The sequence below is a fragment of the Pseudomonas sp. BT-42-2 genome, from assembly GCF_025847435.2.
Taxonomy (GTDB): domain Bacteria; phylum Pseudomonadota; class Gammaproteobacteria; order Pseudomonadales; family Pseudomonadaceae; genus Aquipseudomonas; species Aquipseudomonas urmiensis.
On record NZ_JAOYTM010000013.1, the window covers coordinates 1 to 115,343 of the forward strand.

Below are 115,343 nucleotides of genomic sequence, written 5' to 3' on the forward strand. Positions count from 1 at the left end.
GTAGTGAAACGATGCATCGCCGATGGTAGTGTGGGGTTTCCCCATGTGAGAGTAGGTCATCGTCAAGATTCATTTCGCAAAACCCCTATCTGCGCGAGCAGGTAGGGGTTTTGTCTTTCCAGACTTGCTATATCGCCGCGCCTAATACGGGCTTGCCACGCCCCCTGTAGGAGCGGGCTTGCCCGCGAAGACATGGCAACTGACACAACAAAGAGGGCTCAGCCCCGCGCTAGTTCTTCCAAGTGCTCCCTGGCCTCTTCACTTTTAAGCACCAGAACATCCCCCTCCAGCGAATCAAGCACAACCTCCGCCGTATTGCCGATCAAGGCCCCGGAGATGCCCGTCCGTGCAACCGTACCAATCACCGTCACCACCGCATCACAGTGCTTTTCGGTATAGGGAATCAACACATCCGCTGGCCCCTCAGCGATGTGCAAGCGCTCATCACTGATATCGAACTCAGCCTGGAAAGCCTTGCAAGCCTCACGATAGCGCTGCTCAATGGTATCCGAGTTCTGATAAACCGGGTCTGCCGCTGAGAGCATGGGGGAGGGGTGGGCGCTGATCACATGCAGTTCACCCTTCGCCAGCGCAGCGATGGCATAGCCATGGTCAATGATGTTGGTATGCAGCAGGCGGTGCGCCTCGTCATGATTGCCTACATCCACTGCCGCGAGGATCACCCCGCCAGTCCAAGGCCGCTCACTCTTGACCATCAGTACCGCAGACGGGCACTGGCGCAGCAGTTTCCAGTCGCTGGGCGTCAGCAATGCCTTTTTCAGCGGGTTGTCTGGCCGATGCTCCTTGATCACCAGATCACACCCTTCGGCTTGCTGCACAGCGATGATCGACTCGTGCAAAGTGTCGTGCCAGGCCTGTTCATGAGTCACGTTGTCGTAGCCGTCATCATGTAGTTGGCTCGCCAGTAGACTTAGCAGCGCACTGTGATCGTGCTTCTTGTCGCACATCAGCAGGTGCAAGCGGGCGCCGGTAACGCCTGCGATCAGTTTCGCCCGGGTCAGGGCGCGGCTATGGGCGTGATCGGGATCAAGTACGACCAGGATGCTACGGACCTGTTGCATGGACATGGGCTCCCCTCGGATTGTTTGGCCTGTGCCTGACTATAGTCGGCGTCCCTATCAATGCCGCTTGACGTGTATCAAGCATAGTCGCTGGCGATCGCCGCCACCCCCGGTATAATCGCCGGCCCTGCCGTTGTTGCGTGATTGTGAGCCTATGTCCCTGATTCCCGAAGTCGACGCCTTTCTCGGTTGCCGCACCCCTGACGCCTGGATCGAAGCGGCGCTCGCCGACCAGGAGACCTTGCTGATCGATCACAAAAACTGTGAGTTCAAGGCAGCGAGCACCGCCTTGAGCCTGATTGCCAAGTACAACACCCACCTTGATCTGATCAACATGATGTCGCGATTGGCTCGTGAAGAATTGGTCCACCATGAACAGGTGCTGCGCCTGATGAAGCGCCGTGGCGTGCCATTGCGTCCGGTTTCGGCAGGGCGCTATGCCTCGGGTCTACGCCGCCTGGTGCGCGCCCATGAGCCGGTCAAGCTGGTGGACACCTTGGTGGTAGGCGCGTTTATCGAAGCGCGCAGCTGCGAGCGATTCGCCGCCCTGGTGCCGCACCTCGATGAAGAGCTTGGGACCTTCTATCACGGTCTACTCAATAGCGAAGCACGGCATTTTCTGGGCTATCTCAAGCTCGCCCGCCAGTACGGCGACGAGGCCGACATCGCTCGCGTCGTGGCGTTAGTGCGTGAAGCTGAGGCTGAGTTGATCACCTCCCCAGATCAGGAGTTGCGCTTTCACAGCGGCATTCCGCTGGCCCAGGCGGCCTGAGCCTGATCTGGCGCCAGCGGATCGAACGAGGCTAGTGACGGCGGCCCAGTAGCAGGCCAATCACCAGGCCGAAGCCGGCCGAGACTGCCACCGTCTGCCAGGGATGGCCGCCGATATAATCCTGCGTGGCATCCACCACCGGTTGCGCTTTGTCGCGCACCGAGCCCGCCGCCTGGCGTGCTTGGCGCAGTTTCAGACTGATCTGCGCGCGCAGGGTGTCGGCTTCTTCGCCCACCAGGGTCGCACTTTGTTCGAGCAGCCTTTCGGATTCTTCGATCAACGACTGCAATTCGCTGAACACCTGGTCCTTGATCTGATCGCTATCGGTTTGCGTGGCAGTTTTCCTGGCCATGAACACGTCCTCGTCGATGGGTGGGTTAAAGCAATGGATGCCGCAGAGGCTGGAAAGTTGCGCCAACGTTCCGGGCGGGCGCTGCATCAGTGTAAGATAGCGCCCAATTCCAAGCGGTAGGGTAGACCTTCATGAGTTTCAATCTGGCCAACAGAAGCTTTGAGGAACGGGCGCAGATCGAAGGCGAGAAAGCGCGGCTGTTCGAGTATTGGCAAAGCAACCTGGGCAAGGCCAAGGCCGAGGCCGGGCGGTTGATCGCCGAAAAATCCCGGCGCAAAGGCAAGTGGGCCGAATGGGTGCGTGCCGAACTGGATGCCATGACTCCGGCCGATTTCGCCAATATGGTGCGCAGCGAAGTCAACAAGATGATGGCCGCCGCCAACAGCAACCGCTGATCTACCAGTTCGCGCTGCTGGCCTGGGGCAGGTCGAGCTTGCCCTTGTCAGTGAAACGCACCGTCCCCAGCGGACCGCCGGCCAACTTGCCGCGCAGCACATAGGGCAGGCCCTGCAGCGACTGCACCTGGCTCAAGCCATAGGCCTGGCGCAGGAAAGCGAACGCGGTGACGCTGACCGGCACCACGATCACAGTCTCGTCATACCGGCCGATATGCCCGCGCTGATCGCTCACGCCCGCGGCCAAGGGCTGATCGTTGACCTCCAGATTGAGCGCGATGCCGTTGAAATCCACCGGCGTCTCGTTCGGGTTCTGCACGCGAATCTTCACGGCCATGCGCAGCTCCAACTCCTGGCCGGGCAGCGGTTCTATGCCGATCACGCTGATGTTCAACGGGTCGCGCGCCTGAAACAGCGCGCACGCATTAACTGTGCAGGCCAACAGAGCGACCAACAAAAGCCGCAGGTGACGGGATAAGCGCAGCGTCATGGGGAAGGGCCTTGTGTATGACAGGTGAATGGCCAGTGTGGCAAATGCACGTCGACGTTGAAAGTGTTGGGCTTAATGAAAGATACTCTCATTAACGTCCGATAATTTTTCTTACTGGCTTTCTCCCTTCATGCTGACGTCTCCCGTGTCTGGGCTGCTGGCAAGTTTCCAGGAGCACTACGACGACCTGTTGCAGTTCCTGACCCGCCGCATGAGCGACCGCCAGCGCGCCGCTGACGTGGCTCAGGAGACGTACTTGAAGCTGGTGAAGATCGAGCAACAAGCGATTCCGGTGCTGCACGCCCGCAGCTTCATCTTCCGTGTTGCTGGCAACCTGGCTATCGATGCGCTGCGCCGTGAACAGCGCATCGCCGCCAATCACCAAACCAGTGAAGCCACAGGCGAGCTGCCGTGCCCGGCGCCGCCACCTGAAGCGGCGCTGCTGGCCAGTGAACGCCTACAGATGCTGGACCAGGCCATGCTTGAGCTGTCGAGCAATGCGCGGCAGGCGTTGTTGCTCAATCGCGTCGAGGGCCTGACGCAGGCGCAAATCGCACAACGGCTGGGCGTTTCCGAGAGCATGGTGGCAAAATACATCGGCCAAGCCCTGCGCCATTGCCGCGACTGGCTCAAACACAACCATGACTGACTTATCTGCCATGCCCGAGCCACATCCGCTCAGCGATCTTTCCGATGATGCTCTCGACTGGCAGGTATTGCTGCATTCGGGCAATGCCTGCGCGGCTGACCAGGCGCGTTACCAGCGCTGGTGTCAGTTGAGCCCGGCGCATGCCGAGGCCGCGAGGGAAGCTGAGGGGTTGTGGGCAGACATCGGGCAGACCAGCGCTGGGCAAACCTTCGTTGCCCAACCGGCGCCGCGCAAACGGCGTTGGCCACTGGCAATCGCTGCATCGGCGGTGCTCGCTGTGGCAAGCGTCATCGGTTGGCAGCAAGTGCCGGTGTGGACCTCCGATTACCACACCGCTATCGGACAGCGGCAGGTCATCACCCTGGCGGACGGCTCACGGGTCACGCTTAACAGTGGCAGCGCCTTGTCGCTTGCCTTTAGCGACAGCGAGCGCAAAGTCGTGCTCAAAGCGGGCGAGGCGTTGTTCGAAACGGCCAGCGACCTGCGTCCGTTCGTGGTCGAGGCCGGCGGCGATCCCGTGCAGGGCCGCGAGGCGGTGTTCAGCGTCCGGCGTTCGGCCAGCGGCCCTAGCGTGGTGCTGGCCGAGGGTGAAGCACGGATTGGCACGCAAGCGGTGCCGGTCGCCAATGATGCTCGGGCGCTGACCGCCTGGCAGCGTGGCAAGCTGATCTTCAACGGCAAGCCCCTGGGCCAGGTACTCAGCGAGCTTGAGCGTTACCAGCATGGGCGCATCCTGATTTCCGATCACACCTTGGCTGCGCTAGAAGTCAGCGGGGTGTTCGATCTCGCCGAGCCAGAAGCGCTATTGCGCACCCTGGAGCAGCGCTACAACCTGAAAGTCACCTACCTGCCGTGGCTCGCCGTGGTCCACTGAACCGATAAAGCGAAATATTTTACATTTCGCACTGCAAGTTGATGAAAGCCAGAACGTCGTAGTGGGACTGATCAGCAACCCATTCTCATTGACGCCTTGTCTGGAAGCTCTTTCGTGAAGGCCACGCTCAAACCCTTGCACCGCTGCGGCGGTCGTTTCAACCATGCCCTGTTGTCTTGCAGCGCCCTGGCCATGCTGGCCGGACCGCTGCACATCGCTGCGGTGCACGCCGCCGGTGATGCCCAAGTGGCAGCGCGTCATGTCCAGTTGGATCTGCCCGCCCAGGCTCTGGACCAGGCGCTGACCAGCTTCGCCGACCAGGCCGGTCTGCACTTGCTGTACACCACCAGCGAAGTCGCCGAGCTGCAAAGCCCTGCGTTGCGAGGCAACTACAGCATCGAGCAGGCGCTGCAACAGCTGCTCGCAGGTAGTGGCATGAGCTGGCAATTCAGCGATGCGCGCACGGTAACGTTGCGTAAGGTCAATGCTGCGCCGCAGAGCATCAGCCTCAAACCCACCGAAGTCACCGTCGCCTCGCGTACCAGCACTGCCATCAGTGAGATCCCCGGAACGGTCTGGGTGGTCGACCAACAGCAACTGCGCGAGCAGCTCGACAGCGGTGTAAGCCTCAAGGAAGCCATCGGCAAACTGGTCCCAGGCCTGGACTTGGCGCCGGAAGGGCGGACCAACTATGGCCAGAACATGCGCGGTCGCGATGTATTGGTGATGATCGATGGTGTCAGCCAGAACAGCTCTCGCGGGCTCTCGCGCCAATTCGACAGCATCTCGCCCTTCAACGTCGAACGGGTCGAAGTGCTGTCCGGCGCTAACGCCGTTTATGGCGGCGGCGCAACGGGCGGCATCATCAACATCGTGACCAAGAAAGGCGAGCCAGGAGCGGCCCGCTTCGAAACCCAGATTGGCGCCAGCAGTGGCTTCAACAACAGTGACGACCTGGCCACCCGCATCGCCCAGTCGGTCAGTGGCGGTAACGAGCGGATCAACGCTCGCCTGGGTATTTCCGCCGAGCAGAACGAAGCCTTTTACGACGGCGCCGGCGATCAGATATTCATCGACAATACCCAGACCGACCTGCAGTACAACCGGGCGATCGACGTCATGGGCAGCGTCGGCCTGAAGCTCACCGATGAGCAAAGCCTGGACTTGCTGGCCCAGTACTACGATTCCGGCAACCATGGCAGCACAGGTATCTATTTTCCCAACCTCAACTACAACGCGCCGTCGGACCTTGAAGATGCGCAGCTGCGTGGCGGCTACTCCTCTGACCTACAACCTCAGACCCGGCGCCTGCTGCTCAACGCCAACTACCACCACAGCGATGTCCTCGGTCAGGATTTCTACCTGCAGGCCTCCTACCGCAAGGAGGACGACAACTTCTACCCGTTCCCCTACTACAACCGTGGTGGGGTGCCAGGTTCGCGCGGCGTGTACTTTGCGGCCTCGCAGCAAAATTTTGAGGTCAGCAGCCTCAAGGCACTGTTCGCCAAGCAGTGGGACACGCTCAAGCTCACCTATGGCGTCGACCTGGATCGCGAGCGCTTCAACGCCCAGCAAACCACCTTCGACCCACTGACTTCCTCGGAAAGTGGCGGCCTTGAGCTAGACAAACTCAGCGAGGCACCGCGCTATCCCAGCTATCGAGTCGATGGCGTCTCGACCTACGCGCAGCTCGACTGGCGCCTGACCGACAACCTGACCCTGTCTGGCGGTGCCAGGCGTCAGCAGATGGACGTTGAGGTCAGCGACTTCAAGACGGTGCCGGGCGGCAACAACGACTATCAGGTCAACCTGTTCAACCTAGGCGCCATCTACGACTTCAAGAATGGCCACCAGGTCTGGAGCAACTACGGCGAAGGCTTCGAACTGCCTGACCCGGCCAAGTACTACGGCAAGCAAGGCCTGAGCGTTGACGATAACCCCCTGGCCGGGATCAAGAGCCGTCAGGTCGAACTGGGTTGGCGCTACGCCGACCTGGACTGGGACGCCCAGGCTGCGCTGTATTACATCTGGACCGACAAGACCATCACCACTGACCCTGCGACCTTGACCATTGACGTGGTGGACTTCAAGAAGCGCGACTTTGGTTTCGAAGGCGCGCTGACCCGTCATTTCCAGAATGGCTGGGAAACCGGCGGCACCGTGCATGTGGTCAAGTCGCAAGAGGAAGATCAGGACGGCGACTGGATCAAGCGTGATGCCCGCTACGCCTCGCTGTCCAAGGCCACGGCGTTTGTCGGCTGGAAGGGCGATGGGCGCAGCGCGCGGCTGCAAGCGAATCATGCCTTTACCTTGAAAGACGATCAGGACCAGCAGATCGATGGCTATACCACCTTCGACCTGTTGGGCAGCCAGGACACCGGTTATGGCACCTTCAGCGCCGGTATTCAGAACCTGTTCGACAAGCAGTACAGCACGGTCTGGGGGCAGCGGGCGACGCTGTTCTATTCGCCGACCTATGGGCCAGCCTACCTGTATGACTACCAGGGCCGTGGCCGGACCTATACCCTGACCTGGAGTTTGGCCTACTGATTGGGCTCGTCAGGGCCATCGTCATCGCCGGACAAGCGCGTCTACCGCATCGAAGTTGCCGAGTAGGCGCGGGCTTGTCCCGCGAAGACGACGACTGACACCTCAGTCTCAAGCGAACGCCGCCAACAGATCCTGCACAAACGCCTCCTGCGTGTCCCCCGGCACCTGCCCGCGATGACGCGCCAGGGTGAACGGCACGACGAAATCCAACCGCGAATCCAATGCCCGCAGCATCCCTCGCAGCAGCCAAGGCTCGGCATAGTGACAAGGCAGATACCCCACGTGCCGCCCCGACAGGATAAAGGTCAGCACGCTCTCGATCTGTTCGGCCTGGGCTGAACTGCGTTGGCTCTGAAACGCATCCGCCCCCTGCAAGAACCGATAGCCATGACGCACCTGGTCCGCCTCCAGCAGCTGTTCGCGGCTCACCGTCTCGGCCGTGAACAAGGGATGGCCCTGGCCGCAATACAACTGCTGGGTTTCTGCAAACAGCGGCTGGTAGTCGAACGCCGCCTGCTTGCCGGAAAAATAGCTGATGGCCAAATCCAGTCGCTGCTCCAGCAGCAAGCGTTCCATCTCGGCGGGCGGGGCGCTGATCAACTCCAGCTGCACCGCCTCCTGCCGTCGCCTGAAGCGGGCGATGGCATTGCCTAGGCGCAGGCTCACGGCGCTGTCCTGGTTTTCGGCAATGCCAATGCGCAGGGTGCCCAGCAGTTGCCCGGCAACACCATTGGCCTGCTGGCGGAACTGTTCGATCTGCACCAGCAATTCGCGGGTTGCCTTGAGCAGCAACTGGCCTTTGTCAGTCAGCGCAAAGCCGCGTTTGCCGCGGCTGCACAGGCGATAACCCAGGCGCGTTTCCAGGCGCGCCATCTGCTGGCTGATACTCGGCTGGCTCAAGCCCAGCACGCCTTGGGCGGCACTGAAGCCGCCGGCCTCGACTACAGTGACGAACAGCCGCAGCAGATGCAGGTCCGGGTCGTGCAGTTGTCCGAGCATCACATTGCTCCTGATGAATGTCAGCTTTGCAAACGTGCCATTCTTGCAATGTAACCCGGCTGGCATGCTGGCGGCATCCACCCATTGCCGAGGTGTCCGTCATGCGTCGATCGCTGTGCTTGCTGTCCCTGGTGATGGCCCTGCCACTGCAGGCCGAAGAGAAGGTCGTCAACCTCTACAGCTGGGCCGACTACGTCGCCCCGCAAACCCTGGAGCGCTTCGAAAAAGAGACGGGCTACAAAGTGCGTTACGACACCTTCGATACCACCGAGGTGCTGGAAACCAAGCTGCTAACTGGGCGCAGCGGCTACGACGTGGTGGTGCCGTCATCCACGGTCCTGGCGCGGGCGCTGCAGGCCAACGCGCTGCAGCCACTCGACCCGCAAACGCTGCCTGGTTATGCCAACCTCGACAAGGACCTGCTAGCCAAATTGGCCGTGGCCGACCCTGGCAATCGCTATGCCGTGCCCTACACCTGGGGCACGCTCGGCCTGGGGGTGAATGTCGAGGCCGTGCGTCAGCGTCTGGGCGACGTGCCGCTGGACAGCCTCGACCTGCTGTTCAAGCCCGAGTACGCCAGCAAGCTCAAGGATTGTGGCATCGCCATGCCCGACTCACCACAGGAGGTGATTGGCCTGACCCTCAACTATCTGGGCAAGGATCCTTATAGCCAGAGCAAGGCCGACCTGGATGCTGCCCAGGCGCTGCTGCGCCAACTCAAACCGTCGATCAGCTACGTCGCCAATGGTCGCCAGATCAATGACCTGGCCAATGGCAGCGTGTGCCTGGCGCTGACCTACAACGGCGATGCCGCCATGGCCGCCGACCAGGCGCGGCGCGCAGGCAAGCGCTTTGAGCTGGTCTATCGCATTCCCCGTGAGGGTACGGTGGTCTGGCAAGACAACCTGGTCATTCCCAAGGATGCCCCGCACCCAGAAGCTGCCCGGGCCTTCATTGCCTTCATGTTGCAGCCCGAATCGGTGGCGGCGCTGACCAACACGCTGTTCTTCGCCAACGCCAACCAAGCGGCAACGGCGTTGGTCGATGAGGCTGTGCGCAGCGACCCGGACATCTATCCGCCCGCCGCCGTGCGTGAGCGGCTGTACGCCGACCGGGGCATGCAGCTGTCCGACCTGCGCCAGCGCAACCGGCTGTGGAACGCCCTGCGCAGCGGCCAGTGACCTCTTCTCATGACCAGGAGCACAACCGTGGACCAAGCCCAGCACAATGACCAGGCGATGACCCGCGACAGCTTGTACGGCACTGCTGCAGAAAGCACCTACGCCGGCATTACCAGTTTCTCCCGGCGTCGTTACAGCCGTGATTTGCGCGGCGTCGATGTGGTGGTCAGCGGCGTGCCGTTCGACACTGCCACCAGCAATCGTCCGGGTGCGCGCTTCGGCCCGCGCGCCATTCGCGCGGCCTCCGTGCAGCAAGCCTGGGCGCGGCACTGGCCGTGGACGTTTGATCCGTTCGACCACTTGGCTGTGATCGACTATGGCGATTGCGCGTTCGACAGCGGCACGCCGCAGAACGTGCCGGGCAGCATCGAGGCGCATGCCGAGCACATTCTCGAGGCCGGCTGCGCCATGCTCACCTTGGGCGGCGACCACTTCATCAGCTACCCACTGCTCAAGGCTCACGCCCGCCGCCACGGCCCCCTGGCACTGATCCACTTCGATGCGCACAGCGACACCTGGCCAGACGAGGAGGGCAAGCGCATCGACCACGGCACCATGTTCTGGCATGCGGCGCGCGAAGGCCTGGTCGACCCCGCGCACTCGGTGCAGATCGGCTTGCGTACCACCAATGACGACAGCCAGGGTTTTGCCATTGTCGATGCGCGCCAGGTGCACCGTCAGGGCACTGAGGCGGTGATCGCGGCGATTCGTCAGCGGGTTGGACAGCGGCCGGTTTATCTGACCTTTGACATTGATTGCCTGGACCCTGCCTATGCGCCAGGCACTGGCACGCCGGTATGTGGCGGCCTCACCACTGTGCAAGCGCTGGAAATACTCGGCGGGCTACGCGGCATCAACCTGGTGGGAATGGACCTGGTCGAGGTGGCGCCGGCCTATGATCATGCCGATATCACCGCGCTGGCAGGGGCCACCTTGGCCATGGAGATGCTGTGCCTGTACGCAGCGCGGCATAAGCTCGACAAGCAGGTGTGAGGACTCAAGCCCGCTACCCACCTGCAGGTGCTGGCACAGCCTGCGATGGGCCGCGCAGGGGCCTCCTATGATGGAGCAGGGAAAGCAGCACCGAAACATCAGGAATCATCTCCACACCAATTCCTACTTTTGTTACGAACCAGTCGCGCCTTAGGCTATCCAACGCTTGAGCGCGGCTTTTTCGTGCAGGAGGTAAAGTATGAATCCGACACTGCCAGTGCTGGCCCTGGGGCTGCTTGTCAGTCTTCCGCTGTCTGCGGCACCGCCTGCGCAGCCCCTGCTCGCGGCCAACGACAACAACCCCTATAACAGCCCGATCCAGCGCGCCAACCCCAACAGCCGCCAGGGCAGCATCCAGGCCACGCCACCGGTACGCGGGCCTTCTACCCAGCCGATCCCGCGCCCACCGACCCTGGACAACCGCGGCATTGGCAACGGCGAAAACCTGCGCCGCCAACAGCAGACGCCTAACCTAGAACCGACCCGGCCAGCGCGCGATAGCCAACGCGCGCCTTGAGCCCTCAACTGCAAGGAATCGCGCATGCCCCCACGTAGCTGGTTGACCACCCTGGCCGCCGCCGCCCTGTTGCCGATGTTTGCCCACGCCGCCTCTGAACAGCGCTTGCCCAGCGAGGATGGCCAGTTGATCGTCAACACCGTCGCCGACGGTCTGCGTAACCCTTGGGCGCTGGCGTTCTTGCCCGGTAGCAAGGACATGCTGGTCACCGAACGCCCTGGCAACCTGCGTGTTGTCAGCGCCGAGGGCAAGGTCGGCCCACCGCTCTCCGGTGTCCCCAAGGTGTGGGCGCAAGGGCAAGGCGGCTTGCTGGATGTGGTGCTGTCGCCTGAGTTCGAGCAGGACCGCACGGTGTATCTGTCTTTTGCAGAAGAAGGCAGTGATGGCAAGGCCGGGACCGCGGTGGGGCGTGGCCAGTTATCGGAGGACAAAGCGCGCCTGGAAAACTTCACAGTGATCTTCCGCCAGATGCCCAAGCTGTCCGACGGCAATCACTTTGGCTCACGGCTGGTGTTCGACCGCAACGGCTATCTGTTCATCGCCTTGGGCGAGAACAATCAACGCCCCACCTCGCAGGATCTGGACAAGCTGCAAGGCAAGATCGTGCGCATCCTTCCTGATGGCGAAGTGCCCAAGGATAATCCGTTCGTCGGCAAGGATGATGTGCGCCCCGAGATCTGGTCGTTCGGCCATCGCAACCAGCAGGGCGCGGCGCTCAACCCCTGGACCGGCAAGCTCTGGACCCACGAGCACGGCCCGCGAGGTGGCGATGAGATTAATATCCCGCAGGCAGGTAAGAACTATGGTTGGCCGATAGCGACCCACGGCATCAACTATTCCTTGTTGCCGATCCCTGAGGCCAAGGGCAAGCACGTCGACGGCATGGTCGATCCGCACCACGTGTGGGAGAAATCCCCCGGCATCAGCGGCATGGCCTTCTATGATCGACCGACCTTCAAGGCTTGGGACCATAACTTGTTCATCGGTGCCCTGGCGACTCAAGAGTTGATCCGGCTGCAGCTCGATGGCGACAAGATCGTCCATGAAGAGCGCCTGCTGGGCGATCTGCAAGCGCGCATCCGTGATGTGCGGGTGGGGCCGGACGGTTACCTGTATGTGCTTACCGATGCCAAGGATGGAGCGCTGTTGAAGGTAGGCCTGAGCCAAACCCCCTAAACAGTCAAAGGTTATCCCGGCTGCTTCGCGGTGGGCGCGCGCGTTGCCGCGAAGAGGCGGGCAGCGCTGATAGAGAATCTGCATGCTCGTCGCCGCCGCGTGCCGTAACATAAGCCTTTTGGGCACATACCTGGGCATGTCGACCAATCCGCAAGCGCTGTACCGCCAGGCTCTGGAGCATCAAGGCTTCGTTGCCGACCCTGCCCAGGCTCGCGCCGTCGCCGCGCTACAAGCCTGCTTTGCAGCCCTGCAAAGTGCCCAGCCGACTCAGGGTGTTTACCTCTGGGGGCCGGTTGGCCGCGGCAAGACCTGGTTGATGGACCAGTTTCATCAGTGCCTGGCGCTACCCTCGAGGCGCCAGCACTTTCACCACTTCATGGCCTGGGTCCACCAGCGCCTGTTCCAGCTCAACGGCACTGCCGATCCCTTGCTGGCGCTGGCTGCGCAGCTGGCTGGACAGATCCGCGTACTGTGTTTCGATGAGTTGTTCGTCAACGACATCGGTGACGCGATCATTCTGGGGCGGCTCTTCAAAGCGCTGTTCGAGCACGGGGTGGTGATCGTCGCCACCTCCAACCAACCGCCGAACCAGCTTTACCACGACGGTTTCAACCGCGAGCGTTTCCTGCCGGCCATCGCCGCCATCGAACGGCACATGCAGGTGCTGCCGGTAGCCGGCGAGCAGGACCACCGCCTGCACCCAGGCGCTAGCCACCAACGCTTCTGGCTGAGCGCACCCGGTCAGCCCAGCGCGTTGCAGGCAGTATTTGCGCAATTAAGCCCAGACGATGCCGGCTCGGATCAGCCCTTGCAGCTCGGTTCGCGGCAGATCCGCGTGGTGCGCCGCAGCAGCCAGGCGATCTGGTGCCGTTTTAGCGAGCTGTGCGAACAACCCCTGTCAGCCCTGGAGTTCATGGCCCTGTGCGACCTGTTCCCGGCGATCCTGGTAGACGGCATTCCGGCCCTGAGCGGCGAGCAACGGCCCGGGCGCATTGCCCGTGGCACCGAGGATGGTGCACGCCGGGTCGAGGCAGGCGATCGCCAGTTGCCGGCACTTTCACCGAAAGATGACAGCGTGCGCCGCTTCATCGCCTTGGTCGATGAATGCTATGACCGGCGCATTGCGTTGTACCTGGAGGCCGAAGTACCGCTCGAAGCGCTATACACTCAAGGGTATCTGGCGTTCCCGTATCAGCGGACCCTGAGTCGGCTACGGGAGATGCAACTGCAACGCTTCGCTTGAAGGAGCCGACCATGGAGCCGCTCTCGCATCATCTGCTGACCCAGGCCTATAACAATGGCTGGGCCAATCACCGTTTGTACAAAGCCTGCCTGCAACTGACCCAGGACGAGTTCGTCGCACCCCGTTGCAGCTTCTTCCCGTCGATCAAAGCCACCCTCAATCACCTGCTGACCGTCGACTGGTTCTATCTGCATGCGTTGGAGTGCGAACAGCGCGGCGAGGCGCCGGACCTGGATGGCGAGCGCTTTTTCGAACCGGAGCAGCCCTTTGCCACCTGCGCTGATCTGCATGCCGAGCAGGCCCAGGCCGACCATCGCTTGATCGCCTACTGTCGCCTGCTGCGTGACGATCAACTGCGGCGCTATGTCAGCATCGTGCGTCCTGAGCGGGTGCAGCGTGAACAGCGGCTGCGGTTGCTGGCGCATCTGTTCGAGCATCAGATTCATCACCGGGGCCAGGTGCATGGGATGCTCAGCGATACGGTTGTGCGGCCGCCGCAGTTGGATGAGTTCTTCTGTGAGGAAGAGGCTCATTTGCGGGCTGATGATTTTGCCGAGTTGGGTTGGAGCGAGGCGCTGGTTTGGGGGAGGGGCTAGGCTTGTGGGGTTGGGGCCGCAAGCGGCCCCAACCATGCTAACGTCCGAGCCACTCGATCAGCGCCTGGTGAAACCGCTCAGGCTCTTCGATCTGCGGCGCATGTCCCAGCCCCTCGAAGGTCACCAACTCGCCCTTGGGTATCATCTTGGCCACCTGCGGCCCCAGCTCCTGGTACTTGCCCAAGCGCGCCTTGACCTCATCGGACGCGATATCACTGCCAATCGCCGTGCTGTCCTGATCGCCGATCAGTAACAGTGTCGGCATCTTCAAATCCTTGAACTCGTGGTACACCGGTTGGGTAAAGATCATGTCGTAGATCAGGGCCGAGTTCCACGCCACTCGCTCATGCCCAGGCCCTTTGTTGAGCCCCACCAGCATCTGTACCCAGCGCTCGTACTCAGGCTTCCAGCGTCCGGCGTAGTAGGTCTTGCGCTCATAGTTACGCACCCCTTCGGCATCGAGCTTGAGCTCGCGCGCATACCATTGATCCACCGTGCGGTAGGGCACGCCAAGCGCTTTCCAGTCTTCCAGGCCGATCGGGTTGACCATGGCCAGGCGCTCGACCTGCTGCGGGTACATCAGCGCGTAGCGGGTGGCGAGCATGCCACCGGTGGAGTGGCCGAGGATGATCGCCTGCTTGACACCCAGGTGCGCGAGCAAGGCATGGGTGTTGTCTGCCAGTTGCTGGAAGCTGTACTGGTAATAGCCGGGCTTACTGGAAGTGCAGAAACCGATCTGGTCCGGGGCGATAACCCGATAGCCGGCTTGGCTGAGGGCTTGGAGGGTGGTTTCCCAGGTGGCGGCGCAGAAGTTCTTGCCATGCATCAGCACCACGCTGCGGCCATTGGCTTGGCCCTTGGCGGGTACGTCCATATAGCCCATCTGCAGGTCTTGGCCCTGGGACTTGAAGTTGAAATGCTTGAGCGGGTGAGGGTAATCGAAGCCTTCGAGCTGCATACCGTAGGTGGGCGACTCGGCGGCGATGGCCGAGCTGCCCAGCAGGCAAGCGAGGGTCAGGGCGGTTGCGCGCAGCATTGGAGTACTCCGTGTAGCACCATGTAGGAAAAAGCGACTCTAACAGCCTGTAGACCGCCTGCTGCGGCAAAGGTGTTACTGGCCGTTAAACCAACCCAGGGTAATCAACGCCAACACCAGGTAGCGCCCGCCCTTGGCCACGGTGACCAGCAGCAGGAAGCGCCAGAACGGCTCGCGCATGATCCCTGCGATCAGTGTCAGCGGATCACCAATCACCGGCATCCAGCTCAGCAGCAACGACCATTGCCCCCAGCGCTGGTAACGCTGTTGGGCACGCTGCAGCTGTGCTGCGCTGAATGGGAACCAGCGGCGTTCGCGCAGGTGCTCGATGGCCCGCCCCAGCAGCCAATTGACGATCGAGCCCAAGACATTACCCAGGGTGGCCACCAGCAGCAGGGTCAGCCAGGCATCAGGGTCGCGCAGCAGCAGACCGACCAGCACCGCTTCCGATTGCAGCGGCAGCAGGGTAGCGGCGCTAAAGGCGCTGAGAAACAGCGCCCACAAGCTCAGCATCGACGGCGTCTCAGTAGTTGGCCAGCACCTGGTCCTGGCCATCCTGGGTCAGGCCGATCACTTGGTAGGGATCTTTGTGATCGCCCATTTCCATGCCCGGCGAGCCCATCGGCATGCCCGGCACGGCGATGCCTTTGAGGTCGCTACGTTTGCTCAGCAGGCGCACCTGCTCGGCCGGTACGTGACCTTCGACGAACTTGCCGTTGATCACCCCGGTGTGGCACGACGCCAGCCGTGGCGCCACGCCCAGGCGCTGCTTGACCTCGCTCATGTTCGGTTCGACGTGATCGTTGACGGTGAAACCGTTGTCGCGCAGGTGGCTGATCCACAGCTTGCAGCAGCCGCAGTTGGGGTCGCGGTAGACGTCGATGACCTCAGCCGCCTGGGCTAGACCGGTGAAGGCCAGCAGGCCCAGGGTAATCAGGTGTTTGCGCAGCATGGTGAACAGTCCTCTAGAAACGTAGGCGGATGCCGGCGACCAGGCGGGTCTGGCCAATGTCCTCGGCATCGTCGCGGGCCATTTCGGCGCGCTGGCCGTGCAGGCGATTGAAGCTGACCCCGACATACGGGGCGAAGCCTCGGCTGATTTCGTAACGCAGGCGCACGCCGACTTCGCTCTCGGCCAGCCCTGCGCCTTGCTCGCGGCCGGCATCGTTGCGGCCGAAGAAGTTGGCCTCAAGGGTCGGCTCCAGTACCCAGCGATTGGTCAGCAGCATAGCGTAACCGGCCTCCAGGCGCAGCGCGGTCTGTTGCCGCTCGCCAGCATAGGCGGTGGCTTCCAGCTCCAGGCCATAGAGCGGCGTGCCCTGGATGCCGAAGGCCGCCCAGGTCTGGCCGCTGGCAGGCTTGAAATCCTGGCGCAGGCCGCCGACCAGTTCCCACCAGGGGCTGATGGCATGACCCCACAAGGCCTGCAGTTCGGCTTTGTGGGTCTTGCCCTGTTCCCGTTCCCCCTCGGTGCGCAGCCACAGCCGGTCGATATCGCCACCCACCCAGGCCGTGGCATTCCAGTTCAGCGCGCTGCTGCTCTCGAAGTTTTGATACTCCAGCTGGTCGACGATCACCGCCCAGTTGATCGCCCGGTCGTGCACCTGATGGCCTGGCAGTGGTGGGAAGGCGGCGCGGCGGTCGGCGTCGGTGATCACCGCCAGTGGCGTGCGCGGCTGCGCGCTGAGCGGCGCAGGAGGCCGCTGCAGGGGCATGGCGCCAGGGTTCATCTGGCTGTGATCCATCGGCATCGCGCCGTGGCCGTGGTGGCTTGCCTCAGTGGCGAGGACGCGCTCGCTGGCCAGCAGTGCGGCCAAGGCGGCGCCCGCCAGCAAGCTGCGATTGATGACCTCATTCATCGACCCGTACCTCGCGGAACATTCCGGTTTCCATGTGATAGAGCAGGTGGCAGTGATAGGCCCAGCGCCCCAGGGCGTCGGCGCTGACCCTATAGCTGCGGCGGCTGCCAGGGGGGATATCCACGGTGTGCTTGCGCACCAGGAAGCGCCCGTGCTCGTCCTCCAGGTCACTCCACATGCCGTGCAGGTGGATCGGGTGGGGCATCATGGTGTCGTTGACCAGGGTGATGCGCACCCGCTCGCCATAGCGCAGGCGCAGGGGCTCGGCATCGCTGAACTTGACCCCATCGAACGACCAGGCGAAACGCTCCATATGGCCGGTCAGGTGCAGTTCGATGTCTCGCGAGGGCTGGCGCCCGTCGGGGTCGGCAAAGGTGCTGCGCAGATCGGCATAGGTCAGTACCCGCCGACCGTTGTCGCGCAGGCCAATACCCGGGTCGGCCAGGTTGGCGCGTGGGGCCATGGTCTGCATGTCGACCAATGGGTTGCCGGTCTCGCTGGCTGGGTGGTGCTGCATGGCCGACATCGGGCCATGGTCCATGCCGGCCATGCTGGCGTGGTCCATCCCGGCATGATCCATGTCGCCCATGCCGCCATGGCCCATGTCATCCATGCTCAGCACCGGGCGCGGATCCAGCGCGGGAACCGGTGCTTGCAACCCCTGCGCGCGGGCTAGGGTGCCACGGGCAAAGCCGGTGCGGTCCATGCTCTGGGCGAACAGGGTGTAGGCTGGCAGGTCGCCTACCTCCACCAGCACGTCGTAGGTCTCGGCCACGGCAATGCGCAGCTCATCGACTGTAACGGGGGTCACCGGCAGGCCATCGGCGGCGATTACCGTCAGCTTGAGACCCGGGATGCGGAAGTCGAAGTAGCTCATCGCCGAAGCGTTGATCAGGCGCAGGCGCACGGTTTCGCCGGGCTGGAACAGGCAGGTGAAGTTGCCGTCCGGCGGTTGGCCATTGAGCAGGTAGGTGTAGGTTGCCGCGCTGATATCGGCCAGGTCCGTGGGGCTCATGCGCATGCGCGCCCAGGCCAGGCGGTTGTCGACGGTTGCTTCCCAGCCCTTGGCGGCCACATCGTCGATGAAATCGCCAACCGTGCGTTTGTGATAGTTGAAGGCGTCGGACTGCTTTTTCAGGGTCGCCATCAACTGCTCAGGCGCCTGGTCGCTCCAATCGCTGAACAGCAGCACGTGATCGCGCTGATAACGGTGCGGCTCTGGCTCGCGCGGCTCGATGACGATGGCCCCGTAGACCCCGGCTTGCTCCTGCAAACCCGAGTGGCTGTGGTACCAGTAGGTGCCACTCTGGCGCAGGGTGAACTGATACAGGTAGTCGCCGCCTGGCTCGATGCCGGCGAAGCTCAAGCCTGGTACGCCGTCCATGTTGGCCGGCAGGATGATGCCGTGCCAGTGGATCGAGGTCGGTTCTGCCAGCTGATTGCGCACCCGCAAGCTGACCGTATCACCTTCGCGCCAGCGCAGCAGTGGCCCGGGCAGGCTGTTATTGACGGTCAAGGCGGTGCGCGGGCGGCCGGTGATGTTGACCGGGGTCTGGCCGATCGCCAGGGCAAACTGTTGGCCCTGAAGGACTTGCCCAGGACGAGCGCCTTCAGCGGCCTGGGCCAGCGGGCGCCATAGGCCCAGACCGGCCAGGGCCGTGGCGGCGCCCAGGCCTTTGACGAAGGTGCGGCGGGAAGAAATGCATGGCATGACGTGGCCTCGTTGCAGGCTGCTGGCGTCCATCGCGGGGCAAGCCCGCTCCCACGTCAGTCCCCTTTGAGGACGATCAGCCTGGGAGCGGGCTTGCCCCCGCGATGGGCGTCAGACTGCCCAAAGTGGATAGCCACCATCCTCGCTGCCAGTGCCTGTCAGCCGCCTGAGCGGCAGATTACAGATCCGTCAGGCGGGCACTGGCTCGCTGTTCAAGTCGCGCATCAACAGCCCGTATTCCAGCGATACCTGCTCGGGGATCGGCAGGTACACCACATGGCCATCACCCGGCGCCACCTGGATTTCCTGTTGCTGGCGATTGCACAGGCGGTCCAGGTCGAAGTGGTAGTTGCCGCGTGGGGTCATCAGTTCCAGCTGATCGCCGAGGGCAAAGCGGTTCTTCACGTTGACCTCGGCCAGGCCATCAACCCGCACACCGGTCAGCTCGCCGACGAATTGCTGGCGCTCGGACACCGAATTGCCGCGCTGGTAGTTCTGATATTCGTCATGCACGTGGCGGCGCAGGAAGCCTTCGGTGTAGCCGCGTTGGGCCAGCGATTCGAGGTTGACCATCAGGTCGCGGTCGAACGGTTTACCGGCCACGGCGTCGTCGATCGCCTTGCGATAGGACTGCACCGCGCGGGCACAGTAGAAATGCGACTTGGTCCGCCCTTCGATCTTCAGCGAGTGCACGCCCATCTCGGTCAGCCGCTGCACATGTTGTACCGCGCGCAGGTCCTTGGCGTTCATGATGTAGGTGCCGTGTTCATCTTCGAACGCTGGCATCGCCTCCCCGGGGCGGTTGGCCTCGTGGAGCAGGAACACCTGTTCGGTCGGTTGACCGATGCCCAGGGTCGGCTCGACGTGCTGCACGATATCGCCAGTGAGGTTTTCGCGCGCCTCGCTGGCCTCATATTTCCAGCGGCAGGCGTTGGTGCAACTGCCCTGGTTGGCGTCACGCTTGTTGAGGTATCCCGACAGCAGGCAGCGGCCGGAATAGGCCATGCACAGGGCGCCGTGGACGAACACCTCAAGCTCCATATCGGGCACCTGCTGGCGAATCTCGCCGATTTCCTCCAGCGACAGCTCGCGCGACAGGATCACCCGGCTCAGCCCCAGTTGCTGCCAGAACTTCACGCTGGCCCAGTTAACCGTATTGGCCTGCACCGACAAGTGGATCGGCATCTGCGGGAAGTGCTGGCGCACCAGCATGATCAGGCCGGGGTCGGACATGATCAGCGCATCGGGGGCCATTTCGATCACCGGCGCCAGGTCCTTGAGGAAGGTCTTGAGCTTGGCATTGTGCGGGGCGATGTTGACCACCACGTAGAACTGTTTGCCCAGGGCGTGCGCCTCCTGGATGCCCAAGGCCAGGTTGGCATGGTCGAACTCATTGTTGCGCACCCGCAGGCTGTAGCGCGGCTGGCCGGCGTAGACCGCATCGGCGCCATAGGCAAAGGCGTAGCGCATGGTCTTAAGGGTGCCGGCAGGGGCCAGCAATTCGGGCATGGCGAGTGGGATCATGAGCGCACCGGGGCAAAAGGCGCGGATGGTAGGGGCAAGGCGGGTAGAGGGTATTGATCTGGATCAAGCAGAACAGGGCACTTTTTGCGAAAGCCTGCGCACTAACGTTGTGAATCCCAGAGGAATGCTCATGAACGAAACTGCTCTACAGAACAAGGCGCTGGCGGTGCTGCTGACCCTGGTGACCGTCGCCTTCGTGTGGATCCTGCTGCCCTACTACGGAGCAATTTTCTGGGCAGTCATCCTCGGCATCCTGTTCGCGCCGTTGCAGCGTAACCTGCTGATCCGCTTCAATCGGCGGCGCAACCTGGCGGCTGCCACCACCTTGATGGTCTGTCTGCTGGTGGCGATTTTGCCGGTGATCATCACCAGTGCCTTGTTGGTGCAGGAAGGCGCCACGCTCTACCAGCGAATCGAGAGCGGCCAGTTGGATATCGCCGGCTACGTCGAACGGGGCAAGGACATGCTACCGGCGTTTGCCCAGAACGGCCTGGACCGCATGGGCATGGGTAATCTCGATGGCTTGCGCGACAAGATCACCAAGTGGGCTACCCAAGGCAGCCAAGTCCTGGCCAGCCAGGCGTTCAGCTTTGGTCAGGGCACTTTCGATTTTTTGGTGAGCTTCGGCATCATGTTGTATCTGTTGTTCTTCTTCCTGCGCGAGGGCGCGGAGCTGGCGCGCAAGGTCCGCCTGGCCGTGCCGCTCCCGGAGCACCAGAAGCGTCGTCTGCAATTGAAATTCAACCGGGTGGTGCGCGCTACGGTCAAAGGCAATGTGCTGGTGGCGATTACCCAAGGTGCCTTGGGAGGACTGATTTTCTGGGTGCTGGACATTCCCAGTGCGCTGGTCTGGGCGGTGCTGATGGCGTTCTTGTCGCTGCTGCCAGCGGTCGGGGCAGGGATCGTCTGGGCGCCGGTGGCGGCTTACTTCATCCTCACCGGGGCGATCTGGCAAGGCGTGGTGCTGAGCGCCTTTGGCGTGCTGGTGATCGGCTTGGTCGACAACGTGTTGCGGCCGATTCTGGTGGGCAGGGATACGCGCATGCCTGACTACCTCATTCTGGTGTCGACGCTCGGTGGTCTGGCGGTGTTTGGGCTCAATGGGTTTGTCATTGGGCCGTTGATCGCGGCGTTGTTCATCTCCAGTTGGGCAATCTTTGCCGCGACCAAACCACAGGTGCAGTTGCCTTCGTAAGGGCCGCGCAGCGGCCCCAATTACACTTGGCCTGGATGGCTCATCAACGCAAGGTGTAGGACACCCCGGCATACACCCCGAAGCCTTCACCCGGCGTCATCCGTGGCATGTCTTTGCCAGCATCGTCATAGCCAGGCGTCACCGTCGCCGCGTAACGCTTGTTGGTCAGGTTGCGCAAATCCAGCCAGGTCTGCCAGTCCTGCTTGGGTGAGTCCCAACCCAGGCGCGCACCGAGCAACGCATAGGCATCGGCATGGCCGCTGTTGGCATAGTCGACCTGCACCTTGGACGCCATCTGCGTGTTGACCCCGGCATAGAAGCCGCTTGGCCAGTCGTAGCGCAATTCGGCCTGGTAGTAATGCATGGGGATGCCTGGCAGGCGGTTGTCGCCGAATTTGTCATCGTCGCGGTAGTGGAAGTCGCTGAAGGTGTAGGCCTGGCGCAACGCCAGCTTGCCGACGCCGGCACCCTCCCACAGCACGCTGTCCAACGCAGCTTCGACCCCCTGGTGCACGGTAGGGCTGGCGTTGAATTCGGCCGCTGGTATGCCGGGCACGATCTCCACTGCCAACAGCTCGTGGCGCACTTGCGAGTAATACCAAGCCAATTCCCAGCGGCCAACAGCGGCCTCACCCCGAGCCCCCAGCTCAAGGGTCGTGGCGGTCTGGTTGTGCATCTCGATGGGCTGGATCTGCCCGCCACTCACGGCGGGCGAACTCCAGATCAGCGACCAGGGATGTGGCGGCTCGACCGAACGGCTGAGGTTGCCATAAACCTGCAGGTTGGGGTTCAGGTCATAGCGCAGGCCAACCCGCGGGGCATAGTCCCAATCATGCTGGCTGACCTTGCCGCCAGCGGCGGGGTAGCTGACATCGCTCTCGCGGCGGGTGTAGATCATCGCCAGGCCCGTGGTCAGCCACAGGTCGGGGATCAGCTCCAGATCGTTGCCCATGTGCAGGACCGTGTCCGAACCCTGGTAGCTGAAGTCGCGGGTGCGCGCGCCGATCACGTCGCCGTTGCGTTTGAACTGCGAGGCGCCACTGTTGGGCAAGTGCTTGGTGGTGCGCCAGCCGACGGTAGTCTTGCTCTCACGGCCAAACAGGGTGTCGCGGCGCAGGTAGTTCAAGCTGCCGCTGACATCGGTGTAGGCGACCTTCAAGCGCATCGGGCCTTCGCGCAGGTCCATCGGATAGTCGTGATAGACCAGCCCGGCTTCCAGGCGCGAGTCATCGTCGAGGAATACCGTGGTCTTGTTGCCGACCCAGGTGCTGCCCGGTTGCGGGCGACTGTCGTCGCGGGCCAGGTAGGCAGCGTTGGCTGCCCGTGGGTCGTGCTTGATCTGGTCTTTGCGCAAGCGCCCGGCCAGCTCGTTTTCAGTCTCCCGGTAGCGCAGGTAGAAGCGCGTTTCCAGGTTGGGGTTGAAGCGATAACCGACGTTGGCGGCGATCCCCTTGGCACTACCGCTGCTGTGCTGCTGGTAGCCGTCGTATTCGGCGTCGGTCAGTGCCACATAGTAGTCAAGGTTACCCAGCACCTGGCCGGAGCTGATGTGGCGTCGGGCATAGCCACGGCTGCCCATTTCATAGCGCAGTTGCAAGGGCGCGGCATCGTAGCCGGTATGGGTCACGTAGTTGATCGCACCGCCCAAGGCCAGCGCGCCTTGATCGAAACCATTGGCACCACGCAGGACTTCGGCGCGGCTCAGCCACAGCGGCTCGAACAGTTCATAGGGAGTGCCGCCGGGGCCGGTCAGCGGCAAACCATCGAACATCGTGTAGACACCGGAGCCATGAGCGCCGGGGGCGCGGTTGATGCCCGAACCGCGAATCGACAGCTTGATGCCGTCGTTACCGGCAGACTGGGCGAACACCCCCGGCTGATAGGCGAGCACGTCCTGGTTGCTGGCCACTCGACCTTGTCCAACCCGCTGCATATCCACCAGGTTGCTGGCGCCGGGGATCTCGAGCAGGCGCTCGCGGGCGGCGTCGAGCTCGCTTTGCTGCTGATCCTGGATCAGTACCTGGTCGAGTTCGATGCGGCCAGCGGCCTGGGCGTTGGTGCTGGCGACGAGCATTGCCAGCAGGGAAAGGGGCAGGGTGGGGCGCATGGCTTTAGAGAGGTTCCAGATCGAGTGCGGGAGTCTGACGCTGCAAATGGCAGACGAAGCACAGTGCTCGATCTGTAGTGAAATCACCGGCCTCATCGCGGGGCAAGCCCGCTCCCACGCCAGCCTGCAGTGCGCACTTCAGGCTGGCGTGAGAGCGGGCTTGCCCCGCAATGGGCCGCACAGCGGCCGCGAAAAAAAACACCCCGCCGAAGCGAGGTGTTTTGTACCGCCTTGAAGCAATCAGCCGATCAGTTGCAGACCCGCCTGCTGAACCATCTCCAGCAACGGCTGCGGATACACACCGAGGACGAAGGCGAGCAGGGCGATGGCCAGCAGCATCACGCCACCGGTGCGCTGCTCCCACTTCAGCGGGGCATCGTGGCGGCGCAGGTTCGGCTCGACCAGATACAGGGTAACCATGACCCGCAGGTAGTAGTACACGCCGATGGCGCTACCGATGACCAGGGCACCGACCAACCACCACAGCTGCGACTCGACGCCGGTAGCGATGATGTAGAACTTGCCGATGAAACCTGCAGTCAGCGGGATACCGGCCAGCGACAGCATCATCACGGTCAAAACCGCAGTCAGGTACGGACGACGCCAGAACAGGCCGCGGTACTCGTACAGGGCGTCGGCATCACGACCAGCGTACGGCGAGGACATCAGGGTGATAACGCCGAAGGCGCCAAGGCTGGTGATCACATACGTGACCAGGTACACGCCCATGGCTTCCAGGGCCAGGCCCTTGCTGGCGATCAGGGCGATCAGCAGGTAGCCGAAGTGGGCGATCGACGAGTAACCGAGCAGACGCTTGAGGTTGCTCTGGGTCAGCGCCAACAGGTTACCGATCAGGATCGAGGCCACGGCGATCACTGCCAGTACGGTGCTCAGCACGCCACTGCTAGCAGCAGGGGAGAGCATGAACAGGCGTACCACCACGGCGAACACCGCGACCTTGCTGGCGGTGGCCAGGAAGGCTGCGACCGGCGCCGGGGCGCCTTCGTAGACGTCCGGGGTCCACAGGTGGAACGGCACCAGCGACAGCTTGAAGGCCAGGCCAACCAGCATCATGCCCAGGCCCAGTTGCGCCAGCAGGCTTGGCATGCCAGTGCTGGCCAGGGCCTTGCCGATGCCGTCGAAGCTCAGGCTGCCTGCATCGGCATACAGCAGTGCCATGCCGAACAGCAGGAAGGCGGAACCGGCCGCCGACAAGACCATGTACTTGATACCGGCTTCCAGCGAGCGCTTGTTGAAGAACGCGTACGCCACCAGCCCGTAGACCGGCACCGACAGCAGCTCAAGGCCAATGAACAGACCCGCCAGGTGGTTGGCGCTGACCAGCACCAGACCGCCCAGGGCCGACATCAGCAGCAGCAAGTAGAGCTCTTCGCGGTTGCCCGGATAGCCCTTGGAGCCTTCGCCCAGGTAGGCGTGCGCGAGGGTCACGCAGGCCAGGGTGGCGACCAGCATGATCGCCATGTACAGGCAGGCGAACTTGTCGATGGTGATCAGCGGGGTGACCGCCAGCGGCGCAACTTTCAGCGCCGGCAGGATCGACAGCAGGGCCAGGTTCAGGCCGATGGTGGACAGCAGGAAGGTCTGTGAGTGATTGCGCTTCCAAGCGATCGCCAGCATCACCACGACTGTGGTGATGGTGGTGATCAGCATCGGCGCCAGTGCGATGAAGTGTTGAGTGGTGAATTCCATAGCGCTCTTACCGGGCCGAAGCGAGTTGAGTGAAAGCGGAGCCGAGCCACTGCTGCACACCGCTCATGGTGGCGGCAGAGGTGTCGAGGAACGGCTGCGGGTAGACACCGAGCAGAATCAGCAGCCCCGCCAGACCCAGCACCATGATCAGCTCGCGGCTGTCCATGCCCGCCAGGACGGTGTCGGACTTGGCCGGACCGAAGTAGGCGCGGTGGATCATGATCAGCGAGTAGACCGAACCAAAGACCAGGCCGGTGGTGGCGATCACGGTGATCCAAGGCACGTGGACGAAGCTGCCGATCAGGATCAGGAATTCGCCAACGAAGTTACCCGTGCCTGGCAGGCCCAGCGATGCCGCAGCGAAGAACAGGCTGATGGCCGGCAGGTAGGCGATGCGGTGCCACAGGCCACCCATCTGGCGCATGTCGCGGGTGTGCAGGCGCTCGTACAGCTGGCCGGACAGGATGAACAGCGCGGCAGCCGACAGACCGTGGGCGAGCATCTGGATCACTGCGCCTTGCAGCGCTTGCTGGCTGCCGGAGTAGATACCGATCAGCACGAAGCCCATGTGCGAGACGCTGGAGAAGGCGATCAGACGCTTGATGTCGGTCTGCGCGAAGGCCAGGAACGCACCGTAGAAGATGCCGATCAGGCCCAGGGTCATGGCGATCGGGGCGAACTCGGCCGACGCATTGGGGAACAGCGGCAGGGCGAAACGCAGCAGGCCGTAGGCCGCCGTCTTCAGCAAGATACCCGCCAGGTCCACCGAACCTGCCGTTGGCGCCTGGGCGTGGGCATCAGGCAGCCAGGAGTGGAACGGCACTACCGGCAGCTTGACCGCGAAGGCGATGAAGAAGCCCAGCATCAGCAGGTATTCGGTACCGGCTGGCAGTTCGGCCTTGAGCAGGTCGCTGTAGTTGAAGGTGATCACGCCGGTGGTGTTGTAGTTGACCAGCACCAGGCCGAGGATCGCCACCAACATGATCAGGCCGCTGGCCTGGGTGAAGATGAAGAACTTGGTCGCCGCGTAGATCCGGGTCTTCTTGCCATCTGCCGAGCTGTGACCCCAGAGCGCGATGAGGAAGTACATCGGCACCAGCATCATTTCCCAGAAGAAGAAGAACAGGAACAGGTCCAGGGCCAGGAACACCCCGACCACGCCGCCGAGGATCCACATCAGGTTGAGGTGGAAGAAGCCGACGTGGCGCTGGATCTCTTTCCATGAGCACAGCACCGAGAGCACGCCGAGCAGGCCGGTGAGCAGGATCATCAGCAGCGACAGGCCATCGAGCGCCAGGTGGATGCTGATGCCGAAGCGCTTGATCCACTCGACCTTGTATTCCAAGGTCCAGGCAGGTTCAGCGCCCGGGGCAGGGGCCAAGGTGTAGTCGCCGGTGCCCCACAGCCAGAGGCCGATACCGAGCAACAGGGACATGGTCAGCAGCGCAATCCAGCGCGGCAGGGTCGAGCCGAAGCGCTCGCCCAGCCAGCACAGGAAGCCGCCGATGAAGGGGATCAGGATCAGCCAAGGCAAAATCATGACGGGTTCGTTTCCTTTGGCAAAGTCGCAAGGTTCGCAAGATTCATAGTCATACCGCAGCCGCCAGCACGGCGCCGAGCACGAGTACTGCACCTACGGCGATCGAAGCGGTGTACCAGCGCAGCTGGCCAGTCTCGGTCTTGCTCATGGCGACGTGGCCGCCACGCGCCATCCGAGGAATCAGGCCGATGCTGCGGTCCACCGGATCCTTGCGCAGGATGTGGCAGATCAGCAGGTAAGGTTTGACGAACAGCTTGTCGTAGATCCAGTCGAAGCCCCAGGCGGCGAACCACCAGGCCGACAGCGCCCGGCCGATGCCGCTGTTGGCGATCGCGGTGACCAGGCGACGCTTGCCCAGGAACAGCACCGCAGCCAGCAAGATACCGGCGATGGCGATGGCGCCCGAAGCGATTTCCAGGCTGTGCTTGGCTTCGCCGCCAGCGTGACCAGCGCTCTCTGGCAGAACACCTGCCAGCGGCGGATGGATCCAGGCGCCGACGAAGGTCGACAGCACGATCAGGGTACCCAGGGGCAGCCAGTGGCTAATGCCGTGGCCAGCGTGGGCTTCGGTCTTGGCTTCGCCGTGGAAGGCGATGAAGATCAGGCGGAAGGTGTACAGCGAGGTCATGAACGCACCGACCAGACCGGCGTACAGCAGACCGGTGTTACCGCTGGCGAAGGCTTCCCAGAGGATCTCGTCCTTGGAGTAGAAACCGACGGTGACGATTGGCAGGGCCGCCAGGGCCGCACCACCGACCACGAAGCTGGCGTAGGCCAGCGGCAGTTTCTTCCACAGGCCGCCCATCTTGAAGATGTTCTGCTCGTGGTGGCAGGCCACGATCACCGCACCGGAAGCAAGGAACAGCAGGGCCTTGAAGAAGGCGTGGGTCATCAGGTGGAAGATCGCCGCGTCCCAGGCACCTACGCCCAGGGCGAGGAACATGTAGCCGATCTGGCTCATGGTCGAGTAGGCGAGGATACGCTTGATGTCGGTCTGGACCAGCGCGGCGAAGCCGGCCAGGACCAGGGTCACGCCACCGACGATGCCGACCAGGTGCAGGATGTCCGGCGCCAGGGCGAACAGGCCGTGGGTACGGGCGATCAGGTAGACGCCTGCGGTCACCATGGTCGCGGCGTGGATCAGGGCCGAAACCGGGGTAGGACCGGCCATCGCGTCTGCCAGCCAGGTCTGCAGCGGCAGCTGCGCCGATTTACCCACCGCACCACCGAGCAGCATCAGGGTGGCCAGAACCATCCAGGTGTCGCCTGCCTGGAACTTCTGCGGTGCCAGCACCAGCAGTTCCTGCACGTTCAGGGTACCCAGCTGGGCGAACAGGATGAACAGGCCGATGGCCATGAACACGTCGCCGATGCGGGTGACGATGAACGCCTTGAGCGCGGCGTTACCGTTGTTGCGGTTGCTGTAGTAGAAACCGATCAACAGGTACGAGCACAGGCCCACGCCTTCCCAGCCGAAGTAGATGAACAGCAGGTTATCGCCCAGTACCAGGAACAGCATGCTGGCGATGAACAGGTTGGTGTACGAGAAGAAGCGCGAGTAGCCGGCTTCGCCACGCATGTACCAGGAGGCGAACAGGTGGATCAAAAAGCCTACGCCAGTGACCACGCCGAGCATGGTCACCGACAGGCCGTCCACGTACAGGGTGAAGTTCGGCGCAAAGCCGTCCACCGACATCCACTGCCACAGCAGCTGGCTGTACGCGCCGCCTTCCGGCGGGGCGACGTTGAACTGCCAGATCACGTAGGCGGCCGTCGCGGCCGAGAGGCCCACCGAGCCGACGCCGATCAGCGCGGACAGGTTCTCCGAGAACCGTCCACGGGAGAACGACAGCAGCAAGAAGCCGATCAGGGGAAAGACGAAAGTCAGGAAGATAAGGTTCATCCGCGCATCTCACTGGCAGCATCGATGTCGAGAGTGTGGAAGCGGCGATACAGCTGCAGCAGGATCGCCAGGCCAATACTGGCCTCGGCGGCTGCCAGGCTGATCACCAGAATGAACATCACCTGGCCGTCGGGTTGCACCCAACGGGCACCGGCGACGATGAACGCCAGGGCAGAGGCGTTCATCATGACTTCCAGGCTCATGAGGACGAAGAGAATGTTGCGGCGGACCATCAGGCCAACCAGACCTAAGCAGAACAGGATGCCGGCGACCGCCAGACCATGCTCGAGAGGGATAGCACCCATGATTTACTCCTTCGCCTCGTTGCGGCCCAGGTGGAAGGCGGTGACGGCTGCGGCGAGCAGCAGCATCGAGGCCAGTTCGACCACCAGCAGGTAAGGGCCGAACAGGCTGATGCCGACGGCCTTGGCGTCCACGGTGGTGCCGCTGATGCCGGCGCCGCTTGGCGCGACGAACAGCACGTAGAGCAGCTCGAGCAGCAGCAGGGTGCCGAGCAACACCGGCCCTGCCCAGATGCCTGGCTTGAGCCAGCCACGTTCCTGGGCGACCGACGCCGGCCCAAGGTTGAGCATCATCACCACGAACACGAACAGCACCATGATGGCGCCGGCGTAGGCGATCACTTCCAGGGCACCGGCGAACGGCGCACCCAGGCTGAAGAAGATCATGGCCACGGAGATCAGCGAAATGATCAGGTAAAGCAGGGCATGCACAGGGTTGGTACCGGTCACCACCCGAAGGGTGGAGACCACGGCGATCCCGGATGCGAAGTAGAAAGCGAATTCCATCTTTCTGTCCTTATGGGAGCAAGCTCTTCACGTTGATCGGCTCAGCTTCGTTCTGTGCAGAGCCTTTCGGCTTGCCAGCGATGGCCATACCCGCAACACGGTAGAAGTTGTAGTCAGGGTTCTTGCCGGGGCCGGAGATCAGCAGATCTTCTTTCTCGTACACCAGGTCCTGACGCTTGAACTCGGCCATTTCGAAATCCGGCGTGAGCTGGATCGCGGTGGTCGGGCAGGCTTCCTCACACAGGCCGCAGAAGATGCAGCGCGAGAAGTTGATGCGGAAGAACTCCGGGTACCAACGACCGTCCTCGGTCTCGGCCTTCTGCAACGAGATGCAGCCAACCGGGCAGGCCACCGCGCACAGGTTGCACGCTACGCAGCGCTCCTCGCCATCGGGGTCGCGGGTGAGGACGATGCGCCCGCGGTAGCGCGGCGGCAGGTACACAGCTTCTTCGGGGTACTGCAGGGTGTCGCGTTTGCGGAACCCGTGGGAGAACACCATGGCCAGGCTGCGCAGCTGGGTGCCGGTGCCCTTAACGATGTCGCCGATATACTTGAACATGGGTCAAATCCTCACTGGGCCGCGACGGCTGGCGTGTTGTAAAGCACGAGCGCAGCGGTCACCAGCAAATTGATCAGGGTCAGCGGCAGGCAGAACTTCCAGCTGAAGTCCATCACCTGGTCATAGCGTGGGCGCGGGATCGAGGCGCGCAGCAGGATGAACAGCATGATGAAGAACGCGGTCTTCAGGGCGAACCACAGGAACGGTACTTGCGGCAGGATGCCGAACGGACCGTGCCAGCCACCGAAGAACAGGGTTACCAGCAGCGCCGAGATGAGGATGATGCCGATGTACTCACCGACGAAGAACATGCCCCATTTCATACCGGCATATTCAATGTGGTAGCCGTCGGCCAGTTCCTGTTCTGCTTCCGGCTGGTCGAACGGGTGACGGTGAGTCACGGCCACGCCTGCGATGAAGAAGGTGCAGAAGCCAAAGAACTGCGGAATGATGAACCACAGGTTCTGCGCCTGGTAATCGACGATGTCGCGCATGTTGAACGAGCCAACCTGCACCACCACGCCCATCAGTGCCAGGCCCAGGAACACCTCGTAGGAGACGGTCTGTGCCGAGGCCCGGAGGCTGCCGAGCAGGGCGTACTTGTTGTTCGACGACCAGCCGGCGAACAGCACGGCGTAGACCGACAGACCGGCCATGGCGAAGAAGAACAGCAAGCCGATGTTCAGGTCGGCAACGCCCCAGGTCGGGGTGATCGGGATGATCGAGAAGGCAATCAGCAGGGCGCTCATCGCCACCACCGGTGCCAGGGTGAAGATCATCCGATCGACGAAGGGCGGGTTCCAGTCTTCCTTGAAGAACATCTTCAGCATGTCTGCAGCGATCTGGAACATGCCGAACGGGCCAACCCGGTTCGGACCGTAACGGTCCTGCCACCAGCCCAGCAGGCGCCGCTCGACGAAGCTGAGCAGCGCGCCGCAGACCACCACGGCCAGCAAGACCACCACGGCCTTGACCACGGCGATGATCGCATCGATCACTTCGGGGGTGAACCAGCTCATTGTGCTGCCTCCTGCAGGCCTTCTACGGATGCACCGAAGATGGCTGGCGGAATGCCGGCCAGGCCTTTCGGCAACGCGACCAGGCCTGCGCCCAGCTGTTCATTGATCCGCAGCGGCAGGCGCAGTGCCACACCGGCCACGGTCAGGCTCAGCATTGCACCGTCGTTGACGCCCAGGCGATCGGCTTCGGACTTGGCCAGGGCCACGTAGGGGGCCGGGATGCGCTCTTGCACGGGCGCGGCGCGCGAGGAGCTCTCTTCGCTGCCGAACAGGTGGAAGAACGGTACTGCAGTCCAGCTACCACGGGGCGGGTTGAAGGCGCCCGGAATGGCGTTGAACCAGTTAAGGCGATCACCCTGCGACTCGATCAGGCGGATGCCTGGGTCACCGGCACGCAGGTGGCCACCGACTTCGTCCTGGAACTTGTTCCAGGCCTGCGGCGAGTTCCAGCCCGGCGACCAGGCGAAGGGCACCTGCTGACGGGGCTCGACCGAGCCCGAGTAGCCTTCCATGGAGAAGGCGAACGCGGAGTCTTTGTCTTGCGGGGTGCGCGGTTCGTGCACGCTGATGTTGGCGCGCATGGCAGTACGGCCGGAGTAGCGCAGCGGCTCACGGGCAAGCTTCATGCCCTTGATGCGGAACGCAGCACTTGGCGCGGCGTTGACGATCCCGGCCAGTTGCGGCGCGGCTTCGGCGCAGGCGCTGGTGACGTGGTCCAGCTGGGTCCAGTCGACCGGCTTGTTGAGCAGGGTGGCACGCAGGGCGTGCATCCAGCGCCAGCCTTCGTGGATCTGGATGCTGCTGTCCAGGTAGGTCGGATCGAACACCTGGAAGAAGCGCTGGGCACGGCCTTCCTGGCTGACCAGGGTGCCGTCGCCTTCGGCGAACGATGCCGCTGGCAGGATCAGGTGGGCGCGATCGCTGGTGGCGGTCTTGGAGTGGTCGGCGACGATCACCACCTTGGCCGCAGCCAGGGCCGCGTCGACCTTGGCGGCCGGGAGGCGGGCGTATAGGTCGTTTTCCACAACCACGATGGCGTCGGCTTTGCCGCTGATCACTGCATCCAGCGCGGCATCCACCGAATCACCGCCGAGCATGGCCAGGCCGAGGCTGTTGGCCTCAGGCACGACCAGGCTCAGCGAGCCGTTCTTCTCGCGCAGCTTGAGCGCCTTGGCGATGTTGGCGGCCGCTTCGATCAGGGCCGGGTCGGCCAGCGAGGTACCGGCAACCACCAGCGGACGCTGGGCGGCGACCAGGGCATCGGCGATGCGCTGGGCCAGGGCCTTGGCGTCATCGTCCAGGTCTGCTACGGCCGGAGCGCTCGGGTCGATGGCGTGGGCCACGGCAAAGCCCAGGCGCGCCAGGTCGGCGGGAGCTGCATGCACGCACTCTTCGGCGACGTCGTCGAGCTTGGTTTCAGCAAGGCTGGCGATGAACAGCGGGTACAGCGCGTGCTGGCCGATGTTTTTCACCGCAGCGTCGAGCCAAGGCTGTACGCGCATGGCGTCGGCCATGGCTTCGGCCTTGCCCTTGGTGGCCTGGCGCACGGCCAGGGCAACGCGGGCGGCGGTCTGGGTCAGGTCTTCACCGAGCACGAACACGGCGTCGTGATCTTCGATCTCACGCAGGGTCGGCACGGGCAGGGGGCTGGCGTTGAGTACATTCAGTGCCAGGCGGACACGGGCCAGTTCGCCGGCTTCCATACCCGAATAGAAGTACTCGGCACCGACCAGCTCGCGCAGGCCGTAGTTGCTTTCCAGGCTGGCGCGTGGCGAGCCGATACCGACGATGGTGCGGCCGCGCAGCAGGTCGGCGGCCTTGTCCAGGGCGGCGTCGAGGCCCAGCTTGGTGCCATCGGCCAGCTGTGGCTGGCGCGGGCGGTCCTTGCGGTTGACGTAGCCATAGCCGAAGCGGCCACGGTCGCACAGGAAGTACTGGTTGACCGAGCCGTTGAAGCGGTTCTCGATCCGGCGCAGTTCGCCGTAGCGCTCGCCCGGGCTGATGTTGCAGCCGCTCGAGCAGCCATGACAGATGCTAGGGGCAAACTGCATGTCCCACTTACGGTTGTAGCGCTCGGAGTGGGTCTTGTCGGTGAACACACCGGTCGGGCAGACCTCGGTGAGGTTGCCGGAGAACTCGCTTTCGAGCACGCCGTCTTCAACGCGACCGAAGTACACGTTGTCGTGGGCGCCGTAGACACCCAGGTCGGTGCCGCCAGCGTAGTCCTTGTAGTAACGCACGCAGCGATAGCAGGCGATGCAGCGGTTCATTTCGTGGGAAATGAACGGGCCGAGGTCCTGGTTCTGGTGAGTACGCTTGGTGAAACGGTAACGGCGCTCGTTGTGGCCGGTCATCACCGTCATGTCTTGCAGGTGGCAGTGACCGCCTTCCTCGCAGACTGGGCAGTCGTGCGGGTGGTTGGTCATCAGCCATTCGACGACGCTGGCGCGAAACGCCTTGGACTCTTCATCTTCGATGGAGATCCAGGTGCCGTCGGAGGCAGGGGTCATGCACGACATGACGATACGACCACGGGTGTCGTTCTCGTCGGTGTACTGCTTGACCGCACACTGCCGGCAGGCACCGACGCTACCGAGCGCCGGGTGCCAGCAGAAATAAGGGATGTCGAGGCCGAGCGACAGACAGGCCTGTAACAGGTTGTCCGCACCGTTGACTTCGAGCGCTTTGCCGTCTACGTGGATAGTGGCCATGGTTCAAAGTTCTTCGTTGGCCCGCGTGAGCAGGCGTGGCTAATGGAAATCGGTGTGCCTGCGGCTCTGCCCGAGACACTCGGACGAGCCTGCGAGGCTGGCGGATGGCACGGACCACCCGCACGTGATCTTGTTATGCGCCGACCACGATCGGCCCGGTCGGGATTGGCTTGGCCAGGTTCGGGCGCAGGGCCTCGCCAGCGGATTGGCTGGCGACGCCGGCCTCGAACTCGGACCGGAAGTACTTGATGGCACTGCCCAATGGCTCGACGGCACCGGGTGCGTGAGCACAGAAGGTGCGGCCAGGGCCGAGGAAGTTGACCAGGCCCAGCAGGGTCTCGATGTCTTCGGCGCGGCCTTGGCCTTGCTCCAGCGAGCGCAGCATCTTCACGCTCCAGGGCAGGCCGTCACGGCATGGGGTGCACCAGCCGCACGATTCGCGGGCGAAGAACTCTTCCATGTTGCGCAGCAGCGAGACCATGTTGATGCTGTCATCGACTGCCATGGCCAGGCCCGTACCCATCCGCGTGCCGACCTTGGCGATGCCGCCGGCGTACATCTGTGCATCCAGATGTTCTGGCAGCAGGAACCCGGTACCGGCGCCGCCAGGCTGCCAGCACTTGAGCTTGAAGCCATCGCGCATGCCACCGGCGTAGTCCTCGAACAGCTCGCGGGCGGTAACGCCGAACGGCAGCTCCCACAGGCCGGGGTTCTTCACCTTGCCGGAGAAGCCCATCAGCTTGGTGCCGTGGTCTTCGCTGCCTTCGCGGGCCAGCGACTTGTACCAGTCGACGCCGTTGCCGACGATGGCCGGAACGTTGCACAGGGTTTCGACGTTGTTCACGCAGGTCGGCTTGCCCCACACGCCTACGGCGGCAGGGAAGGGCGGCTTGGAGCGCGGGTTGGCGCGGCGGCCTTCGAGCGAGTTGATCAGTGCGGTTTCTTCACCGCAGATGTAGCGCCCGGCGCCGGTGTGCACGAACAGCTCGAAATCAAAACCGCTGCCCAGGATGTTCTTGCCCAGCAGGCCTGCGGCCTTGGCTTCATCGATGGCGCGGTTGAGGTTCTTGGCGGCGGTGGTGTACTCGCCACGCAGGAAGATGTAGCCACGGTAGGCCTTCAGGGCGCGGGCGCTGATCAGCATGCCCTCGACCAGCAGATGGGGCTGTTGCTCCATCAGCATGCGGTCCTTCCAGGTGTTGGGCTCCATTTCGTCCGCGTTGCACAGCAGGTAGCGGATGTTCATGGATTCGTCTTTGGGCATCAGGCCCCACTTCACCCCAGTGGGGAAGCCAGCGCCACCACGGCCCTTGAGGCCGGCGTCCTTGACGGTTTGGACGATGTCGTCCTGGGACATCTGCGCCAGTGCCTTGCGGGCGGCGGTGTAGCCGTCCTTGGCCTGGTACTCGGCGAGCCAGACTGGCTCGCCGTCGTCACGCAGGCGCCAGGTCAGCGGGTGGGTTTCGGCTGCGCGCGCGATGCGGTTGGCCGGGCCGAAGGAAGTGATGGTCATACGTAACCCTCCAGCAGTTTGGTGACGCCAGCAGGCTGTACGTCGCCAAAGGTGTCATCGTCGATCATCAGCGCCGGGGCCTTGTCGCAGTTGCCCAGGCAGCACACCGGCAGCAGGGTGAAGCGCCCGTCTGCGGTGGTCTGGCCCAGGCCGATGCCCAGCTCGCTCTGGATCTGGCTGACGACCGATTCATGGCCGCCGATGTAGCAGACCATGCTGTCGCACACGCGAATGATGTGGCGGCCAACCGGCTGACGGAAGATCTGGCTGTAGAACGTAGCCACACCTTCGACGTCGCTGGCCGGGATGCCGAGGATCTCGCCGATCGCGTAGATGGCGCCGTCTGGCACCCAGCCGCGCTGTTTCTGGACGATCTTCAGGGCTTCGATGGACGCCGCGCGCGGGTCCTCGTAGTGGTGCATCTCGTGCTCGATGGCCGAGCGCTCGGTTTCGCTCAGGGCGAAACGGTCGGTTTGGATAAGCGTGCTGTTCATGCTTAGCGGTCCACGTCAGCCATAACGAAGTCGATACTGCCCAGGTACGCGATCAAGTCCGCGACCATGCTGCCTTTGATCACCGAAGGGATCTGCTGCAGGTGCGGGTAGCTTGGGGTACGAATCCGGGTGCGGTAGCTCATGGTGCCGCCATCGCTCGTCAGGTAGTAACTGTTGATGCCCTTGGTCGCTTCGATCATCTGGAACGACTCGTTGGCCGGCATCACCGGGCCCCACGAGACTTGCAGGAAGTGCGTGATCAAGGTCTCGATGTGCTGCAGGGTGCGCTCTTTCGGTGGCGGCGTGGTCAGCGGGTGGTCCGCCTTGTACGGGCCTTCCGGCATGTTGCGCAGGCACTGGTCGATGATGCGGATACTCTGGCGCATCTCCTCGACCCGGACCATGCAGCGATCGTAGGCATCGCCGTTGTGGGCCAGCGGTACTTCGAACTCGAAATTCTCGTAGCCGGAGTAGGGGCGGGCTTTACGCAGGTCGAAGTCGCAACCGGTGGAACGCAGGCCGGCACCGGTGGTGCCCCATGCCAGCGCTTCCTGGGTGTTGTACGCGGCAACGCCGATGGTCCGGCCTTTGAGGATGCTGTTCTGCAGGGCCGCCTTGGTGTACTCGTCGAGACGCTTGGGCAGCCATTCGACGAAGTCCTTGACCAGCTTGTCCCAGCCGCGCGGCAGGTCGTGGGCAACACCACCGATGCGGTACCAGGCCGGGTGCAGGCGGAAGCCGGTGATCGCTTCGATCACGGTGTAGGCGCGCTGGCGGTCGGTGAAGGTGAAGAACACCGGGGTCATGGCGCCGACGTCCTGGATATAGGTACCCAGGAACAATAGGTGGCTGGTGATGCGGAAGAATTCGGCGAGCATGATACGAATCACGTCGACTTTCTGCGGCACCTGGATACCGGCGAGCTTCTCGACCGCGAGCACGTACGGCAGGTTGTTCATCACCCCGCCGAGGTAGTCGATACGGTCGGTGTAGGGGATGAAGCTATGCCAGGACTGACGCTCGGCCATCTTCTCGGCACCACGGTGGTGGTAGCCGATGTCCGGGACGCAGTCGACGATCTCTTCGCCGTCCAGCTGCAGGACGATACGGAACGCACCGTGTGCGGATGGGTGGTTGGGGCCAAGGTTGAGGAACATGTAGTCCTCGTTGGCGCCCTGGCGCTTCATGCCCCAGGCTTCCGGGTTGAAGCGAGCCGATTCCTCTTCAAGCTGCTGCTTGGCCAGGGTCAGGCTGTAGGGATCGAACTCAGTGGCGCGGGCAGGGTAGTCCTTGCGCAGCGGGTGACCTTCCCAGGTCGGCGGCATCATGATCCGGCTCAGGTGCGGGTGGCCGGCAAAGTCGATGCCGAACATGTCCCAGACTTCACGCTCGTACCAGTTGGCGTTTGGCCAGATGCCGGTCACGGTCGGCAGGTTCAGGTCGCCTTCGCTGAGCGCGACCTTGATCATCACGTCGCTGTTACGCTCGACCGACAGCAGGTGGTAGAACACGCTGAAATCGGCGGCGGGCAGGCCGCGGCGCTGGGTGCGCAGGCGTTCGTCGACACCGTGCAGGTCGTACAGCATGCTGTAGGGCTTGGCGACGCCGCGCAGGAAGCTGAGCACCTCTTTGAGCTGGGCGCGCTTGACCCACAGCACTGGCATGCCGGTGCGGGTCTCTTGGGCGACGAATGCTTCGGCGCCAAAACGGTTGTTCAGTTCGACGACCACATCTTGGTCGTCAGCCTTGTAAGGCGGAATGAAAATAGCGTTGTCCGCTGTCATGGTCTCGGTCGCTTTGGGTCAACGTAGAGAATGAAGCCAGGCCGCCGGCTCCAGGGGGAGCGGGCGGCAGGTCGCTGGATCAGACTTCGTCGGGGCTGCGCAGGTTGGTTACCGCGATACGCTGTTCGCGACGCAGGTCTTTCTGGGCAGGCATCTCGGCACGGTAAATGCCTTGATCACCAACCACCCAGGAAAGCGGGCGTCGCTCCTGTCCGATCGATTCCTGCAGCAGCATCAAGCCTTGCAGGAACGCCTCAGGGCGTGGCGGGCAGCCAGGTACGTAGACATCCACGGGGAGGAACTTGTCGACCCCCTGAACGACCGAGTAAATGTCGTACATGCCACCGGAGTTGGCGCACGAACCCATGGAGATGACCCATTTAGGTTCGAGCATCTGCTCATACAGGCGCTGGATGATCGGCGCCATCTTGATGAAGCAGGTCCCGGCGATGACCATGAAGTCGGCCTGACGCGGCGAGGCCCGGATGACTTCGGCGCCGAAGCGGGCGATGTCGTGGGGTGCCGTGAAGGCCGTGGTCATTTCCACGTAGCAGCAGGACAGGCCGAAGTTGTACGGCCAGAGGGAGTTCTTGCGCCCCCAGTTGACCGCGCCACGCAGAACATCCTCGAGTTTCCCCATGTAGATGTTCTTGTGGACCTGGTCCTCTAGCAGTTGGTCGGTGACGGTTTCCCGCTCACCGACCGGATACTGCTCGTTGGGCGCATCCGGATCGATTCTGGTGAGATTGTATTGCATGCCAAAGCCTCATTGTTTCAGCTTCGCTTGCCGCTTGCGGCGACCTTCGGGAGCCCAATCAAGTGCCCCGACGCGCCATAGGTAGACAAGACCTGCCAACAGAATTGCTATGAAAACGAGTGCTTCGACGAATCCGGTCCAGCCGCTTTCGCGGACGGACACAGACCATGCAAAGAGAAAGAGGGCTTCGATATCGAAGATCACGAACAGCATCGCGACCAGATAGAATTTGGCGGACAGGCGCAGGCGGGCGCTGCCTACGGGCAGCATGCCGGATTCGAAGGGTTCGTTCTTGGCGCGGCCCCAGGCCTTGCTACCGAGCAGGCTGGACAGACCGAGCATGAAGGCGCACAGGCCGACGACACCCAGGAGGAAGATGGCAAAGCCCCAGTTGTGGGCGATGAGTCCTGCCGAATCGGACATGCTAGAGATCCTTATACAGAGACCCAGCTCTGCAGTCTGAAATAAGTAAAGCGGCGACGTGGTGTCGCAGGTGCAGTGACCAAATGTCGCAGCTGAATCAATCGCGCTGATTTTATGGGTAAACCCAGTGCAAGTAAAATTTCTGTCGCAAATTTATTCGTAGGATTAAGAACAAAAAACTTTTGTAACTGGCTGAAAGCCTTGGTATTCGGGCATTACGCCTGCTTTTGTTAATTATGTTTCTTGCCTCGCGTAACGACTTGTAAGTTGCGTAATGATAATTAATATCATTTGATTTGAGCCGGTTAACTTTACCGGGTCTGAGCCTTGCAAAGTTCATTGGGCACACCTCGCTACTTGCAAATGCGAAAAACTCTCGTTCTAGCAGTTTTGCGCACTGCGTGCCCCGCTCTGGATCAATACTTTACCGATTAAGCCGCGTGCGGCCGACGACGCGATCGCCCATTGGCCGAGCCAGTAGGCGAGGATGATAAGGTACTGCGCCGCAGGAAACGGGCTGACGAAGCGGTCGATCCCGATCAGGCTGTCGGAGAACACGAACAGGCAAGCACCTAGCGCTGCCAGGCCACCGCAGGCCAGAGCGCGCCAGAGCATTGCGCTGATCACCAGGGCGTACAACGCCACCGGTAGCAACAGGGGACCTAGGCCGTGGCTGGCGAGCAGGTAGAACAACCCGCTGCCAGCGACCGCGGCGAGCAACAGGGCGGGCAGGGCGCTTTGGCGGTTTTGGCTGTAATAGCCGCGCAGGTAGGCCAGGTGAGCAAACAGAAACGCGCCCAGACCGAATACGAACAGATCCGCTGGAATAGCCAGGAATATGTCGCCCAGTACCGAAAAACCAAGGCCGATCATGATCCAGCGGCGGTAGGTCGTGGCCGGAGTGGTTCGCAGCCAGAGGATCAGGGCTAGCACCGGGACCGGTTTGGCCAGCAGGGCGAGCACAGCGTTGCCGCTGGCCAGCGCATATAGATAGAGGGCAGCGGCGACCAGGGCCAAAACCAACAGGCTGAATGGGCGGGACATGGGCAGTCCTTGCTGTAGTTATGGGGCAAGCATAGACCCTAACCTCTGTTGCTGCCCGTATCCGCCTCGACACGGGCAAGCCCGCTCAGGTCATGCGCCGATGTCAAATGTGGCGCATGACCTGTAGCAGCGGGCTTGCCCGCGATGAGGCCAGTACAGACGCAGACGACAAAAGGCCCGGGCACCTCAACGGTGGCCCGGGCCTTCTTCATTTCAGCAGCAAGCCACTCTCTATCAGTGGAACTGCTCTTCCTCAGTCGAACCGGTCAGCGCGGTCACCGACGAAGCGCCACCCTGGATCACCGTGGTCATGTCATCGAAGTAACCGGTGCCCACTTCCTGCTGGTGCGCGACGAAGGTGTAGCCTTTAGCCGCGTCAGCAAACTCTTGCTCTTGCAGTTTGACGTAGGCGGTCATGTCGTTGCGGGCGTAGTCGTGCGCCAGGTTGAACATGCCGTGCCACATGTTGTGGATGCCAGCCAGGGTGATGAACTGGTGCTTGTAGCCCATGGCCGACAGTTCGCGCTGGAACTTGGCGATGGTGGCATCGTCCAGGTTCTTCTTCCAGTTGAACGAAGGCGAGCAGTTGTACGACAGCAGTTGGTCTGGGTATTCCTTCTTGATCGCCTCGGCGAAACGACGCGCTTCGTCCAGGTCCGGCTTGGCGGTCTCACACCAGATCAGGTCGGCGTACGGCGCGTAAGCCAGGCCGCGAGCAATGGCCTGGTCGAGGCCGGCACGCACCTTGTAGAAGCCTTCACGGGTGCGCTCACCGAGCACGAACGGCTGGTCGTACGGGTCGCAGTCGCTGGTCAGCAGGTCGGCTGCGTTGGCGTCGGTACGGGCCAGGATGATGGTCGGTACGCCGGCAACGTCGGCAGCCAGACGTGCAGCGACCAGCTTTTGTACGGCTTCCTGGGTCGGTACCAGTACCTTGCCGCCCATGTGACCGCATTTTTTCACCGAAGCCAGCTGGTCTTCGAAGTGCACGCCAGCGGCGCCCGCTTCGATCATGTTCTTCATCAGCTCGTAGGCGTTCAGCACGCCGCCGAAACCGGCTTCAGCGTCGGCCACGATTGGCGCGAAGTAGTCGATGTAGCCTTCGTCACCTGGGTTCTTGCCCGCTTTCCACTGGATCTGGTCGGCGCGGCGGAACGAGTTGTTGATGCGCTTGACCACGGTCGGAACCGAGTCGACCGGGTACAGCGACTGGTCGGGGTACATCGACTCGGCCGAGTTGTTGTCGGCGGCAACCTGCCAGCCGGACAGGTAGATAGCCTGGATGCCGGCCTTGACCTGCTGAACAGCCTGGCCGCCGGTGAGGGCGCCCATGCAGTTGACGAAATCTTTTTCAGGGCGGAAAGAGGGGTGGGCACCTTGGGTGACCAGCTTCCACAGTTTTTCTGCACCCACCTGGGCCAGGGTGTGCTCCGGTTGCAGCGAGCCACGCAGGCGAACGACATCAGCGGCCGTGTAGGTACGGGTCACGCCTTTCCAGCGCGGGTTCTCGGCCCAGTCTTTCTCGAGGGCTGCAATTTGCTGTTCGCGTGTCAGTGCCATGGAAATAAACCTCGTCGCATCGATCTTGGGGTAATTGTGCTGATGCTCAAAAGTCGCGGATCAGAGGCCTGACGGCTGTCCTGTTCGGCGGTGTTGCGACGGCGAACGCGAAGGCTCGAAGGGGAAGGAGGTGCAGCGTGGGTCAGCGATGGCTGCAGGTCGGCTCGTGGATGCCTTGCTGCGGGGCGACATGGCTTGCCTGGTGACTGCGGTGATGCGCTTCCGTCCCTCGGGACAACTTCTCGTTGCAGTCGCAATCCGGTCGAACCGCCTTGTGGGCCGTATAGACACGAGGCGCCTCCAGGGGTGGGAGGAACGCGCCTCGAAGACCCTTGCCAGGGCCTCTGATTAGCGGGAGCGAGGCCATCATGCCCTTGGCAAAAAGTACCTGTCAAATGTTTTGTAGTGCTTTTTTTCGGTTACTACATCTTTGGTCTAATGCGACTCGGCAGTCAGTTTCAAGGCCTTTGGTCGAGGCCTTGAATTGCCTGGGATCAGTCCACAAGGTCGACTTTGACACGCAATGTCATGTTTTCACCGCGCTGGGTGCTGTAACTGAGGCTTGACGGGTTGCGCTCGGCTTGGCTTTGCTGATTGAACCCGGCCAGGGTGATCCATTCGCCGAGCTTGCCGGTGACGGTTGTGTCGGTGCTTTGCACTTTCACTACATCGGGACGTTCGCTACTCATTCGATCATTATTGCTGCTGATTGCCAGGCGAACCGTCTCACCGCTGAGGCTCGGCGTGACATAGAAACCCTGGGTCACGTTGCGGTATTCGGTGTTGGTCTGGATGCGCCCGTAGCCGTCGGTGCTGCTGCTGGTGATAGGGATGCTTTGGCCGACCTGGATCAGCGCCGGCTGGCCCTCGCTGGCCTGCACTTGCTGCATGCCGCCGTCGCGATTGGCGGTGCCGTAGCGGATGACCCGGGCGTTGCCGCGGTTGTCCTGGAAGTTGCTGTCGTTGTTGTCGACGCTGATCAGCAGGCGCTTGGGGGCGGTATCGAGTTGTTGCAGCAGGGTGCGCAGGTCGTCGATGCGCTCCGGCTCGGCGTTGACGATCAACTTGTTCTCGAAGGCGCTGACGCTGCCGTCCTTGCCCAGGAAGGCCTGGGCGGTGGGCAGCAGTTCGGCGCTGCTGCGGTGCTGAAGCGGCACGACCTCGGTGGCGGCCTGGGCGGTGAGGCTCGCAGCCAACAGCAGGGAAGCGATGAGGGGGCGTAGCGGCATGTCCATGATCTCCGCGGGTGGAATGGACATGATGGCAAATTTGTACGGGTCTTGCCGGGTGTGGATCACACCGAAACGCTTTTATGCCGGCACTGCCCGCTCTGAACCTTTGTCTTGCCCAGGCAGTCGCAGCCAATGTGGCAACAGGGTCCTCATTATGAAGCGCTATCCAATCTTGCTGTTCTGCCTGCTCACCCACGCCGCCTTGGCGGCCCAGGAGCCGTTGCGCATCAAGTCGCTGCAGCGCTGCGCCGATCTGCTCAGCGAAGACCGGCAGCAATGGTGTCTCCATGCCCAGGGCCTGGGCGTACAAACGCCTACCGTCTGGCTTGCCGGTCAGCGCCTCCCTGACGGCGATGTCCAGCGCCAGGGCGATAACCTGACATTTACCCTCACCGGCGCACACCAGCCCAGCGCACCGCTGTGGCTGGAATCTGCCGGTGAGAAGAGTAACCCCGTCTGGCTTAGCCGCCAGCGCAGCCATGTAGTGGCCGCCACTGCTGATGAAGTGGCAAAGAACATGGATGGCCTGACCACCTACCTGGACCTGGTCAGCCTGCTGATCGAGGAAAAACACCCGGGCTTGCAGGAAGCCCAACGCATCGCCGACAAGTACGGCGCCAAGGTGGTCGGCGCCATCGCGCCACTCAACGTCTATCAGTTGCGCCTACCTGTGCATGACTTGATCCAACGTGACGCGATGATCCTGCGCATGGGCAGCGAGGCCAGTGTCGATGCGCTGATCATCGAAGAGTCAGCCCCGGAGCGTGGCGAAGAAAGCACAGGGCCGTCTCGGCAGGCGATCAACCAGGCAGACGAGTGGGCCGCCAACCGCTTCATGGACGCGCTGTATTTCTACCAGCGGCGGATCCAGGCCTCGGCAATACCGGTCAAGCCGGTACGCATTGGCGTGATCGAGCGTGAGGTCGACTTCGATGCCCCAGCCTTTACCGGCTATCGCGGGCCTTGCCCGCAGGGGCAAACCTGCGTCTACGCCCGCGACGGTGACAAGGCTGAAAGCCACGGCAGCCATGTTGCTGGAATCCTCGCCGGACAGGGCGCCGAAGGTGGCTTTCTGACTGGCCTTGGCAAGGCCAGCCCAGGCTTCGAGGTCATCGTCGAACGTAACTCCGACGCTGGGATCACCGCCAACATCGCCGCTTCGGTGAACTTGGTCGAGGATGGCGCACGGGTGCTGAACTGGAGCTGGGGTATCCATCGGGTCGGGGCGAAGGACGTGCAGGGCGATGAGGTCGATTCGCTGGTGCGCTCGGGGCTTGCCATGAGCGGCTATGAAGAGTTGCTCGAGGAGTTCTTCCTGTGGCTGCGCAAGGCCCATCCCGAGGTGATCGTGGTCAATTCGGCGGGCAATGGCGCGTCTTGGTCAGGCACTGACGAATACCGCCTGCCGTCGTCGTTCGTCACCGACCAGTTGCTGGTGGTCGGTGGTCATCAGCGCAGTGACAAGGGCGTGCCAGTGACCGATCCGCAGCATGTGCGCAAGCGGCAAAGCTCCAACATCGATATGCGCGTGGATGTCAGCGCCGCCGCCTGTATCCGTTCGGCGCAGGCCAGTGAGGCGCATTGCGGTACCTCCTATGCCACGCCGCTGGTGACCGCCACGGTGGCGGCGATGCTGTCGATCAACCCCAGCTTGACCCCCGAGCAAGTGCGCATGCTGCTGCGGCGCAGCGCGCTGACCCTGGGCCTGGAGCAAGACTTCGAGGCCATGGACGCCGAGGACCTGACTGCGCCGATTTTGCCGTCGGAGCGCAATGGCCAGCTCAATCACCCAGACTTGGGCCGATCGGCGCGGCTGGACATGCAGCGCGCCCTGGATCTAGCGGTGCAGAGCCTGCAGCGGGTGCGCTGAGCCGCGCAAGGGTGGCCGCTGTAGGACAAATTCCGTAACATCGCTGGCCCTGTCGCGGGGCAAGCCCGCTCCCACGCTGTCGCTTGAGATCGTGGGAGCGGGCTTGCCCCACGATGGGGTCAGCCACAGACACCTTCGCAGGAACTTCATGAAACCCGCCCGATTACGCGCCGACATCCTCGCCGGCCTGACCACCTCTTTCGCCCTGGTCCCGGAATGCATCGCCTTCGCCCTGGTCGCCCATCTCAACCCGCTGATGGGCCTGTACGGCGCCTTCATCATTTGCACCTTGACGGCATTGTTCGGCGGTCGTCCTGGGATGATTTCCGGCGCTGCGGGCTCCATGGCGGTGGTGATCGTCGCCCTGGTGGTGCAGCACGGCGCCCAGTACCTGCTGGCCACGGTACTGCTGGGTGGGGTACTGATGATTCTGTTCGGCGCGCTACGCTTGGGCAAGTTGGTGCGCCTGGTGCCGTATCCGGTGATGCTGGGCTTCGTCAATGGCCTGGCGATTGTCATCGCCTTGGCCCAACTTGAGCATTTCAAGAGCGGCGAGCAGTGGCTCAGTGGCTCGCCGCTGTACCTGATGATCGGTCTGGTGGCGCTGACCATGCTGGTGGTCTACGTCTTGCCGCGGCTGACCCGCGCCGTGCCGCCGGCGTTGGTGGCGATCCTCGGGGTGGGGCTGCTGGTGTACCTGCTCGATCTACCGACCCGCACCCTGGGCGATATGGCCCATATCGCGGGCGGCCTGCCCCAGCTGGCCTGGCCGGACGTGCCATGGACTCTGGAAACCCTGAAGATCATTGCTCCTTACGCGCTGCTGATGGCCATGGTCGGCCTGCTGGAGACCCTGCTGACCCTCAACCTGACCGATGAGATCACCGAAAGCCGCGGCTTTCCCGACCGTGAGTGCGTGGCCCTGGGTGCGGCCAACATGGTTTCGGGGATGTGCGGTGGCATGGGCGGCTGCGCGATGATCGGCCAGACCGTGATCAACCTCAGCTCCAACGGCCGTGGCCGGCTGAGTGGGGTGGTCGCTGGGGGCATGATCCTGCTGTTCGTGCTGTTCCTGTCGCCGCTGATCGAGCGCATCCCGCTGGCGGCGCTGGTCGGGGTGATGTTCGTGGTGGCCCAGCAGACCTTCGCCTGGGCCTCTTTGCGCGTGCTGCACAAGGTGCCGGTCAGCGATGTGTTGGCGATCATTGCGGTCACCGTGGTCACGGTGTTCACCGATCTGGCTACAGCGGTGCTGTTCGGGATCGTCATCGCGGCGGTCAACTTTGCCTGGCAGCATGCCCGTGAGCTGTATGCCGACAGCCATGACGATGGTGAAGGCGGCAAGCGTTACCAGGTGCATGGCACGTTGTTCTTTGCCTCGACCACGCCCTTTCTCAATCAGTTCGACCCGGCGGGCGATCCGCCCAGCGTGACGCTCGATTGCAAGCACCTGAGCTTTGTCGACTACTCGGCGGTGGCGGCGTTGCAGACCTTGCGCGAACGCTATGCCAAGGCCGGCAAGCACCTGCGGGTGGTGCATCTGTCGGAGCGCTGCAAGAAGCTGTTGAAGCGCGCGGGCGAGCAGCACTGATGCATCGCGGGGCAAGCCCGCTCCCACGCAGCCACAGGTAGTGCGTGGGGCGGGCTTGCACCGCGATGGGTTCAGGATTCCCCGCGGTTCTTTTTCACGATCGCCTCAGCGATGTTCGCCGGCGCCTCGCCATACTTGGTGAACTCCATGGTATAGCTGGCCCGCCCCTGGGTCATCGAGCGCATCTGCGTCGAATAACCAAACATTTCACCCAGTGGCACTTCGGCGCGGATGACCTTGCCGGCCGGGGTTTCCTCGCCTTCCTGAATCATCCCGCGACGGCGGCTGAGGTCGCCAATGATGTCGCCCTGGTACTCCTCAGGCGTAACCACCTCAACCTTCATCACCGGCTCCAGCAGCACCGCGCCGCCTTTGCTGGAAAGCTGCTTGGTGGCCATCGAGGCGGCGATCTTGAAGGCCATTTCGTTGGAGTCAACATCGTGGTACGAGCCGTCGAACACGGCGGCCTGGAGGTTGATCAGCGGATAGCCGGCGAGCACGCCGTTTTGCATCTGCTCCTCGATGCCTTTCTGGATCGCCGGTATGTACTCGCGCGGAATCACCCCGCCGACCACTTCGTTGATGAACTGCAAGCCTTCCTTGCCTTCTTCTCCTGGGGCGAAGCGAATCCAGCAATGGCCATACTGGCCACGGCCACCGGACTGGCGGACGAACTTGCCTTCGATTTCGCAGGTGTTGCGGATTTTCTCGCGGTAGGCCACCTGTGGCTTGCCAATGTTGGCCTCGACGCCGAACTCGCGGCGCATGCGGTCGACAATGATGTCCAGGTGCAGCTCACCCATGCCGGAGATGATGGTCTGGGCGGTTTCTTCGTCGGTCTTGACCCGGAATGAAGGATCCTCCTGGGCCAGCTTGCTCAGGGCGATGCCCATTTTCTCCTGGTCGGCCTTGGTCTTTGGCTCCACCGCCACTGAAATCACCGGATCGGGGAAGTCCATTCGTTCGAGAATGATCGGTTTATTGATGTCGCACAGGGTGTCGCCGGTGGTGACATCTTTCATGCCGATCAGCGCGGCGATATCGCCAGCGCAAACGTCCTTGATCTCGGCACGCTGGTTGGCATGCATCTGCACCATGCGGCCGATGCGTTCCTTCTTGCCCTTGACCGAATTGAGCACGGCATTGCCGGAGCTGAGCACGCCGGAATACACCCGGGCGAAGGTGAGGGTGCCGACGAAGGGGTCGGTGGCGATCTTGAAGGCCAACGCCGAGAACGGCTCGTTGTCGTCGGCGTGACGTTCCAGATGCTTGTCTTCGTCGTCGGGGTCGGTGCCGTTGATCGCCGGAATCTCGCTAGGCGCGGGCAGGTAGTCGATCACCGCGTCGAGCATCAGCGGCACGCCTTTGTTCTTGAACGAGGAGCCGAGCACTGCCGGCACGATCTGGTTAGCGATGGTGCGCTGGCGCAGCCCGGCCTTGATCTGCTCGGTGCTCAGCTCTTCGCCATTGAGGTACAGCTCCATGAACTCGTCGTTGGCCTCGGCGGCGGCTTCGATCATGTGCGCACGCCATTCGTCGGCCAGCGGCTTTAGCTCTGCGGGGATTTCTTCCTCGCGATAGCTGGCGCCGTTGTCGGCGTCGTTCCAGTAGATGGCTTTCATCTTCACCAGGTCGATCTGGCCGATGAAGTTTTCCTCGCTGCCAATCGCCAGTTGGATCGGCACCGGATGGTGGCCCAGACGCTGGTCGATCTGTTTGACCACGCGCAGGAAGTCGGCGCCCTGGCGGTCCATCTTGTTGATGTAGGCCAGGCGCGGCACATGGTACTTGTTGGCCTGGCGCCAGACGGTCTCGGACTGCGGCTCGACCCCGTCAGCGCCACTGAATACCACCACCGCGCCATCGAGCACGCGCAACGAGCGCTCCACCTCGATGGTGAAGTCGACGTGACCGGGGGTATCGATGATGTTGAAGCGGTATTTGTTGGCGAACTGCTTGGTCGAGCCCTGCCAGAAGGCGGTGGTCGCCGCTGAGGTGATGGTGATGCCGCGCTCCTGTTCCTGGGCCATCCAGTCCATGGTCGCGGCGCCATCGTGCACCTCGCCCATCTTGTGGTTGACCCCGGTGTAGAACAGGATGCGTTCGGTGGTGGTGGTCTTGCCGGCATCGACGTGGGCGACGATGCCGATATTGCGGTATAGCTCAATGGGCGTAGTGCGGGCCATGGTCAGTCACCTGTGGGTGAATGCGCGGGGAGGGGTACTCCCAAGGTAGCAGACCGTTGACGGCCTGTTGCCCCTTGACCCGATCAAGCGAGGAGCGGTCTCAGTCAGCTTGCGCTTGCAACTGCCAGATGCCGTCGACTTCACGTGCCAGACCGCTAGCGGCCAGCAAAACCACCAGGCGTGGGTGCAGGGCGGCATCGGTGAAGCCCTTGACGCAGTTAAGGTCGAGCTCGCCGGTCAGCTTCATGTCGGTCTTGGTGTACGACAACCAGGCCTTTTTAAGTACTTGCAGCACGTCACTGCCCGCAGTGTTGGCAAAGCGGCGGTGGGCTTGGCGGCTGTCGAACTCGAAGCTGTGTTGATGGCTGTAGCTGCTTTCGTCGCCATTGCCTTCGACGCAGCGGTGGCAGCGGCACGGGCCATCGGCAAAGGCAGTGCGCAGGTAGCTGTTGAAGTCCACTACGGGCTTGAGGGTCAGGCGTTTGTCGACCTCGAACAGGTCGGCGATCAGGGGTTCTTCGGCGCTCACTCGGTGTCCTCGTGTGGTGTGGCGTGCATCGGCGGGCACCCTAACAGATCGGCGCTTTGCAGGCCATGCGCTTGGTCTGGCGATCGATGTCGTCAGCGCCGCCTTCATCGCGGGGCAAGCCCGCTCCCACGAGGCTTGCGTATCCCACCGCTGATGAGTAGCCAGCACGCCACCGGTCGAGGCGCAGGCATTCATGAGGCTCAAGCGTGTGTCGTAGGAGGCGCAGGCATTCACGAGGATCAAATGTGTGATTGTGTGATGTAGGAGGCGCAAACGTGTGTCGTGGGAGCGGGCTTGCCCCGCGATAGGGGGCTAGAGACAACAGGTGACAGCTGCCGTACCCTATGCGCCCCCGGCGTGGAGCACGCCGATCCCTATCGATGAGGCAACCCGATTGAGCAAGTACCCGTATATCGCCACCGTGACCGTCAGCACCGAAGACCGCGGAGGCGACGTCGAGGCGTCGGAAAATGCCAACATCCGTGTTGGCCTTGAGGCTGTGACCGAAACCCTGAAGAAGGTGCATTTCGTCGGCGCCCTGGCAGCCCCGGAAAAGCCGGCTACCCACATCTGCGTCACCCTGGAAAACGGCCTCGTCTATTACGGCCCGATCGTCAACGGTCACGCCGAACTCGAAGGCGGCTGGATCGCCTTCGAATCCGACATGCTCACCCCTGAAGAGCTGGGCCTGTAAGGCTCAGTCCAACTGCGCCAGGCACTGCTCGAGGATATCCAGGCCCTCTTCGAGCACTGCCGGCTCGATGGTCAGCGGTGCCAGCAGGCGAATGATGTGCCGCGCCTTGCCACTGGGCATCAACAGCAGCCCCTTGGCCCGCGCCGCTTGCAGCAGCTTGGCCAGTTGCGCAGGCGCCGGGCTGCCATCGGCATTGACCAGTTCGATGCCGCGCATGGCGCCAACGCCGGTCAGGCGGCCGAGCGAAGCGCTCAACCCAGATGACTTCCAGCGTTGATAGCGGCTGACGATGGCTTGCTCCTGACGCTCGCCCCAGGTCGCCAGGTTCTCATCGCTCATCTGCGCAAGGCTGGCCAGGGCCGCCGCGCAGGCAATTGGGTTACCTGAATAGGTGCCGCCCAGCCCGCCCTTTGGCAACGCGGCCATCAGCGCCTTGCGCCCGACCACCGCACCCAACGGCATGCCGCCAGCGATGCTCTTGGCCAGCAGCAGCAAATCCGGCTCGATGCCCAGGAGTGGGAACGCAAAGCGCTGCCCGGTGCGGCCAAAGCCCGATTGGATTTCATCGATGATGATCAAGATCCCGTGCTCGTCGCACAAGCGCCGCAGGGCTTGGGCGAAGGCCGGATCAAGCGCCAGGAAACCGCCTTCGCCCTGTACCGGTTCGAGAATGAACGCAGCCACGTCTTCGACCGCCAGCTCGACACTGAACAGCCGCTCCAGGGCTTTTAGCGCCTGCTCGCAGGTGACCCCGGTGTCGGCGCTGGGGTAGGGCAGGTGATAGACCGGCCCTGGCAAATCACCGACCCGTTGCTTGTACGGAGCGACCTTGCCATTGAGGTTGAGGGTGGCCAGGGTGCGACCGTGGAAGGCGCCGTCAAAGGCGATGATGGCGCGTTTGCCGGTGGCGCCACGGGCCACTTTCAGGGCGTTTTCCGCAGCTTCCGCGCCGCTGTTGGTGAGCATGCCGGCCAGCGGGTAGCTGACCGGCACGAACGCGCGCAATTGCTCCATCAGTTCAAGGTAGGGGCCATGCGGTGCAGCATTGAAGGCGTAGTGGGTCAGGCGCGCGGCCTGGGTCTGGATCGCCTCGACCACCGCCGGGTTGCAGTGGCCCAGGTTAAGCACACCAATACCGCCGACAAAGTCGATGTAGCGTTTACCGTCGGTATCCCAGACTTCTGCATTACGCCCATGGGAAAGTGTAATGGGGTGAACTATGGCAATTGATTGGCTGATACTTTCCAGATTCATGAGCACGCGGACCTTGTTCGAGTTTGTTGATATCCAAACGCGACTTGGGGGGTGTCGGCAAACGAATTATTCGATTGCGATCATTCCATAGATTCTGGAAGTCAGGGCCGCTCGCTTCGCGAGCAAGCCCGCTCCTACAGGTACTTCGCCGCCCCTAGAGCGACGCCGAACCTGTAGGAGCGGGCTTGCCCGCGAAAAGGCCAGAAAAGACTCAGCCATCCTCAGCTACTCCTTCCAGAATCCACTGCACAAAGGCCCGAACCTTCGGCACCTCGGCGGCATGCTCGGCATGGGCAATGAAGTGCCGGCCATTGCTCGGCACCGGATGGTCCCAGGCCACCACCAGCTTGCCTTCGCTCAGCTCTTCGGCCACCAGATAGCGTGGGATCAGCGCGATCCCGCAGCCGGCGATGGCGGCGCGAATGCACAGGTAGAAGGTGTCGAAACGCGGCCCGTGGTAGCTGTTCTGGCTGTGCAGGCCAAGCCCGAGGAACCACTCATGCCAAGCCTCTGGCCGTGAGGCGCATTGCAGCAGGCGATGTTCGGTCAGCGCCTGGGCGCTGTCAAAGCGTGAGCGCGCCAAAAGCTCTGGCGCGCACACCGGCACGACTTCTTCACTGAACAGCTCGATGCAGGTGGCGCCCGGCCAGGTGCCCTGGCCAAAGAAAAACGCGATGTCAGCCTTGGCCTGCACCAGGTCAAAGGGTTCCAGTTCGTTGCGGATATCCAGGTGGATCCGTGGGTAGCGTTCGCCAAAGCCCTTGAGCCGGGGTACCAGCCAGCGTGCGCCAAAGGTTGGCTGGGTGGCGATGCGCAGCACTTCGGTTTCGTCGCCGTAGCTGAGGATGTAGCGGCTGGAGATGTCGATCTGGGTGAGGATCTTGTTCACCTCGGCCAGGTACAACGCCCCTGCCGGGGTGAGGTGCAGGCGCCGGCGAATGCGCTGGAACAGCGCGTGCGAGAGCATGTCCTCAAGCTGCGCCACCTGCTTGCTGACCGCGCTTTGGGTCAGGTGCAGCTCTTGCGCCGCGCGGGTGAAGCTCAGGTGACGGGCAGCGGCCTCGAAGCATTGCAGGGCTGTGGTGGAGGGCATCAGGCGTTTGGACATGATGGGTCTATTACCGAGCGAAAAAGGAAAAAGTTCATTCCGAACCGGAATCATGTACGTCGAAAAGGTCGTTTGTTGGTCACGCCCTATAGATTAATACTGACCTGGATCAATGATGACAACCGCTTATGGCAAGAGGAGGCAAAAGGCGCATCGGCGGCATCCTCACAACAACAAGAAACGCGCGATAACGATTAATAAGAATTCTGCTCCAAGTTCAGCCGCCCGTGCGGCGGCCGACCCATTCGAGGGTTTTTCATGGCTTCGCTACAAAACAAAAAACAGCGTTCCCTGCAACACGGCTTGACCTCCCGCCAGGTATCGATGATCTCCATCGCCGGCATCATCGGCGCTGGCCTGTTCATCGGCTCTTCCAACGCCATCGCCACCGCCGGCCCGGCGATTCTGATTTCCTACGCTATGACCGGCCTGCTGGTGCTGCTGGTGATGCGCATGCTTGGCGAAATGGCGATTGCCAACCCTAACAGCGGCTCCTTTTCCACGTACGCAACCGAGGCCATCGGCCCATGGGCGGGCTTTACCATCGGCTGGTTATACTGGTGGTTCTGGGTATTGATCATTCCGGTCGAGGCCATCGCTGGCGCGGACATCCTGCATGCCTACTTCCCGGGCGTGCCCTCGTGGTTGTTCGCCTTTTTGATCATGATCGTGCTGTCGTGCACCAACCTGGTCAGCGTGAAGAACTTCGGTGAATTCGAGTACTGGTTTGCCTTGATCAAGGTGATTGCCATCGTCGCCTTCATCGGCATCTGCAGCATGGCCGTCTTTGGCGTCTGGCCATTGGCCGAGCGCTCCGGGGTCAGCCAGCTGTGGGCTAACGGCGGCTTCATGCCCAACGGATTTGGCACGGTGCTGGGTGGGGTGTTGATCACCATCTTCTCGTTCTTTGGCGCTGAGATCGTCACCATCGCCGCCGATGAAACCGCCAACCCGAAAGACAAGATCCGCCGCGCCACCAACCTGGTGGTGTACCGCATTGCCATCTTCTACCTGGCGTCGATCTTCCTGGTGGTGTCGCTGGTGGCGTGGAATGACCCAGGCTTGAAAGCCGTTGGTTCATTCCAACGGGTACTGGAAGTGCTCAACGTGCCGGGGGCCAAACTGGTGGTCGACCTGGTGGTGTTGGTTGCCGTCACCAGCTGCATGAACTCAGGCCTCTACACCGCCTCGCGGATGCTCTACTCGCTGGGCTCGCGTGGCGAAGCACCGCGGATGATCAAGCGCGTTTCGGGCAATGGTGTACCGACCGTGGCGGTGCTGCTGTCGACTTTGGCAGGCTTTGCTGGTTGCCTGGTCAACTACGTGTTCCCTGGCAAGGTGTTCGGCTTCTTGCTCTCGACCACTGGCGCCATTGCCTTGCTGGTGTACCTGGTGATCGCTGTGTCGCAGCTGCGCATGCGGGCCCGGGCTGATCGTGACGGCACTGAGCTGGCCTTGAAGATGTGGCTGTTCCCGTGGCTGACCTGGCTGGTGATCGGCACCATCGTCATGGTGCTGGGCTATATGCTGTTCAGCGATGCCTACCGCTACGAGACGCTGATGACGGCGGGGGTTACGCTGTTCATCCTGCTCATTTCGCTGACCCGTCGGCGGCACACTGCGCCATCGTCACAAGCTGAGCTGGCCAGCAGCGAGGGCGCTTGAGCTGAGGCGCAGGGCGTAGTTGGGCTTTAGGCCGTGCAGTGAAGCTGCAGGCCTCTTCGCGGACAAGCCCGCTCCCACAGGTCCTTGTGGGAGCGGGCTTGTCTGCCAATAGCGCCTTGAGATCTAGACAGCACGGCCCGGTATAGCGCTACCATCACCCGGTAAACCTTCCCATTCCAACAAGTCCAGGAAGCGTATGAACGATCCAATCCTTTCCCTCCAGGAGCGCGCAGCCCCGGACGGAGTCTGCTACGGCTGTGGTTGCTCACACCCCAGCGGGCTGCACCTGAAAAGTCATTGGGATGCCGATGGCATCCACCTGTTGTGCCGGCACTCCCCCGACAGCACCTTCCTCGGCTGGCCCGGCCTGGTCTATGGCGGGCTGCTGGCGATGCTGGTCGACTGCCACTCCAATTGGACTGCCATGGCCTACCACTACCGCGCCGAAGGGCGTGAGCCCGACAGCCTGCCGCGCATCGACTGCGTCACCGGCACCCTCAGCCTGAACTACCTGAAGCCTACTCCGATGGGGGTCGAGTTGTTGCTCAAGGCACGCGTTGAAGGTGAGGTCGCTCGCAAGACGCGGGTCATCTGCGAGGTCTGGGCAGGCGAGGTACTGACAGTCACGGCCGATTCGCTGTTCGTGCGTGTCGACACCGAGAAGCTCAAGCACAAGGCCCACGGCCAAGCGTGAGACGCCAGGGTGGGGCGGCAACCGGCCGCCCGCTGGTTGTAGACCGCTCTCAGTGATGTTGAAAATTCCTACAGGTCCTGACGAAGAGTCCTATAGGGACTACGTGAGTATCGGAATAGTCTGACCGCGTTTTCACCGCAGGCTGTCCGAGATGCTCGACTCTACTGATTTATCTCTATGCACCCGCTGCCGGCTTGCCGAGCTGCAGGCTGGCGCATGGACATCTCGGCTCACTTTTCCCCCGAAGCAAACACTGCCTGATCGCGGCAATCGCCGTGTACTCGGACGTTCGCGGACGCACTAAAGGAGATGTCCCATGCGTGCCAGATTCAACCCTAAAACCCTGACTGTCGCAGGCTTGCTGCTGGTGCTCTCCGGCTGCGCCAGCGTGGTTGTACCCAACGAGCAGATCGAGCTGACGCGCAGTGCGGTCAACCGTGCTGTTTCGGCAGATGCAACCCAGTATGCACCCGTTGAAATGCGCTCTGCCCAAGACAATCTGCGTGCCATGGAAAGGGCGCTGGGTGAGAAGAAGTTCAAGGAAGTGCGCATCCTCGCCGAGCGAGCCGAATCCGATGCCCGGCTAGCCGAGACCAAGGCGCGGGCCAGCAGAACTCAAGACCAGCTGAAGGTCGCCCGCGAGGGCATCCAGGTGCTGCGCAAAGAGTTGCTGGAAGACCCGATTCTCAAATCCGCCCACTAACAGGAGCCGATCATGTCGAAATTGTACATTCTGCCTACCGTGTCGATCCTGAGCCTGCTGTTGGCCGGTTGCGGCACCACCCCAGAAAACCCCACGCTGGTGGAAGCCCGTGAAGGTTTCTTGGCGCTGCAAGGTAAGCCTGAATCCAGCCGTATCGCCGCTCTGGAAACCCAGGAAGCCTCGGTGGCGCTGACCAAGGCTGAGCAGGCTTCGCTGAAAAACCGCAAAGGCGATGATGTCGAGCAGCTGTCCTATCTGGCCAATAACCGGGTCAAGGCAGCTGAAGAGACCATCAAGTTGCGCCTGGCTCAGGCCGGCATGAAAAACATCGAGGCCGAGCGCACCCAGGCGCGGCTGGATGTGCGTTCCGAGCAACTCAAGGCGGCGTTGGCCAACAACGCGCCCAAGGGTAGCAAGGAGACTGAGCGCGGCACGGTAGTGACCTTTGGTGATGTGTTGTTCGCTACCGGGCAAGCCACATTGAATCCACGCAGCCGTGACAACATCCAGGAACTGGGGCGTTACCTGCGCGATAACCCCACTCGTAGGTTGCTGATAGAAGGCCATACCGACTCCACTGGCGGCGATGCGCTCAACCAGCGTTTGTCGGAAGCTCGCGCCGCCTCGGTGGCCAACGCCCTGCGTCGTGAGGGTATTGCCGCCAATCGAATCGTCACTGCCGGCTATGGCAAGGATTACCCGGTGGCTTCCAACGCCACCGCGCACTCCCGCCAGCTCAACCGGCGTGTTGAAGTGATCATCTCCCGCGACGACCAGGAAGTCGTGCGTCGCCGCTAAGCAGTACAAGGCGCGGCCAGTGGCCGCGCCTTTGCTTTGCCTTTCTCCTGCAACGGGAGATAGTCAGCGCCCGTCGTTATGCCTAAAGTGTTCGGTCGATGCTTCCCGCTTCTGCCACCAAGGGCACCCACCATGACCGATCTGAGCGCATTCCCGATTACCCGCAAATGGCCCGCGCACCATCCCCAGCGCCTGCAGTTGTATTCCCTGGCCACGCCCAACGGCGTCAAGGTTTCGATCATGCTCGAAGAGATCGGCCTGGCCTATGAGGCGCACAAGGTCAACTTCGACAGCGATGAACAGCTGAGCCCCGAGTTCATCTCCCTGAGCGCCAACAACAAGATCCCTGCCATCCTCGACCCCGACGGCCCGGGTGGTAAGCCGCTGGCGTTATTCGAGTCTGGGGCGATCTTGCAGTACCTGGCGGAAAAAACCGGGCAGTTGCTCAGCGACGACCTGGCTACTCGTTACCAGACCATTCAATGGCTGATGTTCCAGATGGGCGGCATTGGGCCGATGTTTGGCCAGGTGGGGTTCTTCCATTTCTTCGCCGGCAAGGACTTTGAAGACAAACGCCCGCGCGACCGCTACGTCAACGAGTCGCGCCGCCTGCTTGGGGTGCTCGATCGGCACCTGGCAGGGCGCCAGTGGATGGTCGATGAGTACAGTATTGCCGATATCGCCATCTTTCCCTGGGTGCGTAACCTGGTTGATCGGTATAACGCGCGGGAGCTGGTCGGGTTCGAAGAGTTCGCCGAGGTGCAGCGCGTATTGGCGGCATTCCTGGAGCGGCCAGCCGTGCAGCGCGGGCTGAAAATTCCTGGTTGAGCCTTCTGTGTCGTGTCTGTCAGGGCCTCATCGTGGGACACGTCGCAGCGGCGTGATGAGGCCCTGGCGGGCAATTTCAAAACAATTGATTCAACAACCAGTACAGACTCCCCGCCAAGATCATCGCCGCCGGCAAGGTCAGCACCCAGGCCATCATCAGATTGATCAGCGTGCGCTTCTGAATCCCTGAGCCATTGGCCACCATGGTCCCGGCCACCCCCGAGGACAGCACATGGGTGGTCGAAACCGGCAGGCCAAACATGTCCGCCGCGCCAATGGTGCACATCGCTACCACTTCGGCCGAGGCGCCTTGCGCGTAGCTCAGGTGGGTCTTGCCGATCTTCTCGCCCACCGTCACCACAATGCGCCGCCAGCCGACCATGGTGCCCAGGCCCAGGGCGATGGCCACGGCGACTTTGACCCACAGCGGAATGTAGCGGGTGGCGTCATCGAGCTGGGTCTTGAACAGTTGCAAGTGGCTGCGGGTATCGGCGTCGAAGGCCACCAGCTGATGCTTGTCGATCAGGCGGATCGCCTCGCTGGTCAGGTACATGTCATTGCGCACGTTGGCCATGGCCTCGGCCGGCACGCGGTTGAGCGAACCATAGCCTTTGACCTGGTCGCCGATCATCCCGGTCAGCGCAGCCAAGGCCGGCACCAGCTGCGGGCTGGCCTTGGGCGCGGTGATGAAGCTGGTCAGGGTCTGGCGTGGGTCCTGCGCAAGCAATTGCGGGTCGCTACGCAGCAAGGCCTGGCGGGTGACTTCGGCGACAGCAGAAAACTGCAATGCCTGTTCACTGGGCATGGTCTTGTTCAGCGCGTAGGCCATCGGCAGGGTGCCGACCAGGATCAGCATGATCAGGCCCATGCCTTTCTGGCCGTCGTTGGAGCCGTGGGCAAACGACACCCCGGTACAGGTCAGGATCAGGATCCCGCGGATCCACCACGGCGGCGGGGTCTTGCCTTGCGGCGCTTGATACAGCTCGGGGCGCTTGATCAGGATGCGCAGTGCCAGCAGCACCAACGCTGCGCAGGCAAAGCCGATCAGTGGCGAGAACAGCAAGGCATAGCCCACCTTGCTGGCCTGGCTCCAATCCACTCCGCTGGTGCCCTCGCGGCCGTGCATCAAGGCGTTGGCCACACCCACGCCGATGATCGAGCCAATCAAGGTGTGCGAGGACGAAGCCGGCAGGCCCAGCCACCAGGTACCCAGGTTCCAGATGATTGCCGCCAGCAGCAGGGCGAAGACCATGGCAAAGCCTGCGCCGGAGCCCACCTGCAAAATCAGCTCGACCGGCAGCAGGGCAATGATGCCGAACGCCACCGCGCCACTGGAGAGCAACACGCCAAGGAAGTTGCACAGCCCCGACCAGACCACAGCCACCGGCGCCGGTAGCGAGTGGGTGTAGATCACCGTGGCCACCGCATTGGCAGTGTCATGGAAACCGTTGACGAACTCGAAGCCCAGGGCGATCAAAAGGGCCAGGCCCAGTAACAGAAAAGGCGTGACCGTGGTCACCACTGTGCCGCTGGCGCTGACGTCCTGCTTCAGGCTCCAGGCGGTATACGCCAGACCCGCCAGCAGCAGGCCGATAAACAAGCTGAGGGTGGCGCGCCCCGGTTTGTGTGACAGCTGCGGGCGCGAATCGTGGTGGCTCAGGTCGGGTTGGCTGGCCAGTGACGGGGTTGCCATGATGGCTCCGATTGACGTCGGGCAAGGTTGCCGAAGGCCTTCAGCATAGAAACAATTCGTTACCAGGACGTGACCTCGGTCAATGAACGCCCTAGGCTGATAGGCAAAGAATGTCGCAGGAGAGGGCAATGATTCGCTGCAAACGGGTCTACGACGCGCTTGAGCCCAGTGACGGCCAGCGCGTGCTGGTTGACCGCCTGTGGCCGCGCAACACGCGCAAGGACGAGGTGCATGCACTGTGGCTGCGCGAGGTCGCGCCGTCGGCTGCCTTGCGCAAGGCGTTCCACCAAGGCGAGGTGGATTTTGCCGGCTTCAGCCAGCGCTACCAGCAGGAGCTGGCCGCGCATCCCGAGCATTGGTATCCGCTGCTGGACCTGGCCGCCAAGGGCAACCTGACCTTGCTGTATGCCGGCAAGGACACCCAGCATAACAACGCTCAGGTGTTGGCAGCCTGGCTGGAAGATGAGCTGGAGCGCCGGGGGCCGGGCAGTTCGCCGGTGTGCTATGCCCCTTGAACTGATCCGCGCCAGTGACCAGTACCGCAACTTCGCCCGCGACCTTACCCGGCGGGCGATGCTGCCTTATTACCGCGAGTTCGACTTGCTGTGGATCGAGGAGGCCTTCGATGAAGCCTGGGGCTGGCGCGAACAGTGGCTGGTGGTCGACGGGCCGCGGGTGCTGGGTTTTTGCAGCTTGAGCCAGGACCGGCAGGCGTTGTTCATTCGCGAGCTGCATCTGCTGCCTGAACAGCGTGGGCGCGGGGTCGGCAGTTGGGTGTTGGAGCAATTGGCGCAGTGGGCGGCCGAGCGGCGGCTGCCGCTGGTGCGCCTGATGGTATTCAAGAGCAACCCGGCGCGGCAGCTGTATCTGCGTCACGGTTTTGTCGAGATGGGCGAGGACGAGTGTTTCGTGCGTATGCAGCGGACGGTTGGCTGATGGCGGGGGCAGTGCTGGCCTCTTCGCGGGGCAAGCCCGCTCCCACGAGGTCCGCGTCCCTCGTGTGGGAGCGGCGGTGCGCCGCTGCGATTTGTCCTGCAATTAGGTATTACTAGGGCAAATTCACCGCCAGCCGATCAACGTTGGGTCACCCGCACCGTTTCGCCCTGGCGCACCGTGGCATCGAGCAACGCCCCTTGCACCGGCATCAAATCGCCAATCAGCAGATTCTGCAGCACCGGCTTGCCATCGAAACTGTTACCACCCAGTTCCACCACGCGCATGCCTTCGACGCGCACCACCGCCTTGCCGACCTGCCCCAAACGGTTGCCGCTCAGCAGCAAGGGCCCTGCCATGGGCGTGCCATTACGCAAGCTGATCGCATACTCCGGGGTATTGCCAATGCGGTTGCCAATCAGCGTCAACGCCGCCACTTCGCTGGCATCGATAGCGCTGCCCTGGCTGCTGGCCAGCAGGTTGTCGTCGATCACCAGCGGCGCTGCCGGAGTGGGGGCGAGATTGCGCAGTTGAATGCCGTTGCCGCGGCTGTCGCCTATGCGGTTACCGACCAGCAAGACGGCGCCTTGTTGCTCGCTGACTTCGATGGCGGCTTTGGCGGCGCCGAGAATCAGGTTGTCCTCCAGCCGCGCACGGGTCTGTCCACGCAGGCGCACGCCACTGTTGTTGTCGACCCCGCGCAGCTGATTGCCCGTGACGCTCAGCTGGCTGTCGCGGGCATCGATGGCGTACTGCTGGGACTGCTCGAACTGGCTGCCTTGGATGCTCGCCTGGCTGTGTTGCAGCTCCACTGCGGTGGACAGCTCGCTGAACTGGCTGTCGCGAATCAGCACCGTCGCCGGGCGGCTGTTGGGCGACTGCTGGGCACTGAGGGCGGTGGTCAGGCCGCGCGAGAGGTTGGCGTTGTAGCCCAGGCGCTTGAGGGTCGAGCCGATCACCTGGGTGTGGCTGCCAGCCCAGGCGATCACGAATGGCCGCCAGGCGCGATCGGTGTTGCCCGGCTTGTCGCCCGCCATGCTCTCCAGGTTGGATTGGTTCAAGCCCAGCCAGCCCTGGTTGATCAGCGCGGTGCCGGAGAAGCTGGACAGGTACAGACTGGTGCCTTCCAGGACCAGCCCGGCATCGGCGCCGATCATCAGCGGGTAGCTGAGCAAGTAGCCATCTTTGTAGCGCTTGATGATCCGCGGGTCGTTCAACGCGTCGTGCAGTTGCGCCAGGCTGATGCTCCCGCCGCGCAGCATCACCACCTGGGGGTGATGCGCCTGGTAGCCGGCGATCGCCCGGAACAGGCCGTTGTTGACGAACGGCTCGAACGGCCAGCTGCCAGCCTGGGACGAGAACATCGGTTGCAGGCTGACACTGGCGCGGCCTGCCGGGCGCGGGCGTTCGGCCTGGCTGAAGGTGGTCGCCTGGCGTGCCTGCTGGCGCAGTTGCTGCAGATGCAGTTGGTGCTGTTCAGGCTGCAGCACCTCCAGTGCCTGGTTGACCGCCAGCGTCTGGGTGGCGGCCTGGGCAGTGCTGGCCAGCAGCAGCGCGGCCAGGCAAGTGAGGGAGAAGCGGGCGAGCGGGGCCATAGGGGACTTCCTTGTTCAACGCAAAGGGGAATAAGCCGGCTGGATCGGGCCGCCGAGCTGACTGTAGTTGTCCACTTCGCCGTCCTCACTGTCGTACAGCTCGCGGGCCAAGTGATGGCTGGGGTTGCGCTGCAAGAAGGGGATCAGCCAGGCCAGCTTGTACGGCGCGACATCGACTTGCGATTGGCCCTTGAGCTCGGGCAACTGGTCCGGATCGAGCACGCTGCGCGCGGCGAAGTTGGCCAGCAGGTCGAGGGTCTGCTGGTCTTCGGCGCTCCACGGCAAACCATTGGCGCGTGCCGATTCTGCCAGCAGCACCAGCGGCACCAGGGCGTATTGGCTGTAGGTAGCGGCCAGTTTGGAGCGGGCGACTTCCAGCGGCAGGTAGGCATAGCTGCCGTCGCTGCTGCGCACTGCTTGTTCGAGGCCCCGGCGCAGATTGCCGTCGGCCCACTGGATGAAGTCATCGCGCCCCACCAGCATGCCGGTGGCGGCTACGGCCCAGGCGGCCCAGTAGTCGTGGTTGTTGAAATACACACCGCTGGCGCTGCGGCGCGGATCGTACTCGCGGATGACCTGTTCGCCCAGGCGGGTGAACCAGTCTTTCTGTACGGGCGTCAGCTCAAGCTTGCCGGCGCTGGCCGACTGGGTCAGCAACACGGCGCCGGCCATCGACGCCAGGGCCCATTTGCGCGCGGCCATGCCGGTGCTGCTGGCGTCTGGGTTGAGCAGGGCGCCGGCGCTGGCCCAGTGTTGCAGCCACTGGTCCTGGCAGGCCAGGGCCATGTTGGCGTCCTGCGGTTTCTTCGCGCGCTGGAAGCGTTTGCTGGCGTAGATCAGACCGCCGACGAACTGTTTGACCTGCTTGGCGATGCGTTCGCTGTCGGCATCGGGGCTTGAGCGCAGGGTCGACTTGCTGGCGTCACGTTGGTCGTATTTGCTTTCCAGGCGCAGGGTGCCGGTGTAGGGCGCTGGCGGCTCCTTGCTGCAGGACAGGGTGCGGTAGTCGGCGATCATTGCCGCCTGCGGGGTGGCGCGGGCAGGCCAGATCGAGTGTGCGGCTTGGGCTTGGGGCAGCAATAGGGCGGTAGCGAGGGCCAGGAGGGTTCGGCGCCCAGGCATGCCCGTTGCTACAGGTTTGGATGTGTTCTCAGCGACCGGCATCGACTCGATCCCTGTAGGCGCTGGCTTGCCTGCGATGGGCCGCAACGCGGCCCCAATCACGCGGTTCAAAGGCATAGTCGAGTTTCCACGTCAGTAGCGGCGCTACCGGCCTTGGTCGGCTCGAGGAACACCGAAAGCAGGTTGGCCCCGGCGTATGCAGGATCCTTGCTCAGCTCCAGGTAATACTGCCCGCCGGTCACTGCCGCCTCACGGCGGAACCACACTTTGTCGCGCGCGCCATTGTCGTAGTAGACGATCACGTAGAAGTCCTTGACGTTCTTGTCACTCAGGCGGATGTCGAGAAACCCTTTCGATCCACTGAGCGACTTACGCTCACTGCCGGCATTGGACAGTAGCTCGATACGCTCGCCAATCTTCAGTGCTGGGCGTTGCAGCTTGGAACTGAGCACCTCTTGCGAGGCCTTGCAGCCACCCTGTACCGCCGGCACCAGTTGCCGGTACATCAGCGGCGAGTCGAGCCGGTAGTTGGCTGGCAGCTCCCAGATGATCAACTTGGGGGGCGCCTCGGCCTTGTAGTCATCCGACAGCAGGTACTCGAGCAACGAGCCATCCTCGCCGACACCGGGCAGGGCGTAGTTGAGGATGTCTACGCCCAGGTATTGCTTGAGGTAGCCGTCGAAGTTGAACTGCTTGCTCTCGTCTTCGCGCGCCGCGGCGTTACTGTCGCCGACCAGAATCACTTCCGGGTCCGGCGCCTCATCGAACAGGGCATCGGCGCCGTCCGCCACCGGGATGGTCTGGTAACCGCGCACGTACTGAAAACCGTAGTTGTTGCCACAGATGTAGCTCAGCGCCAGGTTCAGCGTGCCGTCCTTGGGCACCATCACCCCAGGCTCGGTGCGGTACTCCTTCTTGGTCAACCCGGCATAGAACGGTTGGCGGCGGATTTCATCGGCCATCAAGCGTGCGGTCGCCTCGGCGCCTGCTGGCGTCCAGTGGTGGTCGCGGCGGAAGAAGAACTCTTTGCTGGGCGGCTGCTGCACCAGCTGCATCATCGGCGCCACCACCGCACCGCCCTGGCGCAACTGGCCGAGGTAGGCGGCCAGGTTGGCGCTGGCGCGGTTGTAGTCAAAGCCCAGCGGGTGCTCGCTGGGCAGCTTGTCGCGGTGCATCAGGCCACGGGTCGGCTGGATCGCCATGGCCACGTGAATGCCTTGCTGGTCGAAGGCCTTCATCAGCCGGGCGAACTCCGGGCGCATCGGGGCCGGGATGCCGAACTCGTTGGTCAAGTCGACCACCGAGCGGAACAGCCAGCGGTCCTTGCCGGGCACGATCTCGCGCATCAGCTTCATACGCCCTTCGGCGTAGCGCTGCGGGTCGCTCAGGGCCGGGCAGACCATGCACTGCAGGTTTTCGCAGCCAGATTTGGCCGCAGCGCTCGGCTCGGCGGCCTGGCCGGCCTGGCTGAGCAGGGCCAAGGCGGCGCCCAGGCCCAGGGTTACGAGGATCTTCATGTGCCATTCATCCTTGCAGCGGGCGGTCACTCGGTCGGGTCGATGCTGTTGGCCAGGCTCATGCTGCGCCCACCTGGCAGCAGCACGTAGCTGTAGGAACGGCCTTTCTTGAGGAACAGTTCATCGAAGCTGGCCACCTTCTGCTCGGCCTCATAAGCGGCAAAACCGATCTTGATCTCGTTGACCATGCGGCTGCCGGTCTGGCCGTTGCTCAGCGGGTCGACGATCACGTGCTTGCCATCCACGGTCTTGAGCGCGGCCTGCTTGTCGGTCAGGTTGTAGAAGGCGATCTGCGCTTTCTTCGGCTCGTTGACGTACTTGTCGGCGATCAGCGTCAGTTGCTTGCCGTCGTAGACCACGGTGCTGGCCGCATTGGCCTTGAGCTGGGGTTCGATGGCCTTGCCGCCGACGGCGATCTTGTGCGTACCGGCCGGGATGAAGCGGTAGCCGCTGAGCTGGCCGGCGGCGACGCGCTGCGGATTGACCTTGCCGCTGAGGCTGACATCGATGTTGCCCTCAGACAGGTTGAGCACGCGCACGAAGGCCGAGTCGGCCGGCGCCACGGCGTCGTACAGGTCGGCGTTGCCTTCGGCGGCAAGGGCGCTGTGGCTGGCAGCAGCCAGGGCGATGGCGGTAAACAGGCTCGAGAGTTTCATCAGGTACTCCTTTAATCGTCAGAAATGCTGGGGCTGGGCGCTACGGCTCAGCGATCCCGGGCGGTGGGCGAGCAGGGTGCGCAGGGGGAACTCCCAGACCACGGTGTCGATCTGCGGGTTGCTCAACTGGTCACTGGCAAGAAACTGGCTCATCGCCTCGAACGGCCCGCGGGCCTCCACGGCGATCGACAGCAGGTCGCGGTTCAGCGCTTCCTTGAGGAAGCCGACGAAGTTCCAGTCGTCGATCTTGCTGTAGCTGGTGCCGACCAGCAGCAGGCTCTGATCTTCCTCAGCGAACAGGTCGTCAGTGTTCTGCTCGGCCTTGAGGGTTTCGTACAGCTCGATCTGGTTGGGGCCGAACTGCGGCGCCAGGCGGCTATGGTCGAACTGGATGTAGTTCATCAGGTCGCCCTTGATGCTCTTCTCACCGGCCTTGTGCGACACATACACCTGGTCGCCCAACAGCTGCGGACGCTGGCGAGCCAGCTCGTAGGCCGACAGCCGCGCACCCTCCGGGCTCCAGTGGGTATCGGACTTGAGGAACAGTTGCGGCCCATTGAGGTTGCTGAGGAAGGCCCCCCGCAGCGGCACCACGTCCAGCTGGCGCGCCTGCAACTCGCCGACGAAGCGGTCGTACAGGCTCACCACGCGTGGGTCGAAGGCGTGCTGGGCATGTTCGGCATACACATCGAGCTTCATCGGCAAGGGCAGCAGCACCAGCTTCTTGCCATGCTCGGCCAGCTGCTTTTCAACCTTGGCGATCTGCTCCAGCTGGGTGGCCACATTGGCTTCGAGGTCATTGGGCACGCGGTATTCCTGGCTGGTGTAGAGCCAGCCCTGCTTGCCCAGCACGACACCCTTGGTGCCTTCGCCGAACAGCTGGAACTGGGCATCGGCCCACAGCTCCACTGACGGGTCACGCAGGAAGAAGCGTTTGTCGTAGGCCTGCTCGAACTTGCGCAGCAGCTTGCCGTCGACGAACAGGTTCCAGGTGTCGGTCTGGGTGCGCGCGAAGCTGAACACCGGGGGCAGCGAGTAGACGAACATCGCTGCCAACACCAGGGCGAAGAGAATGCCGTTGACCTTGCTGGCCGTATTCATCACCGGATACATGGCCGTCTCCTAAAACTGGAAATACAGGAAGGGCGAGAACGAGTTGGCCGCCAGGCTGCTCAACGCCAGCAAGAAACCACCCCACAGCAGCACGCTGTGCAGCGCGCCGACGTGACGCATGAAGTAGCCCTCTTTGTTGCCGGCGTAGAAGCGCACGTTGTTGATCCCGGCCAGCAGCAGCCAGACCAACGCCACCAGGGCAAACGACATGGCCATCTTCGAGGCACCGAGCACATACAGCTCCAGCGAGCCAAAGCCGTTGAAGCCGAACAACGCCTTGTAGATATCCAGGCTGTGGCGCAGGTCCATGGTGAAGAACAGCGGCATGCTCAACACGATCAGCAGCGCCGTACGCAGGTTGCGGCCCAGGTGGTAGGGCGTGGTGATCTTGGTCGCCAGGTTGAACTTGCGCTCGATGACCATGCCGACGCCAAAGAACAGCCCCCAGCAGATGAAGGCAAAGCTCGCGCCGTGCCACAGGCCCGACAGCAGCATGGTCCAGATCAGCGCCGGCAGGGCGCCGGTGACGCGCTTGCGCACCAGCGGCATGTACACGTAGTCGCGCAGAAAATGCGCCAGGGTCATGTGCCAACGTGCCCAGAACTCAGTGATGCTTTGCGACACATAGGGCTGGTTGAAGTTCTCCGGAAAGCGAAAGCCCATCATCAGCGCCAGGCCCAGGGCCATGTGGCTGTAGCCGGCAAAGTCGAAGTACAGCTGCAGGGTCGAGACCACCAGGCCGAACCAGGCATCGCTGAACTGCAACGCGCCTTCACCAACGAACAGCACGTTGATCGGCGCCAGGCGGTCGGCGATCAGCACCTTCATGATGAAACCGAGCATGAACCGGCACACCCCCAGCGAGAACAGCTCCAGCGAATGGGTGCGCTCACGCAGCTGTGGCGCCAGTTGGCTGTAGCGCAGGATCGGCCCGGCCACCAGGTGCGGGAACAGCGCGACGAAGGCGGCGAAGTCGATGAAGCGGTTGGTCGGCGTGGCATCCTTGCGATAGATGTCGACGATGTAGCTCAACGCATGGAACACATAGAAGGAGATCCCCAGCGGCAGGAAGATGTTCTCCAAGGTCCAGGTGTTGATCCCCAGCGGCGCCAGCAGCACGGCCAGCACTTCGGCGCCGAAGTTGGCGTACTTGAAGTAGCCCAGGGTCGACAGGTTGCCGATTATCCCGATCCACAGCAGGCGCAGCGCCCAGCGCTTGTCGCCGGCATCCAGGCGACCCTTGATGCGCAGGCCGAACCAGTAGTTCCAGTAGGTGATCGCCACGAACAGCAGCAAGAAGTCCGGCCGCCACCAGGCATAGAAGATGTAGCTGGCGGCGACGATCACGGTCGAGCGCCACTGTGGCCTGGACAGGAAATACACGGCCAGGAACAGCGGCAGGTAGAGGAACAGGAACACATTGGAGGCGAAGATCATGGCAGGGTCCGTCCTTAGTAGCTGATCACCACGCCGACGCTCAGCTGGTAGTCATCGCCGGTTTCCAGCGCACTCCCGGCATTGAGGTAGCTGGCGCTGACCAGGGCGTTGATATCCAGGTGCTTGCCGTCCAGGGCTACCGGGAACATCTTCCAGTAGTAGTTGACGTCGAGCATTTGCCCGACGTTGCGCCCATTGCCTTGGGTGCCTCGATCGATGGCGCGGTTGCGCTCGGCACGTTGGTCGCCGTTCATGCGGATCGGCAGGGTGCCGTCTTCATCGCGCAGGTTGAGCTGGGTCACACGCAGGTCGAGGGCGCTGCGGGGGGTCGGGCGGGTCTCCAGGGACACGCCGTAGTAGCTCAGGTTGCGCAAGTCGAGGGCCACGAACGAGCTGGTCAGGCGCGTGCTGTAGGAGCCACTGCGGGTGATGCGGTCCGACTGGATGGCGTTGAGGCGAAAGCCATCGTTCTCGTCGCTCGGTTTGTCGGTGAGGCCGCCGCGCAAGGCAACCCGTGGGGTCCAGGGCAAATCGTCGAAGCGCTTGCCCAGCTCGCCCAGGGCCGCCCAGCCTTTGCTGTTGTGGCCGTTGGTGGTCTGGCCGCGGCCGTCGGTGTTGTCCATCTTGCCGTCCAGCGCGGCCAGCTCCAGGTGGTAGTCGCTGAGCACCGGGTAGGCCAGGTTGTCACCGTTGAAGAACAATCCGTAGCGCACACCCTTGAAGTCGTAGCGGTCGTCGGCGTCATGGCCGCTGTGATCGTTCTCGTGCATCAGGCGCACGCCGACCCGGTTGTTCTGGCTCCAGCGATAGGCGTATTCACCCATCACATAGGTGGTGCGTTCTTCGCTGTCGGCCAGCGAGTTGACGTCGGTGTTGTAGTTATGGAATTTCTGCCCGACGGCGATGAAGGCATCGGAGAACGTGTCCTGATAGTTGAAGCGCAACGACTCCAGGCTGTCGTCCCACCAGATGCCGTAGGTGTCGTAAAAACGCTGACGGCCGAGCGACAGCGAGAAGCGCGGGTCATCGCCGATCAGGTTGCGCTTGACGTACAACTCACGCAGCTCGGCGTACCAGCCTTCAGCTTGTTCGCGGGCGGTGTTGTTGGTCGATTCGTTGGTCAGGTTGCTCGACTGGCTGGAGTCGTAGTTCAGCCACAGGCGGCCGTAGACCATCCATTTGGACCAGCGCTTTTCTGGTGAATACCAGGCGAAGGACGGCTCGTAGCGCAGGCTGTAGAACATCTCGCGGTCGCTGCCGACTTGCGAGTCTTCTGGGCCATAGCCGGTCTGTACGGTGAGCTTGTTGAAGAACTCCGAGGTGATCACCGGCTCGCTGCCATCGGCCGCAGCAACGCGCACCGGCGCGTTGCTGTCAGCCTCGGGGCCAGTGATTTCTTCAGCCGCCCACGCCGCTGGCAAGGGGGCCAGGGCGAGCAGGGCGCCGAACAGGGGGGAATGCGCTTTCACAGAGTAGCCTCCTTCAACAGATCGTTGCGTGCGGCCAGGGCGCGCTCGATGTCATCCTTGGGCAAGGTTCTTTCCAGTCGGCGGACCAGGCTGCGCGCACCACGTTCCCCCATGTCCAGCGCGATGCGGGCATAGGTGTAGGCTTTGACGGGGTCGTGGCAGATGGCGCGGCCATAGGTGTGCAGGGTGGCCATGCGGTACCAGGCGGTGGAGGAGCCCTTGTCGGCTTCTTCACGGAACAGTGCCAAGGCTTTCTCCTGATCCGGCTGGTCTTCGACGCCTTTGCTGTAGTACTCGGCCAACAGCAAGCCGGCATCGGGGTAGCCGCTGGCGCGCAGTTCGTCGATCAGCGCGCGGGCTTTGTCCGGGTCCAGGGTCAGCCAGTTGTTGACCATGTAGAACGACGCTTGCAGGGCCTTGGCCCGGGTCGGGTCGCGCTGGCGCACCTGATCGATCAACGCTTGAGTCTCCTCGGCGTTGTGCTCGGTGGGGTTGGAGATCATGTAGTTGGCCTTGGACACCATCGCCGGCACGAAGCCGCGCGCGACGGCAGCGTCCCGCCAGCGCTGGACCTGCCCAGTGGCCAGCGCCAAGGCGTCGGCTTGGGCCTTGTCGCGGGCCAGTTGCTCAGGGTTTGGCGGCAGGTTGGCGGCGGCAGGATTGCTGGCTTGGCGCTCGAAGCGATCAGCCTCCTGTTCGGCACGCTGGACGCTGGTGATGTTGTCGAGCAAGGCAGCGATGCGGTGGACGATCTCTACCGGCAGTTGCGCACGTTCCGGCTCCAGCTGGGTGGCGAAGGCGCGGAACGCCTGGTCCTGGTTTTCGCCAAGGAACGCGTAGTAGCGATCGATGGCGCGTACGTCGGTACGCGCCGCCTCCCGGTACCAGCGCTCGGCGCCGGCGCGATCGCCCTGGCGCTCGGCCAGTACCGCGCGGTACAGCTGCGGCCGGCAGTTGAGCAGGCACGACTGCTCATACAAGCCGAGCAGTTCGGCAGCCTGCGGCACGTCGATCAGCTCTGGATAAACCAAGAACACCTCCAGCGTGGTGCTGGCGTTGCGTGGATCGAGGCGGCTGGGATAGCGGCTCAAAGCCTGCTCGACCCAGGGCCGCTGGGCTTGACGCAGGCTTGGCGTGCGGTCGATCAGCCGCGCCAGCGAAGCGAGCGCCGGGATCAGCCCGCGGCCTTCGGCGAAGGCCTGGTGATACAGGCCAACCACTTCCTGGGCACTGGCGTCGGCCCGACCCGACAGCACGTCGCCCAGCAGCAGGGCGCTGGCCAGGTCACCGCGGCCGACCAGCTCGCGCAGGTCGCCGGTGACATCGGCGCTGGGGTCCTTGTACAGGGCGTAGCGGATCTGCTCCAGGCTCTGCCCGGCACAGGCCGCGCTGGCGCAGGCCAGGGCCAGGCTGGCCAGCAGCAGGCGCGAAGGCGTCTTCAGCTTCATCAGGTCATCTCTCTCGACGCGCTCAGTTCGCGCTGGCAAACGGCAGGCCCAGGAACAGGTCGACCGCCACCGCCTTCTGATAGGCCGCTGCCGGCAGCGGGCTGTCTGGCTGGATGGTCAGCGCCAGGTTGCGATTGACTTCATCGACTCGCGCATCGACCACTTTGCCGCTGTAATGCTGGTCGAGACCGAACACCTGCATGTCCACCGAACGCACGCGGCTGACATCTTCGAGCTTGTCGAACGGCACGTTGGCGCGCACGAACAGGCCCTGATCCTTGGGCAGCAGGTGCATCAGCGGGGCGTCCTTGTAGCCATAGCCATTGAGCGGTTGGCTTGGGTAGTACACCTGGCAGTCGCACGGGCTGTTGATCACCGTCTCGATGGTGGCGCGGCCAAGCAGGGCTTGCAGGTCGCCAGGGGCGAGGTCGGCCACCGCCTTCATGTCAGCCGGGCTGGTAAAGCTGGTCGCCAGCTGCGTGGAGATGCTCGCCAGCGGCTGGCCGGCCTGGACTTCAGTGGTGCCGGCTGGCAGCAGGTACTTCACATAGCCGTTGTCGGGCATGCTGATGATCTGTGCGTTGGTCGCCACTTGCGCCTGCACGGCAGGGATGCGGAAGAACAGCAGGTAGCCCTTGTAGCCGACGAAACCCAGGGCTGCCAGGCCCGCGGCGGTGTACAGCAAGGTGCCGGCCATGGCCTTGAGGCGCGCGCCGGGGGTGCGTGCAGTGGCGTGCTTGTGCTTGCGTTCCTTGATGTAGTTTTCCCGCTGCATCACGTTGAACAGGCCATTGATGTCGGCGATCTCGCCAGACATGTAGGCGGTGATGATGTAGCGCAGGATGTCGCGTTTTTGCGCATCGAGGTCGACGAACTGCGCACCGACCTCGTTGCCGCGCTGGGAAACGATGCGCACCTTGCCTTCGATCGCCAGGTCGACCTGGTTCAGGCGCAGCTGGATCGAGGCGTCATACAGCGCGCCGATCTTCAGCGGGGCTTCGTGCAGCAGGCCGATACCGCCCAGGGAAATATCCTGCAGCTGGGTTTCGAAGGCAGTCTGGCCGCCACTAGAGAGGCGCACGCGGGCATTGATCCGAGTGCGCACGTACTGGCGCTCGTCGATCGCCTCGTGAACGATGTTGGCTGCGGACTTGCTCGGGGCTGCGGGGATGTTGGTTGTACTCATGTGCAGGCGCCTTTCCTTAACGTTGCGAGAGTTCTAGAAGCACGGTGATGACCCCGAAGAAGATGGCGATGGAGCTCAACAGCATCGCCTTCGAGGACCAGCGATTGAGGCTGGCGTCGAAGTCGACGCTGCCGGTGGCCAGGGTGGTTTTCTGCCGCGTCCAGCTTTGCTGGTCCATGTGGAACATCGCGTAGACCTTCATCACCGAGCCGACGATTTGGTTGTAATAGAGAACGAAGGGGTACATCGGGCTGACGGGGTGGCCGGCGAAGACGAACAGCACCGTCACCAGGCTGCGCGAGATCAATACCCAGAACAGGTACACCAACAGGTACTGGATACCGAACACCAAGCCGGCTACCACCGAGGCGGTCAGGCCCATCAGGCAGGTCCACATCGACACCCGCTGATCGAGCAGCACGTACAAGGTGAACAGCCCTAGGCGCGCACGGCCGAGCAGGGCGGTGGCACGGAAGTTCTGCCGCAGCGAGTTGCCGTACCAGCGGAACATCAGCTGGCGGGTGGCGACCCAGAAGCTGTCGCTGGGCGGGTGCTCGACGGTCAGGGTGTGGCTGTCAGGTACATAGAAGGTGTCCCAGCCGGCGCGCATCAGGCTCAGCCAGCTGGACTTGTCGTCGCCGGTGAGAAACTGGAAGCGCCCCAGTCGCCAGTGTTCGAGGAAGTCCGCCTCGACGTCGCGGATGAAGTCCGGGTCGGTCATCACGCTGGCGCGGAAGAACGACAGGCGCCCGGTCAGGGTCAGCACCCGATGCGACAGGGCCATCGAGCACATGTTGATGTGCCGTTGGACGAAGCGCATCGAGTGCCACTGACGCATCCAGCGGCTGCCTTCGACCTCGCAGAACTCGTTGGTGGTCAGGCCGCCAACGTTGGGCAGCACGGCAAACAGCTTGACCGCCCGCTCGACGCAGCCAGGCAGCATCATGGTGTCGCCATCGACCACGCCGACCACCGCGTCTTCCATCGGCATTTGCCGCGACAGGGCGCGGAAGGCGTGGGCCAGGCCATCACGCTTGCCGGTGCCACGGGCGCGCACGATCACCAGCTTGATGTCGTCGCGATCGCGCACCTCGTTGCGCATGATGTCCTTGATGAAGTTCTCATCGCCTTTCTCGACGATCGAGGCGATCACCGTGCACGGCACTTTCAGCCGTTGCACTTCCTGGAACACCGACTGGTAGACCTTGAAGGTGGTCAGGGTCGGGATACGGAAGCTGGTCACCACCATGAACATGTGCGAGGGCAGCGCGGCATCGCCCAGGCGCTCGACCTGGCGGCGCATCCGTGGAAAGCGCCAATGCAGGAAGTACATGCCACGCAAGTAATGGACGATGGCGTTGCCATAGCGCCACATGCCCAGCGTGCCGATGATGAAGATGAACAGGTGATGGTTCGGGTCCAGGTACTGCGGCGCGATCATCTCCGACGCCAGCGCGATCAGCCCGGCCAGGCACGCCCAGGCGCAGAAGCTGGCGGCTGCGCGCAGGTAGCCGGGGGCCTCGAAAGGTCGCTGTTGCACTCGTTCCATGTAGCCTTTGCTCCTGTTTGCGCCCACCCCCACCCTTGAAAGGGCGGGGCGGGCGCGTGTCGGTTACCAGCAGATACCTTGGCGCTGGGTGTCGCTGGTGCCGTCCATGAAACCGACCAGGTCGATCACTTGCTTGTCGCCGCCCAGCTGCAGAGCATTGGCGAAGCGTTCGTCGTTGTTGCCCAGGACGATCACCTCGGCCTCGTCGATCACCTGCTCCAGGTCGCTGTGCAGCAACGACGAGACGTGCGGGATAACCGCTTCGATATACTCGCGGTTGGCGCCGAACACCCGTGCGTACTCGACGTTGGCGTCATAGATGCGCAGCTCGTAACCCTTGCCGATCAGCTGTTCGGCCAGGGTCACCAGCGGGCTTTCGCGCAGGTCGTCGCTGCCTGCCTTGAAGGCCAGGCCAAGCAGGGCGATCTTGCGTTTGCCCTGGCGCTCGATGAGGTCAAAGGCGATGTCGACCTGGTTGCGGTTGCTGGCCATGATCGAGGCCAGTAGGGGATGCTCGACGTCGAGCTGGCCGGCGCGGTAGGTGAGGGCGCGCACGTCCTTGGGCAGGCACGAGCCTCCGAAGGCAAAGCCTGGACGCAGGTAGTAACGCGACAGGTTGAGCTTGTAGTCCTGGCACACCACATCCATCACTTCACGACCATCGACGCCCGACGCCTTGGCAATGTTGCCGATCTCGTTGGCGAAGCTGACCTTGGTCGCGTGCCAGACGTTGCAGGTGTACTTGATCATCTCGGCGACTTCGATCGACTTGCGAATCACCGGCGCATCGAGGCCTTCATAGAGCGAGGCGAGCAGATCGCCCGACTGGCTGTCGAGCTCGCCGATCACGGTCATGGCGGGGAAGTCGTAGTCCTGGATGGCTGTGCTTTCGCGCAAAAATTCCGGGTTGACGGCAACGCCGAAGTCGACCCCGGCTTTCTTGCCCGAGCTCTTTTCCAGAATTGGAATCACCACGTTCTTGACGGTGCCCGGCAGAACGGTACTGCGCACCACGACCGTGTGGCGGCTGCCTTTGTCGCGCAGGGCGGTGCCGATTTCGCGGCATACCGCTTCCATGTAGACCAGGTCCAGGTCACCGTTTTTCTTGCTAGGCGTGCCGACGCACAGCAGCGACAGGTCACTTGCCAGAATCGCCGCTTGCACATCGGTAGTGCCGCGCAGACGGCCATTGCGTACACCGTCGAGCAGCAGCTGCTCAAGGCCCGGTTCGACAATAGGCGACTTGCCCTGGTTGATCAGGTCAATCTTGGCCTGGGAGATATCCACACCCAGTACATGATGCCCACGAGACGACAAGCAGCCCGCGCAGACCGCGCCCACATAGCCAAGTCCAAAGATACTGATATTCATAGATCCCTCTCCCAAGGCGCGGCAAGGCCGGCCGAGATTCTCAGTTCAAGAAGTGTTCAAAGTGGCAGACGCGCAGAAGTAAGCCGCGCTCAGGAAGTGGCGTTACAGGCTGTTTCTTAGTGGTCTATTTTTATCCTAAAGGCGTTTTTGTTTGTTTCGCAAGCTTTCAAATTGCTCGCATTGAAAATACTTTAATCTCGGCATGTGAAAGTTTAAAAACCGTTATGAATCAATGAGTTAAAGTTTGTCGTTAGTTAGGCGTCAAAAAATAGATTGCTGTGGTGGTGCCGAGAAAATGGCGTCAAAAGCGCGCTTGTTTGGCTTCCTGCGGTTTTTTTCATCGCTCGTTTTTGTCATTTATTTGTTTGCGGTGCTGTTGCTCGATTGATTTTCCTGCTCTCGGACTCACCGTAAAACCTTGTTTTAACTGGGCGCTATACTGAATGGGCGGGACACTCTTCGAGTGTGACCTTTAGCTGTTTTGCGTGCTGCAAACGCGCCCTTGCGCGGTTTGGATCCCATTGGCATAGTTCCATCTGGATTCATGGCTATTCACATGGGTGCGGGATGCATCCGTTCTGGGTTGTAAAGACAAGGAGTTGCAAATGAAAGGATTCGGGCCGCGTTTAAGGGAAGAACGCGAACGGCTGGGGCTCACTCAGCGCGTGTTCGGCGACATTGGTGGCGTCGAACCCAACGCCCAGGGCAAATACGAAAGCGGTGAGCGAACCCCGCGAGTCGATTATCTGGCCGCAGTCGCAGCTAAAGGGGTCGATGCGCTATATGTCCTCAGTGGTCAGCACACTCCGGCGCCGCTGGACAGCCTCAGCGCTGACGAAGACCGCCTGCTGGGCGCCTTCCGGCGCTTGCCGCCCAGCGATCAGGCAGCCCTCTGGCACTTGGTCGGACGCTTGCTGGGGGAGTCCGGTAGTGATGATTCTGTAAGGATTCGCCGGCTAGATCGTCAGGCATATCTCTAGGACGCATTCCACTAGGTTCAGGCTGAAATTTTTTGTTAAGGTGGCGGGATCCAATCGCCCCCATGACGAGGTGTCTGCTTGATAAGGGTCCTAGTGGTCGACGATCACGATCTGGTGCGTACCGGCATTACCCGCATGCTCGCCGATATCGAAGGCCTGCAGGTGGTGGGTGAGGCGGATTCCGGGGAGTCGGCCCTCAAGCTTGCCCGGGAGTTGAAACCCGATGTCGTCCTGATGGACGTCAAGATGCCGGGTATCGGTGGCCTGGAGGCGACCCGCAAGTTGCTGCGCAGCCATCCGGACACCAAGGTGGTGGCCGTCACCGTGTGCGAGGAAGACCCGTTCCCTACGCGTCTGCTGCAAGCCGGCGCTGCCGGTTACCTGACCAAAGGTGCGGGGCTGGATGAAATGGTCCAGGCGATCCGCCTGGCGTTCGCCGGCCAACGCTACATCAGCCCGCAGATCGCCCAGCAGTTGGCACTCAAGTCGTTCCAGCCCCAAGGCTCGCCGTTCGATGCGCTGTCGGAGCGGGAAATCCAGATCGCCCTGATGATCGTCGGCTGCCAGAAAGTGCAAATCATCTCCGACAAGTTGTGTCTGTCGCCCAAGACCGTCAATACTTACCGTTATCGGATCTTTGAAAAACTCTCGGTTACCAGCGACGTCGAACTGACCTTGCTGGCCGTTCGCCACGGTATGGTCGACGCAAGCCTATAAAAGCCGCTCATGTCCCAAGTCTTTGATGCCAGCGCGTTCCTGGCGACCTGCAGTGGTCGCCCGGGCGTGTACCGTATGTTCGACGCCGAGGCGCGGCTGCTCTATGTGGGCAAGGCCAAGAACCTCAAGAAGCGTCTGGCCAGCTATTTCCGCAAAACCGGCCTGGCACCGAAGACCGCCGCGCTGGTTGGACGCATTGCCCAGGTCGAAACCACCATTACCTCCAACGAAACCGAGGCGCTGCTGCTTGAGCAGACCTTGATCAAGGAATGGCGCCCGCCCTACAACATTCTCCTGCGCGACGATAAGTCCTACCCTTATGTGTTTTTGTCTGACGGAGCCTTCCCGCGCTTGGGGATTCACCGTGGCGCGAAAAAAGCCAAGGGCCGCTATTTCGGCCCGTACCCTAGCGCCGGTGCCATCCGCGAGAGCCTGAGCCTGTTGCAGAAGGGCTTCTCGGTACGCCAGTGCGAAGACAGCTACTACGCCAACCGCACCCGACCTTGCCTGCAATACCAGATCAAACGTTGCAAAGGCCCGTGCGTAGGGTTGGTCTCCCCTGAGGAGTACGCCGAGGATGTGCGCCACTCGGTGATGTTCCTCGAAGGCCGCAGCCAGCAGCTTGGCAACGAGCTCAACGCCGAAATGGAACAGGCCGCCATGGCGTTGAACTTCGAGAAAGCCGCCGAGCTGCGCGATCAGATCGCCTTGCTGCGCCGGGTCCAGGATCAGCAGTACATGGAAGGCGGCTCCGGTGATGTCGATGTGGTCGCGGCGTTCGTCAACCCTGGTGGTGCCTGTGTGCACCTGATCAGCGTGCGCGGCGGGCGGGTACTGGGCAGCAAGAACTTCTTCCCCCAGGTGGGTATCGAGGAGGAGGTCAGCGAAGTCATGGCCGCCTTCCTGTCCCAGTACTATCTGGGCAATGCCGAGCGCGAGCTGCCGGGCGAACTGATCGTCAATGTGCTGCACGAGGACTTCGAAGCCATCAGCGAAGCCGTGCACACCTTGCGCGGCCGCGAGTTGGCCATCACCCACCGCGTGCGCGGCACCCGTGCGCGCTGGCAGCAACTGGCCGTGACCAACGCCGAGCAGGCGCTCAACGCGCGCCTGGCCAATCGCCAACACATGGCCGCGCGCTTCGAGGCGCTGGCCCAGGTGCTGGGCCTGGACGAGGTCCCGCAGCGCCTGGAGTGCTACGACATCAGCCACTCCAGCGGCGAAGCCACGGTGGCCAGTTGCGTGGTGTTCGGTCCCGAAGGCCCGCTCAAGTCCGATTACCGGCGCTTCAACATCGAAGGCGTCACCGCTGGCGATGACTACGCCGCCATGCACCAGGCGCTGATGCGCCGCTATGGGCGGATCAAGGACGGCGAGGGCAAGCGCCCCGATGTGCTGCTGGTGGACGGCGGCAAAGGCCAGCTGAACATGGCCCGTGACGTCATGCAGGAGCTGGGCATGACCGACATGACCCTGCTCGGCGTGGCCAAGGGCGTGACCCGCAAGGCCGGTTTCGAGACCCTGTACCTCAATGATGTGGCCCACGAGTTCACCCTCAAGGGCGATTCTGCGGCCCTGCACCTGATCCAGCAGATTCGCGACGAAGCCCACCGTTTCGCCATTACTGGCCACCGCGCGCGGCGCGGCAAGGCTCGCACCACCTCTAGCCTGGAAGATGTCGCAGGGGTTGGGCCAAAGCGCCGACGCGACCTGCTGAAACACTTCGGCGGCCTGCAAGAGCTCAACCGCGCCAGTGTCGACGAGATCGCCAAAGCACCGGGAATCAGTAAAAAGCTCGCCGAGTTGATTTATGCCAGCCTGCATAGCGAGTAGAATGCCTGGCTCAACCCGCAGCCAGTCGTACCGATGAATATTCCAAATCTGCTCACCGTTCTACGCGTCCTGCTCATCCCGATCTTCATTTTGCTGTTCTATGTGCCCTATCACTGGAGCTACATGGCCGCCAGCACAGTGTTCGCGATAGCCGCCGCGACCGATTGGCTCGACGGCTACCTGGCCCGACGCCTGCAGCAGAGCACCCCGTTCGGCGCCTTCCTCGACCCAGTGGCAGACAAACTGATGGTCGCCGTGGCCCTGGTGCTGCTGGTGCAAGTGCACGCCAACTTCTGGCTGACCCTGCCGGCAGCGGTGATCATCGGCCGCGAAATCGTCGTTTCGGCCCTGCGTGAGTGGATGGCTGAACTGGGGGCGAGGGCACACGTCGCGGTCTCCAACCTGGGCAAATGGAAGACCGCCGCACAAATGCTGGCGCTGGTGATCCTGCTGGCCAACCCACCGGTGCTGACCTTCTGGGTGGTGCTTGGCTATGGCCTGCTGCTGGTTGCCGCCGGCCTGACCCTGGTGTCGATGATGCACTACCTGATCGCCGCCTGGCCGCACCTGCGCGAAGGTTCCGAGCAGAAATAAAGTTTTTTTGAATCAAGGGGTTGACGTTGTTTGCTAGATCGCTAGAATAGCGACCTATCACGACGCGGGAATAGCTCAGTTGGTAGAGCACGACCTTGCCAAGGTCGGGGTCGCGAGTTCGAGTCTCGTTTCCCGCTCCAAATTCGATCCTTAGTGCGTCGCTGGGATCACAAGAAAGAGGCCTTAGGGCCTCTTTTTTTGTGCCTGGAATTTGGCTCGCCCCCTAAGCAGATGGGGCACGGCCAGGCTTGATCCTTTTCCCCTACTCATCCAGTAACCATCCGCTATCGCCCTCGACGATAACACCACCGTGATCGCTGCGATCACCTTGTCGCGCGACGCATTGGCCGTCTATTTGATACTGCGCGGTGCCACTGACAATCAACGCCCCGCAACTGGTGCGATCTCCCACTCGAGCGACGGCTTTGCCATTGAACCGATAGCTCGTACTGCCGGTTTCCACCACGCCTGGACCATGTATCGGGCAGTCATGGCGATGGCCCACCAGGGCAACGGGTTTCATAGATTAGCTCCTGCAGAGGGTGCCGTACGCGACTCAAGGTCGATATCGGTTGGCCATTGAACTTTCGGGGCGATGCAGTGAATAGGGCTCAACTGCGAATCATCGTTCCAGTCTCGGGGAGGGTGGACGAACTCGGGCAGGGCCTCTGGGCCTTGTTGCATGAACAGCTGGGCAAGTGCCCAATATTGCTTTCCTTGTTCGATATCGTGGGTGAAAAACAGGCGGTCGATTACCTCTTCGGTACCGGGCTTGATGACCGAAATCACGACGTTTTCGATTAGACCGCCATTACCCATCGGTGCGTATACGCTGCAGGCTTCGGCGATCAGGTCATCCCAGTCGTAGACAACCGGGCGTACACCCCAGCGTTGGCGGCTGAATAGGTGGAATCGGTCAAAGTGGTATTGGTAGAAATAGACTTTGCGGCGTAGCCGGTTGAAGCGGATAGGTTCGTCGCGGGGGAGTTCAATATCCATGCGTATGGTGGGGATGACCGCCCAAAACGTTGTGATTACGAAAAATAATCCAACCAAAATGAGAGTGAGGCCAACCTCTCGCCAGGCTGTTATTGTCATATAGGTTAAAGTCAACGCTATGATGCTGATAACGGCTACGGAAATTCCTCCTCCGAAAATACCTACGCCCCGGTGTCTTAATGTTGACCTTGGTAGTTCGAAGTAGGTGTGGCAGATATGGTTTGGGGGTGTTTTCAAACTCGCTGACCGGGAGCATTGCTCTGGCTTGTCGTTAGGTTTGCTTAAATCATATTTCCAGCCAGATGCACGGCGCGGCAGGGTTGGTGCGTGGTTTTTCACTCGACGTCCTTCCTAAGAATGGTGTGGACTATATGTGTGATTCACCCAGCGCACGGCGCGCTGCGTGATTCGAGGTCTATCTCTTCTGGCCAATGAACTTTAGGGGCAATGCACCGAATAGGGCTTAACTGCGAATCATCGTTCCAGTCTCGGGGTGGCTGGACGAACTCGGGCAGGGCCTGGGGGCCTTGTTGCATAAACAACTGGGCAAGTGCCCAGTACTGCTTTCCTTGCTCGATATCGTGGGTGAAGAACAGGCGGTCTATTACCTCTTCGGTGCCGGGCTTGATGACCGAAATCACGACGTTTTCGATTAGACCGCCATTGCCCATCGGTGCGTATACGCTGCAGGCTTCGGCGACCAGGTCATCCCAGTCGTAAACAACCGTGTGTACACCCCAGCGTTGGCGGCTGAATAGGTGGAGTCGGTCAAAGTGGTATTGGTAGAAATAGACTTTGCGCCGTAGCCGGTTGAAGCGGATGGGTTCGTCGCGGGGGAGTTCTATGTCCATGCGGATGGTGGGGATAATTAGCCAGTAAAGGATGGCGCCGCCTCCAATACATATGAGAGTGAAGCCTGGTTCGAATGTGTCGACTTATCGCCAATTTCGGCCTCGGCCTTTTGCATGTTCTTTTCCAGGCTGTCACTGAGCAGGTACAGCCCGCCCATGGCCAGTAGCAACTCCCAGCTTCCCGCGACCCCGCGCAGCCCTGTGAAACTGGTGCCAAGCAACTGTGCCGCTTGTCGCGAGGTCACCCGCAGGCCCTGCAGAGCCTGGCGCGCATTCGGCTCCAGGGTGCCCACGGCGACGGTCAGATCGAGCATCGTCACCTGCGCTGCGCGGTTCAATTCCTCAAGGCTGGCGCGTGTGCCATTGACCAGCGTGTCGCGCACTTGCTCTGCCGTTCCTTGGACCCAGACGCTGACAACAATCACGCTGTGCGCCAGCTTCGGATCGAGTACCGCCAGGCTCAGCAGCCCGTTCTGGATGATCGGCCGAACCTTGCGCAGGCTGGACTGCGACTGCTGCTGCAACTCCTCGAGGCTCACTTGCATGCGCTCGCGGGCCTGGGCCATCGCGGCACCAGCTCCAGGTTGAGCTTGAACGGGGTGCTCAAGGCTTCATCGAGGGTGAACGAGACCACCTCGAATGCGGCGTCGCCGACCAAGGGTTGCACGCTGTAACGAAGATTGGATTGGCGGGGCATACAAGTCCCTGTGCGCGGTCTGAGAAAGAAAATGCCCGGGCAGGCTGACCCTGCCCGGAGCACTGCTGTCAGGAGGCGATAGGGTTGCGCCAATCGTCAGAACCCTCGGTCCCCGAGGTTTCGTGGGTCCAGGTGATTTTGCGATAGGACAGGGATACTTCGATCAGTTGGGTGTAGTTCTCGTTCTTCATGTTTTGTACGTGCGGTAGCACGGTGTTGATGTCGACGATGGTTGCGTCCTCAAGCTTGGTCGTGAAGAAATGCTCCTGTTTGCCCTCCACTGAAGTGCGGTACCAGTTGACCTCGACGGTTGGCAGCATTTCTCCGCTGGCCAGTGCGCCATACATCAGCGGCGTGGCTTTGTTCAGCGCGCTGGTGAAGGTGAAAGGCTTGTGCACCCGTTGGCCGGCAGGTTGACCACTTTGCGGATCGGTCGGGACGATCACCTGGTGCTTGATTTCCTGTACCAGGATCTCGTCTTCATGACCCTCGACAAAGACGTTGCCGACCGAGTCGGAGGTGAAGGCCCCAGCAGTGATGTTGCCCTGGGTTTTGCCTTCGATCTTGATGTAAGCGGGTGTTGGCATGGCAGACTCCTGTGTCCATGTAAAAGCACGCTGCCCTCAGGGGCAGGCGTGGCCATCGCGGGTCGATGGGCTTGTCAGCAAGGCATGGGCCTTGCTAATTCGTTGAATTCCAATCCCGTGCTTGCCGGTCACTGCAGGATGCGGTTGAGCGACTGCAGCACCTCGGTGGTAATCACATGCAGGCGGTAGCTATAGAAGGCGTACAAGGCGGCAAGGGCGACTGCGCTGATCACCAGTGGGCTCCACCATGGCCATTGGCGGTTCATCCGAAAGTTACGCGGCGCGACATTGGTCAGTGGGTCGCTCAAGTACTCCGGGACCGGGCCTCGCAGTTCGCGAATCTGCCGGTGTAGCTTGACGATGAGGCTCTGCAAGGCCTCGTCGCCCTTGGGCAGGATGGCGTATTTGCCCTTCAAGCCCATGCACAGGCACAGGTACATGAACTCCAGCACCTGCTGATAGCGCTGTGGTTCGAGCATCATTCGCGAGAGCACGGTAAAGAACTTTTCCCCGCCCCAGGTTTCCTGGTGAAAATCGCTCAGCAGCGGCTGTTGGCTCCAGCTGGAGTTCTTGCCCCAGGGGGTGCTCATCACGGTTTCATCCAGGTACAGGCACAAGGAGTAGGAATAGGCCAGCAGGTGCGCAGGCTCATAGTTGTGCTGGCGCAACTCTGCCAAGACGCAAGTGATCTGGTTGTGGACGTCCTTGTACAACTGCTTGATGTCTTGATGATCGTCCAGTGTCTGCAAGCGCATGGCCAAGCCAAACAAGGGCATTGCCGCATCGATCATGAGGTTGCTGAAGGCGCCGCGCAGTTGAAATTGCGGGTCAGCTGGGTAGCCCGGGTAGTCGGCTGGGGCCTCACTGCGCGATGCCGCGCTATGGGGTTGTTCGAGCAGCCCGTGCAACTCGGTATCGATGGCGCCAGGGGTATTGTGCTTGTCGGTCATGTCATTCGCTCCTGATCGCCCAGAACTGCAACTCAAGCCCTGGGAACTCGCCGGCGATGTGCAAGCCAAAGCCGCTACTGTCGTTCATCACCTGCCAGGCCGGATTGCGTCGATCGAGTTCGAAGTAACTAAAGCCTGCATGGAACGGCAGCTCGCGCGGGGCTACCGGCAGCGGCAGCAGGGGAATACCAGGCAATTGCAGCGGCACCAGATCGGTCAGCGCTTCAAGTGAGGTGACCTTGGCTTTCTGCGTGAACTGCTGGCGCAGCGACTCTGCTGGCACGCTGGCGCGTATCGCCAGGATGAACTGCGCGCTGTCCAGCAGGCGCCGGTCTTCGAGGGTTGCGACCAACACACCGTATTGGCGTTGCTCAAGCGGCAGTGACACCGCCCGAGGTTGCAGGACAATGCTCAAGGTGCGCCGCAAGGCGTCCTCCAGCGGTTTGAAGGAAGTGTGCAACGCGCTGTGCTGATAAGCCGGATACTCCTGTGGCAAGCGACTCTCATCCGTGAAGGTCACCAGTTCGCCGCAGGCTTGGCTCATGGCCAGGTATAACTGCTCAGGGTGGGTATGCGGCTGTCGCGCCAGATGCTGGAAGCACGGCCACCAGCGGTTCATGGCTTGCAGCAGATTGAAGTCACTGATGTCGGCCACCCCCGATTGGCCTGACGAACCTATCCGTGCCGCAAGGTTGCGAGCGCGCTCGCGCAGGGTATTGCAGACTTCATCGAGAAAACGTTTGAGCGAGGGCACCGCTTGCACAGAGATGCAGGTGGGGTAGACGCTTTCGTCCAGCACCAGGCTGCCGTCGGGGCGACGCTCCAGAATGCGTCCCAGGGCAAGGCGGGTGTAGGCGCTGGCGTCTTCACTGTCTCGTTTGAGTTGCAGGTTGAGCACTGCCAGGTCCACAGCCGCGATGTCGCCGTCGTCGGTATGGGTATCTTTGATATCTTCGGTGTTGGCGATGTAGCGATAGTTGGCGCTACTGTCTGGCCAGCGTACTTCACGGCCGCCGTCGCTGCGCAGTGGCAGGCACAGGTACACGTCTTTCTGGTGCGTGAGGTTGTCGATGATTTCCAGCGGTGCAGGAGGCGGCAAGTCGCCGGGGATGTCGAACACCGTGCCGTCGGGCATGACGCCTCGAGCGCGAGTAATGGCGATCTTGCCAAAGCATAAGTACTCCTGATTCAGCTGCAATTCGCTGAACCCATAGAACGAGCTATTGAGGCTGCTCAGGCGCTGGTGAACGGCGGCTTCGCTGGCCCTCGCCAACTGCTGAAAGTGTTGCGGCTTGACGAACAAGCCCTCGCGCCAGACGACAGGGTTGCGTGAGCTCATGGGCGCTCCGAATCAGAAGGGTAGGTGCAGGGGGACAACAGCCAGGTGAGCATCAGCTTTCTTCCTTGAGCAGGATCTGTGAGTCGTTGATCTGCACGGCGAGCACCACCTTGCGACCACGCGGCTGGACGCGCAGGACCTGCTTCCAGGTGGCGTCCTGTTGGTTGCTGTAGTTAGCAATTACGGCAATGAAGCGGGTGTCGGCATCGATCGCTTCGAAGGGCACGAACTTGAACTGACCAGGCGTCAGGAGATAGTCATCGTCACGTATGTAAGTGCTGCGCAGGGCCTTGGCCGGTTCTTGTTCCAGGCCCGAGTAGACGGTGTTATGCAGCAGTGAGTCGTCCCGCAGCTGGAAGATCTTGATAGCGATAGGCGTGGCGATCTGCTCAGCCGATACCATCTGCGGCTGCGCCAGGCTAAGGTGCACTTCCGGGTCGTCATAAGTGCCTGGGCTGCTGTCCTCCATGGACGAGCGCGGCAGGGTTGGCTGTTCCTGTTCCTGCTCTATAGGAGACACGGCTGGAAATTGCTCTTGCAGATACGCCAGCAGTACTTCGACCTTTTCAGTCAAGACCTGTGGGTTGCCAGCTGTGAGGCTGACTGCATAGGGGCTTGGCTCCAGCACTGCATCGGCAACCGGGGCATCAAGGCTTCGCGGGTTGCCATTGAGGGTGGGGCTGGCATACAGGCTGAAAGCAACCTGGGTTGGCTGATCACTCGCAGCGCCCACCGGTATGCTGGGGTCCATCAATACCTGGCCAACCTTGCCCAAGACCGTGCAGCCCGGCAGGGGTAGAAACAGTGCAGCGATTATCAGGGGACGCAGTTTCACAGCTTTTCCCCTGGGCGGATATTGGTCATGGTGGTGTCTCCAGCTGGGTGCAAAGTAGATGGCGCATCCAGTGCCCGTAGGGGGTCGCAGCCACTATCGGCTTTGAACGCCTGGCAGATGTCGAGCACGGCGGGGTAGGTGGGGGTAGCTGGCTCCAGGTCCAGGGTGCCGGCCGGCAGATCGTTCACCAGGGCATCCAATAGGCGCTCGCCTGGCTCGAACAGCTCTTCCAGGGCGCCGCGCCTAACCTGCTGGTTGGGCTGGTCGCTGTGGTAATGGACCAACAGGCGATAGGCGCCGATACGCAGGCAATCGCCTTCCTGCAGGCGCACCGCAGCCGTGCCTGCAAGGCTCAGCTGGTTGTCATTGAGGAAGGTCTGGCCGCAGCGATCGATGGCGCAAAAGCTCTTCTCTCGCCAACGAATCTCGCAATGGATGGGCAGAATGCGCCGCTCGCGATCGATCAACAGCCAGTCGGCGCCGAGGCTGCCGAGCGTGCCGCCGCGGTTGTCGAATTGATGGCTGACGGTGACGCCATGCTGCAGTTGATCGGGATTGCTGATAGTCAGGGTCACTTTCATGAGCGCACCCTGATGAGTACCTTGGGGCTGGTCGCGCCGTGCCGATCATCGATAAAACTGGTCCAGCCCAGATGGCTGCCTTGCGTGCGGCTCAAGTTGAACGGTGGCAGTTGCTGCTGTTTGAGACGCAGCTCCAGGTCATAGGCCAGGCCGTCACGCAGGAGGAAATCAATCAGCGCTCGCAAGCGCCCAAAATTGATACCGCTGGGCAGGAAAGCGCGTAGTTGGGCTTGGTCAAGATCACCAATCAGGATGGCGAACTTGCTGCTGCGGGTTCGGCTGCGATCACCGACAATGAAGGCGCTGCCCAATTGACCATTGGTCAGGCCAAGACTGACCCTCTGGCGGACATCGAATGACACCGAGCGCTTTTCAAATTCGCGGATCTGCACCTGCCGCAGATCAAAGCAGTGGGCGATGATCCCGGCCACCGTGCCGGGGGCGCGGCTGCGGCTGGCAATCACCCCGGCAAAGCTGAGCAGACGGCTCCAGGGCAATGCCGTATCAACCCGCAGTTGCTCGTTACCCAGGCCGATCAAGGCGTAGATATAGGCAGAAAAGTGGTCGCTGGCTTGGGTCTGGAAGCGGATGTAATAGCGGTATTTGCGCCAGATCCGGTGGAGCAGGCTGAGCAAATAGTGATTGAAGAAATCGAAGAATGCCGGGCGCACGCCTTTGCCCTGGGCATGCTCGTAAGCGAGCTGATCCAGGTAGTAGCTGGGCAGTGGTGAGTCTGTACCGTGCAGTCCCAGGAAGGTGGTGCAGACCCGGTAGCGGTCATCGTTTTCTGCCCGCTGAGGCAGGCGCTGCGCCTCCAGCACGTCGGCCACCGGAAAGGTCAGGCGAGGGTCGCTGCCAAGGCGTAGCCGCGGCTGCGTAGCGTCTGCTGGCCTATGTGGTTCAAGGTCATCATCGTGCAAGCCATGCAGCCTCTCCAGCAATTGGAAGAAATTGTGCAGATGAGCTTCGGCGAGCAGCGTGTCGGCTAGATCAGCGGTTGTCTGCCGGTCAGCAAGGGCCATGTGTAGTGCTCGTTGTTGGTGGTGTTGATCACTTCCAGTTGATGGAAGGAATTGATGCTGGCGTAGAGGGCAAAGAAGTGCGACAGCACGCAGCCGAACAAGTACAGGTCGCCTTCGCAGCGAAAGGCGTCCTGATCGAGTTGCAAGTGTGTGCGCAAGCCGCGAACGGGCAGGCCCTTGATCAGCCAGTCCAACGGTTCGGTCTTGGCTTGGCCAATGCCATCGAGGCGCTTGCGCGTGGCGCGTGCCTGCTGAATGTCATGCAGGGCGGCGAAGTCGTAGGCACCGAGCACCGCCTTGAGCGGTTCGGCCGAGAGCAGCGAGAGATAATTGAGCGACAGGTTGGAGATCAATGTCCATTGCAGCTGGCCATCCAGTACCGGTCGGTACGGCCGGGTCGGTCGGCAGATGTTGCGGTAGCTGGCCAGCGGTGGAGTGGCCTCGGTGGTGACACTGATGTCGCCAATGCCCAATGCCAAGGGTAAATCCCGATTGGTACAGGTCAGGTCGACCGAGGCGGTTTCCAATTGCCCGACATACAGGCTTTCGTCAGCGCGGACGAACGCCATGCGGTGCACCAGCCCGTCGCCGCGCAACGACTCTTCGACCCGGCAGCGGTAATACAGCGCTGTGCGTCCCTGGGCGTGTTCGATTTCATGGGCGAACGATTCAAAGGGTTGGAACACGCGTAGCTGCTCACCTCGGCTGCCATCTGCGGTTACTCGCCAGCTGGCCACGCGGTCGACGCTGAAGATCTCGTAGGCCTTCGGGCGCTGACCACTGGGCGTCAGCCGCACCTGCTCGGCCTGGCCAGACAGGTCGATGGGTTCGGCGCTGTGCTCGAACAGGTTGATGGCCGGCGTGCAGAACAAGCTGAAGTCAGCTTTGCTGATACGCATCGAGCTGGGCAATGGCCGGGTGAAGTGAAATTCGATGCGCACCCTGCGGCTGTCCTGGTTCGGCCACAGTTGGGTGAGGCCAGTCAAGCTGAAGAAGTGGAAGCGCTGCGGGAAGACAAAGTACTCCTGCACAATCCGGTAGCCGTCGAAGACGTTGCGCGGATAAGGCAGCAAGGCATCTTCCGGGCTAAACCCGGGAAAGCTGACGGTGCAAGCCGGTAGCCTGCGCACTTCACCGTTGATGATCACGCTGATGTTTTTCAGGTATTGCGATAGCCACAGGTACAGCGTTTGAGCGCTGCCATGATCGCCACTGAGGTGGAAGTCCAAGCTGTGGCAGGCCAGAGTGTTCAGCGGGCGCTCAACCAAGGTGTTCAGCTCAATGGAAACGCTGCAGTTGTCGAGTGTCTGTGTGGCACTGGCCTGGTGGACCTCAAAAGGATGAAGTGTCACCTCGGTACAGGTTCGATACTCGCAAGCGATGCCGTCCACAGGGCGGGAAAACAGCCGTGAGCCCTTGGCCACGCGTTGTGACTCACTCAAAGACTGCTCCAGCGGGGTGAACTGGATTATCGTCGCGCTGGGCAGCGGCCTTAGATAATTGGGCCATAGCATCTGCAGCATTGAATGGGTCAGCTCGGGCAGGTCATCGTCAAGTTTCAGGCGCAGTTTTGCCGTGAGAAACGCAAAGCCTTCGAGCAGTCGCTCGACATCTGGGTCGCTACTTTCTTTACCTAGATACTGCGCGAGCTGCGGGTTGTCCCGAGCAAAATCGGCACCCAGCTCGCGTAAATAACGCAGCTCTTCGCTAAAGCGTTGTTTCAATGGCATGGGTTACCTCACCCGGGTGTAGCGATTTTGGCCGTTGACCAGCAACTCGATCTGCAACTGCTCGGCACGGTTGTTTACCCGCACCTGGCAATCGAGGCGAAAGTGCAGCTCCAGCGGGGTGTTGGCGTCCGGTACGCCATGCAAGGTGCGAATGCGGATGCGCGGTTCATAGCGTCCAATGGTGCGACGGATGTCGGCACTCACTTGAGCCAGCAAATCACCGCTCCTCAGGTCGTGGCCGTTGAAGTCGCGCAGGCCCAGGTCAGGGCTGCTTTGCGAACAGCCCTGACGAGTATTGAGCAGTGTCTCGAGGTGGCGCTTGATGACCTCGAATATCTGGCCTGCCTGCTCATGGCGGCATTGCTGTCGACTGGGTGGGTTATCTGCAGCCAGGCGATCGAACAGGCTGCTCATTCGTTATCGAGCCGACCGACCAGGGAGATCTCGAAGTTCGCTCCCATGTACTTGAAGTGTGGTCGCACAGCCAGGGATACCTGGTACCAGCCCGGATCACCGGCGACTTCCGAGACTTCGACTTTGGCGGCGCGCAGTGGTCGACGGCTACGTACGTCGGCCGAGGGGTTTTCTTGATCGGCGACATACTGCTTGATCCACTTGTTGAGCTCGCCTTCCAAGTCGGCGCGTTCCTTCCAGCTGCCGATCTGTTCACGCTGGAGCACTTTGATGTAGTGGGCCAGTCGGTTGACGATGAACAGGTACGGCAGTTGGGTACCGAGCTTGTAGTTGGTTTGCGCCTGCTGGCCTTCTGGCGTCTTGGGGAACGCCTTGGGCTTTTGTACCGAGTTGGCCGAGAAAAACGCCGCGTTGTCACTGTCCTTGCGCATGGTCAGGGCAACGAAGCCTTCTTCGGCCAGCTCGAACTCCTTGCGATCAGAGATCAACACTTCGGTCGGTATCTTCGCCTGCAGTTGGCCCAAGGACTCGTACAGATGCACGGGCAGGTCCTCGACGGCGCCTCCGGATTGTGGGCCGATGATGTTCGGGCACCAGCGGTAGCGAGCGAAGCTGTCGTTGATGCAGCTGGCCATCAGGAAGGCGGCGTTGCCCCACAGATAATTGTCATGCTGACCGTTGATGGTCTCGTCATAGCTGAAGCTGCTGATGGGCTGCTCATGGCGGTCGTAGACCGAGCGCAGCATGAAGCGCGGCAACATCATGCCGACATGGCGGGCGTCTTCGCTGTCACGGAACGATCGCCATTTAGCGAATCGCGGCCCCTCGAAAATGTCTTTGACCTTCTTGAGGTTGGGCAAATCTTCGAAACTGCTCAAGTTGAAGCATTCAGGGGCGGGTGCGGTAATGAACGGCGCATGGGACATTGCACCTACCGAAGCAACATAACTTAATAGTTTTATATCGGGCGAGGAGGGGCCGAAGTTGTAATTGCCGACCATGGCCGCCACCGGCTCGCCACCAAACTGGCCAAAACCTGCGGTATAGACATGTTTGTAGAGCCCGCTGCTGGTAATGTCGCCGGCATTGTCGAAGTCATCGAGGAGTTCGGCTTTGCTGACGTGGAGCACTTCGAGTTTTATGTTTTCGCGAAAGTCGGTGCGGTCCACCAGTAGTTTCAAACCGCGCCAAGCCGATTCAAGTTGCTGGAACTCGGGTTGATGCAGGATGGCGTCCATTTGTTTGCTAAGGACTCGGTCGACCTCAGCAATCATCTGGTCCACGCGATGCTTGTTGATCAGTTGATCAGGCTCATCGCTTTTGAGGATGTTGGATATGAATGCAGCGACGCCTTGCTTCGCGACTTGATAGCCTTCTTGACTGGGAGTGAGCAGGGTTTCGGCCATGATCTGGTCGAGCAAGGTCTGGTTGCCGGTTGTCTGGTCAGCAACGTCAGAGGTGAGGGTCTGGGTATTTTGGCTGGGCATGGTGACGCTCCGTTGTCAGTGCTTCATTGACCTGATGCTCAGGTCTTGGCTGCTTCAGTCTTGTTCGGTGGCTTCGATCACCAGATCCAGCTCATGGGCAAGCTGCTTGCGTGCCTGCTCGTCAGTGAGCAGCTGTTGCAAGTGCTTGCGAAAGGCGGGGACGTTGCCCAGCGGGCCTTTCAGGGCCACCAGGGCTTCGCGCAACTCGAGCAGCTTGTTCAGTTCAGGTACTTGGCGGGCGATCTGGTCTGGGCCGAAGTCATTGATCGAGTTGAATTGCAGGCGCACTGCCAGTTCAGCATCGGGGGCTGCGCTGAGGCTCGAAGGCACGGCCATGCTCAAGCTCACAGCAGCCTCGCTCAGTACGCTGTTGAAGCTGTGCTTGTCGATGCGCATGAGCTGGCGATCTTCCAGGGTGCGTGTATCGATCAGGCCGAAATCGCCCAAGACCAGCATCTTGTGGGGCAGTTCTATTTCGGCCTGCTGGTCGCCGGTGGCAGGTACGTATTTGATGTTGATACGTTCCTTGGGGGCGACGGAACTTGAGCTTTTAGCCATGCGCTACATTAACTCCCTGTTAAGTTTGTAGGATGTTTCTTACATTGCTTCCCGTTAGGGTTATTTTTGTAGGTTTATTCGTACAGTTGGTGTTGAAATTGTACTTATTGTTTATTTGTGCATTTGCTTTGCATTTAAACGATGCATGGGTGAAAGTGCCTTGGTCGAGTTTAAAAGTGTAAAGAAATATTTGTTTGTGACCTGGCCTGAATCTGCTCTAAGCTCTGCGCTTGTCGAGTTTTCTAGCTTTTTACGCGGCGCATTGCTCTTCAGGTAAATGCTTTGGAAGTGTGCGCCCGTATGGGTGTATGAGAGTGGAGTAGAGCTGCGGTGAACAAACAATGCACTTATGGAATGGGTGTTTTATTGTTGCTCGGCTTGGGGCAAGTGTTCGCCGAGCCTGTGCGCGATTGCACGCGGATTGTTTCCAATGTCGAGCGTTTGGCCTGTTTTGATGAGGCGGCCGGAACCCCTTCGCGGGTGCCGCGGGTAAAAGCCACGTGGTCAGCACCGGAGCTGAGCGCTCCTAGCGTTGCTCGGGTCATGACCAACGAGGCCCAGCGAATGCCGGACGACCTGGCGTTTCGCATGAGCGTGCAGCGTGAGGGGCAAGCGGGGCAGGCGCGACTGGTGATTTCGGCGCCTGCGATCGCTGCGGTCGAGCCGCGGCCTTACCTTGCGATCAGCTGCGTGCAGAACATCTCCAGATTGCAGTTGATCACCGCGCGACCTGTTGAGGGCAGCCGAGTGGTACTGCAGCTGCGCACCGAGCAACGGGCGACCAATGCGCAGCCCTGGCAAGTCATGGAAAACGGCCAAGTGTTGGATGCTGGCCGGGGTCTACCGGCTATTGAGCAGATCAAGGCGTTGATCGGCGCCAAGCGGATCCACATCGTCAGCGACCATCCGGCGCTCGATGGGCTGAGTTTCGATGCTCAAGGGCTAGACCCTTTGATTGATCAGGCGCGCCAAGCATGTCGTTGGTAGCCAGGGTGTCGAGCGATGACATTGCCAGGCTGCTGGCGCCCATTGACCCCAAGCTTGCCGCAGGTCTGTTCGATATCGAGGATGAGACCTACCAGGCGATCGATCAGGAGATGGTCAAGCTTGGCGGATTGCATGAAGGTGCTATCGATTGGCCATTCATCGAAGAAGCCTCCCGCCAGTACCTCAGTAGCCACTGCAAGCATTTGCGCATCGTCGGCCATCTGAGTGTCGTATGGTTGCGCAAGCGCTGTTGGGAGCACTGGTGCCACACGCTGCAGTTGCTGGCGGGCATGGTTGAACACTATTGGGAAACCGCCCATCCCAAGCCCGGCCCGACGGGATTTCTGGGCAAGCGCAAATTGGTTGGTGTGCAGGTCAAGCGACTGACCGAAGCGCTGCCTCAGCTCGACCGCTTTAGCTATACACCGGCCTGTGCCGAAACGGCGCAGAAGGCGATTGCCTCCTTGTTGCAACAGGCGAGCTCGGCGCAGCTTGATCTGCCGGCGTTGCAGGCGCTTGAGCGCTTGCTGGTAATGCACAGCGAGTCTGTCATTGGAGTCGGCAACGAACCTGCTGGCAAGCCTGTTTCACCCGCTCGCAATGCTACCCCGCTCGCTGAAGCATTCCTCCCGGCCAAGACCACCGCGTCGCTCGGCAACGAGCGCGAAACCCGGCGCGCCGTGCTGAGCATGGCCGAGTTCATCAATCAGCAAGACCTGTACGACCCGACCGGCTATCAACTGCGAAGGTTTGGCTTGTGGGCGCACATCCAGGCTGCGCCGGGCGCCAGGCAGGATCATCGCACCGAACTGATGTCGGTCCCGACAGACATCGTCAGCGGATACGAGGAGGCGCTGTCGAGTACCGCTATTGATCCGGCCCTGTTGCTGCGAGTGGAGAAAAGCGTCACTGCTTCGCCGTATTGGATTCGCGGCAGTTTCCTCGCTGCAAGCATCGCATCGCGTTTGGCCATGGCTGAAGTCGCCGAAGCGATCCGCTGCGCAACGGCGCGCTTCGTCCGTCGCCTACCCGCCGTGCAACAGCTGTGTTTCAGCGATGGCGTGGCGTTTGTCGATGAGCAATGCCTGGCATGGCTCAAGGGCGCAGAAGCATCGCCTGCCCAGGGCGCAGGCTCGCAAGAATTTCTTGGGCTGCGCGAAGCGTTGGTCGAGCAGATGGAAGTTGAAGGGGTGGAAGCGGTGTTGTTGCGCCTACAGGCCCTGCAAACACAGCACAGCTCGCCGCGCGAGCGCTGCCATACCACGCTGATCGCTGCCGATCTGCTCGGTACCCGTGGCGTGTCTTGGCTGGCTCACGACCTGTGCGCCAGTGTTGCCCGAACCATGCAGGCCACCACCGCCCAGATGTGGGAGCCGCAGGTTTATCAAAAGCTCAAGCACTACGCAGGCACGTCATCACTGATTGACCAGGACAAGGAGTAGCAGTCCCTGATGAGCACATATTGGAGACATCTGAAACGTTTGGGCTTGCCGCTGGCCACCCGCGCAGGGCTGGCCATGCCGCTGCTGCTCGCAGCGGCTGGGGTGTTGTTGCTGGTCGCCATCTGGTGGCTTGGCCCGCAGTGGACTTGGCGTGGGCAGCAGCCCCTGGCCAGTCTGGCGCACCGCAGTATCGCCAGTTTGCTGGTGGTACTGGTGCCTTTGCTGTGCGCGTCACTGGTGCTGGTTGCGCGCCTGCGTCGGCTCCAAGCACAGCGTCAGCAGGAGGCCGCTGTCGAGGCAGATCCGAGCCTGCCGTTCGTGCACGCACAGGAGCGAGCGCTCGAACGAGGGCTGGCAAGCTATCTGGACAATGCCGGCGGTCGTCGTGGGCTCTATCAGTTGCCCTGGTATCTGGTTGTCGGTGAGCAAAACGCTGGCAAGACCAGCTTCATCACTCGTTCCGATCAGCATTTCTCTCTGACCCGTATCAGCAAGGCACAGGCGCTCAGTCGCCAGGATGACGATCTCGCCTACCCGGTGGACTGGTGGATCAGCAATGAGGCAGTGATCATCGATCCTCCTGGCGAACTGATTACCCAGCAGTCACTTGAGGGCCTTGTGCCTGACGCTGACGGCAAGCCGTCACCCGTCCTGCCTGTGGGTACTCAGGCCAAGCTCTGGCTGCACCTGCTGGATTGGCTGGCGCGCAAGCGCAGCCGTAGAGCCTTGAATGGTCTGGTGCTTGTAGTCGATCTGGCATCGTTGTTGCGTTCGACGCCCGAGCAGCGCATGGCCTTGGCTGATGTGCTGCATACCCGGCTGTATGAGGTGAGCCGTCAGCTGGGCTCACGTTTGCCTTTGTACGTGGTGCTGAGCAAGTTCGATCTGCTTGACGGTTTCGATCAGCTGTTTGCGCGCATGAGCCAATCTCAGCGAGAGCACATGCTTGGATTCAGCTTCAAGCTCGATGCCATTCGTTCATTCGACGCGTGGCTGGATGAGCTAATCGCCCATTACGATCAGTTGATCGAGATCGCCCAGGAAATGGTGCTCGATAGCATGAGCGGCTTGAGCAGCGCTGAGCAGCGCCAGCGGCTGGTTTCGTTGCAGGGGCAGTTGATGGGGCTGCGCCCGGCATTGATGACGTTCCTTCAACACGCATTGGCCAGCGATCGCTTCACGACGCCGGCGCTGGTGCGCGGACTGTACTTGTCTTCGGTGTTTCAGCAGGGAGAGATGAACAACGCGTTTGTCCGCGAAGCGGCGCAACCCTACAAGGTTCTGCCACCGCTGAGCGATGGCAAGCCGCAAGGCAAAGCCCTGGTCTATTTTGCCCAGCATGTGTTCAAGCGGGCGATATTTCCCGAAGCGGGATTGGCGGGTGACAACGTCAAAGTCGCTCGCGACAAACGCCGTCTGTTGTGGCTCAGTTCGGGCGTTGGTGTGCTGGCCTTTGCCGTGCTTGGGACAAGCTGGCATCGCTACTTTGATCACAACCGGGAACAAGCGATCAGCGTGCTGGCCAAGAGTCAGGCGTTCAGCGAGGGTGAAGTCGATCAGCGCCTGGATCCTACCGGGCGCAACCTGCTGGTGCCTTTGGATCAGATCCGAGAGGCCGTTTCGGTGTTTGGCGACTATCGCGCTGCGTGGCCGGTGGTGGCCGACTTTGGCCTCTACCAGGGCCGTGCAATTGGTCCGATGGTCGATCAGGCCTACCTGACGCTACTGTCGCGGCGTTTCCTGCCGGCCCTTGCCAGTGGAGTCGTCGACGCGATGAATGCCGCCGACGAGGGTAGCGAGCAACAGATGGCGGCGCTCAGGGTCTATCGGATGATCGAGGACCGGCAGAACCGGCGAGCGAAGTGGGTAGAAGATTGGATGGCACACCAATGGCAATCTGCTTACCCTGGGCAGGGGCAGCTACAGCGTGACCTTATGCGTCACCTGCAGTACGCCTTGGCCTACGCCGACACCGATCTACCGCAGTTCCGGCAGCGAATCAGTGAAGTCCAGCAGATACTGGGTAAAGTCCCGCTGGCGCAGCGTGTCTATGCAAGCCTTAAGCGGCAGGCTCAAGATCAGTTGCATACAGGCTTGGATTTGCGCCATCAGATAGGGCCTGCGTTCGACGTCGTCTATCAGCCAACCTCAGAAAACGTGACAACGAGCGACCGCATCCTGCTGGCGCCATTGCTGACGGCTAAGGGTTTCAGGGACTATTTCGAACCGCACAGCGAGCACATTACGGACATGGCCATGATCGACCAGTGGGCCCTGGGTGAGCGGCGTCAACTGGACTACTCCGCGGCTGACCGCGCTGCACTGACTGAGAAGATCAGCAGCCTGTACCGCGCTGACTACATCGACAGTTGGCGACGGGCGTTGAATGAGTTTGCGGTGACGGACTTTCACGACTTGAGCCATGGGGTTTCGGTCCTCGACCACATCACAGGACCAGCAGCGCCGCTGCGCCGCTTGTTGGAGACGGTGCGCGACAACACCACCATCGATTCGTTGGCCGCCGCACAGTCCAAGCAAGCAGAGGCTGTCACGGCGCTGGCGGGAGGCGTGGAGCCCGCCCAACAACAGGTCGGAGGAATACGCAGGGCGTTCACCGGCTTGAATGAAATGCTCGAGGCGAGGGGTGAGCGGCCAAGTTATTACGACGAAACCCTCAGCGCTATCATCGCGCTCTATGACTACGCCAAGGCCGTGCAAGATAGCCCCGATCGAGGCAAGGCTGCCTTGCAGGTGGTGCTGCAGCGCTTTTCGATGAAGGGGCCTGATCCGATTGCAACCCTGCAGCGGGTCTCTACCGGCCTGCCTGAGCCCATCCGCCAGCAGGTTAAAAAGGTTGCCGAGCAAACTGCCCAAGTGTTGGTAATCGAAGCTTTGCGAGAGCTGGAGCGGCGTTGGGATGCTGATGTCTACAGCTTCTTCCAGCAGCGGCTCGCGGGGCGTTATCCATTCCTTGCGCGAGCCCCCGATGCGGCGTTGGATGATTTCGAGGCCTTCTTTGGGCCCAAGGGGCGCCTGCAGCAGTTCCAGGATCAATACCTTAAGGTGTTTCTGAAGGACAACCTCGATGCACTTTATGCCGACAATCGTGGCAGCTACCTGATACGCACCGATGTCATCGAACAGTTAGAGATAGCAGATCGAATCCGCGAAACCTTTTTCGATCACCGAGGCAATCTGAGTGTGCAGTTCAGCATCGAACCCTTGGGGCTCAGTGCGAACCAGCGTACCAGTGTGCTTGACCTGGATGGCCAGCTGATTTCCTACACCCATGGACCCAGCTTGATCACCGGGGTGATCTGGCCCAATACCTTGAACCCGCAGGTGCGTAGCAACCTGACCTTGCTCAAGCTCAATGGCAACAGCAGCAGTCTCGAGTATCGCGGGCCCTGGTCGATGTTCCGCTTGCTCAGTCGGGGCGCCCTCAATGGGCGTACGGCGACCAGTGTCGACCTGAGCTTCCGTACAGGAGACGGCATGATGCGTTATCAACTGAGTTCGGAGAAAGCATTCAACCCGATCACCCAGCAGCCGTTCAAAGGCTTCAGGCTACCGCGCACCTTGCTTGAGCAAGGTAGCCCGCGGGCGGTTCAGGCTGCGCTTACCAGCACTGGCGTACGGTAGGCGCAAGGAGCGAGTCGAAAGCAAAACCGGGCCATCAAGGCCCGGTTTTTTTATCGTGTGAGAGACCACTTACTCGGTTGTCTTCGGCGCCCAGCGCAAGATCACGCAAGCAATCACCGCCGACAGCAACGACCCCAGCAGAATCCCGATCTTGGCCTGATCGATCAGCTCCGGCTGCCCTGGAAACGCCAGTTCGCCAATGAACAGGCTCATGGTAAAGCCGATTCCGCAGAGCATTGCCACCCCGTAGATCTGCAGCCAGCTGGCGCCCTGCGGTTTAGAGGCCAAGCCGGTTTTCACTGCCAGCAGCACCCCTGCGAACACGCCCAACTGCTTGCCCAGCAACAGGCCAAGGGCGATCGCCAGTGGCAGTGGCGCCAGCGCATCGCTCCAGCTCAGGTTGGCGAACGAAACACCGGCGTTGGCAAAGCCGAATACCGGCACGATCAGGAACCCTACCCAGGGTGCGATGGCATGCTCAAGCTTGAGCAGCGGGCTGTCGCTGGTGCCTGCGCTGTACGGAATCAGCAGGGCGCCGACGACGCCGGCAATGGTCGCGTGGACACCGGACTGCAAGGTGAAGTACCACAGCGCCGCAACGCCGATCAGGTAAGGCCACAGCGTCACCACGCGCATGCGGTTAAGGCCAAGTAGCAGGGCAACGATGCCCGCTGCAGCGCCCAAGGCGAGCAGGTCGATCGATGAGGTGTAGAACAAGGCGATGATCGCCACCGCGCCCATGTCATCGATGATCGCCACTGACACCAGCATCACCTTCAATGACAGCGGCGCGTGCTTGCCGAGCAGGGCCAGGGCGCCGACGGCGAAGGCGATGTCGGTGGCGGCGGGGATCGCCCAACCGCTGGCCAGGCCCGGTTCGACCGCTGAAACCTTGAGGTAGATCAGCGCGGGTACGGCCATGCCCATTAGCGCTGGCAGCGCCGGCAGACGGCGTTGCTCCCAGGTCGCCAGGCGGCCGTCGACCATCTCGCGCTTGATCTCCAGCCCAACCATCAGGAAGAAAATCGCCATCAGGCCATCGTTGATCCAGTGGTGCACGGTCATCGGGCCGAGCTTGTCAGTGAAGGTCGGGCCTACCGGTAGATGCAGCAGGTGTTGATAGGCGCTGGCCCAGGGGCTGTTGGCGATGACGATGGCCAGGGCGGCAGCGAGCATCAGCAGCACGCCACTAGCAGCCTCGCTGGCCAGCAAGCGCTGCAGCAAGGGCCGGCGCTCGGCGGTAGGTAGGGAAACGTTCATGGGAAGGTCCTCGTTCATGGATTCGCCCTCGATGCCGCTGCGGTTGGCCAACTAGCGAGCACAGCAAAGCGCCGGTAGGGGTTGACCCGAACCAGTGCGGCGGTAGGCGAGAAGAAGGGAAGGGGCGTGCGCAACCCAGCTAAAAAAAGCGGGAACGGAAAACGCCATAGACATTGGACAGCTGCGTGCAACATGGACGTACTCTCGGAAAACAAATGAATGTTCTCCGTATTCGGGATGGCTCCCGGGCGCACGCAGCACACGCCAGGCGGCAATTTTACAGAATATTGGTGGCGATGTTCCAGTTTTATGCATCGAAATGTTGCTAATAGCCGGTTTTGGTCAGCAGCGGTTTATCCCTCGGTACGTGCGTTAGAAGCGCTCCTCCAGCCGTCACGGCGCTCCAGGGGCATGAGCTGGCTCGAACTGGGTTGCTTGGCCTATCTTGTTAAAATGCATATTAGGTTATTCCTAAAATCAATTTAATTAATTAAGAAATGCTCTATAGAGTCTGTCCCAGACAGCTAGTACCTGGCCAGGGACAACCCTAAGGAGCACCATGCCAATCCGCTCGCGTTTTCTGCTTTTCGCCGCCGCTTTGCTGGCGGCTACCCAGGCGCTCGCCGCCGACCGCCTGACCCTGCGCATTGGCGATCAGAAGGGCAACATGCGCGCTCAGCTCGAAGCTGCCGATGCCCTGCGCAACTTGCCCTACGACATCCACTGGGCCGAGTTCCCCGCCGCCGCGCCGTTGGCCGAAGCACTGAATGCTGGCGCCATCGATGCCGGCATCATCGGCGATGCGCCGCTGTTGTTCGTACTGGCCTCCGGAGCGCCGGTCAAAGCGGTTGCGGTGGACAAATCCGACCCCTATGGCACGGCGCTGTTGGTGCGTCCGGATGCGCCTCTACAGTCTGCGGCTGATCTCAAAGGCAAACGCATCGCTACCGGCCGCGGCTCGATCGGTCATCACCTGGCACTCAAGGCTTTGGACAAGGCCGGCCTGAGTGAAAAGGACGTTGAGTTGCGCTTCCTTGGCCCAGTCGACGCCAAGATCGCATTGGCCAATGGCTCGGTCGACGCCTGGTCGACCTGGGAGCCCTATACCGCACTGGCTGAGTTGAGTGGCCAGGGTCGGGTGCTGGTCGATGGCCGTGGCCTGTCCACCGGCAACAGTTTTCTCGCCGTGACCGATAAGGCGCTGCACGACCCAGCTCGCCATGCGGCTTTGCAGGACTACCTCAAGCGGCTGGCTGGCGCTCAGGTGTGGGCGTATCAGCACCTGGACAGCTATTCGCACACCCTGGCCAAGATCATCGGCTTCCCTGAGGACGCCGCTCGCCTGCAGTTCGAACGACGCCAGTTACGCTGGCAGGCTATCGACGCCAAGACCATCGCCGAGCAGCAGGAAACCGCCGACTTCTATCACGCCCATGGGCTGATGACTCAGCGCCTGGATGTGTCACCCACCTTCGCCAAAGACTTCAGCGTGCCGAACGCCGAGGCGGTTGCGGCGCAACATTGATCGGGAGAACAGCTCATGCTTGCATTCAAACACTTGCGCCATCTGGCCGTTGGGCTAGTGCTCGGCGGCTTGCTGCCGGGTATCGCCAACGCCGAACAGACCCTGCGCATCGGTTATCAGAAATCCTCGACCTTGCTCACCCTGCTCAAAGCCCGTGGCACCCTCGAGCAGCGTTTACAGGCCGAGGGTATTCGGGTTAGTTGGCATGAATTCCCCAGCGGCCTGCCGCTACTTGAAGCGCTGAACCTGGGCAATGTTGACCTGTCGGCAGACGTCGCCGACACGGTCCCCGTGTTCACCCAGGCCGCGGGCGCGCGCTTGACTTACTTCGCTCGAGAAACGCCTTCACCCAGTGCCCAGGCGATCCTGGTGCCTGCTGATTCTCCGCTCAAGACCCTCGCCGACCTCAAGGGCAAGCGCGTGGCCGTGACCAAGGCGGCAGGCAGCCACTACCTGCTGATCCAGGCTCTGGCCAAGGCAGGCTTGACCTTCAAAGATATCAATCCGGCCTACCTGATCCCCGCCGATGGCCGCGCCGCATTCGAGAACGGCAAGGTCGATGCCTGGGTCACCTGGGACCCGTATGTCGCCAGCGCCCAGCGCCAGCAAAATGCGCGAATCCTCGCCGACGGCACAGGGCTTGCCAGCTATCAGCGCTACTACCTGGCTGGCAGTGACTATGCCAAGGCGCATCCTCAAGTGCTGGAGCAAGTCTACAGCGCGCTGCGTGACATCGGCGCCTGGACCAAGGCCAACCCCGCGGCCGCAGCACGTGTACTTGGCCCGCTGTGGGGCAACCTGGACAGCGCTACGGTGCAGCAGGCCAATGCCCGGCGCAGCTATGAGGTGCAGCCGGTACAGGCGGATAACCTGGTTGAGCAACAGCGCATTGCCGATGCTTTCTTGCGTGAAGGCCTGCTGCCCAAGGCGGTAGATGCGCGTGCGGTGAGCCTGTTCGAGCCGCGAGTGGGGAAATGAGTGCCTGAAACGGGGTAGTGCAGACATAGCTAGTGCCGTTGCCCTGACGTTAGAGGGTACCTACGGGCAGTCCATGGCAAGGCCCTCGAGGCGCTCGACGCGCCGTGAGCCTGAGCGAACTTTGCAAAGCACCATTGCTTTAAGTAATGCCGATGCTGGCTTGTGGGATGGTCTGCTTAGGGCCTTCCCATCAAGGACAGGATTGCCCCATGACAGCAGGATTGTTTCGCCAGGATTGCGTTGATGCACTGATTGCCAGCCAGTTACCCGCTTGGCTGACCGGCTCATCGGCAGAACACATTGGCCGGCTGCGCAGCAGCCTGAACCAGCAACAGCGCAGTCAGCACCAGCTGGCGGCGCTGTTTGCCAAGATTACGCCGCTCGATACATTCGCTGAACGCGTGCTCGCCAATGGTATGCAAGCGGAATTTAAGCTCACCATCGATGTGCGTCAGGCCAAGCTGCGTCGCACCAGCAGCGTCATCATTGCCCCAGTTGCCCCCGGCGCGCTGGGCAGGACCGTGAAGGAAACCCGCGAAATCAGCCTGCTGGCAGCTGCGCTGCATAACTTCGCTGCGGCCGAGAGGGCGCCATCGGGTGGGCTTGAAACTGCCGTACTGGTCGACGCTCAAGGCGCCCTGGCGCCGTCGGTGCAGTCGTTCATGACGTTGTGCCGGAGCCTGGACATTGGTGCGCAGTACCAGCAGCACTTGCGCTCAGTCCTACCGGCGACCGGCGCTGCCGGAAAGAAAATCGAAGCGTTGCTGGAAGAGGGCGCTCGGACAAACCTTGACGCGGCTGTACGCCTTGCGGCGCTGCGCGGCGATATTGATCAGCGCACTTATTTCCAATTCCTTCCGGTCGTGGCCAAGGCGTCGGTGGTGGCCTCCGATGCTTCGCGGCTGCTGCCTTTTGATCTGCGGGTGCTGGGTATGCAAGTACGCGGGGCGGTGGCGTTCGAAGTGCGTCGCGGTGGTTTGGCCTCTGCGCCGTTGGAGGGAGTAGTGGTGTGGATTCCAGATGATCCGCAGGGCGCGCTGAGCCGCTACGAAACCTGGGATGAGTTGTTTTCAGGTCTGGGCCGGCGGTTACAAAGCCCAGGCTACCGGGCGTTTTTCCAGCGCTTTATCAGTGAACGTGATCGTGTCGCGTTCAGCAGTGCCCTGGCGCGTCTGTTGAGCGCTGGCACAGCGGCTGCGATCGAACTTGACGGGCGCTACTTCAGCATCGGCACGCCACTGTTCGCCCATCTACGTAAAGTGCGCATCGACACCTTGCTCGACGACGCGCGGGTGTTAGCCACGCCCAGTGCCGAGGTAGTCAGCGCAGAGCGCGACAGGCGCTCGGACGCCTATGCCGGCGCCGGCTTGAGTGTGCTTGGCTTGGCCAGTTTTTTCCTACCTTCACTTGGCTTGCCATTGTTGGGCATTGCTGCTTGGCAAATTGCCAAGGAAGTCTATGAGGGGTATACCGATTGGCGCTTGGGCGATCGTCAGGGCGCGCTCAATCACCTGCTGGGGGTCGCTGAGAATCTGGCCATTGGCACTGCGGTTGCGGCAGTGGGCGTAGCCGCTGGCAGGCTGATCGAGCGATCAGCGTACGTTGATGCGCTGATCCCGATCCAGACCGCAACAGGTGCGCTCAAGTTGATCGACGCCGAGCTGCCTGGCTATGCCCTGGGCGATCTCGGCTTGAAGGTGGGAGAGCGCAGCGACATGGCCGGTCAGTTGCGGTTGCGCACGCCCTCGGCAACCTATCAAGTGCTCGAGTCTGCTGCTGGCGAGGGCCTGCGCATCCAGCATCCGAGCAATCCTGATGCCTATATGCCGCTGCTGGAGGACAATGGCGAAGGTGGTTGGCGCCATGAGCTGGAAACCCCCCAGCAGTGGCAGGGTGCCGCGCTGCTGCTGCGTCGCTTAGGCAGCGACTGGGCCGAGCTGGATGAGCACACAGCAGAGCGGATCATGCACATCACCGGCTTCGATGAAGATCGCCTGCGCCGCTTGCATCTGGATCATGCACCAGCCCCGGCGCGCTTGCACGACGCATTGCGCGTGTATCAACTGCGTGAACAGCAGCCCGGCCTGATCGGCGCTGCATTCGACCAGCAGTTCGCCGCCCTGCAAGAGGCATTGACGCCTGCCCAGCAATTGTTGCGCCGCGACTTCCCCAGCCTGAGCGCACGTGCAGCGCAGCAGATCGTCAGCCAGGCAAGTGCCGAGATGGTCGAGCAGATGCTTACCTCCCAGCGCGTGCCGCTGGCCCTGGCGAGCGAAGCGCGTTGGTTGATCCGCGATTATCGACTGGACCGCGCCTGTGCCGGTTTCTATCAGGCCTCGGCGATCAACGCTGATGGACAACGTCTGGCACTGGGCCTGATCGCCGACTGGGCGCCATGGCCGTCGGCAGTACGTATCGAGTTGCGCGATCTGACTTCGACCGGCGCCCTGCTGGCCGAAGCGGGCCCGGCCATGGCCGCGCAAGTGCGGCTAATCGTCAAGACTGCGGAGGGTTATAAAGCCCTGGCAGCCACTGGCGCCTTGCCGACGACTGCTGCACCGAGCGACAGCCTGTTCACCGCGCTGTGGCTACATCTGGATGAGGCGCAGAAGCAGCTCATGGGGGGCGCCGGGCGCTCAGCACAACAGTTGGCTGAGGCCCTGGCAGTTCGTGCGTCGACTCGACGCGAGCGCGTCGCTCAGTTGCTGGGTATGGCGCCGATCAAAGACAGTGTGCGCGCGCCGGTGCGCTTGGGTGATGGTCGTCTGGGCTACCCGTTGAGCGGTGGGCAGCCCGACAGGATACTGACCGGATCGGTACTCACTACCGAAGATCAAGCCGCTCGACGCTCGATCCATGCCGGCTTGCGTCAGCTCTTCCCGCATTGGCACGCGGCGGATGTAACCTGGATGGCCCATCAGCTTGGCCAGCGCCCGGCAAGGACGATGTGGACCGCCTTTAGCGAACTGAGCAGCCAGGTGCGTGGTTTGCGATCGAGTCTATGGAGCTGGTACGTCCAGGCGACAGGTGCAACCTACACCAGTCGCCAGCGCGTTGGGCGGTTGCTTGCTCAGGCCTGGGAACCTCACGATTTCGGCCCCGGTGGCACGAGTACCTTGAGAGTCGAGGGCGAGCGTGTCGGCACGCTGCCCACGTTACCGGCCAACGTGCACTTCGCTCATATCCGCAACCTCAGCTTGAGCAACATCGGTTTGGCGACACTCGATCAGTCATTTTTGGCTCATTTTACCAATCTGACCAGCTTGATCCTGAGCGGTAATCAATTGACCACGATTGCGGATTTGGCGTCGTTCACGCGTTTGACGCGATTGGACCTGCAGCGCAATCAGCTGAGCCAGGTTCGCGGACTTGGCCAGCTTACGCAGTTGACTCTCTTGAGCCTCAATGACAATCAGCTGAGCGAGCTACCAGGGTTGGAAAACCTTACGCGGTTGCTGCGTCTGGACTTGCAGGACAATCAACTGACCGGCGTACCTGGCCTTGAAAACCTCGTTTCACTGACTCAACTGGACCTCAGCGGTAATCACCTGACGGCACTCACTGGGCAGCTTGAACGCTTGACTGGGCTGCAGTACCTGAACTTGAGCAGGAATCAGCTTACGGTTGTACCGCAGGGTATCGAGCGCATGGCCGGGTTGAATCAGTTGAACCTGGCCAACAACCAGCTGACGGAACTGCCTGACTCGCTTGGCCAGTTAGTCGGGTTGCTGCATCTGCATCTGGGCGCGAACAACTTGTCTGCGGTGCCAACTGCGCTTGGCAATCTGACGCGATTGAGGATTCTCAACATGGCCTCCAACCAGCTCACTGAAGTTCCGCTTGGTCTGGAACGGTTACGGCAAATGACCGAGTTTTATCTGGGCAATAACCAGATCGTCATCGATCTCGCAGGCGGGCAGCGGCTTGAGGCATTTAGCCGCTTGCAGACCTTGAGCCTGAACCGTAACCCGATAGGCATGATCCCGCCGCTGCGCAATTTGGACCACCTGCGTCACTTGGCGCTACGCGAGACCCGCTTGACTGAGTTTCCGCTAGCGTTCCTGCAGGCCCATCCGCAGCTGCATGTAGATATGGCCGGCAACTTGATCGTGGAGTTGAGTGAGCAGGCGCTGCAATGGGTCCACCAGCATCCGCATCGGGTCAATCTGGCCAATAATCCGTTGGACGAGCAGGCTTTGGCGCGCTGGCGGGCTGCACAGATGCGTATCGATACCTTGAGCCGCCAGGGACGTAGTGTTTAGTGGGAACAAGCGAGGCTTTGACAGGCCTGGGAAACCGCGCTCATTGAGGCAAAAGACCTGAATGAGCGCGACTCGCAGCAGGCTTAGCCGGCAATCGCCGACGGCGCCGACTGCAGCTGCCAGCGGCTGCGCAAGCTTTGCAAGGCGTCATCGAGGATCGAGGCACCGGTCTGCTCGCGAGCGTTGCGCTCACGGCGCATCACATCATCGAGCACGCCCAGCAGATTGCGCGACTGGCGTGCCGAGGCCGGTGTGGTCACATCTTCGGTGAGTTCACCTTTGACGTAGGTGCGCACTCGCTCGCTTTGGCTGGCTTGCTGAGTAGCACTGGCCTCTACCAGCCGGCCTTTGTCATAGGCCAGGCGGGTGGAGCTGCTCGATTGGTCGTTGATCTCGTGGTAGCTGTAGTTCTGGGATTCGCGGTCCATCCCAAGCTGCATGTCCACCAGGGGGTTCAGGCCTTTGTGATAGGCAGCCTTGAGTTCAGCTTGCTGGTCTTGTTGCACTGAGCGGTTCAAGCCACTGCCCTTGAGGCTGGTCGACTGCGAAGCGCGATAGCTGAAGCGGTCTGATTCCTCAGGGTGCAGGGGGTTGCTTTGCCCAGGTGTCTGGCTGATCGAGGCGGAAAAGTCCGCCAGGCCACTGAGCAAGGCGCGCGAGCCGGTATCGATCAGCGAGATACGGTCGCTGACTGCCTTCTTGCCATTGTCCGCGGCATTGAGCTGGGTGAAAGCGTCCTTGAACTGGCGCATCAGGTTCTCGTCGCCCTTGCCACGTTTTTGCGCCGCGTCGAACTGGCTCAGGTAGTTGTCGATCGCCGCCTGACGCTGCGCTGAGCTGCCAAGCCGGGTGCTGGAGGCGTCGAGGTCAAGCTGCACGCGCCCTGACGGACCTTGCAAGGCCAGGCTGCGCGACTGCTCGTCCAGGCGCAGGTCGAAGGTCTGTTTTTCTCCGTCTACATCAAGGCTGGCGTTGAGCTGTAGTGAGGTGAACAGCGCAGGATCGACCTTTACCAAGTCGCCAATCTGTACCCGCGGTGGTACTTGGGTCAGGCCGGTGAGGGCGGACTGGAAACCATCCGCCAGCCCGGCCAGGCCCTTGAGTTCGTCTGCGTTCAACTGGCCGCCTTGCACTTCTGCGCTCACCGCCAGCCCTTGTTCGCCGCTGGCCAACGACAGCGTCACCGTAGCGCCTGAAGCCGTAGTGAGATTGAACGTCACCTTGTTGGCGGCGTTTTCGCGCAGGCTGTCCTGTTGCAGGCGCAGTCCTGTGGCATCAGGTTGTTCAGTGCCTGAGAAGGTGAGCACAGATTGCGAGATGTTGTGCCCACCATTGGCCGCTAACTGGTCGAGCAGTGCTGCGCCAATGCCGGCGAAGCGGCCGCCATTGGACGAGGCTTGCACCGCGATGGTCATGGCCGTGCCGAGCTTGTTGCCGCTGTCTTTTTCCCAGATGTAGCGCACCTGGCCAGTGCTGGCCAAGCCGTTGGGGCTGTAGGTTTGCACCGGCGTGGTTTGACTCTGGCCGAGGCTCACGCTAGTGCTGGGTGTGGCTGCGGCGGTGTTGCTCTGGCTGTTGGTGCTAATGGGCGCCAGCGTACGCACCGGTGGCGTGTAGACAGGTGTGAAGCGCTGTGCGGCAGTGATCGCATTCATGGTCGGCTTCCGTGCAGATCTTAGGCTGTAGCCCTTGATATCGGCATGCCACTAGAAAACCTGAGGACTTAATGCGCTCTGCGTGTTCAGCCAGGAGATTACGGCAGCGCAAAAACCAACCAGCCCGCTCAAGGGCGGGCTGGAGGGTGAAGCGATAACGATCAGCGTCGACGGAACAGCGGCAGCGGTTCGTCAGTGGCGGCCTGGTAGGTCACCGAGAAGTCCTTCAGGCCTTCAAGGGCATCCACTGGATCCTTGTCGGGGCGAATGGCGAATGCATCGAAACCGCAGCGAGCCAGGAAGAACAGCTGGTCGCGCAGGACGTCACCGATGGCACGCAGCTCACCTTTGAACTTGTAGCGGTCACGCAGCAGGCGCGCATTGGAGTAGTTGCGCCCGTCGGTAAACGCCGGGAAGTTCAGGGCGATGACCTGGAAGTGCTCGACGTCGTCACCGATCTCTTCGGCTTCTTCGTCGCTATCCAGCCAGATGCCCAGGCCACCATCGCGCGCCTTGAGGGCATGCGCGTGGTCGCGCCACAACTGCAGCGGCACGATGTAGTCGTCGCAGTTGGTCAGCTCGTCGAACGAGGTTTCCTTGGGCAGCAGGTGCCAGGTTTCGTCGACCAGCTGATTGTTCTTAATGATTCGCTGCATAGACGCGCTCCTTGAAGGGGTCGATGCCAATACGTTGGTAGGTGTCGATGAAGCGCTCTTCTTCGGTACGTTGTTCAACGTAGACGTCGATCAGCTTCTCGATCACATCAGCCATTTGGTCTTGAGCGAAAGACGGGCCGAGGATCTTGCCCAGGCTCGCGCCACGCGCAGCGTTACCGCCCAGCGAGACTTGGTAGAACTCTTCACCTTTCTTGTCCACGCCGAGAATACCGATGTGGCCAACGTGGTGGTGGCCGCAGGCGTTCATGCAGCCGGAGATGTTCAGGTCGATCTCGCCGATGTCGAACAGGTAGTCCAGGTCATCGAAACGGCGCTGGATCGATTCGGCGATCGGGATCGACTTGGCGTTGGCCAGCGAGCAGTAATCGCCGCCTGGGCAGCAGATGATGTCGGTCAGCAGGCCAATGTTCGGCGTGGCGAAGCCGCTTTCACGCAGTTCCTGCCAAAGCGCATGCAGCTGGCGCTGCTCGACGTCGGCCAGGATGATGTTCTGCTCGTGCGAGGTGCGCAGGAAACCGAAGCTGTAGCGCTCGGCCAAGTCGGCAACGGCGTCGAGTTGCTTGTCGGTCAAGTCGCCTGGGGCAACGCCGGTCGGCTTGAGCGACAGGGTCACGGCAACATAGCCCGGACGTTTGTGCGCGCGAGTGTTGCGCGAACGCCAGCGGGCAAAGCCTGGGAATTGTTGATCGAGCTCGGCGTAGTCGACGTTGTCCAGGGCCTGGTAGGCCGGATCGACGAAGTGACGCGAAACGCGCTCGACTTCGGCCTCGGTCAGGGTGGTGTTGCCGCCACGCAGGTGGACCATTTCGGCCTCGACCTTCTCGGCGAACACTTCTGGGGTCAGTGCCTTGACCAGGATCTTGATCCGCGCCTTGTACTTGTTGTCACGGCGACCGTAACGGTTGTAAACGCGCAGGATCGCGTCGAGGTAGCTGATCAGGTCCTGCCACGGCAGGAACTCATTGATGAACGAACCGACTACCGGGGTACGCCCCAGGCCGCCACCCACCAGGACCCGGAAGCCCAGCTCGCCGGCCTCGTTGCGCACCGGCTCCAGGCCAATGTCGTGCACTTCGATGGCGGCGCGGTCTTCCTTCGAGCCGTTGACGGCAATCTTGAACTTGCGCGGCAGGTAGGCGAACTCGGGGTGGAAGGTGGTCCACTGGCGGACGATCTCGCACCATGGGCGCGGGTCGACAATTTCGTCGGCGGCGACGCCTGCGAACTGGTCAGTGGTGGTGTTGCGCAGGCAGTTGCCGCTGGTCTGGATCGCGTGCATCTGCACGGTGGCCAGCTCTGCCAGAATCTCGGGGATGTCTTCCAGCGCCGGCCAGTTGTACTGCACGTTCTGGCGGGTGCTGATGTGCGCGTAACCCTTGTCGTAGTCGCGAGCGATCTTCGCCAGCATGCGCACCTGAGTCGAGTTCAGCTGGCCGTAAGGCACCGCGACACGCAGCATGGGCGCGAAACGTTGGATATAGAGGCCGTTCTGCAGGCGCAGAGGGCGGAATTCTTCTTCGCTCAGCTCACCGGCCAGGTAGCGGCGGGTCTGATCACGGAACTGCTTGACGCGGTCCTCGATGATCCGCTGATCGTACTCGTCGTATACGTACATAAAAGTCCTGTCTCAGGCTGCATGCAGCTAATCGCGCGCACGGCCGCGCACTCCGGTTCGGAGCCGGGGAACGATATCAGGTTGTATTTATGCGCTAAAGTGATGTTTTTGCATATGAAAAGAACTAAACGGACTAAGTGAGACTGACTGGCATTTGTCCGCGCTGCCGGGGCGAATAGGTATAATCCGCGGTTTGCTCCGCAAGGATATACCTCATGCTCAAGGCGCTGCTGCGCACCGTCGGTCAGGGCCTGTGCTTGAGCCTGCCCCTGGCAGCGGGCGCGCAGGCCGCTTCGGTGGTGTTTCTCAATCCGGGTCACTCCAATGAAAACTTCTGGGTCAGCTACTCGCGCTTCATGCAGGCGGCAGCACAGGACCTGGGGATGGAGTTGCGCGTGCAATACAGCGAGCGGCGTGCGGACCTTGCCTTGAGCCAGGCGCGGGCGATTCTCAAGGGGCCGCAGCGGCCCGATTACCTGGTGCTGGTCAACGAGCAATACGTGGCGCCGGAGATCATCCGCTTGTCACGTGGCAGCGGGGTCAAGCTGTTTCTGGTCAACAACGGCCTGACCGCGACCCAGGCCAGCAGTATCCAGGCCCAGCCCGAGCGCTATGCCCCGGTTTTGGGGACTCTCACCGGTAACGACGAGCAGGCTGGCTACCAGATGTTGCGCGAGATGGTCGCGTTGCTGCCGCGCTCCAACGGGCCGGTGGATCTGCTGGCGTTCGCCGGGATCAAGACCACTCCCGCCTCGCAGCTGCGTGAGCAGGGTATGCGCCGCGCTTTGGCTGATTTCCCTCAGGTACGCTTGCGTCAGGTGGTGTATGGCGGCTGGAGCCGGCAGCGCGCGTACGAACAGGCTCAGTTGCTTCTCGAGCGCTATCCGCAGACCCAATTGGTCTGGTCGGCCAATGACGAAATGGCATTCGGCGTCATGCAGGCGTTCGAGGCGGCTGGGCGCAAGCCGGGCGTCGATACCGTATTCAGCGCCGTCAACAGCTCGCCTGAAGCCCTGCGTGCGCGCATCGATGGGCGCCTGGGGGTGTTGATGGGTGGGCACTTCAGTGTGGGTGGTTGGGCCATGGTGATGCTGCATGATGATGCCCGGGGCGTGGCGATCAACCGTGATGGCCTGCGCGAGCACAGCCTGCCCGTGCTGCAATCGATCGATCAGGCCAAGGCCCGGCGTTGGCTCAAGCTGCTGGAGGAGGACGATCATGGCGTTGATTTCCAGCGCTACAGCGCTGAAGGGCGGCCGGCCGATTATCAGTATCCTTTTCTTACGTCACCCGTCGACTATTGAAAGACCCTGCTTGAGGGAAGGGCATTGCTCGTCTTAACTGCTGGTGGTGAAGTGCATTCCCATAACCACTACAAGAGGCAATGCAATGGGAAACTCAACCAAGGTCCGCAAGCCTGACAGCAGTGTCGATGCCTGGGCGATCCTGTGCCTGATCGTTCTGGTGGTCGTCACCGCTGTGTATTGGGTCAGCCATCAGTAGCGCAAAAACTTCAGACCGTGGATTCAACCTGAACCGCCCGTGGAAGGGATTTCCACGGGCGGAGTGCGTTTTAGCGGGCAGTCAGGTGCAGGGCCAGTTGCACCAGGCCGATCAGCACCAGGATGAAGACCAGGGTGAACAGCGTGCCGAGGGCGATGAAGTGGCTGGCCTTGCCGTGGGTGAAGTCACGTGCGCGGTTCTTGCCGCTTTGCACGCCAAAGGCGGCGGCGAGAATGCTGTGCAGCATTTGCCAGAAGGTGGGCGGTTTGCCCTGGCTTGAGTCATCCATGAGGGGCTCCTGAAGGCTTTCAGAAACGATCAGGGACAAGTGTAGACCTTTCGATTTTTGGGGCCGCTTTGCGGCTCTTCGCGGGACAAGCCCGCTCCCACAGGTACCGCGTCGTTCGGATAGTCAGCGCTATCTTTGTGGGAGCGGGCTTGTCGGGGCGCCGAACCGCCGTGAAGGGCCGCAAAGCGGCCCCAATCAATCTCAGCTGTCGTACCCGAGGTTCGGCGCCAGCCAGCGCTCGGTCACGCTCACCTCCTGGCCCTTACGCGCGCTATAGCGCTCGACCTGGTCCTTATCCACCTTGCCCACGGCAAAATACTGCGCCTGCGGATGGGCAAAGTACCAGCCACTGACCGCCGCCGCCGGGAACATGGCGAAGTGCTCGGTGAGAAACACACCGCTAGGTCCCGTTTCGCCAATCGCCGTGCCGTCGAGCAGGCGGAACAGGGTTTCCTTCTCGGTATGATCCGGGCAGGCCGGGTACCCCGGGGCAGGGCGGATGCCGCTGTACTGCTCCTTGATCAGCGCCTCGTTATCCAGGTGCTCGTCGCGGGCATAGCCCCAGTGCTCTTTACGCACCTGCTCATGCAGCCATTCGGCGCACGCCTCGGCCAAGCGGTCGGCCAGGGCCTTGACCATGATCGAGCTGTAGTCGTCGCCTTTGTCCTGATAGGCCTTGGCCACCTCCTCAGCGCCAATGCCCGCGGTGGTGATGAAGCCGCCGACATAGTCGGTGACGCCACTGTCCTTGGGCGCGACGAAGTCGGCCAGCGACAGGTTCGGCTTGCCATCGGGCTTGATGGTCTGCTGGCGCAAGTGGTGCAGGGTGGCCAGCGTCTGGCCGTCGTCGCCATACACTTCGATGTCGTCATCGGCGACCTGGTTGGCCGGCCAGAAGCCGAACACGGCGCGGGCGCTGATCAGCTTTTCGTTGATCAGCTTGTCGAGCATTTCCCGGGCATCTTTATACAGCGCCGAGGCCGCTTCGCCGACTACCTCGTCGGTGAGAATGCGCGGGAACTTGCCGGCCAGGTCCCAGGAGATGAAGAACGGCGTCCAGTCGATGTATTCGGCCAGCACCCGTAGGTCGATGTTCTCCAGCACCTTGACGCCGGTGAAGGAAGGCACCGCCGGCGAATAAGTGGCCCAGTCGTACTTGGGCTTGGCGGCGATCGACTGGGCGTAGCTCAGGCGCTCGGTGCGGGCACTGCGGTTGGCGGTGCGTTCGCGTACCTCGACATACTCCTGGCGAGTCTTCTCGACGAAGCCGGCCTTGAGTTCCTTGGACAGCAACTGGGTGGCCACGCCGACCGCGCGCGAGGCGTCGGTCACGTAGATCACCGCATCGTTGGAGTACTTGGGCTCGATCTTGACCGCAGTGTGCGCCTTGGAGGTGGTAGCGCCGCCGATCATCAGTGGCAGATGGAAGTCCTGGCGCTGCATTTCGCGGGCAACATGCACCATTTCGTCCAGCGAGGGGGTGATCAGCCCGGACAGGCCAATGATGTCGCACTTCTGCTCGCGGGCGGTCTGCAGGATCTTCTCGGCCGGGACCATTACGCCCATATCGACGATGTCATAACCGTTGCAACCGAGGACCACGCCGACGATGTTCTTGCCGATGTCGTGCACATCGCCTTTGACCGTGGCCATGAGGATCTTGCCCTTGGCTTCAGGTTTGTCGCCTTTCTCGGCTTCGATGAACGGGATCAGGTGGGCCACGGCCTGCTTCATCACCCGCGCCGACTTGACCACCTGCGGCAGGAACATCTTGCCCGCGCCAAACAGGTCGCCAACCACGTTCATGCCGCTCATCAGCGGGCCTTCGATGACTTCAATCGGCCGCGCCGCTTGCTGGCGGCACTCTTCGGTGTCTTCGACGATGTAGGCGGTAATGCCTTTGACCAGCGCATGTTCGAGGCGCTTGTCGACAGGCATCGAGCGCCATTCTTCGTTTTCCACTTCCTTGGCCGCGCCGCCGCCTTTGTAGTCGTCGGCAATGGCCAGCAGGGCGTCGGTGCCTTCCGGGGTGCGGTTGAGTACCACGTCCTCGACCTTGTCACGCAGTGCGGTCGGGATCTCGTCGTAGATCTCCAGCTGGCCGGCGTTGACGATACCCATGGTCAGGCCATTCTGGATCGCGTGGTAGAGGAACACCGAGTGGATCGCCTCACGCACCGGGTTGTTGCCACGGAACGAGAACGAGACGTTGGATACCCCGCCACTGGTCAGGGCGTGGGGCAGGTGGTCGCGGATGTAGGCGCAGGCTTCGATGAAGTCCACGGCATAGTTGTTGTGCTCTTCGATGCCGGTGGCGACGGCGAAGATGTTCGGGTCGAAGATGATGTCTTCGGCGGGGAAGCCGACTTCATTGACCAGGATGTCGTAGCTGCGTTTGCAGATCTCACGCTTGCGCGCCGCGGTGTCGGCCTGGCCGACCTCGTCGAAGGCCATCACTACTACCGCAGCGCCATAGCGCTTGCACAGGCGGGCGTGATGCTTGAAGGCTTCGACGCCTTCCTTCATCGAGATCGAGTTGACGATGCCCTTGCCCTGGATGCACTTGAGGCCCGCTTCGATCACTTCCCATTTGGAGGAGTCGATCATGATCGGTACGCGGGAGATGTCTGGCTCACCGGCGATCAGGTTGAGGAAGCGAACCATGGCTGCCTGGGAGTCGAGCATCCCTTCGTCCATGTTGATGTCGATCACCTGGGCGCCGGCCTCGACCTGCTGCAGGGCGACTTCCAGGGCCTCGGTGTAGTTCTCTTCGCGAATCAGGCGGGCGAACTTGGCTGAACCGGTGATGTTGGTCCGCTCGCCGACGTTGACGAACAGCGACTGGCGATCGATGGTGAACGGCTCCAGGCCCGATAGGCGGCAGGCCTTGGCGATCTCGGGGATTGCACGCGGCTTGTACTTGGCCACCGCTTCGGCGATAGCCTGGATATGTGGCGGTGTGGTACCGCAGCAACCCCCGATGATGTTGAGAAAACCACTGGCGGCGAACTCTTCGACCACGGCGGCCATCTCGGCCGGCGTTTCGTCGTACTCGCCGAAGGCGTTCGGCAGGCCGGCGTTGGGGTGCGCCGATACATGGGTGTCGGCCTTGGTCGACAGCTCTTCCAGGTACGGGCGCAGGTCCTTGGCGCCGAGGGCGCAGTTCAGGCCCACGGAAATTGGCTTGGCGTGACGCACCGAGTTCCAGAACGCTTCGGTGGTCTGCCCGGACAGGGTCCGGCCGGAGGCGTCGGTGATGGTGCCGGAGATCATGATCGGCAACTCGATGCCGTCATCTTCGAACACTTGCTGCACGGCGAAGATCGCCGCCTTGGCATTGAGGGTGTCGAAGATGGTTTCGATCAGGATCAGGTCGGCACCGCCGGCGATCAGGCCGCGGGTCGCCTCGATGTAGTTGGCGACCAACTCATCGAAGGTGACGTTGCGATAGCCCGGGTCGTTGACGTCCGGGGAGATCGAGCAGGTGCGGCTGGTTGGGCCGAGCACGCCGGCGACGAAGCGTGGCTTGTCTGGCGTCTCCAAGGTCTTGGCATCGGCCACGCGGCGGGCAACCCGCGCGCCTTCGACGTTCATCTCGTAGGCCAGCGATTCCATGCCGTAGTCGGCCTGGGAAATCTGCGTGGCGTTGAAGGTGTTGGTTTCGAGGATATCGGCCCCGGCGTCGAGGTAGGCCTTCTCGATCGCAGCGATGATATCGGGCTGGGTCAGCAGCAACAGATCGTTGTTGCCCTTGATGTCGCTTGGCCAATCGGCAAAGCGCGTGCCACGATAGTCGTGTTCCTCCAGACGGTAGCTTTGGATCATAGTACCCATGCCTCCGTCGAGGATCAGTATGCGCTCCTTGAGGGCTTGCTGAAGTGCTTGGAGACGAGCGCTACGGTCGGACATAGGACTACCTGGTCGGGCGAATAACAGAAGGTGCGCAATGATAGCAAAGCTGTGCGGTTTTTAGGCACGCTGGGCTTTTGCATGAATTTCCCTCATGTTGACGCACCCCGCGACCGGTAGGCAATCGTGATGGCTTTACTAGAAACCAGGACAATCTGCACATGGTGCATCGCTGTTTACTTGCCATGACTACCGCCTTGACCCTGATGATCAGCGGTCTGGCGGTGGGGCAAGCCCCGCAATCGAGCCCGGCGATCTCCTACACCCGGGATATCCAGCCGATCTTCACCGAGAAATGCGTCGCCTGCCACGCCTGCAACGACGCCGCCTGCCAGCTCAATCTGGGGAGTGCCGAAGGCGCCGAGCGCGGAGCCTCCAAGGTGCCGGTGTATCAAGGCGAGCGCAGCCAGGCGGTGCCTACCACGCGGCTGTTCTACGACGAGCAGAATGAACAGGGCTGGCGCCAGCAGGGCTTCTATTCGGTGCTCGATCGCCAGGGCAGCCAGGCCGCGCTGATGGCGCGTATGCTCGAGCTGGGGCACAAGACCCCACTGACGCCCAACGCCAAGCTCCCTGAAGAGATCGTGTTGGGGCTCAACCGCAACAACATGTGCCCCTTGCCCCATGAGTTCGACGCCTATGCCGGCGCCCACCCCAAGGAGGGCATGCCGCTGGCGGTCACCGGCCTGACCGATCAGGAGTACCAGACCCTGCAGCGTTGGCTGGCGGCCGGTGCGCCGGTCGAGTCGCAGCCGATCCAGCCCAGTGCGGTCGAGGCCAAGCAGATCGCCGATTGGGAAGAGCTGCTAAACCGCCCAGGTTCCACCGAAGCGCTGGTAGGCCGTTGGCTGTATGAGCACCTGTTCCTGGCGCACATTCATTTTGTCGGCGGCGAGCAGGGGCATTTCTTCCAGTGGGTGCGCTCACGCACGCCAAGCGGCCAGGCAGTAGACTTGATCGCCACTCGCCGACCCAACGATCCACCGGGCACCGACTTCTATTACCGCTTGATGCCGGTGCAGGGCGTGATCGTCCATAAAACCCACATCACCTACCCAATGGGGCCGCAGAAGCTCAAGCGGGTCAAACAGCTGTTCTACAGCGGCGACTGGCATGCCGCCGCGCTGCCGGGTTACGGCCCGCGTCACCGGGCCAACCCGTTCGAAACCTTCGAGGCGATTCCGGCCGTGGCGCGTTACCAGTTCATGCTGGATAACGCCGAGTATTTCGTACGCACCTTCATTCGCGGCCCGGTGTGCCGCGGGCAGATCGCCACCGACGTGATTCGCGACAACTTCTGGGCGCTGTTCCAGGAGCCTGCGCATGACCGTTATGTCACCGATGCCCAGTACCGTGGCGAGGCCACGCCGCTGTTGGCCATGCCTGGCCAGATCGATGATGTTGGTAGCGTGCTGAGCCTCTGGCACGCCTACCGCGACAAGCGCAACGAATACGAGAAACTGCGCCGCCAAGCTTATGCCGAACTGCCGGCGCCGGGCTGGTCGACCTTGTGGGCGGGCAACGACAACGCGTTGCTGAGCATCTTCCGCCACTTCGACAGCGCCTCGGTGACCAAAGGCTTGATCGGTGACGTGCCCAAGACCACCTGGCTGTTCGACTATCCGTTGTTCGAGCGCACCTACTATCAATTGGCAGTCAACTTCGATGTGTTCGGCAACGTCTCGCACCAGTTGCAGACGCGTCTGTACTTCGACTTGATCCGCAATGGCGCCGAGGTCAACTTCCTGCGCCTGATGCCGGCTGACAAGCGTGGGGCAATCCTCAGCGACTGGTACCAGAACAGCGGCAAGGTGAAGATGTGGCTCGATTACGAGGACATCGACACCGATACCCCGAGTGGGCTCAAGCTCGATGAGCGCGACCCCAAGCGCGACTTTGGCCTGAAACTGCTACAGCGCACCGGCAGCCTCAACGCGGCGCCCGATCCGATCAACCGCTGCACCGGCGCATACTGCTCGCGGCCAGAGATGACGGCTGAGTTCCGTGATGTCGAGCAGAGCCTCAGTCGCCTGGTCTCGCGCCCAGCTGCGGGCTTG

The 115,343-nt window shown here is 61.9% G+C and carries 97 protein-coding genes, 1 tRNA gene and 1 pseudogene (1 of these 99 running past the window's edge); 35 read left to right on the forward strand and 64 right to left on the reverse strand.

Going from position 1 to position 115,343, the window contains the following annotated elements:
- Positions 1 to 218 precede the first annotated feature (218 nt).
- Positions 219 to 1,082: a universal stress protein gene (locus tag OIU19_RS16025; protein ID WP_186557181.1), complete on the reverse strand. Its 864-nt coding sequence runs from the start codon at positions 1,080 to 1,082 to the stop codon at positions 219 to 221.
- 154 nt (positions 1,083 to 1,236) lie between these two features.
- On the opposite strand from OIU19_RS16025, the gene OIU19_RS16030 reads away from it, so the two are divergent.
- Positions 1,237 to 1,854 (forward strand): tRNA-(ms[2]io[6]A)-hydroxylase, encoded by a 618-nt coding sequence (locus OIU19_RS16030; protein ID WP_186557180.1) that lies wholly within the window; start codon positions 1,237 to 1,239, stop codon positions 1,852 to 1,854.
- 31 nt (positions 1,855 to 1,885) lie between these two features.
- Here OIU19_RS16030 and OIU19_RS16035 read toward each other — a convergent pair whose 3' ends face one another.
- Positions 1,886 to 2,206: a YqjD family protein gene (locus OIU19_RS16035; protein WP_186557179.1), complete on the reverse strand. Its 321-nt coding sequence runs from the start codon at positions 2,204 to 2,206 to the stop codon at positions 1,886 to 1,888.
- A 131-nt stretch (positions 2,207 to 2,337) separates the two neighbouring features.
- On the opposite strand from OIU19_RS16035, the gene OIU19_RS16040 reads away from it, so the two are divergent.
- Positions 2,338 to 2,601, forward strand: a complete 264-nt coding sequence (locus tag OIU19_RS16040; RefSeq protein ID WP_186557178.1) for a hypothetical protein — start codon at positions 2,338 to 2,340, stop codon at positions 2,599 to 2,601.
- Position 2,602: 1 nt separating this feature from the next.
- Here OIU19_RS16040 and OIU19_RS16045 read toward each other — a convergent pair whose 3' ends face one another.
- Complete coding sequence (locus tag OIU19_RS16045) at positions 2,603 to 3,091, reverse strand: LEA type 2 family protein (protein ID WP_186557177.1); 489 nt, start codon at positions 3,089 to 3,091, stop codon at positions 2,603 to 2,605.
- A gap of 130 nt (positions 3,092 to 3,221) precedes the next feature.
- Between OIU19_RS16045 and OIU19_RS16050 the strand changes: the two are divergent.
- From OIU19_RS16050 to OIU19_RS16060, 3 genes and pseudogenes are all read left to right on the forward strand, one after another.
- Positions 3,222 to 3,732: pseudogene (locus OIU19_RS16050) on the forward strand (RNA polymerase sigma factor); the annotation flags it as partial.
- Positions 3,733 to 4,614, forward strand: a complete 882-nt coding sequence (locus OIU19_RS16055; protein WP_264235833.1) for a FecR domain-containing protein — start codon at positions 3,733 to 3,735, stop codon at positions 4,612 to 4,614.
- A gap of 114 nt (positions 4,615 to 4,728) precedes the next feature.
- On the forward strand, positions 4,729 to 7,164 hold the full coding sequence (locus OIU19_RS16060; protein ID WP_264235834.1) for a TonB-dependent receptor: 2,436 nt from the start codon (positions 4,729 to 4,731) through the stop codon (positions 7,162 to 7,164).
- 108 nt (positions 7,165 to 7,272) lie between these two features.
- Here OIU19_RS16060 and OIU19_RS16065 read toward each other — a convergent pair whose 3' ends face one another.
- Positions 7,273 to 8,163, reverse strand: a complete 891-nt coding sequence (locus OIU19_RS16065; protein ID WP_264235835.1) for a LysR family transcriptional regulator — start codon at positions 8,161 to 8,163, stop codon at positions 7,273 to 7,275.
- Between the two features lie 101 nt (positions 8,164 to 8,264).
- Between OIU19_RS16065 and OIU19_RS16070 the strand changes: the two genes are divergently transcribed.
- From OIU19_RS16070 to OIU19_RS16095, 6 genes are all read left to right on the forward strand, one after another.
- Positions 8,265 to 9,344, forward strand: a complete 1,080-nt coding sequence (locus tag OIU19_RS16070) for a polyamine ABC transporter substrate-binding protein (RefSeq protein WP_264235836.1) — start codon at positions 8,265 to 8,267, stop codon at positions 9,342 to 9,344.
- A gap of 27 nt (positions 9,345 to 9,371) precedes the next feature.
- Positions 9,372 to 10,337 (forward strand): agmatinase, encoded by a 966-nt coding sequence (gene speB / locus OIU19_RS16075; protein ID WP_264235837.1) that lies wholly within the window; start codon positions 9,372 to 9,374, stop codon positions 10,335 to 10,337.
- A gap of 199 nt (positions 10,338 to 10,536) precedes the next feature.
- Complete coding sequence (locus OIU19_RS16080; protein WP_264235838.1) at positions 10,537 to 10,854, forward strand: hypothetical protein; 318 nt, start codon at positions 10,537 to 10,539, stop codon at positions 10,852 to 10,854.
- A gap of 24 nt (positions 10,855 to 10,878) precedes the next feature.
- A complete protein-coding gene (locus OIU19_RS16085; protein WP_264235839.1) occupies positions 10,879 to 12,030 on the forward strand; it encodes a PQQ-dependent sugar dehydrogenase in 1,152 nt (383 codons plus the stop codon).
- A gap of 136 nt (positions 12,031 to 12,166) precedes the next feature.
- Entirely contained in the window at positions 12,167 to 13,273 is a 1,107-nt protein-coding gene (gene zapE, locus OIU19_RS16090; protein WP_264236050.1) for a cell division protein ZapE, read from the forward strand.
- Positions 13,274 to 13,284: 11 nt separating this feature from the next.
- The gene (locus OIU19_RS16095; protein WP_264235840.1) at positions 13,285 to 13,869 is read left to right on the forward strand and encodes a DinB family protein; all 585 of its coding nucleotides are present in this window, start codon (positions 13,285 to 13,287) and stop codon (positions 13,867 to 13,869) included.
- 37 nt (positions 13,870 to 13,906) lie between these two features.
- Here OIU19_RS16095 and OIU19_RS16100 read toward each other — a convergent pair whose 3' ends face one another.
- The 6 genes from OIU19_RS16100 to yegQ all read right to left on the reverse strand — a co-directional run bounded on the left by OIU19_RS16100 (position 13,907) and on the right by yegQ (position 19,999).
- Positions 13,907 to 14,905 (reverse strand): alpha/beta fold hydrolase, encoded by a 999-nt coding sequence (locus OIU19_RS16100; protein ID WP_264235841.1) that lies wholly within the window; start codon positions 14,903 to 14,905, stop codon positions 13,907 to 13,909.
- A gap of 75 nt (positions 14,906 to 14,980) precedes the next feature.
- Complete coding sequence (locus tag OIU19_RS16105) at positions 14,981 to 15,418, reverse strand: YqaA family protein (RefSeq protein ID WP_264235842.1); 438 nt, start codon at positions 15,416 to 15,418, stop codon at positions 14,981 to 14,983.
- A 10-nt stretch (positions 15,419 to 15,428) separates the two neighbouring features.
- Positions 15,429 to 15,857: a DUF411 domain-containing protein gene (locus OIU19_RS16110; RefSeq protein ID WP_264235843.1), complete on the reverse strand. Its 429-nt coding sequence runs from the start codon at positions 15,855 to 15,857 to the stop codon at positions 15,429 to 15,431.
- A gap of 13 nt (positions 15,858 to 15,870) precedes the next feature.
- On the reverse strand, positions 15,871 to 16,764 hold the full coding sequence (locus OIU19_RS16115) for a copper resistance protein B (protein ID WP_264235844.1): 894 nt from the start codon (positions 16,762 to 16,764) through the stop codon (positions 15,871 to 15,873).
- Positions 16,757 to 18,475: a copper resistance system multicopper oxidase gene (locus tag OIU19_RS16120; protein ID WP_264235845.1), complete on the reverse strand. Its 1,719-nt coding sequence runs from the start codon at positions 18,473 to 18,475 to the stop codon at positions 16,757 to 16,759. Before OIU19_RS16120 ends, OIU19_RS16115 begins: the two co-directional genes overlap by 8 nt.
- A gap of 189 nt (positions 18,476 to 18,664) precedes the next feature.
- Positions 18,665 to 19,999, reverse strand: a complete 1,335-nt coding sequence (yegQ, locus tag OIU19_RS16125; RefSeq protein WP_264235846.1) for a tRNA 5-hydroxyuridine modification protein YegQ — start codon at positions 19,997 to 19,999, stop codon at positions 18,665 to 18,667.
- A 130-nt stretch (positions 20,000 to 20,129) separates the two neighbouring features.
- Between yegQ and OIU19_RS16130 the strand changes: the two genes are divergently transcribed.
- Entirely contained in the window at positions 20,130 to 21,194 is a 1,065-nt protein-coding gene (locus tag OIU19_RS16130; protein WP_264235847.1) for an AI-2E family transporter, read from the forward strand.
- Positions 21,195 to 21,237: 43 nt separating this feature from the next.
- Here OIU19_RS16130 and OIU19_RS16135 read toward each other — a convergent pair whose 3' ends face one another.
- The 17 genes from OIU19_RS16135 to OIU19_RS16215 form a co-directional block, all read right to left on the reverse strand.
- Complete coding sequence (locus OIU19_RS16135) at positions 21,238 to 23,301, reverse strand: TonB-dependent receptor domain-containing protein (protein WP_264235848.1); 2,064 nt, start codon at positions 23,299 to 23,301, stop codon at positions 21,238 to 21,240.
- Between the two features lie 240 nt (positions 23,302 to 23,541).
- A complete protein-coding gene (gene nuoN / locus OIU19_RS16140) occupies positions 23,542 to 25,011 on the reverse strand; it encodes an NADH-quinone oxidoreductase subunit NuoN (protein WP_264235849.1) in 1,470 nt (489 codons plus the stop codon).
- Between the two features lie 7 nt (positions 25,012 to 25,018).
- The gene (gene nuoM, locus OIU19_RS16145) at positions 25,019 to 26,551 is read right to left on the reverse strand and encodes an NADH-quinone oxidoreductase subunit M (protein ID WP_186557158.1); all 1,533 of its coding nucleotides are present in this window, start codon (positions 26,549 to 26,551) and stop codon (positions 25,019 to 25,021) included.
- A 49-nt stretch (positions 26,552 to 26,600) separates the two neighbouring features.
- On the reverse strand, positions 26,601 to 28,454 hold the full coding sequence (gene nuoL / locus OIU19_RS16150; RefSeq protein ID WP_264235850.1) for an NADH-quinone oxidoreductase subunit L: 1,854 nt from the start codon (positions 28,452 to 28,454) through the stop codon (positions 26,601 to 26,603).
- Complete coding sequence (gene nuoK / locus OIU19_RS16155; RefSeq protein WP_008096201.1) at positions 28,451 to 28,759, reverse strand: NADH-quinone oxidoreductase subunit NuoK; 309 nt, start codon at positions 28,757 to 28,759, stop codon at positions 28,451 to 28,453. The genes nuoL and nuoK overlap by 4 nt, the downstream gene beginning before the upstream one ends.
- A 3-nt stretch (positions 28,760 to 28,762) precedes the next feature.
- Positions 28,763 to 29,263 carry an NADH-quinone oxidoreductase subunit J gene (nuoJ, locus tag OIU19_RS16160; RefSeq protein WP_186557156.1) on the reverse strand — a complete coding sequence of 167 codons (501 nt, stop codon included), beginning with the start codon at positions 29,261 to 29,263 and terminating at the stop codon, positions 28,763 to 28,765.
- Positions 29,264 to 29,273: 10 nt separating this feature from the next.
- Positions 29,274 to 29,822 carry an NADH-quinone oxidoreductase subunit NuoI gene (gene nuoI / locus OIU19_RS16165; protein WP_027592814.1) on the reverse strand — a complete coding sequence of 183 codons (549 nt, stop codon included), beginning with the start codon at positions 29,820 to 29,822 and terminating at the stop codon, positions 29,274 to 29,276.
- An 11-nt stretch (positions 29,823 to 29,833) separates the two neighbouring features.
- Entirely contained in the window at positions 29,834 to 30,841 is a 1,008-nt protein-coding gene (gene nuoH / locus OIU19_RS16170) for an NADH-quinone oxidoreductase subunit NuoH (protein ID WP_186557155.1), read from the reverse strand.
- Positions 30,838 to 33,552, reverse strand: a complete 2,715-nt coding sequence (gene nuoG / locus OIU19_RS16175; RefSeq protein ID WP_264235851.1) for an NADH-quinone oxidoreductase subunit NuoG — start codon at positions 33,550 to 33,552, stop codon at positions 30,838 to 30,840. The genes nuoH and nuoG overlap by 4 nt, the downstream gene beginning before the upstream one ends.
- A gap of 133 nt (positions 33,553 to 33,685) precedes the next feature.
- Positions 33,686 to 35,065 carry an NADH-quinone oxidoreductase subunit NuoF gene (nuoF, locus tag OIU19_RS16180; RefSeq protein WP_264235852.1) on the reverse strand — a complete coding sequence of 460 codons (1,380 nt, stop codon included), beginning with the start codon at positions 35,063 to 35,065 and terminating at the stop codon, positions 33,686 to 33,688.
- Positions 35,062 to 35,559, reverse strand: coding sequence for an NADH-quinone oxidoreductase subunit NuoE (nuoE, locus tag OIU19_RS16185; RefSeq protein WP_186557152.1), 498 nt, complete (start codon positions 35,557 to 35,559; stop codon positions 35,062 to 35,064). Before nuoE ends, nuoF begins: the two co-directional genes overlap by 4 nt.
- Positions 35,560 to 35,561: 2 nt before the next feature.
- Entirely contained in the window at positions 35,562 to 37,343 is a 1,782-nt protein-coding gene (gene nuoC / locus OIU19_RS16190) for an NADH-quinone oxidoreductase subunit C/D (RefSeq protein ID WP_264235853.1), read from the reverse strand.
- 79 nt (positions 37,344 to 37,422) lie between these two features.
- A complete protein-coding gene (locus OIU19_RS16195) occupies positions 37,423 to 38,100 on the reverse strand; it encodes an NADH-quinone oxidoreductase subunit B family protein (RefSeq protein ID WP_012313769.1) in 678 nt (225 codons plus the stop codon).
- Between the two features lie 9 nt (positions 38,101 to 38,109).
- Complete coding sequence (locus tag OIU19_RS16200) at positions 38,110 to 38,523, reverse strand: NADH-quinone oxidoreductase subunit A (RefSeq protein ID WP_003251427.1); 414 nt, start codon at positions 38,521 to 38,523, stop codon at positions 38,110 to 38,112.
- A 381-nt stretch (positions 38,524 to 38,904) separates the two neighbouring features.
- Entirely contained in the window at positions 38,905 to 39,567 is a 663-nt protein-coding gene (locus OIU19_RS16205; RefSeq protein WP_264235854.1) for a lysoplasmalogenase, read from the reverse strand.
- A 234-nt stretch (positions 39,568 to 39,801) separates the two neighbouring features.
- Positions 39,802 to 41,127 (reverse strand): isocitrate lyase, encoded by a 1,326-nt coding sequence (gene aceA / locus OIU19_RS16210; RefSeq protein ID WP_264235855.1) that lies wholly within the window; start codon positions 41,125 to 41,127, stop codon positions 39,802 to 39,804.
- 494 nt (positions 41,128 to 41,621) lie between these two features.
- Complete coding sequence (locus OIU19_RS16215; protein WP_264235856.1) at positions 41,622 to 42,386, reverse strand: secretin N-terminal domain-containing protein; 765 nt, start codon at positions 42,384 to 42,386, stop codon at positions 41,622 to 41,624.
- A 127-nt stretch (positions 42,387 to 42,513) separates the two neighbouring features.
- Between OIU19_RS16215 and OIU19_RS16220 the strand changes: the two genes are divergently transcribed.
- Together OIU19_RS16220 and OIU19_RS16225 are read left to right on the forward strand one after the other, a co-directional pair.
- A complete protein-coding gene (locus OIU19_RS16220) occupies positions 42,514 to 44,229 on the forward strand; it encodes a S8/S53 family peptidase (RefSeq protein ID WP_264235857.1) in 1,716 nt (571 codons plus the stop codon).
- A gap of 148 nt (positions 44,230 to 44,377) precedes the next feature.
- A complete protein-coding gene (locus tag OIU19_RS16225; protein WP_264235858.1) occupies positions 44,378 to 45,820 on the forward strand; it encodes a SulP family inorganic anion transporter in 1,443 nt (480 codons plus the stop codon).
- 71 nt (positions 45,821 to 45,891) lie between these two features.
- Here the strand turns inward: OIU19_RS16225 and fusA are convergent, their stop codons facing one another.
- On the reverse strand, positions 45,892 to 48,006 hold the full coding sequence (gene fusA / locus OIU19_RS16230) for an elongation factor G (RefSeq protein ID WP_264235859.1): 2,115 nt from the start codon (positions 48,004 to 48,006) through the stop codon (positions 45,892 to 45,894).
- Positions 48,007 to 48,106: 100 nt separating this feature from the next.
- On the reverse strand, positions 48,107 to 48,535 hold the full coding sequence (locus OIU19_RS16235; protein WP_264235860.1) for a hypothetical protein: 429 nt from the start codon (positions 48,533 to 48,535) through the stop codon (positions 48,107 to 48,109).
- 394 nt (positions 48,536 to 48,929) lie between these two features.
- Here OIU19_RS16235 and OIU19_RS16240 point away from each other — a divergent pair, with 394 nt between their 5' ends.
- Positions 48,930 to 49,229: a hypothetical protein gene (locus tag OIU19_RS16240; protein WP_186557184.1), complete on the forward strand. Its 300-nt coding sequence runs from the start codon at positions 48,930 to 48,932 to the stop codon at positions 49,227 to 49,229.
- A gap of 3 nt (positions 49,230 to 49,232) precedes the next feature.
- On the opposite strand, the gene OIU19_RS16245 is transcribed toward OIU19_RS16240, so the two are convergent.
- Complete coding sequence (locus tag OIU19_RS16245) at positions 49,233 to 50,483, reverse strand: aspartate aminotransferase family protein (protein WP_264235861.1); 1,251 nt, start codon at positions 50,481 to 50,483, stop codon at positions 49,233 to 49,235.
- A 211-nt stretch (positions 50,484 to 50,694) separates the two neighbouring features.
- Complete coding sequence (gcvA, locus tag OIU19_RS16250) at positions 50,695 to 51,591, reverse strand: transcriptional regulator GcvA (RefSeq protein ID WP_186557142.1); 897 nt, start codon at positions 51,589 to 51,591, stop codon at positions 50,695 to 50,697.
- Positions 51,592 to 51,849: 258 nt separating this feature from the next.
- Between gcvA and OIU19_RS16255 the strand changes: the two genes are divergently transcribed.
- The 5 genes from OIU19_RS16255 (at position 51,850) to OIU19_RS16275 (ending at position 56,279) form a co-directional block, all read left to right on the forward strand.
- A complete protein-coding gene (locus OIU19_RS16255) occupies positions 51,850 to 53,256 on the forward strand; it encodes an amino acid permease (RefSeq protein WP_264235862.1) in 1,407 nt (468 codons plus the stop codon).
- A gap of 196 nt (positions 53,257 to 53,452) precedes the next feature.
- Positions 53,453 to 53,950, forward strand: coding sequence for a PaaI family thioesterase (locus OIU19_RS16260; RefSeq protein ID WP_264235863.1), 498 nt, complete (start codon positions 53,453 to 53,455; stop codon positions 53,948 to 53,950).
- Between the two features lie 316 nt (positions 53,951 to 54,266).
- A complete protein-coding gene (locus OIU19_RS16265) occupies positions 54,267 to 54,653 on the forward strand; it encodes a DUF4398 domain-containing protein (RefSeq protein ID WP_264235864.1) in 387 nt (128 codons plus the stop codon).
- A 12-nt stretch (positions 54,654 to 54,665) separates the two neighbouring features.
- On the forward strand, positions 54,666 to 55,451 hold the full coding sequence (locus OIU19_RS16270; protein WP_264235866.1) for an OmpA family protein: 786 nt from the start codon (positions 54,666 to 54,668) through the stop codon (positions 55,449 to 55,451).
- A gap of 132 nt (positions 55,452 to 55,583) precedes the next feature.
- Positions 55,584 to 56,279, forward strand: a complete 696-nt coding sequence (locus OIU19_RS16275; RefSeq protein ID WP_264235867.1) for a glutathione S-transferase N-terminal domain-containing protein — start codon at positions 55,584 to 55,586, stop codon at positions 56,277 to 56,279.
- A gap of 76 nt (positions 56,280 to 56,355) precedes the next feature.
- Here the strand turns inward: OIU19_RS16275 and OIU19_RS16280 are convergent, their stop codons facing one another.
- Positions 56,356 to 57,972, reverse strand: coding sequence for an inorganic phosphate transporter (locus tag OIU19_RS16280; RefSeq protein ID WP_264235868.1), 1,617 nt, complete (start codon positions 57,970 to 57,972; stop codon positions 56,356 to 56,358).
- A gap of 128 nt (positions 57,973 to 58,100) precedes the next feature.
- On the opposite strand from OIU19_RS16280, the gene OIU19_RS16285 reads away from it, so the two are divergent.
- Together OIU19_RS16285 and OIU19_RS16290 are read left to right on the forward strand one after the other, a co-directional pair.
- Positions 58,101 to 58,487: a DUF488 domain-containing protein gene (locus OIU19_RS16285; protein WP_264235869.1), complete on the forward strand. Its 387-nt coding sequence runs from the start codon at positions 58,101 to 58,103 to the stop codon at positions 58,485 to 58,487.
- Entirely contained in the window at positions 58,477 to 58,908 is a 432-nt protein-coding gene (locus OIU19_RS16290; RefSeq protein ID WP_264235870.1) for a GNAT family N-acetyltransferase, read from the forward strand. Before OIU19_RS16285 ends, OIU19_RS16290 begins: the two co-directional genes overlap by 11 nt.
- Before the next feature lie 137 nt (positions 58,909 to 59,045).
- Here OIU19_RS16290 and OIU19_RS16295 read toward each other — a convergent pair whose 3' ends face one another.
- From OIU19_RS16295 to OIU19_RS16345, 11 genes are all read right to left on the reverse strand, one after another.
- Positions 59,046 to 60,500 (reverse strand): right-handed parallel beta-helix repeat-containing protein, encoded by a 1,455-nt coding sequence (locus tag OIU19_RS16295; protein ID WP_264235871.1) that lies wholly within the window; start codon positions 60,498 to 60,500, stop codon positions 59,046 to 59,048.
- Positions 60,501 to 60,515: 15 nt separating this feature from the next.
- The gene (locus OIU19_RS16300; RefSeq protein WP_264235872.1) at positions 60,516 to 61,622 is read right to left on the reverse strand and encodes a polysaccharide lyase; all 1,107 of its coding nucleotides are present in this window, start codon (positions 61,620 to 61,622) and stop codon (positions 60,516 to 60,518) included.
- A 107-nt stretch (positions 61,623 to 61,729) separates the two neighbouring features.
- Positions 61,730 to 63,139, reverse strand: coding sequence for an alginate biosynthesis protein AlgX (locus OIU19_RS16305; RefSeq protein WP_264235873.1), 1,410 nt, complete (start codon positions 63,137 to 63,139; stop codon positions 61,730 to 61,732).
- 26 nt (positions 63,140 to 63,165) lie between these two features.
- Positions 63,166 to 63,795 carry an alginate O-acetyltransferase AlgF gene (locus OIU19_RS16310; protein WP_264235874.1) on the reverse strand — a complete coding sequence of 210 codons (630 nt, stop codon included), beginning with the start codon at positions 63,793 to 63,795 and terminating at the stop codon, positions 63,166 to 63,168.
- Between the two features lie 18 nt (positions 63,796 to 63,813).
- Entirely contained in the window at positions 63,814 to 64,908 is a 1,095-nt protein-coding gene (locus OIU19_RS16315) for an alginate O-acetyltransferase (RefSeq protein ID WP_264235875.1), read from the reverse strand.
- A 9-nt stretch (positions 64,909 to 64,917) separates the two neighbouring features.
- On the reverse strand, positions 64,918 to 66,345 hold the full coding sequence (locus tag OIU19_RS16320; RefSeq protein WP_264235876.1) for an MBOAT family protein: 1,428 nt from the start codon (positions 66,343 to 66,345) through the stop codon (positions 64,918 to 64,920).
- A gap of 14 nt (positions 66,346 to 66,359) precedes the next feature.
- On the reverse strand, positions 66,360 to 67,814 hold the full coding sequence (locus OIU19_RS16325) for an alginate export family protein (RefSeq protein ID WP_264235877.1): 1,455 nt from the start codon (positions 67,812 to 67,814) through the stop codon (positions 66,360 to 66,362).
- Positions 67,811 to 69,262, reverse strand: a complete 1,452-nt coding sequence (locus OIU19_RS16330) for a tetratricopeptide repeat protein (RefSeq protein ID WP_264235878.1) — start codon at positions 69,260 to 69,262, stop codon at positions 67,811 to 67,813. Before OIU19_RS16330 ends, OIU19_RS16325 begins: the two co-directional genes overlap by 4 nt.
- A gap of 22 nt (positions 69,263 to 69,284) precedes the next feature.
- A complete protein-coding gene (locus OIU19_RS16335; protein WP_264235879.1) occupies positions 69,285 to 70,448 on the reverse strand; it encodes a PilZ domain-containing protein in 1,164 nt (387 codons plus the stop codon).
- Positions 70,449 to 70,464: 16 nt separating this feature from the next.
- Positions 70,465 to 71,997: a glycosyltransferase gene (locus OIU19_RS16340; RefSeq protein WP_186557121.1), complete on the reverse strand. Its 1,533-nt coding sequence runs from the start codon at positions 71,995 to 71,997 to the stop codon at positions 70,465 to 70,467.
- Positions 71,998 to 72,060: 63 nt separating this feature from the next.
- Positions 72,061 to 73,368 carry a nucleotide sugar dehydrogenase gene (locus OIU19_RS16345; protein ID WP_264235880.1) on the reverse strand — a complete coding sequence of 436 codons (1,308 nt, stop codon included), beginning with the start codon at positions 73,366 to 73,368 and terminating at the stop codon, positions 72,061 to 72,063.
- Positions 73,369 to 73,973: 605 nt separating this feature from the next.
- On the opposite strand from OIU19_RS16345, the gene OIU19_RS16350 reads away from it, so the two are divergent.
- The 5 genes from OIU19_RS16350 (at position 73,974) to OIU19_RS16370 (ending at position 77,632) form a co-directional block, all read left to right on the forward strand.
- Positions 73,974 to 74,348: a helix-turn-helix domain-containing protein gene (locus tag OIU19_RS16350; RefSeq protein ID WP_264235881.1), complete on the forward strand. Its 375-nt coding sequence runs from the start codon at positions 73,974 to 73,976 to the stop codon at positions 74,346 to 74,348.
- Positions 74,349 to 74,426: 78 nt separating this feature from the next.
- Entirely contained in the window at positions 74,427 to 75,065 is a 639-nt protein-coding gene (gene uvrY, locus OIU19_RS16355; protein WP_264235882.1) for a UvrY/SirA/GacA family response regulator transcription factor, read from the forward strand.
- Between the two features lie 9 nt (positions 75,066 to 75,074).
- Positions 75,075 to 76,898 carry an excinuclease ABC subunit UvrC gene (gene uvrC, locus OIU19_RS16360; protein WP_264235883.1) on the forward strand — a complete coding sequence of 608 codons (1,824 nt, stop codon included), beginning with the start codon at positions 75,075 to 75,077 and terminating at the stop codon, positions 76,896 to 76,898.
- A gap of 33 nt (positions 76,899 to 76,931) precedes the next feature.
- Positions 76,932 to 77,492 carry a CDP-diacylglycerol--glycerol-3-phosphate 3-phosphatidyltransferase gene (gene pgsA, locus OIU19_RS16365; RefSeq protein WP_186557107.1) on the forward strand — a complete coding sequence of 187 codons (561 nt, stop codon included), beginning with the start codon at positions 76,932 to 76,934 and terminating at the stop codon, positions 77,490 to 77,492.
- Between the two features lie 64 nt (positions 77,493 to 77,556).
- Positions 77,557 to 77,632 (forward strand) — tRNA-Gly (locus OIU19_RS16370).
- Positions 77,633 to 77,754: 122 nt separating this feature from the next.
- Here OIU19_RS16370 and OIU19_RS16375 read toward each other — a convergent pair.
- The 15 genes from OIU19_RS16375 to tssB form a co-directional block, all read right to left on the reverse strand.
- A complete protein-coding gene (locus tag OIU19_RS16375) occupies positions 77,755 to 78,015 on the reverse strand; it encodes a PAAR domain-containing protein (RefSeq protein WP_264235884.1) in 261 nt (86 codons plus the stop codon).
- Entirely contained in the window at positions 78,012 to 78,830 is an 819-nt protein-coding gene (locus OIU19_RS16380; protein WP_264235885.1) for a DUF6708 domain-containing protein, read from the reverse strand. The genes OIU19_RS16375 and OIU19_RS16380 overlap by 4 nt, the downstream gene beginning before the upstream one ends.
- 41 nt (positions 78,831 to 78,871) lie before the next feature.
- Complete coding sequence (locus OIU19_RS16385) at positions 78,872 to 79,342, reverse strand: DUF6708 domain-containing protein (protein WP_264235886.1); 471 nt, start codon at positions 79,340 to 79,342, stop codon at positions 78,872 to 78,874.
- Between the two features lie 17 nt (positions 79,343 to 79,359).
- Positions 79,360 to 79,908 carry a hypothetical protein gene (locus tag OIU19_RS16390; protein ID WP_264235887.1) on the reverse strand — a complete coding sequence of 183 codons (549 nt, stop codon included), beginning with the start codon at positions 79,906 to 79,908 and terminating at the stop codon, positions 79,360 to 79,362.
- Positions 79,878 to 80,039 carry a hypothetical protein gene (locus tag OIU19_RS16395; protein WP_264236058.1) on the reverse strand — a complete coding sequence of 54 codons (162 nt, stop codon included), beginning with the start codon at positions 80,037 to 80,039 and terminating at the stop codon, positions 79,878 to 79,880. The genes OIU19_RS16390 and OIU19_RS16395 overlap by 31 nt, the downstream gene beginning before the upstream one ends.
- 68 nt (positions 80,040 to 80,107) lie before the next feature.
- Entirely contained in the window at positions 80,108 to 80,626 is a 519-nt protein-coding gene (locus OIU19_RS16400) for an Hcp family type VI secretion system effector (protein ID WP_264235888.1), read from the reverse strand.
- A 128-nt stretch (positions 80,627 to 80,754) separates the two neighbouring features.
- On the reverse strand, positions 80,755 to 81,576 hold the full coding sequence (gene icmH, locus OIU19_RS16405) for a type IVB secretion system protein IcmH/DotU (protein WP_264235889.1): 822 nt from the start codon (positions 81,574 to 81,576) through the stop codon (positions 80,755 to 80,757).
- Position 81,577: 1 nt separating this feature from the next.
- Positions 81,578 to 82,915, reverse strand: a complete 1,338-nt coding sequence (gene tssK, locus OIU19_RS16410; RefSeq protein WP_264235890.1) for a type VI secretion system baseplate subunit TssK — start codon at positions 82,913 to 82,915, stop codon at positions 81,578 to 81,580.
- Between the two features lie 52 nt (positions 82,916 to 82,967).
- Positions 82,968 to 83,750 (reverse strand): type VI secretion system lipoprotein TssJ, encoded by a 783-nt coding sequence (gene tssJ, locus OIU19_RS16415; RefSeq protein WP_264235891.1) that lies wholly within the window; start codon positions 83,748 to 83,750, stop codon positions 82,968 to 82,970.
- On the reverse strand, positions 83,747 to 84,331 hold the full coding sequence (locus tag OIU19_RS16420; RefSeq protein ID WP_264235892.1) for an FHA domain-containing protein: 585 nt from the start codon (positions 84,329 to 84,331) through the stop codon (positions 83,747 to 83,749). Before OIU19_RS16420 ends, tssJ begins: the two co-directional genes overlap by 4 nt.
- Positions 84,328 to 85,353: a type VI secretion system baseplate subunit TssG gene (tssG, locus tag OIU19_RS16425; protein WP_264235893.1), complete on the reverse strand. Its 1,026-nt coding sequence runs from the start codon at positions 85,351 to 85,353 to the stop codon at positions 84,328 to 84,330. The genes OIU19_RS16420 and tssG overlap by 4 nt, the downstream gene beginning before the upstream one ends.
- Positions 85,317 to 87,083 carry a type VI secretion system baseplate subunit TssF gene (gene tssF / locus OIU19_RS16430; protein WP_264235894.1) on the reverse strand — a complete coding sequence of 589 codons (1,767 nt, stop codon included), beginning with the start codon at positions 87,081 to 87,083 and terminating at the stop codon, positions 85,317 to 85,319. Before tssF ends, tssG begins: the two co-directional genes overlap by 37 nt.
- A 3-nt stretch (positions 87,084 to 87,086) precedes the next feature.
- Positions 87,087 to 87,497, reverse strand: coding sequence for a type VI secretion system baseplate subunit TssE (tssE, locus tag OIU19_RS16435; RefSeq protein WP_264235895.1), 411 nt, complete (start codon positions 87,495 to 87,497; stop codon positions 87,087 to 87,089).
- On the reverse strand, positions 87,494 to 88,984 hold the full coding sequence (gene tssC / locus OIU19_RS16440) for a type VI secretion system contractile sheath large subunit (protein WP_264235896.1): 1,491 nt from the start codon (positions 88,982 to 88,984) through the stop codon (positions 87,494 to 87,496). The genes tssE and tssC overlap by 4 nt, the downstream gene beginning before the upstream one ends.
- A gap of 54 nt (positions 88,985 to 89,038) precedes the next feature.
- Positions 89,039 to 89,542 (reverse strand): type VI secretion system contractile sheath small subunit, encoded by a 504-nt coding sequence (gene tssB, locus OIU19_RS16445; protein ID WP_186556804.1) that lies wholly within the window; start codon positions 89,540 to 89,542, stop codon positions 89,039 to 89,041.
- Positions 89,543 to 89,896: 354 nt separating this feature from the next.
- Between tssB and vasI the strand changes: the two genes are divergently transcribed.
- From vasI to tssM, 3 genes are read left to right on the forward strand one after another with little or no spacing between them, the layout of a single operon-like run.
- On the forward strand, positions 89,897 to 90,529 hold the full coding sequence (vasI, locus tag OIU19_RS16450) for a type VI secretion system-associated protein VasI (protein ID WP_264235897.1): 633 nt from the start codon (positions 89,897 to 89,899) through the stop codon (positions 90,527 to 90,529).
- Positions 90,517 to 91,971 (forward strand): type VI secretion system protein TssA, encoded by a 1,455-nt coding sequence (tssA, locus tag OIU19_RS16455; protein WP_264235898.1) that lies wholly within the window; start codon positions 90,517 to 90,519, stop codon positions 91,969 to 91,971. The genes vasI and tssA overlap by 13 nt, the downstream gene beginning before the upstream one ends.
- 9 nt (positions 91,972 to 91,980) lie before the next feature.
- Positions 91,981 to 95,613: a type VI secretion system membrane subunit TssM gene (gene tssM / locus OIU19_RS16460; RefSeq protein ID WP_264235899.1), complete on the forward strand. Its 3,633-nt coding sequence runs from the start codon at positions 91,981 to 91,983 to the stop codon at positions 95,611 to 95,613.
- A gap of 69 nt (positions 95,614 to 95,682) precedes the next feature.
- Here tssM and nhaA read toward each other — a convergent pair whose 3' ends face one another.
- The gene (gene nhaA, locus OIU19_RS16465) at positions 95,683 to 96,873 is read right to left on the reverse strand and encodes a Na+/H+ antiporter NhaA (RefSeq protein ID WP_264235900.1); all 1,191 of its coding nucleotides are present in this window, start codon (positions 96,871 to 96,873) and stop codon (positions 95,683 to 95,685) included.
- 559 nt (positions 96,874 to 97,432) lie between these two features.
- On the opposite strand from nhaA, the gene OIU19_RS16470 reads away from it, so the two are divergent.
- The 3 genes from OIU19_RS16470 to OIU19_RS16480 all read left to right on the forward strand — a co-directional run bounded on the left by OIU19_RS16470 (position 97,433) and on the right by OIU19_RS16480 (position 103,638).
- Positions 97,433 to 98,398, forward strand: coding sequence for an ABC transporter substrate-binding protein (locus OIU19_RS16470; protein WP_264235901.1), 966 nt, complete (start codon positions 97,433 to 97,435; stop codon positions 98,396 to 98,398).
- A 15-nt stretch (positions 98,399 to 98,413) separates the two neighbouring features.
- On the forward strand, positions 98,414 to 99,376 hold the full coding sequence (locus tag OIU19_RS16475; RefSeq protein WP_264235902.1) for an aliphatic sulfonate ABC transporter substrate-binding protein: 963 nt from the start codon (positions 98,414 to 98,416) through the stop codon (positions 99,374 to 99,376).
- Between the two features lie 209 nt (positions 99,377 to 99,585).
- Entirely contained in the window at positions 99,586 to 103,638 is a 4,053-nt protein-coding gene (locus tag OIU19_RS16480) for a leucine-rich repeat domain-containing protein (RefSeq protein ID WP_264235903.1), read from the forward strand.
- Between the two features lie 83 nt (positions 103,639 to 103,721).
- On the opposite strand, the gene OIU19_RS16485 is transcribed toward OIU19_RS16480, so the two are convergent.
- The 3 genes from OIU19_RS16485 to OIU19_RS16495 form a co-directional block, all read right to left on the reverse strand.
- Complete coding sequence (locus OIU19_RS16485) at positions 103,722 to 105,293, reverse strand: hypothetical protein (protein WP_264235905.1); 1,572 nt, start codon at positions 105,291 to 105,293, stop codon at positions 103,722 to 103,724.
- Positions 105,294 to 105,454: 161 nt separating this feature from the next.
- The gene (locus OIU19_RS16490) at positions 105,455 to 105,949 is read right to left on the reverse strand and encodes a DUF934 domain-containing protein (RefSeq protein ID WP_264235906.1); all 495 of its coding nucleotides are present in this window, start codon (positions 105,947 to 105,949) and stop codon (positions 105,455 to 105,457) included.
- Positions 105,933 to 107,585, reverse strand: coding sequence for a nitrite/sulfite reductase (locus tag OIU19_RS16495; protein WP_264235908.1), 1,653 nt, complete (start codon positions 107,583 to 107,585; stop codon positions 105,933 to 105,935). Before OIU19_RS16495 ends, OIU19_RS16490 begins: the two co-directional genes overlap by 17 nt.
- A gap of 215 nt (positions 107,586 to 107,800) precedes the next feature.
- Here OIU19_RS16495 and OIU19_RS16500 point away from each other — a divergent pair, with 215 nt between their 5' ends.
- Positions 107,801 to 108,889 (forward strand): ABC transporter substrate-binding protein, encoded by a 1,089-nt coding sequence (locus tag OIU19_RS16500; RefSeq protein ID WP_264235909.1) that lies wholly within the window; start codon positions 107,801 to 107,803, stop codon positions 108,887 to 108,889.
- 269 nt (positions 108,890 to 109,158) lie between these two features.
- Here the strand turns inward: OIU19_RS16500 and OIU19_RS16505 are convergent, their stop codons facing one another.
- Positions 109,159 to 109,377, reverse strand: a complete 219-nt coding sequence (locus tag OIU19_RS16505) for a DUF2970 domain-containing protein (protein WP_008098865.1) — start codon at positions 109,375 to 109,377, stop codon at positions 109,159 to 109,161.
- Positions 109,378 to 109,578: 201 nt separating this feature from the next.
- Positions 109,579 to 113,286, reverse strand: coding sequence for a methionine synthase (gene metH / locus OIU19_RS16510; RefSeq protein ID WP_264235910.1), 3,708 nt, complete (start codon positions 113,284 to 113,286; stop codon positions 109,579 to 109,581).
- A gap of 185 nt (positions 113,287 to 113,471) precedes the next feature.
- Between metH and OIU19_RS16515 the strand changes: the two genes are divergently transcribed.
- Positions 113,472 to 115,343 carry the 5' portion of a fatty acid cis/trans isomerase gene (locus OIU19_RS16515; RefSeq protein ID WP_372353325.1) on the forward strand. The gene runs 414 nt beyond the window's last position, so 1,872 of the gene's 2,286 nt are visible here — the first part of the coding sequence; the start codon lies at positions 113,472 to 113,474; its stop codon lies off the right edge, out of view.

Bases quoted from the DNA above. Each gene is read 5' to 3' on its own strand.
- OIU19_RS16340 (WP_186557121.1), bottom strand. From the start codon at position 71,997: ATGGAACGAGTGCAACAGCGACCTTTCGAGGCCCCCGGCTACCTGCGC.
- OIU19_RS16040 (WP_186557178.1), top strand. From the start codon at position 2,338: ATGAGTTTCAATCTGGCCAACAGAAGCTTTGAGGAACGGGCGCAGATC.
- OIU19_RS16275 (WP_264235867.1), top strand. From the start codon at position 55,584: ATGACCGATCTGAGCGCATTCCCGATTACCCGCAAATGGCCCGCGCAC.
- OIU19_RS16225 (WP_264235858.1), top strand. From the start codon at position 44,378: ATGAAACCCGCCCGATTACGCGCCGACATCCTCGCCGGCCTGACCACC.
- nuoN (WP_264235849.1), bottom strand. From the start codon at position 25,011: ATGGAATTCACCACTCAACACTTCATCGCACTGGCGCCGATGCTGATC.
- OIU19_RS16110 (WP_264235843.1), bottom strand. From the start codon at position 15,857: ATGCTGCGCAAACACCTGATTACCCTGGGCCTGCTGGCCTTCACCGGT.
- OIU19_RS16485 (WP_264235905.1), bottom strand. From the start codon at position 105,293: ATGAATGCGATCACTGCCGCACAGCGCTTCACACCTGTCTACACGCCA.
- OIU19_RS16505 (WP_008098865.1), bottom strand. From the start codon at position 109,377: ATGGATGACTCAAGCCAGGGCAAACCGCCCACCTTCTGGCAAATGCTG.
- OIU19_RS16025 (WP_186557181.1), bottom strand. From the start codon at position 1,082: ATGCAACAGGTCCGTAGCATCCTGGTCGTACTTGATCCCGATCACGCC.
- OIU19_RS16470 (WP_264235901.1), top strand. From the start codon at position 97,433: ATGCCAATCCGCTCGCGTTTTCTGCTTTTCGCCGCCGCTTTGCTGGCG.
- OIU19_RS16320 (WP_264235876.1), bottom strand. From the start codon at position 66,345: ATGATCTTCGCCTCCAATGTGTTCCTGTTCCTCTACCTGCCGCTGTTC.
- OIU19_RS16385 (WP_264235886.1), bottom strand. From the start codon at position 79,342: ATGGACATAGAACTCCCCCGCGACGAACCCATCCGCTTCAACCGGCTA.
- zapE (WP_264236050.1), top strand. From the start codon at position 12,167: ATGTCGACCAATCCGCAAGCGCTGTACCGCCAGGCTCTGGAGCATCAA.
- OIU19_RS16265 (WP_264235864.1), top strand. From the start codon at position 54,267: ATGCGTGCCAGATTCAACCCTAAAACCCTGACTGTCGCAGGCTTGCTG.
- nhaA (WP_264235900.1), bottom strand. From the start codon at position 96,873: ATGAACGTTTCCCTACCTACCGCCGAGCGCCGGCCCTTGCTGCAGCGC.
- OIU19_RS16490 (WP_264235906.1), bottom strand. From the start codon at position 105,949: ATGCAGCGAATCATTAAGAACAATCAGCTGGTCGACGAAACCTGGCAC.
- aceA (WP_264235855.1), bottom strand. From the start codon at position 41,127: ATGGCACTGACACGCGAACAGCAAATTGCAGCCCTCGAGAAAGACTGG.
- tssF (WP_264235894.1), bottom strand. From the start codon at position 87,083: ATGCCATTGAAACAACGCTTTAGCGAAGAGCTGCGTTATTTACGCGAG.
- OIU19_RS16480 (WP_264235903.1), top strand. From the start codon at position 99,586: ATGACAGCAGGATTGTTTCGCCAGGATTGCGTTGATGCACTGATTGCC.
- OIU19_RS16315 (WP_264235875.1), bottom strand. From the start codon at position 64,908: ATGTATCCGGTGATGAATACGGCCAGCAAGGTCAACGGCATTCTCTTC.
- OIU19_RS16280 (WP_264235868.1), bottom strand. From the start codon at position 57,972: ATGGCAACCCCGTCACTGGCCAGCCAACCCGACCTGAGCCACCACGAT.
- OIU19_RS16375 (WP_264235884.1), bottom strand. From the start codon at position 78,015: ATGAAACCCGTTGCCCTGGTGGGCCATCGCCATGACTGCCCGATACAT.
- fusA (WP_264235859.1), bottom strand. From the start codon at position 48,006: ATGGCCCGCACTACGCCCATTGAGCTATACCGCAATATCGGCATCGTC.
- nuoC (WP_264235853.1), bottom strand. From the start codon at position 37,343: ATGACAGCGGACAACGCTATTTTCATTCCGCCTTACAAGGCTGACGAC.
- nuoL (WP_264235850.1), bottom strand. From the start codon at position 28,454: ATGAACCTTATCTTCCTGACTTTCGTCTTTCCCCTGATCGGCTTCTTG.
- OIU19_RS16400 (WP_264235888.1), bottom strand. From the start codon at position 80,626: ATGCCAACACCCGCTTACATCAAGATCGAAGGCAAAACCCAGGGCAAC.
- nuoK (WP_008096201.1), bottom strand. From the start codon at position 28,759: ATGGGTGCTATCCCTCTCGAGCATGGTCTGGCGGTCGCCGGCATCCTG.
- OIU19_RS16420 (WP_264235892.1), bottom strand. From the start codon at position 84,331: ATGAAAGTGACCCTGACTATCAGCAATCCCGATCAACTGCAGCATGGC.
- OIU19_RS16300 (WP_264235872.1), bottom strand. From the start codon at position 61,622: ATGCCTGGGCGCCGAACCCTCCTGGCCCTCGCTACCGCCCTATTGCTG.
- tssC (WP_264235896.1), bottom strand. From the start codon at position 88,984: ATGCCCAGCCAAAATACCCAGACCCTCACCTCTGACGTTGCTGACCAG.
- nuoH (WP_186557155.1), bottom strand. From the start codon at position 30,841: ATGAGCTGGTTCACCCCCGAAGTGATCGATGCGATCATCGCCGTGGTC.
- OIU19_RS16115 (WP_264235844.1), bottom strand. From the start codon at position 16,764: ATGAATGAGGTCATCAATCGCAGCTTGCTGGCGGGCGCCGCCTTGGCC.
- OIU19_RS16310 (WP_264235874.1), bottom strand. From the start codon at position 63,795: ATGAAACTCTCGAGCCTGTTTACCGCCATCGCCCTGGCTGCTGCCAGC.
- OIU19_RS16350 (WP_264235881.1), top strand. From the start codon at position 73,974: ATGAAAGGATTCGGGCCGCGTTTAAGGGAAGAACGCGAACGGCTGGGG.
- OIU19_RS16270 (WP_264235866.1), top strand. From the start codon at position 54,666: ATGTCGAAATTGTACATTCTGCCTACCGTGTCGATCCTGAGCCTGCTG.
- OIU19_RS16045 (WP_186557177.1), bottom strand. From the start codon at position 3,091: ATGACGCTGCGCTTATCCCGTCACCTGCGGCTTTTGTTGGTCGCTCTG.
- OIU19_RS16220 (WP_264235857.1), top strand. From the start codon at position 42,514: ATGAAGCGCTATCCAATCTTGCTGTTCTGCCTGCTCACCCACGCCGCC.
- OIU19_RS16245 (WP_264235861.1), bottom strand. From the start codon at position 50,483: ATGAATCTGGAAAGTATCAGCCAATCAATTGCCATAGTTCACCCCATT.
- OIU19_RS16030 (WP_186557180.1), top strand. From the start codon at position 1,237: ATGTCCCTGATTCCCGAAGTCGACGCCTTTCTCGGTTGCCGCACCCCT.
- OIU19_RS16130 (WP_264235847.1), top strand. From the start codon at position 20,130: ATGAACGAAACTGCTCTACAGAACAAGGCGCTGGCGGTGCTGCTGACC.
- nuoE (WP_186557152.1), bottom strand. From the start codon at position 35,559: ATGAACAGCACGCTTATCCAAACCGACCGTTTCGCCCTGAGCGAAACC.
- OIU19_RS16070 (WP_264235836.1), top strand. From the start codon at position 8,265: ATGCGTCGATCGCTGTGCTTGCTGTCCCTGGTGATGGCCCTGCCACTG.
- OIU19_RS16055 (WP_264235833.1), top strand. From the start codon at position 3,733: ATGACTGACTTATCTGCCATGCCCGAGCCACATCCGCTCAGCGATCTT.
- OIU19_RS16345 (WP_264235880.1), bottom strand. From the start codon at position 73,368: ATGAATATCAGTATCTTTGGACTTGGCTATGTGGGCGCGGTCTGCGCG.
- nuoJ (WP_186557156.1), bottom strand. From the start codon at position 29,263: ATGGAATTCGCTTTCTACTTCGCATCCGGGATCGCCGTGGTCTCCACC.
- OIU19_RS16105 (WP_264235842.1), bottom strand. From the start codon at position 15,418: ATGCTGAGCTTGTGGGCGCTGTTTCTCAGCGCCTTTAGCGCCGCTACC.
- metH (WP_264235910.1), bottom strand. From the start codon at position 113,286: ATGTCCGACCGTAGCGCTCGTCTCCAAGCACTTCAGCAAGCCCTCAAG.
- OIU19_RS16290 (WP_264235870.1), top strand. From the start codon at position 58,477: ATGCCCCTTGAACTGATCCGCGCCAGTGACCAGTACCGCAACTTCGCC.
- yegQ (WP_264235846.1), bottom strand. From the start codon at position 19,999: ATGATCCCACTCGCCATGCCCGAATTGCTGGCCCCTGCCGGCACCCTT.
- OIU19_RS16120 (WP_264235845.1), bottom strand. From the start codon at position 18,475: ATGCCATGCATTTCTTCCCGCCGCACCTTCGTCAAAGGCCTGGGCGCC.
- tssE (WP_264235895.1), bottom strand. From the start codon at position 87,497: ATGAGCAGCCTGTTCGATCGCCTGGCTGCAGATAACCCACCCAGTCGA.
- OIU19_RS16335 (WP_264235879.1), bottom strand. From the start codon at position 70,448: ATGAGTACAACCAACATCCCCGCAGCCCCGAGCAAGTCCGCAGCCAAC.
- OIU19_RS16295 (WP_264235871.1), bottom strand. From the start codon at position 60,500: ATGGCCCCGCTCGCCCGCTTCTCCCTCACTTGCCTGGCCGCGCTGCTG.
- tssB (WP_186556804.1), bottom strand. From the start codon at position 89,542: ATGGCTAAAAGCTCAAGTTCCGTCGCCCCCAAGGAACGTATCAACATC.
- OIU19_RS16395 (WP_264236058.1), bottom strand. From the start codon at position 80,039: ATGCCCCGCCAATCCAATCTTCGTTACAGCGTGCAACCCTTGGTCGGC.
- OIU19_RS16135 (WP_264235848.1), bottom strand. From the start codon at position 23,301: ATGCGCCCCACCCTGCCCCTTTCCCTGCTGGCAATGCTCGTCGCCAGC.
- OIU19_RS16065 (WP_264235835.1), bottom strand. From the start codon at position 8,163: ATGCTCGGACAACTGCACGACCCGGACCTGCATCTGCTGCGGCTGTTC.
- OIU19_RS16095 (WP_264235840.1), top strand. From the start codon at position 13,285: ATGGAGCCGCTCTCGCATCATCTGCTGACCCAGGCCTATAACAATGGC.
- tssA (WP_264235898.1), top strand. From the start codon at position 90,517: ATGTCGTTGGTAGCCAGGGTGTCGAGCGATGACATTGCCAGGCTGCTG.
- OIU19_RS16475 (WP_264235902.1), top strand. From the start codon at position 98,414: ATGCTTGCATTCAAACACTTGCGCCATCTGGCCGTTGGGCTAGTGCTC.
- gcvA (WP_186557142.1), bottom strand. From the start codon at position 51,591: ATGTCCAAACGCCTGATGCCCTCCACCACAGCCCTGCAATGCTTCGAG.
- OIU19_RS16255 (WP_264235862.1), top strand. From the start codon at position 51,850: ATGGCTTCGCTACAAAACAAAAAACAGCGTTCCCTGCAACACGGCTTG.
- pgsA (WP_186557107.1), top strand. From the start codon at position 76,932: ATGAATATTCCAAATCTGCTCACCGTTCTACGCGTCCTGCTCATCCCG.
- OIU19_RS16080 (WP_264235838.1), top strand. From the start codon at position 10,537: ATGAATCCGACACTGCCAGTGCTGGCCCTGGGGCTGCTTGTCAGTCTT.
- OIU19_RS16305 (WP_264235873.1), bottom strand. From the start codon at position 63,139: ATGAAGATCCTCGTAACCCTGGGCCTGGGCGCCGCCTTGGCCCTGCTC.
- OIU19_RS16215 (WP_264235856.1), bottom strand. From the start codon at position 42,386: ATGTCCATTCCACCCGCGGAGATCATGGACATGCCGCTACGCCCCCTC.
- OIU19_RS16195 (WP_012313769.1), bottom strand. From the start codon at position 38,100: ATGCAATACAATCTCACCAGAATCGATCCGGATGCGCCCAACGAGCAG.
- OIU19_RS16200 (WP_003251427.1), bottom strand. From the start codon at position 38,523: ATGTCCGATTCGGCAGGACTCATCGCCCACAACTGGGGCTTTGCCATC.
- OIU19_RS16500 (WP_264235909.1), top strand. From the start codon at position 107,801: ATGCTCAAGGCGCTGCTGCGCACCGTCGGTCAGGGCCTGTGCTTGAGC.
- icmH (WP_264235889.1), bottom strand. From the start codon at position 81,576: ATGACCGACAAGCACAATACCCCTGGCGCCATCGATACCGAGTTGCAC.
- nuoI (WP_027592814.1), bottom strand. From the start codon at position 29,822: ATGTTCAAGTATATCGGCGACATCGTTAAGGGCACCGGCACCCAGCTG.
- OIU19_RS16260 (WP_264235863.1), top strand. From the start codon at position 53,453: ATGAACGATCCAATCCTTTCCCTCCAGGAGCGCGCAGCCCCGGACGGA.
- OIU19_RS16390 (WP_264235887.1), bottom strand. From the start codon at position 79,908: ATGGCCCAGGCCCGCGAGCGCATGCAAGTGAGCCTCGAGGAGTTGCAG.
- vasI (WP_264235897.1), top strand. From the start codon at position 89,897: ATGGGTGTTTTATTGTTGCTCGGCTTGGGGCAAGTGTTCGCCGAGCCT.
- tssG (WP_264235893.1), bottom strand. From the start codon at position 85,353: ATGGCCCTTGCTGACCGGCAGACAACCGCTGATCTAGCCGACACGCTG.
- OIU19_RS16495 (WP_264235908.1), bottom strand. From the start codon at position 107,585: ATGTACGTATACGACGAGTACGATCAGCGGATCATCGAGGACCGCGTC.
- nuoG (WP_264235851.1), bottom strand. From the start codon at position 33,552: ATGGCCACTATCCACGTAGACGGCAAAGCGCTCGAAGTCAACGGTGCG.
- OIU19_RS16035 (WP_186557179.1), bottom strand. From the start codon at position 2,206: ATGGCCAGGAAAACTGCCACGCAAACCGATAGCGATCAGATCAAGGAC.
- nuoF (WP_264235852.1), bottom strand. From the start codon at position 35,065: ATGACCATCACTTCCTTCGGCCCGGCCAACCGCATCGCGCGCGCAGCC.
- OIU19_RS16100 (WP_264235841.1), bottom strand. From the start codon at position 14,905: ATGCTGCGCGCAACCGCCCTGACCCTCGCTTGCCTGCTGGGCAGCTCG.
- uvrC (WP_264235883.1), top strand. From the start codon at position 75,075: ATGTCCCAAGTCTTTGATGCCAGCGCGTTCCTGGCGACCTGCAGTGGT.
- OIU19_RS16205 (WP_264235854.1), bottom strand. From the start codon at position 39,567: ATGTCCCGCCCATTCAGCCTGTTGGTTTTGGCCCTGGTCGCCGCTGCC.
- nuoM (WP_186557158.1), bottom strand. From the start codon at position 26,551: ATGATTTTGCCTTGGCTGATCCTGATCCCCTTCATCGGCGGCTTCCTG.
- OIU19_RS16285 (WP_264235869.1), top strand. From the start codon at position 58,101: ATGATTCGCTGCAAACGGGTCTACGACGCGCTTGAGCCCAGTGACGGC.
- tssM (WP_264235899.1), top strand. From the start codon at position 91,981: ATGAGCACATATTGGAGACATCTGAAACGTTTGGGCTTGCCGCTGGCC.
- tssK (WP_264235890.1), bottom strand. From the start codon at position 82,915: ATGAGCTCACGCAACCCTGTCGTCTGGCGCGAGGGCTTGTTCGTCAAG.
- OIU19_RS16330 (WP_264235878.1), bottom strand. From the start codon at position 69,262: ATGAAGCTGAAGACGCCTTCGCGCCTGCTGCTGGCCAGCCTGGCCCTG.
- OIU19_RS16085 (WP_264235839.1), top strand. From the start codon at position 10,879: ATGCCCCCACGTAGCTGGTTGACCACCCTGGCCGCCGCCGCCCTGTTG.